This is a genomic window from Streptomyces sedi, assembly GCF_006335015.1.
In the GTDB taxonomy this organism is placed as follows: domain Bacteria; phylum Actinomycetota; class Actinomycetes; order Streptomycetales; family Streptomycetaceae; genus Streptomyces; species Streptomyces sedi.
This window is the reverse complement of record NZ_VDGT01000015.1, coordinates 1-113,265: the sequence shown is the minus strand read 5'-3', so window position 1 is coordinate 113,265 and position 113,265 is coordinate 1. Positions and strand designations below refer to the sequence as shown.

The 113,265-nt window shown below is 73.3% G+C and carries 101 protein-coding genes, 2 tRNA genes, 2 pseudogenes and 1 riboswitch; of the genes and pseudogenes, 46 read left to right on the top strand and 59 right to left on the bottom strand.

All coding sequences use genetic code 11. The features are described from left to right. Window positions 1-158: 158 nt before the first annotated feature. On the bottom strand, window positions 159-1,343 hold the full coding sequence (locus FH715_RS19515; RefSeq protein WP_139647194.1) for an ABC transporter ATP-binding protein: 1,185 nt from the start codon (window positions 1,341-1,343) through the stop codon (window positions 159-161). A gap of 41 nt (window positions 1,344-1,384) precedes the next feature. Here FH715_RS19515 and FH715_RS19510 point away from each other — a divergent pair, with 41 nt between their 5' ends. From FH715_RS19510 to FH715_RS19495, 4 genes are all read left to right on the top strand, one after another. Beyond that, window positions 1,385-2,158, top strand: a complete 774-nt coding sequence (locus tag FH715_RS19510; RefSeq protein WP_139647087.1) for an ABC transporter permease — start codon at window positions 1,385-1,387, stop codon at window positions 2,156-2,158. Window positions 2,159-2,170: 12 nt separating this feature from the next. Next, window positions 2,171-2,929: an ABC transporter permease gene (locus FH715_RS19505; RefSeq protein WP_139647085.1), complete on the top strand. Its 759-nt coding sequence runs from the start codon at window positions 2,171-2,173 to the stop codon at window positions 2,927-2,929. Then, the gene (locus FH715_RS19500) at window positions 2,926-3,909 is read left to right on the top strand and encodes an ABC transporter substrate-binding protein (protein WP_246108850.1); all 984 of its coding nucleotides are present in this window, start codon (window positions 2,926-2,928) and stop codon (window positions 3,907-3,909) included. Before FH715_RS19505 ends, FH715_RS19500 begins: the two co-directional genes overlap by 4 nt. 108 nt (window positions 3,910-4,017) lie before the next feature. Beyond that, window positions 4,018-4,698 (top strand): hypothetical protein, encoded by a 681-nt coding sequence (locus FH715_RS19495; RefSeq protein ID WP_139647083.1) that lies wholly within the window; start codon window positions 4,018-4,020, stop codon window positions 4,696-4,698. Between the two features lie 129 nt (window positions 4,699-4,827). Here FH715_RS19495 and FH715_RS19490 read toward each other — a convergent pair whose 3' ends face one another. Beyond that, window positions 4,828-5,424 carry a TetR/AcrR family transcriptional regulator gene (locus tag FH715_RS19490; protein WP_139647081.1) on the bottom strand — a complete coding sequence of 199 codons (597 nt, stop codon included), beginning with the start codon at window positions 5,422-5,424 and terminating at the stop codon, window positions 4,828-4,830. A gap of 99 nt (window positions 5,425-5,523) precedes the next feature. Here FH715_RS19490 and FH715_RS19485 point away from each other — a divergent pair, with 99 nt between their 5' ends. Then, entirely contained in the window at window positions 5,524-6,306 is a 783-nt protein-coding gene (locus tag FH715_RS19485; protein ID WP_139647079.1) for an MBL fold metallo-hydrolase, read from the top strand. Between the two features lie 385 nt (window positions 6,307-6,691). Here the strand turns inward: FH715_RS19485 and folE are convergent, their stop codons facing one another. From folE to dacB, 6 genes are all read right to left on the bottom strand, one after another. Next, window positions 6,692-7,309 (bottom strand): GTP cyclohydrolase I FolE, encoded by a 618-nt coding sequence (gene folE, locus FH715_RS19480; protein WP_139647077.1) that lies wholly within the window; start codon window positions 7,307-7,309, stop codon window positions 6,692-6,694. A 125-nt stretch (window positions 7,310-7,434) separates the two neighbouring features. Continuing rightward, window positions 7,435-9,468 (bottom strand): ATP-dependent zinc metalloprotease FtsH, encoded by a 2,034-nt coding sequence (gene ftsH, locus FH715_RS19475; protein ID WP_139647192.1) that lies wholly within the window; start codon window positions 9,466-9,468, stop codon window positions 7,435-7,437. 231 nt (window positions 9,469-9,699) lie between these two features. Continuing rightward, the gene (gene hpt / locus FH715_RS19470; RefSeq protein WP_211367714.1) at window positions 9,700-10,254 is read right to left on the bottom strand and encodes a hypoxanthine phosphoribosyltransferase; all 555 of its coding nucleotides are present in this window, start codon (window positions 10,252-10,254) and stop codon (window positions 9,700-9,702) included. Window positions 10,255-10,300: 46 nt separating this feature from the next. Next, complete coding sequence (tilS, locus tag FH715_RS19465; protein WP_139647075.1) at window positions 10,301-11,383, bottom strand: tRNA lysidine(34) synthetase TilS; 1,083 nt, start codon at window positions 11,381-11,383, stop codon at window positions 10,301-10,303. 181 nt (window positions 11,384-11,564) lie between these two features. Beyond that, window positions 11,565-12,752, bottom strand: coding sequence for a zinc-dependent metalloprotease (locus FH715_RS19460; RefSeq protein WP_139647073.1), 1,188 nt, complete (start codon window positions 12,750-12,752; stop codon window positions 11,565-11,567). Between the two features lie 291 nt (window positions 12,753-13,043). Next, window positions 13,044-14,441, bottom strand: a complete 1,398-nt coding sequence (dacB, locus tag FH715_RS19455) for a D-alanyl-D-alanine carboxypeptidase/D-alanyl-D-alanine endopeptidase (protein WP_139647071.1) — start codon at window positions 14,439-14,441, stop codon at window positions 13,044-13,046. A gap of 109 nt (window positions 14,442-14,550) precedes the next feature. Between dacB and FH715_RS19450 the strand changes: the two genes are divergently transcribed. After that, a complete protein-coding gene (locus tag FH715_RS19450) occupies window positions 14,551-15,045 on the top strand; it encodes an inorganic diphosphatase (protein ID WP_097231611.1) in 495 nt (164 codons plus the stop codon). Window positions 15,046-15,135: 90 nt separating this feature from the next. Beyond that, window positions 15,136-15,196: riboswitch (guanidine-III (ykkC-III) riboswitch) on the top strand. Window positions 15,197-15,210: 14 nt separating this feature from the next. After that, the gene (locus tag FH715_RS19445; RefSeq protein WP_139647069.1) at window positions 15,211-15,528 is read left to right on the top strand and encodes a DMT family transporter; all 318 of its coding nucleotides are present in this window, start codon (window positions 15,211-15,213) and stop codon (window positions 15,526-15,528) included. A 374-nt stretch (window positions 15,529-15,902) separates the two neighbouring features. Here the strand turns inward: FH715_RS19445 and FH715_RS19440 are convergent, their stop codons facing one another. The 3 genes from FH715_RS19440 to FH715_RS19430 form a co-directional block, all read right to left on the bottom strand. Further along, on the bottom strand, window positions 15,903-17,507 hold the full coding sequence (locus FH715_RS19440) for a threonine/serine exporter family protein (RefSeq protein ID WP_246108849.1): 1,605 nt from the start codon (window positions 17,505-17,507) through the stop codon (window positions 15,903-15,905). Between the two features lie 344 nt (window positions 17,508-17,851). Continuing rightward, window positions 17,852-18,700 (bottom strand): ABC transporter permease, encoded by an 849-nt coding sequence (locus FH715_RS19435; protein ID WP_139647067.1) that lies wholly within the window; start codon window positions 18,698-18,700, stop codon window positions 17,852-17,854. Next, the gene (locus FH715_RS19430; protein WP_139647188.1) at window positions 18,697-19,743 is read right to left on the bottom strand and encodes an ATP-binding cassette domain-containing protein; all 1,047 of its coding nucleotides are present in this window, start codon (window positions 19,741-19,743) and stop codon (window positions 18,697-18,699) included. The genes FH715_RS19435 and FH715_RS19430 overlap by 4 nt, the downstream gene beginning before the upstream one ends. A gap of 184 nt (window positions 19,744-19,927) precedes the next feature. Between FH715_RS19430 and FH715_RS19425 the strand changes: the two genes are divergently transcribed. Next, complete coding sequence (locus FH715_RS19425) at window positions 19,928-20,539, top strand: PadR family transcriptional regulator (RefSeq protein WP_139647065.1); 612 nt, start codon at window positions 19,928-19,930, stop codon at window positions 20,537-20,539. Window positions 20,540-20,582: 43 nt separating this feature from the next. On the opposite strand, the gene FH715_RS19420 is transcribed toward FH715_RS19425, so the two are convergent. Then, window positions 20,583-21,422: a helix-turn-helix domain-containing protein gene (locus tag FH715_RS19420; RefSeq protein WP_139647186.1), complete on the bottom strand. Its 840-nt coding sequence runs from the start codon at window positions 21,420-21,422 to the stop codon at window positions 20,583-20,585. Between the two features lie 351 nt (window positions 21,423-21,773). Between FH715_RS19420 and FH715_RS19415 the strand changes: the two genes are divergently transcribed. Continuing rightward, a complete protein-coding gene (locus FH715_RS19415) occupies window positions 21,774-22,268 on the top strand; it encodes an ATP-binding protein (RefSeq protein WP_139647063.1) in 495 nt (164 codons plus the stop codon). A 247-nt stretch (window positions 22,269-22,515) separates the two neighbouring features. On the opposite strand, the gene FH715_RS19410 is transcribed toward FH715_RS19415, so the two are convergent. From FH715_RS19410 to FH715_RS19400, 3 genes are all read right to left on the bottom strand, one after another. Continuing rightward, on the bottom strand, window positions 22,516-22,752 hold the full coding sequence (locus tag FH715_RS19410) for a DUF397 domain-containing protein (protein WP_139647061.1): 237 nt from the start codon (window positions 22,750-22,752) through the stop codon (window positions 22,516-22,518). A 322-nt stretch (window positions 22,753-23,074) separates the two neighbouring features. Continuing rightward, window positions 23,075-24,256, bottom strand: coding sequence for a CobW family GTP-binding protein (locus FH715_RS19405; RefSeq protein WP_139647059.1), 1,182 nt, complete (start codon window positions 24,254-24,256; stop codon window positions 23,075-23,077). Continuing rightward, window positions 24,256-24,510, bottom strand: coding sequence for a type B 50S ribosomal protein L31 (locus tag FH715_RS19400; RefSeq protein WP_139647057.1), 255 nt, complete (start codon window positions 24,508-24,510; stop codon window positions 24,256-24,258). The genes FH715_RS19405 and FH715_RS19400 overlap by 1 nt, the downstream gene beginning before the upstream one ends. Before the next feature lie 327 nt (window positions 24,511-24,837). On the opposite strand from FH715_RS19400, the gene FH715_RS19395 reads away from it, so the two are divergent. From FH715_RS19395 to FH715_RS19370, 6 genes are all read left to right on the top strand, one after another. After that, a complete protein-coding gene (locus FH715_RS19395) occupies window positions 24,838-25,818 on the top strand; it encodes a DUF3048 domain-containing protein (protein ID WP_246108848.1) in 981 nt (326 codons plus the stop codon). A gap of 42 nt (window positions 25,819-25,860) precedes the next feature. After that, on the top strand, window positions 25,861-27,783 hold the full coding sequence (locus FH715_RS19390) for an ABC transporter ATP-binding protein (protein ID WP_139647054.1): 1,923 nt from the start codon (window positions 25,861-25,863) through the stop codon (window positions 27,781-27,783). Window positions 27,784-27,901: 118 nt separating this feature from the next. Next, window positions 27,902-28,930 (top strand): rod shape-determining protein, encoded by a 1,029-nt coding sequence (mreB, locus tag FH715_RS19385; RefSeq protein ID WP_139647052.1) that lies wholly within the window; start codon window positions 27,902-27,904, stop codon window positions 28,928-28,930. Between the two features lie 191 nt (window positions 28,931-29,121). After that, window positions 29,122-30,534, top strand: a complete 1,413-nt coding sequence (lpdA, locus tag FH715_RS19380; RefSeq protein WP_139647050.1) for a dihydrolipoyl dehydrogenase — start codon at window positions 29,122-29,124, stop codon at window positions 30,532-30,534. Between the two features lie 150 nt (window positions 30,535-30,684). Beyond that, the gene (locus FH715_RS19375) at window positions 30,685-31,440 is read left to right on the top strand and encodes a hypothetical protein (protein ID WP_139647048.1); all 756 of its coding nucleotides are present in this window, start codon (window positions 30,685-30,687) and stop codon (window positions 31,438-31,440) included. Window positions 31,441-31,574: 134 nt separating this feature from the next. Then, window positions 31,575-32,786: a sensor histidine kinase gene (locus tag FH715_RS19370; RefSeq protein ID WP_139647182.1), complete on the top strand. Its 1,212-nt coding sequence runs from the start codon at window positions 31,575-31,577 to the stop codon at window positions 32,784-32,786. Between the two features lie 12 nt (window positions 32,787-32,798). On the opposite strand, the gene FH715_RS19365 is transcribed toward FH715_RS19370, so the two are convergent. After that, window positions 32,799-33,284 (bottom strand): hypothetical protein, encoded by a 486-nt coding sequence (locus FH715_RS19365; protein WP_139647046.1) that lies wholly within the window; start codon window positions 33,282-33,284, stop codon window positions 32,799-32,801. Between the two features lie 48 nt (window positions 33,285-33,332). Between FH715_RS19365 and FH715_RS19360 the strand changes: the two genes are divergently transcribed. Together FH715_RS19360 and FH715_RS19355 are read left to right on the top strand one after the other, a co-directional pair. After that, on the top strand, window positions 33,333-34,052 hold the full coding sequence (locus FH715_RS19360; RefSeq protein WP_139647043.1) for a TVP38/TMEM64 family protein: 720 nt from the start codon (window positions 33,333-33,335) through the stop codon (window positions 34,050-34,052). 30 nt (window positions 34,053-34,082) lie between these two features. Then, window positions 34,083-34,466 carry a DUF2255 family protein gene (locus FH715_RS19355; protein ID WP_139647041.1) on the top strand — a complete coding sequence of 128 codons (384 nt, stop codon included), beginning with the start codon at window positions 34,083-34,085 and terminating at the stop codon, window positions 34,464-34,466. On the opposite strand, the gene FH715_RS19350 is transcribed toward FH715_RS19355, so the two are convergent. Continuing rightward, the gene (locus FH715_RS19350) at window positions 34,458-35,294 is read right to left on the bottom strand and encodes a phosphotransferase (RefSeq protein ID WP_139647039.1); all 837 of its coding nucleotides are present in this window, start codon (window positions 35,292-35,294) and stop codon (window positions 34,458-34,460) included. The genes FH715_RS19355 and FH715_RS19350 overlap by 9 nt on opposite strands. Window positions 35,295-35,492: 198 nt before the next feature. On the opposite strand from FH715_RS19350, the gene FH715_RS19345 reads away from it, so the two are divergent. The 3 genes from FH715_RS19345 to FH715_RS19335 are packed head-to-tail and all read left to right on the top strand — an operon-like array spanning window position 35,493 to window position 37,515. After that, a complete protein-coding gene (locus FH715_RS19345; RefSeq protein ID WP_139647180.1) occupies window positions 35,493-36,128 on the top strand; it encodes a HemK2/MTQ2 family protein methyltransferase in 636 nt (211 codons plus the stop codon). Continuing rightward, the gene (locus FH715_RS19340; protein WP_246108847.1) at window positions 36,125-36,466 is read left to right on the top strand and encodes a CDGSH iron-sulfur domain-containing protein; all 342 of its coding nucleotides are present in this window, start codon (window positions 36,125-36,127) and stop codon (window positions 36,464-36,466) included. The genes FH715_RS19345 and FH715_RS19340 overlap by 4 nt, the downstream gene beginning before the upstream one ends. Further along, window positions 36,463-37,515, top strand: a complete 1,053-nt coding sequence (locus FH715_RS19335; protein ID WP_139647037.1) for an iron-containing redox enzyme family protein — start codon at window positions 36,463-36,465, stop codon at window positions 37,513-37,515. Before FH715_RS19340 ends, FH715_RS19335 begins: the two co-directional genes overlap by 4 nt. Before the next feature lie 96 nt (window positions 37,516-37,611). Here the strand turns inward: FH715_RS19335 and aceA are convergent, their stop codons facing one another. After that, a complete protein-coding gene (gene aceA, locus FH715_RS19330; protein WP_139647035.1) occupies window positions 37,612-38,919 on the bottom strand; it encodes an isocitrate lyase in 1,308 nt (435 codons plus the stop codon). 445 nt (window positions 38,920-39,364) lie between these two features. Between aceA and FH715_RS19325 the strand changes: the two genes are divergently transcribed. Beyond that, window positions 39,365-40,786, top strand: coding sequence for a short-chain fatty acyl-CoA regulator family protein (locus tag FH715_RS19325; protein ID WP_139647033.1), 1,422 nt, complete (start codon window positions 39,365-39,367; stop codon window positions 40,784-40,786). A gap of 386 nt (window positions 40,787-41,172) precedes the next feature. Here FH715_RS19325 and solA read toward each other — a convergent pair whose 3' ends face one another. Continuing rightward, entirely contained in the window at window positions 41,173-42,339 is a 1,167-nt protein-coding gene (gene solA / locus FH715_RS19320) for an N-methyl-L-tryptophan oxidase (RefSeq protein ID WP_139647031.1), read from the bottom strand. A gap of 115 nt (window positions 42,340-42,454) precedes the next feature. Beyond that, window positions 42,455-43,000, bottom strand: coding sequence for a MarR family winged helix-turn-helix transcriptional regulator (locus tag FH715_RS19315; protein WP_139647029.1), 546 nt, complete (start codon window positions 42,998-43,000; stop codon window positions 42,455-42,457). A 203-nt stretch (window positions 43,001-43,203) separates the two neighbouring features. Here FH715_RS19315 and FH715_RS19310 point away from each other — a divergent pair, with 203 nt between their 5' ends. The 7 genes from FH715_RS19310 (at window position 43,204) to FH715_RS19280 (ending at window position 48,824) form a co-directional block, all read left to right on the top strand. Next, a complete protein-coding gene (locus tag FH715_RS19310; protein ID WP_139647027.1) occupies window positions 43,204-44,199 on the top strand; it encodes an EamA family transporter in 996 nt (331 codons plus the stop codon). Window positions 44,200-44,263: 64 nt separating this feature from the next. Further along, complete coding sequence (locus FH715_RS19305) at window positions 44,264-45,214, top strand: SMP-30/gluconolactonase/LRE family protein (protein ID WP_139647025.1); 951 nt, start codon at window positions 44,264-44,266, stop codon at window positions 45,212-45,214. Between the two features lie 66 nt (window positions 45,215-45,280). Then, window positions 45,281-45,357 (top strand) — tRNA-Met (locus FH715_RS19300). A 134-nt stretch (window positions 45,358-45,491) separates the two neighbouring features. After that, complete coding sequence (locus FH715_RS19295; RefSeq protein WP_139647023.1) at window positions 45,492-45,707, top strand: hypothetical protein; 216 nt, start codon at window positions 45,492-45,494, stop codon at window positions 45,705-45,707. Between the two features lie 460 nt (window positions 45,708-46,167). After that, entirely contained in the window at window positions 46,168-47,394 is a 1,227-nt protein-coding gene (locus FH715_RS19290) for a helix-turn-helix domain-containing protein (RefSeq protein WP_139647020.1), read from the top strand. A gap of 289 nt (window positions 47,395-47,683) precedes the next feature. Next, window positions 47,684-48,238, top strand: a complete 555-nt coding sequence (locus FH715_RS28615; RefSeq protein ID WP_139647018.1) for a hypothetical protein — start codon at window positions 47,684-47,686, stop codon at window positions 48,236-48,238. Window positions 48,239-48,407: 169 nt separating this feature from the next. Then, on the top strand, window positions 48,408-48,824 hold the full coding sequence (locus FH715_RS19280; RefSeq protein ID WP_139647016.1) for a hypothetical protein: 417 nt from the start codon (window positions 48,408-48,410) through the stop codon (window positions 48,822-48,824). A 116-nt stretch (window positions 48,825-48,940) separates the two neighbouring features. Here FH715_RS19280 and FH715_RS29340 read toward each other — a convergent pair whose 3' ends face one another. Beyond that, window positions 48,941-50,914 (bottom strand): glycosyltransferase family 4 protein, encoded by a 1,974-nt coding sequence (locus FH715_RS29340; RefSeq protein WP_139647013.1) that lies wholly within the window; start codon window positions 50,912-50,914, stop codon window positions 48,941-48,943. A gap of 350 nt (window positions 50,915-51,264) precedes the next feature. Then, on the bottom strand, window positions 51,265-52,452 hold the full coding sequence (locus tag FH715_RS19270) for a cytochrome P450 family protein (protein WP_139647012.1): 1,188 nt from the start codon (window positions 52,450-52,452) through the stop codon (window positions 51,265-51,267). Between the two features lie 320 nt (window positions 52,453-52,772). Between FH715_RS19270 and FH715_RS19265 the strand changes: the two genes are divergently transcribed. The 4 genes from FH715_RS19265 (at window position 52,773) to FH715_RS19250 (ending at window position 56,448) form a co-directional block, all read left to right on the top strand. Next, the gene (locus FH715_RS19265; protein WP_139647010.1) at window positions 52,773-53,582 is read left to right on the top strand and encodes a VOC family protein; all 810 of its coding nucleotides are present in this window, start codon (window positions 52,773-52,775) and stop codon (window positions 53,580-53,582) included. A gap of 55 nt (window positions 53,583-53,637) precedes the next feature. Then, window positions 53,638-55,026: an MFS transporter gene (locus tag FH715_RS19260; RefSeq protein WP_139647008.1), complete on the top strand. Its 1,389-nt coding sequence runs from the start codon at window positions 53,638-53,640 to the stop codon at window positions 55,024-55,026. A 174-nt stretch (window positions 55,027-55,200) separates the two neighbouring features. Beyond that, on the top strand, window positions 55,201-56,055 hold the full coding sequence (locus FH715_RS19255; RefSeq protein ID WP_139647006.1) for a fumarylacetoacetate hydrolase family protein: 855 nt from the start codon (window positions 55,201-55,203) through the stop codon (window positions 56,053-56,055). A 168-nt stretch (window positions 56,056-56,223) separates the two neighbouring features. Beyond that, window positions 56,224-56,448, top strand: coding sequence for a hypothetical protein (locus tag FH715_RS19250; protein ID WP_139647004.1), 225 nt, complete (start codon window positions 56,224-56,226; stop codon window positions 56,446-56,448). Between the two features lie 90 nt (window positions 56,449-56,538). Here FH715_RS19250 and FH715_RS19245 read toward each other — a convergent pair whose 3' ends face one another. Together FH715_RS19245 and FH715_RS19240 are read right to left on the bottom strand one after the other, a co-directional pair. Then, entirely contained in the window at window positions 56,539-57,684 is a 1,146-nt protein-coding gene (locus FH715_RS19245; RefSeq protein WP_139647002.1) for a MarP family serine protease, read from the bottom strand. A gap of 170 nt (window positions 57,685-57,854) precedes the next feature. After that, window positions 57,855-58,274, bottom strand: a complete 420-nt coding sequence (locus FH715_RS19240) for a DoxX family protein (RefSeq protein ID WP_139647000.1) — start codon at window positions 58,272-58,274, stop codon at window positions 57,855-57,857. Window positions 58,275-58,693: 419 nt separating this feature from the next. Between FH715_RS19240 and FH715_RS19235 the strand changes: the two genes are divergently transcribed. Beyond that, window positions 58,694-59,383: a SigB/SigF/SigG family RNA polymerase sigma factor gene (locus FH715_RS19235; RefSeq protein WP_425472750.1), complete on the top strand. Its 690-nt coding sequence runs from the start codon at window positions 58,694-58,696 to the stop codon at window positions 59,381-59,383. Window positions 59,384-59,625: 242 nt separating this feature from the next. On the opposite strand, the gene FH715_RS19230 is transcribed toward FH715_RS19235, so the two are convergent. The 4 genes from FH715_RS19230 to FH715_RS19215 form a co-directional block, all read right to left on the bottom strand. Further along, the gene (locus FH715_RS19230) at window positions 59,626-60,423 is read right to left on the bottom strand and encodes an ABC-2 transporter permease (protein ID WP_246108846.1); all 798 of its coding nucleotides are present in this window, start codon (window positions 60,421-60,423) and stop codon (window positions 59,626-59,628) included. Next, window positions 60,420-61,358 (bottom strand): ATP-binding cassette domain-containing protein, encoded by a 939-nt coding sequence (locus tag FH715_RS19225; protein WP_139646995.1) that lies wholly within the window; start codon window positions 61,356-61,358, stop codon window positions 60,420-60,422. Before FH715_RS19225 ends, FH715_RS19230 begins: the two co-directional genes overlap by 4 nt. Window positions 61,359-61,487: 129 nt before the next feature. Beyond that, window positions 61,488-62,201 (bottom strand): response regulator, encoded by a 714-nt coding sequence (locus FH715_RS19220; RefSeq protein WP_139646993.1) that lies wholly within the window; start codon window positions 62,199-62,201, stop codon window positions 61,488-61,490. Between the two features lie 134 nt (window positions 62,202-62,335). Continuing rightward, a complete protein-coding gene (locus FH715_RS19215) occupies window positions 62,336-62,944 on the bottom strand; it encodes a helix-turn-helix domain-containing protein (RefSeq protein WP_139646991.1) in 609 nt (202 codons plus the stop codon). Window positions 62,945-63,024: 80 nt separating this feature from the next. Between FH715_RS19215 and FH715_RS19210 the strand changes: the two genes are divergently transcribed. Further along, window positions 63,025-63,975: an alpha/beta hydrolase family protein gene (locus tag FH715_RS19210; RefSeq protein WP_139646989.1), complete on the top strand. Its 951-nt coding sequence runs from the start codon at window positions 63,025-63,027 to the stop codon at window positions 63,973-63,975. A 153-nt stretch (window positions 63,976-64,128) separates the two neighbouring features. Beyond that, a complete protein-coding gene (locus FH715_RS19205) occupies window positions 64,129-65,082 on the top strand; it encodes a CPBP family intramembrane glutamic endopeptidase (RefSeq protein ID WP_246108845.1) in 954 nt (317 codons plus the stop codon). A 107-nt stretch (window positions 65,083-65,189) separates the two neighbouring features. On the opposite strand, the gene FH715_RS19200 is transcribed toward FH715_RS19205, so the two are convergent. The 13 genes and pseudogenes from FH715_RS19200 to FH715_RS19145 all read right to left on the bottom strand — a co-directional run bounded on the left by FH715_RS19200 (window position 65,190) and on the right by FH715_RS19145 (window position 80,107). Beyond that, entirely contained in the window at window positions 65,190-65,645 is a 456-nt protein-coding gene (locus tag FH715_RS19200) for a hypothetical protein (protein ID WP_139646987.1), read from the bottom strand. Between the two features lie 12 nt (window positions 65,646-65,657). Further along, window positions 65,658-66,020: a DUF4279 domain-containing protein gene (locus FH715_RS29575; RefSeq protein ID WP_425472754.1), complete on the bottom strand. Its 363-nt coding sequence runs from the start codon at window positions 66,018-66,020 to the stop codon at window positions 65,658-65,660. 169 nt (window positions 66,021-66,189) lie between these two features. Beyond that, window positions 66,190-66,468: pseudogene (locus FH715_RS29570) on the bottom strand (IS982 family transposase); the annotation flags it as partial. A 124-nt stretch (window positions 66,469-66,592) separates the two neighbouring features. Continuing rightward, window positions 66,593-67,012 carry a DUF4279 domain-containing protein gene (locus FH715_RS29565; RefSeq protein WP_139646983.1) on the bottom strand — a complete coding sequence of 140 codons (420 nt, stop codon included), beginning with the start codon at window positions 67,010-67,012 and terminating at the stop codon, window positions 66,593-66,595. A gap of 207 nt (window positions 67,013-67,219) precedes the next feature. Continuing rightward, window positions 67,220-67,293 (bottom strand) — tRNA-Thr (locus tag FH715_RS19185). Window positions 67,294-67,328: 35 nt separating this feature from the next. Next, the gene (locus FH715_RS19180; RefSeq protein ID WP_139646981.1) at window positions 67,329-67,559 is read right to left on the bottom strand and encodes a hypothetical protein; all 231 of its coding nucleotides are present in this window, start codon (window positions 67,557-67,559) and stop codon (window positions 67,329-67,331) included. After that, window positions 67,559-69,151 (bottom strand): alpha/beta hydrolase, encoded by a 1,593-nt coding sequence (locus tag FH715_RS19175; RefSeq protein WP_139646979.1) that lies wholly within the window; start codon window positions 69,149-69,151, stop codon window positions 67,559-67,561. The genes FH715_RS19180 and FH715_RS19175 overlap by 1 nt, the downstream gene beginning before the upstream one ends. 44 nt (window positions 69,152-69,195) lie before the next feature. Next, a complete protein-coding gene (locus FH715_RS19170) occupies window positions 69,196-70,398 on the bottom strand; it encodes a DNA polymerase III subunit delta' (protein WP_139646977.1) in 1,203 nt (400 codons plus the stop codon). Window positions 70,399-70,658: 260 nt separating this feature from the next. Next, window positions 70,659-73,685 carry a dTMP kinase gene (tmk, locus tag FH715_RS19165; protein WP_139646975.1) on the bottom strand — a complete coding sequence of 1,009 codons (3,027 nt, stop codon included), beginning with the start codon at window positions 73,683-73,685 and terminating at the stop codon, window positions 70,659-70,661. Window positions 73,686-74,010: 325 nt separating this feature from the next. Continuing rightward, a complete protein-coding gene (gene topA, locus FH715_RS19160; RefSeq protein WP_139646972.1) occupies window positions 74,011-76,884 on the bottom strand; it encodes a type I DNA topoisomerase in 2,874 nt (957 codons plus the stop codon). 195 nt (window positions 76,885-77,079) lie between these two features. Continuing rightward, complete coding sequence (locus tag FH715_RS19155; RefSeq protein ID WP_139646971.1) at window positions 77,080-78,645, bottom strand: DUF7059 domain-containing protein; 1,566 nt, start codon at window positions 78,643-78,645, stop codon at window positions 77,080-77,082. A gap of 25 nt (window positions 78,646-78,670) precedes the next feature. Beyond that, window positions 78,671-79,348: a small secreted protein gene (locus tag FH715_RS19150; protein ID WP_211367713.1), complete on the bottom strand. Its 678-nt coding sequence runs from the start codon at window positions 79,346-79,348 to the stop codon at window positions 78,671-78,673. Between the two features lie 126 nt (window positions 79,349-79,474). After that, entirely contained in the window at window positions 79,475-80,107 is a 633-nt protein-coding gene (locus tag FH715_RS19145; protein WP_139646969.1) for an HAD-IA family hydrolase, read from the bottom strand. Window positions 80,108-80,280: 173 nt separating this feature from the next. Here FH715_RS19145 and FH715_RS19140 point away from each other — a divergent pair, with 173 nt between their 5' ends. Beyond that, window positions 80,281-80,835 (top strand): NUDIX hydrolase, encoded by a 555-nt coding sequence (locus FH715_RS19140; protein WP_139646967.1) that lies wholly within the window; start codon window positions 80,281-80,283, stop codon window positions 80,833-80,835. Here the strand turns inward: FH715_RS19140 and FH715_RS19135 are convergent. Beyond that, window positions 80,820-83,195, bottom strand: coding sequence for an ATP-binding cassette domain-containing protein (locus FH715_RS19135; protein ID WP_139646965.1), 2,376 nt, complete (start codon window positions 83,193-83,195; stop codon window positions 80,820-80,822). The genes FH715_RS19140 and FH715_RS19135 overlap by 16 nt on opposite strands. A 390-nt stretch (window positions 83,196-83,585) precedes the next feature. Here FH715_RS19135 and FH715_RS19130 point away from each other — a divergent pair, with 390 nt between their 5' ends. Then, on the top strand, window positions 83,586-84,014 hold the full coding sequence (locus tag FH715_RS19130; protein WP_211367712.1) for a helix-turn-helix transcriptional regulator: 429 nt from the start codon (window positions 83,586-83,588) through the stop codon (window positions 84,012-84,014). A 111-nt stretch (window positions 84,015-84,125) separates the two neighbouring features. After that, window positions 84,126-84,536 carry a VOC family protein gene (locus FH715_RS19125; protein ID WP_139646961.1) on the top strand — a complete coding sequence of 137 codons (411 nt, stop codon included), beginning with the start codon at window positions 84,126-84,128 and terminating at the stop codon, window positions 84,534-84,536. A 122-nt stretch (window positions 84,537-84,658) separates the two neighbouring features. On the opposite strand, the gene FH715_RS19120 is transcribed toward FH715_RS19125, so the two are convergent. The 3 genes from FH715_RS19120 to FH715_RS19110 all read right to left on the bottom strand — a co-directional run bounded on the left by FH715_RS19120 (window position 84,659) and on the right by FH715_RS19110 (window position 88,315). After that, complete coding sequence (locus FH715_RS19120; RefSeq protein WP_139646960.1) at window positions 84,659-87,112, bottom strand: sodium-translocating pyrophosphatase; 2,454 nt, start codon at window positions 87,110-87,112, stop codon at window positions 84,659-84,661. 316 nt (window positions 87,113-87,428) lie between these two features. Further along, window positions 87,429-87,848, bottom strand: a complete 420-nt coding sequence (locus FH715_RS19115) for an ATP-binding protein (protein ID WP_139646958.1) — start codon at window positions 87,846-87,848, stop codon at window positions 87,429-87,431. A 125-nt stretch (window positions 87,849-87,973) separates the two neighbouring features. After that, on the bottom strand, window positions 87,974-88,315 hold the full coding sequence (locus tag FH715_RS19110) for an STAS domain-containing protein (RefSeq protein ID WP_097231669.1): 342 nt from the start codon (window positions 88,313-88,315) through the stop codon (window positions 87,974-87,976). A 120-nt stretch (window positions 88,316-88,435) separates the two neighbouring features. Here FH715_RS19110 and FH715_RS19105 point away from each other — a divergent pair, with 120 nt between their 5' ends. Beyond that, the gene (locus tag FH715_RS19105) at window positions 88,436-90,838 is read left to right on the top strand and encodes a DEAD/DEAH box helicase (protein WP_246108844.1); all 2,403 of its coding nucleotides are present in this window, start codon (window positions 88,436-88,438) and stop codon (window positions 90,836-90,838) included. 51 nt (window positions 90,839-90,889) lie between these two features. Here the strand turns inward: FH715_RS19105 and FH715_RS29045 are convergent. From FH715_RS29045 to ssd, 7 genes and pseudogenes are all read right to left on the bottom strand, one after another. Next, window positions 90,890-91,213 (bottom strand): annotated as a pseudogene (locus tag FH715_RS29045) (Rv3654c family TadE-like protein); the annotation flags it as partial. Beyond that, a complete protein-coding gene (locus FH715_RS19095) occupies window positions 91,197-91,559 on the bottom strand; it encodes a TadE family type IV pilus minor pilin (RefSeq protein ID WP_170184769.1) in 363 nt (120 codons plus the stop codon). The pseudogene FH715_RS29045 and the gene FH715_RS19095, both read right to left, overlap by 17 nt. After that, window positions 91,522-91,788: a DUF4244 domain-containing protein gene (locus FH715_RS19090; protein ID WP_139646952.1), complete on the bottom strand. Its 267-nt coding sequence runs from the start codon at window positions 91,786-91,788 to the stop codon at window positions 91,522-91,524. The genes FH715_RS19095 and FH715_RS19090 overlap by 38 nt, the downstream gene beginning before the upstream one ends. 210 nt (window positions 91,789-91,998) lie before the next feature. After that, complete coding sequence (locus tag FH715_RS29040; RefSeq protein WP_342782181.1) at window positions 91,999-92,604, bottom strand: type II secretion system F family protein; 606 nt, start codon at window positions 92,602-92,604, stop codon at window positions 91,999-92,001. Beyond that, window positions 92,601-93,446, bottom strand: coding sequence for a type II secretion system F family protein (locus tag FH715_RS19080; protein WP_139646950.1), 846 nt, complete (start codon window positions 93,444-93,446; stop codon window positions 92,601-92,603). The genes FH715_RS29040 and FH715_RS19080 overlap by 4 nt, the downstream gene beginning before the upstream one ends. Further along, a complete protein-coding gene (locus tag FH715_RS19075) occupies window positions 93,443-94,630 on the bottom strand; it encodes a TadA family conjugal transfer-associated ATPase (RefSeq protein ID WP_170184768.1) in 1,188 nt (395 codons plus the stop codon). The genes FH715_RS19080 and FH715_RS19075 overlap by 4 nt, the downstream gene beginning before the upstream one ends. A gap of 89 nt (window positions 94,631-94,719) precedes the next feature. Further along, window positions 94,720-95,796 (bottom strand): septum site-determining protein Ssd, encoded by a 1,077-nt coding sequence (gene ssd / locus FH715_RS19070; RefSeq protein ID WP_139646946.1) that lies wholly within the window; start codon window positions 95,794-95,796, stop codon window positions 94,720-94,722. A gap of 547 nt (window positions 95,797-96,343) precedes the next feature. Between ssd and FH715_RS19065 the strand changes: the two genes are divergently transcribed. Continuing rightward, the gene (locus FH715_RS19065) at window positions 96,344-97,189 is read left to right on the top strand and encodes an HAD family hydrolase (RefSeq protein WP_139646944.1); all 846 of its coding nucleotides are present in this window, start codon (window positions 96,344-96,346) and stop codon (window positions 97,187-97,189) included. A 25-nt stretch (window positions 97,190-97,214) separates the two neighbouring features. Here FH715_RS19065 and FH715_RS19060 read toward each other — a convergent pair whose 3' ends face one another. Continuing rightward, a complete protein-coding gene (locus FH715_RS19060; RefSeq protein ID WP_139646942.1) occupies window positions 97,215-98,069 on the bottom strand; it encodes a Fic family protein in 855 nt (284 codons plus the stop codon). A 106-nt stretch (window positions 98,070-98,175) separates the two neighbouring features. On the opposite strand from FH715_RS19060, the gene FH715_RS19055 reads away from it, so the two are divergent. Beyond that, entirely contained in the window at window positions 98,176-99,159 is a 984-nt protein-coding gene (locus tag FH715_RS19055) for an ATP-binding protein (protein WP_139646940.1), read from the top strand. Between the two features lie 19 nt (window positions 99,160-99,178). On the opposite strand, the gene FH715_RS19050 is transcribed toward FH715_RS19055, so the two are convergent. Then, window positions 99,179-100,441 carry a polysaccharide deacetylase family protein gene (locus FH715_RS19050; RefSeq protein ID WP_139646938.1) on the bottom strand — a complete coding sequence of 421 codons (1,263 nt, stop codon included), beginning with the start codon at window positions 100,439-100,441 and terminating at the stop codon, window positions 99,179-99,181. A gap of 270 nt (window positions 100,442-100,711) precedes the next feature. Here FH715_RS19050 and FH715_RS19045 point away from each other — a divergent pair, with 270 nt between their 5' ends. The 4 genes from FH715_RS19045 to FH715_RS19030 all read left to right on the top strand — a co-directional run bounded on the left by FH715_RS19045 (window position 100,712) and on the right by FH715_RS19030 (window position 106,981). Continuing rightward, entirely contained in the window at window positions 100,712-103,159 is a 2,448-nt protein-coding gene (locus FH715_RS19045; protein ID WP_139646936.1) for a bifunctional SulP family inorganic anion transporter/carbonic anhydrase, read from the top strand. Between the two features lie 208 nt (window positions 103,160-103,367). Beyond that, the gene (gene acs, locus FH715_RS19040) at window positions 103,368-105,329 is read left to right on the top strand and encodes an acetate--CoA ligase (protein WP_139646934.1); all 1,962 of its coding nucleotides are present in this window, start codon (window positions 103,368-103,370) and stop codon (window positions 105,327-105,329) included. A 231-nt stretch (window positions 105,330-105,560) separates the two neighbouring features. Further along, window positions 105,561-106,049 carry a phage holin family protein gene (locus FH715_RS19035; protein WP_139646932.1) on the top strand — a complete coding sequence of 163 codons (489 nt, stop codon included), beginning with the start codon at window positions 105,561-105,563 and terminating at the stop codon, window positions 106,047-106,049. Further along, entirely contained in the window at window positions 106,046-106,981 is a 936-nt protein-coding gene (locus FH715_RS19030) for an alpha/beta fold hydrolase (protein WP_139646930.1), read from the top strand. Before FH715_RS19035 ends, FH715_RS19030 begins: the two co-directional genes overlap by 4 nt. A 453-nt stretch (window positions 106,982-107,434) precedes the next feature. Here the strand turns inward: FH715_RS19030 and FH715_RS19020 are convergent, their stop codons facing one another. From FH715_RS19020 to nth, 3 genes are all read right to left on the bottom strand, one after another. After that, the gene (locus tag FH715_RS19020) at window positions 107,435-108,622 is read right to left on the bottom strand and encodes a MarP family serine protease (RefSeq protein ID WP_139646927.1); all 1,188 of its coding nucleotides are present in this window, start codon (window positions 108,620-108,622) and stop codon (window positions 107,435-107,437) included. Between the two features lie 31 nt (window positions 108,623-108,653). After that, complete coding sequence (locus FH715_RS19015) at window positions 108,654-109,292, bottom strand: NUDIX hydrolase (RefSeq protein ID WP_246108852.1); 639 nt, start codon at window positions 109,290-109,292, stop codon at window positions 108,654-108,656. Window positions 109,293-109,433: 141 nt separating this feature from the next. Continuing rightward, window positions 109,434-110,306, bottom strand: a complete 873-nt coding sequence (nth, locus tag FH715_RS19010; protein ID WP_425472745.1) for an endonuclease III — start codon at window positions 110,304-110,306, stop codon at window positions 109,434-109,436. Window positions 110,307-110,584: 278 nt separating this feature from the next. Between nth and FH715_RS19005 the strand changes: the two genes are divergently transcribed. Further along, window positions 110,585-111,259: a Crp/Fnr family transcriptional regulator gene (locus tag FH715_RS19005; protein WP_097231687.1), complete on the top strand. Its 675-nt coding sequence runs from the start codon at window positions 110,585-110,587 to the stop codon at window positions 111,257-111,259. Between the two features lie 112 nt (window positions 111,260-111,371). On the opposite strand, the gene FH715_RS19000 is transcribed toward FH715_RS19005, so the two are convergent. Together FH715_RS19000 and FH715_RS18995 are read right to left on the bottom strand one after the other, a co-directional pair. Beyond that, complete coding sequence (locus tag FH715_RS19000) at window positions 111,372-112,220, bottom strand: MBL fold metallo-hydrolase (protein WP_139646923.1); 849 nt, start codon at window positions 112,218-112,220, stop codon at window positions 111,372-111,374. Beyond that, on the bottom strand, window positions 112,217-113,074 hold the full coding sequence (locus FH715_RS18995; protein ID WP_139646921.1) for an NUDIX hydrolase: 858 nt from the start codon (window positions 113,072-113,074) through the stop codon (window positions 112,217-112,219). The genes FH715_RS19000 and FH715_RS18995 overlap by 4 nt, the downstream gene beginning before the upstream one ends. Window positions 113,075-113,265: the final 191 nt, after the last annotated feature.

Genomic DNA, 113,265 nt, shown 5'->3' with positions numbered 1-113,265 from the left:
CGTCGAAGGGGCGCGGGGAACTGCGCGAGCAACCACACACCGGCGCGAGGACGACAACCCACCTAGCCGGCGCGGCACCGTAGTCGACCAACCCCCGCCACCCATGCACCGCGCAGTTCCCCGCGCCCCTGACGCCCCCGCCCCACCGCCGGAGGCGGCTACGCCCCGTTCACCGTCTCCAGTTCCACGTCGGACCGTTCCACCGAACGGGTGTCCGCGTCGATGGAGCGGCGCAGCGCCTCGTGGAGGGTGCTGGGGGTCAGCACCCCGAGCAGTCGGTCCTCCTCGTCGAGCACGGCTATCCACCCCGCGTCGTACTGGAGCATCGTGCTGAACGCCGTCTTCAGCGAGGACCCGAGCCGCAGCCACGCCTCCATCCGCCGCGCGTGCCCGGCCACCGTGCCGACGCTCTCCCGCTCCCGCTCCTCGCCGGAGGCGCCGCTGTCGCCCGCCGAGACCCAGCCGTGCAGCACGTCGTCCTCGTCGAGCACCACCGCCCACCGCACCCCGTCGGCCCGCATCCGTTCCCGCGCGGTCGCCATCGAGTCCGCGAGGTGCACGACCGGCGGCTGCTCCAGGTCGCCGCGTTCCACCGGCGTCACCGAGAGCCGTTTCAGCCCGCGGTCGCTGCCGACGAACGAGGCGACGTAGTCCGTGGCCGGCGCGCCCAGCACCGCCGCCGGGGAGTCGTACTGCTCGATCCGCCCCTCGCCGAAGACCGCGATGCGGTCGCCGAGCCGCACGGCCTCCTCGATGTCGTGGGTGACGAAGAGCACCGTCTTGCGGACCTCCTGCTGGAGCCGGAGGAACTCGTTCTGGAGCCGTTCCCGCACCACCGGGTCGACCGCGCCGAACGGCTCGTCCATCAGCAGCACCGGCGGGTCGGCGGCCAGCGCCCGCGCGACGCCGACGCGCTGCCGCTGCCCGCCCGAGAGCTGGTCGGGGTAGCGACCGCCGTAGACGGCCGGGTCGAGGCCGACCAGTTCCAGCAGCTCGGCGGCCCGCTGCCGCGCGGCCTTCCGGCCCCGGCCGAGCAGCACCGGCACGGTCGCCGTGTTGTCGAGCACGGTGCGGTGCGGAAAGAGCCCGACCTGCTGGATGACGTAGCCGATGCGGCGGCGCAACTTCACCGGGTCGACGCGGGAGACGTCCTCGCCGTCGAGCAGGATGCGGCCGGAGGTCGGCTCCTCCAGCCTGTTGACCAGCTTCATCGTGGTGGTCTTGCCGCAGCCGGACGGCCCGACGAGGGTGACCAGCTCGCCCTCGTTCACCTCGAAGTCGAGGCCGTCGACGGCCACGGTCCCGTTGGGGTAGCGCTTGGAGACGTGCTCGAACCGCAACATGTTCATGATTCTGTCAGGTTAACCGTCTAGGCTGCTGGAACATGAGTGCGGCAACCGCCCAGAGCTGTCTGGCGGCCAACGAGTGGATCTGCGGGGAGTACCTGCGCAGTCGCAGCGAGGAACTGACCGAGGCCACGGTCGACCACGTGGTGATCACCGCCACGGCGATCGGCATCGCGGTGCTCATCGCGTTCCCCCTTGCGCTGCTGGCCCGCCGCTGGCGGCTCGCGTCGGCGGGCATCCTGAGCGCCACCACGGTGCTGTACACCATCCCCACGCTCGCCATGTACGCGCTGCTGCTGCCGATGTTCGGCATCTCGGTCTCGCTGGTGATCTGCGGACTGGTGCTGTATTCGCTGACCATCCTGGTGCGGAACATCCTCACCGGGCTCGACTCCGTCCCCGCCGAGGCCCGCGAGGCGGCGATCGGCCTCGGCTACGGCAGGACCCGGCTGCTCTTCGCCGTCGAGCTGCCCCTGGCCCTCCCGGCGCTGATGGCGGGGCTGCGGATCGCCACCGTCTCCGCCGTCTCGCTGACCACGGTCGGCGCGATCGTCGACAACGGCGGCCTGGGGAACCTGATCTACGCGGCGATGGACAGCTACTTCAAGGCCCAGGTGCTGACCGCCTCGGTGCTCTGCGTGCTGCTCGCCGTCACCGCCGACCTGCTGCTGCTCGGGTTGCAGCGCCTGCTCACGCCCTGGACCAGGGCCGCCGGGGGCGGGCGGCGCGTCCGCCGGGCCGCGGGCGCCGAGGGACGCGACGCCGTGCTGGACGACCGCGACGCCGTGCTGGACAACCGGGCCACGGCCTGACGGGAGCCCGAGATGAACGCGATCATCGACGCCTGGGCCTGGCTGACCACCGCCGACCACTGGTCGGGCAGGGGCGGCATCTGGCAACGGCTTTCCGAACACCTGGAGCTGACCGGCCTCTGCCTGCTGCTCTCGGCGGCCATCGCGCTGCCGCTGGCCTTCTGGCTCGGCCACGGCGGCGGGCGGCGCTTCGGCGGCGCGCTGGCCATCAACATCTCCAACGCCGGCCGCGCCGTCCCCACGTTCGCCGTGCTGGTACTGCTCACCATCAGCCCGGTCGGGGAGCACGGGGAGGCCCCGACCATCATCGCCCTGGTGCTCTTCGGGGTGCCGCCGCTGCTGACCAACGCCTACGTGGGGGTGGCGGAGGCCGACCGCGACGTGGTGGGGGCCGCGAGGGGCATGGGCATGTCGCCGTTCCAGCTGATGTCACGGGTGGAACTCCCCCTCGCCTACCCCCTGTTGATGACGGGGCTGCGTACCGCCGCCGTGCAGCTGGTGGCCACCGCCTCGCTGGCCGCGCTGGCCGGCGGCGGCGGCCTCGGCCGGATCATCACCGCCGGCTTCGACACCAACAACACCCCGCAGGTCTTCGCCGGCGCCGTCCTGGTCGCCGGCCTCGCCCTGCTGGTGGAGGGCGCGCTCGCGCTCCTCCAACGGTTGGCCGACCCGCGTCGCCGTCCCCGCGACGCGCCCCGTCCCCCCGACGACGAACGGCCGGCGGCCCCCCGACGCCGGGCCACGACCACACCCGAGATGGAGACCACGTGACCGCGAACTTCCGCACCGGCGCCGCCCGCCGCGCCCGGCTGCCCCTGGCCGGCCTCGCCGCACTCGCCCTCACGCTCACCGCCTGCGGCGGGGAGAGCCTGGAGGAGAGCGATTCGGGCGGCTCGTCCGACGGCGGCGACGGCAAGGGCTCGGTGACCGTCGGCGGCGCCAACTTCACCGAGGCGACGCTGATGGCCGAGCTGTACCGGGGCGTGCTGGAGGAGGCCGGCTACTCCGTCTCCATCACCAACGTCGACAGCCGCGAACTGTACGAGCCGGAGCTGGAGAGCGGCGGGATCGACGTCGTTCCCGAGTACGCCGCGACGCTCGCCGAGTTCCTCAACACCGACGAGAACGGCCCCGAGGCCGAGCCCGTCGCCTCCTCCGACGTGACGGAGACCGTGACCGCGCTGCGCGAGCTGGCCGAGCCCAGGGGCCTGACCGTGCTGGACGCGGGGGACGCCGTCAACCAGAACGCGTTCGCCGTCACGGACGAGTTCGCGACCGAGAACGACCTCTCGACCCTCACCGATCTGGGTGAACTCGGCGAGCCGGTCCGGCTGGCGGCCGGCGAGGACTGCCCGCAGCGGCCGTTCTGCGAACCGGGCCTGGAGAACACCTACGGGATCGACGTCACGGAGATCGTTCCGCTGGGCGTCGGCACCGTCCAGGGCAAGCAGGCGGTGCAGCGCGGCGAGGCCGAACTGGCCCTGGTCTCCACCACGGACGCCGTGCTGGAGGACTTCGGACTGGTGACGCTGGAGGACGACCAGAAGCTCCAGCAGGCCGACAACCTGCTGCCCGTCGTCAACGCCGACAGCCTCGGCGAACAGCGGGACGCGCTCGACGCCCTCAACGAGCTGACGGCCACCCTGACCACCGAGGACCTGAAGGAACTCAACCGTCAGGTGGACTCCGAACGCCGCAAGGCGGAGGACGCCGCCCACGACTACCTGGTCGAACAGGGACTCGTCGAGTAGAGCCCGGGGAACGGGGGCCGGGGGGCGCCGCCCGCGCCGGATAACCGACCGGGCACAACCCTTCGGTCACCCTCCCGCGCGCCCGTGTCGTCACGGTAGGTTTCGACCATGGCACGTGGACGTCACCGTAGCTCAGCGCTGCACAAGGTGCTGCTGCCGGCCTCGTTGGCCGCGCTCGCCCTCGCCAGCGCCGCGGCGGCCTGGCTGGTCGGTGACGCGGCGCTGCTGCGTGCGTTGACCGCCGTCGCCGCGCTGGCGGCCGTGATCGCCGCCGTCCAGCTCCGCCGCTGGGACCTGGCGGCCGGCCGGCAGGTGGCGCGCGAACGCGCCGGCCGCGCCGGGCTCAGCTGGAAGGCCGAGGAGCGGCAGGCCGAGCTGGAAGAGGCGCAGGAGCAGGTCACCGCGCTGGAGACCAAGGTCGCCGACAAACGCGCCGAGTTGGGCAAGCTCCGCACGGAGCACGCGGCGCTGCTGCGCCGCTACGCCACGGCGGAGAGCGAGCGGGCCAAGGCCCTGGAGGGCCGCCGGCAGCTGGCGCTGGAGGCTGCCGAGCCGGCCAAGGCACTGCCGGCGCGGGCCACCGACCACCGCACGGCGGACGGCGCGCCGACGGCGCTCACCTACCAGCAGGCGCTGGAGTCGCTGCGCCACCTCTCCCGCCACGTGGCCCGCCAGCGCGGCGACCGCGAGCCGGCGCCGCCGAGGCCGGCGGCGCCGGACAGCCCCGAGACGCCCCCGCGCCAACGCGCGGCCTCCCAGTTCGACTTCTTCGGCCACGCGAAGCGCTAGCCGCGCCTGACCGGGAACGCCCACCCACCCCAGGGGCGCGGGGAACTGCGCGAGCAACCCACCACCGGGCCGAGGACGACAACCCACCCAGACCGGCAAGGTCAGTAGTCGACCAACCCCCGCCACCCCCTACCGCAGCGCCCTCGCGATCGCGCGGCGGGCGCGCTCCGCCGCCGCTGCGTCGTGGTGCAGCTGCATCGCCGCGTTCAGCGCCAACCCCGCCGCGATGATCTCGAACAGCGCCTGGTCGACATCGAAGTCGTCCGGCAGCTCCCCGTTCTCCACCGCCACGGTCAGGTCCGCGCGCAGCCGGCCACGCCACCGCGACCACACCTCGGCCACCGCGTCGCGCACCAGGCCCGGCCGGCCGTCGTACTCGCTGAGCGCCGCAGTCATCAGGCAGCCGCCGGGCAGCAGCGGCGCCTCCAGATAGCTCACGGAGTTGGCGCACACCGCGCGCAGCCGCCGCAGCCCGGCCGGCTCCGGGAGCGCCGGCTCGACCACCCGGTGCCAGAAGTCGACGAACGCCTTGTCCAGCGTGGAGATCTGCAACGTCTCCTTGGTGCCGAAGTGCTTGTGCACCCCGGACTTGCTCATGCCCAGCTCCTCCGCGAGCCGGCCGATCGTGATGCCGTCCAGCCCTTCCTCGGAGGCGATCTCGGCGGCGCGGCCGAGGATCCGTCCTCTGGTGGCGAGCGCTTCGGCCGCCGAGCGTCGTGGTGACATGCCCCGAGGATAGCGTACGAGCGTTCGCTATTGATTTAGCGAACGCTCGTACGCTAACTTCACCGCAACGAATGTTCGTCACGAGTGAAGGAGCGCGCGATGCGGGTGCGACGACTGGGCTGGGCCGGAGTGGAGATCGAGGCGGGCGGCGAACGGCTGCTGATCGACCATGTGCGGGACCTGACCCCGCTGTTCACGGGCTGGAAGCCCGGCACGGGGCTCGCGGCGCCGAGCGGAACGGCCATCGCCGCGCTGGTCACCCACCTGCACCGGGACCACACCGACGCCTCCGCGCTCGCCGAGGCGCTCACCCCGGGGGCACCGGTGCTGCGACCGGCGCCGGGCCACGGCGACGACGTGGACAACGTGACCACGCTGCTGGCCGAACGCGAACTGACCGAGCGACGGCTGGCCGTCGAGATCGTGGACGCCTGGGCCACCCGCGAGATCGGACCGTTCCGCGTCACCGCGGTGCCCGCCGTCGACGGGCTGGGCGACCCGCAGCTGAACTGGGTGGTGGAGGCGGAGGGGCGGCGGGTCTTCCACGGCGGCGACACGATGTTCCACGGCTACTGGTGGCTGGTCGCGCGCAGGTTCAGCCCGTTCGACGCGGTGTTCCTACCGGCCAACGGCGCGGTGGTCGACGCACCGCACCTGCGACCGCCGAGCCCGCTGCCCGCCGCGCTGGACCCGCGTCAGGCCGCCGCCGCGGCGGAGATACTCGGCGCCCGGCACGCGGTGCCGATGCACTACGAGACGGAGCAGCCGGACAAGATCCCGGGCTATGTGGAGGTCGGCGACCCGGAGAAGGAGTTCCGCGCCCACGCCGGGCACCGCGCCCACGTGCTCGCGGTCGGCGACTGGCTGGACCTCACCCGGTAGACCGCACCGCCCACCGGCCGAGAACGGGCGCGGGGAACTGCGCGAGCAACCACGCACCGGGCCAAGGACGACACCCCACCCAGCCACGAAGCTCCGCAGTCGACCAACCCCCGTCACCCAGCATTCGCGCCGTTCCCCGCGCCCCCAAGCCGCCCACCGGCCGAGAAGGGGCGCGGGGAACTGCGCGAGCAACCACACACCGGGCCGAGGACGACCACCCACCCAGACCGGCAAGGTCAGTAGTCGACCAACCCCCGCCACAAATGCACCACGCGTCCAAGACCGCCACCAGCGCGGAAGGGCGCGAGCAACCACACACCGGGCCGAGGACGACCACCCACCAAGCCAGCGCAGCGCCGCTGTCGCCTGACCCCAGCGGCCAGCGTCACCGCGCGAGGATCAGGCTCATCGCCTCGGCCCGCGTCGCCGGGGTGCGCAGCTGCCCGCGGACCGCCGAGGTCGTCGTCTTCGCGCCCGGCTTGCGCACCCCGCGCATGGTCATGCACATGTGCTCGCACTCCATCACCACGATGACCCCGCGTGGTTCGAGGATGCGCATCATCGAGTCCGCGACCTGGGTGGTCAGCCGTTCCTGCACCTGGGGCCGGCGGGCGAAGACGTCCACCAGCCGGGCCAGCTTGGAGAGCCCGGTGATCTTTCCGGAGCCGGACGGGATGTAGCCGATGTGCGCCACCCCCACGAACGGCACCAGGTGGTGCTCGCAGGTCGACATCACCTCGATGTCCTTGACCAGCACCATCTCGTCGTGGCCCAGATCGAACGTCGTGGTCAGCACGTCCTCGGGGCGCTGCCACAGCCCGGCGAAGATCTCCCGGTAGGCCCTGGCCACGCGGGCCGGGGTGTCCCGCAGCCCCTCGCGGTCCGGGTCCTCGCCCACGGCGAGCAGCAGCTCCCTGACCGCGTTCTCGGCGCGCTTCTCGTCGAAGGCGCCGATCCGCCCCGGTGCCCGCTCCCCACCCGTCCACGACACCGGGTCAGTCATACCGCTCCTCGTTCCTCACGACGGGATGCCCTCGCTGCGGGGCCCACAGAGACGGGACCGCGCCCCTCACCTTAGAACGTGAGGGGCGCGGGGAGCATTCCGGGTCGAAAGGTGAAAGCGGGCGCTCAGTCCTCCGGCCGGGGCTCGGGGGACTTCTCCAGCGAGGGCTGGCCGCCGCTCTCCACCCCCGCGCCGTCCGCGATGCCGGGGGCCGAGCCGTTGGCCATGCTGATCTCCTTGGTGGGGAAGCTGACCGGCGGCCTGGTCGAGGGGGCGCGACGGGTGGAACCCGTCCACGCGGGCCGCGGCGGGCGCTTGACCACCGGGCGGAAGACCTCGGCCAGGTCCTCCTTGTTCAGCGTCTCCCGCTCCAGCAGCGCGAGCACCAGGTTGTCGAGGACGTCCCGGTTCTCCACGAGGATCTCCCACGCCTCGTTGTGCGCGGACTCGATGAGCTTCTTGACCTCCTCGTCCACCAGCCCGGCGACCTCCTCGGAGTAGTCGCGCTGGTGGCTCATCTCCTTGCCGAGGAACGGCTCGGAGTTGTCGCTGCCGAACTTGATCGCGCCCAGCCGCTCGGTCATGCCGTACTGGGTGACCATGGAGCGGGCCGTGGAGGTGGCCTTCTCGATGTCGTCGCCGGCGCCGGTGGTCGGGTCGTGGAAGACCAGCTCCTCGGCGGCGCGGCCACCCATCATGTACGCCAGGCGGTCCAGCATCTCGTTCCGCGTGGTGGAGTACTTGTCCTCCTCCGGCAGCACCATGGTGTAGCCGAGGGCGCGGCCCCTGGAGAGGATGGTCACCTTGTGCACGGGGTCGCTGTTGGGCGACGCGGCGGCCACCAGGGCGTGTCCGCCCTCGTGGTACGCGGTGATCATCTTCTCCTTCTGGCTCATGATCCGGGTGCGCTTCTGCGGTCCGGCCACGACCCGGTCGATCGCCTCGTCGAGGAACTTGTTGTCGATCAGCTTGGCGTCACCGCGGGCGGCCAGCAGCGCCGCCTCGTTGAGCACGTTGTTCAGGTCGGCACCGGTGAAGCCGGGGGTGCGCCGGGCGACGGCCGACAGGTCGACGTCGGGGGCGACCGGCTTGCCCTTCTGGTGGACCTTGAGGATCTCAAGCCGGCCCTGCATGTCCGGCCGGTCCACGGCGATCTGCCGGTCGAAGCGGCCGGGGCGCAGCAGCGCCGGGTCGAGGATGTCCGGGCGGTTGGTGGCGGCGATCAGGATCACGCCGCCCTTGACGTCGAAGCCGTCCATCTCGACCAGCAGCTGGTTGAGGGTCTGCTCCCGCTCGTCGTGACCGCCGCCCATGCCGGCGCCGCGGTGGCGGCCGACGGCGTCGATCTCGTCGACGAAGACGATCGCCGGGGCGTTGGCCTTGGCCTGCTCGAACAGGTCGCGGACCCGGGAGGCGCCGACGCCCACGAACATCTCGACGAAGTCCGAGCCGGAGATGGAGTAGAACGGCACCCCGGCCTCGCCCGCCACCGCGCGGGCCAGCAGCGTCTTGCCGGTGCCGGGCGGGCCGTAGAGCAGCACGCCCTTGGGGATCTTGGCGCCGACCGCCTGGAACTTCGCGGGCTCCTGGAGGAACTCCTTGATCTCGTGCAGCTCCTCCACCGCCTCGTCCGAGCCGGCGACGTCGTCGAACGTGGTCTTGGGGGTGTCCTTGGTGATGAGCTTGGCCTTGGACTTCCCGAAGTTCATCACCCGGGAGCCGCCGCCCTGCATCTGGTTCATCAGGAACAGGAAGACCACGATGATCAGCAGGAAGGGGAGGATGGTCAGCAGCATCCCGACGAACGGGTTCTGCGACTTGGGCGAAACGGTGTACCCGTCGGCCAGCTCGTCGTCCTGGAACTTCGACTGGAGGTTCCTCGCGAGGTCCTCGCCCTGGCCGTCGATGTAGTCGGCCTTGACCTTGTCGCTGCCCTCGATCTCCTGGCCCTCGGCCAGCTCGATCTTGATCGTCTGCTCGTCACCGGTGGTCAGCTCGGCCGACCTGACCTGGTTCTGGTTGATCGCCTGGACGACCTCGCCGGTGTCCACCTTCTTGTAGCCCTCGGAAGAGCTGAACACCTGCATCAGCAGAATCACGGCGAGGACGGCCAGAACGATCCACATCACTGGCCCACGGAAATAGCGCTTCACGTCTATCCATACGGGGCGGCGCGGCCCCGTCCCTCCTGCCACGTAGAGGCACAGCCGCTCCCGGACGGGCTCTGCTGTGCGCGCGGGTGTCCTAGTGTCGGCCGATCTGCGCCCGGCCTTGACTCAGCTGAGCTGTACAACGCGACGGTACCCCAGCATCACCGCTCGGCGCTGCCGGGCACCGGGCACGGATCGCCTCCCCCCACTCAACGGAGAGGGGGCGGTCCGGGTTCCCGTTCACTCGCCGTACACGTGCGGGGCGAGCGTGCCGACGAAGGGGAGATTCCGGTACTTCTCGGCGTAGTCGAGACCGTAGCCGACGACGAACTCGTTCGGGATGTCGAAACCCACCCATTCCACGTCGATGTCGACCTTCGCCGCGTCCGGCTTGCGCAGCAGCGAACAGATCCGCAGCGAGGCCGGTTCCCTGGAGCCCAGGTTGGTCAGCAGCCAGGAGAGCGTGAGACCGGAGTCGATGATGTCCTCGACGATCAGGACGTGCCGTCCGGCGATGTCCTCGTCGAGGTCCTTGAGGATGCGGACCACCCCGGAGGACTGGGTGCCGGCGCCGTAGGAGGACACCGCCATCCAGTCCATGGTGACCGGCGAGGAAAGGGCGCGGGCGAGGTCGGCCATGACCATCACCGCGCCCTTCAGCACCCCGACCAGGAGCACCTCCTGGCCCGCGTATCTGGCGTCGATCTCGGCGGCCAACTCCCCGAGCCTGGCGTCGATCTGTTCCCTGGTGATGAGCACCGACTCCAGGTCGGCCCCCAGATCTGACTCTCGCACCCGTGCCACTGCTCTCTACTGGCCTAACTGCCGTCGGCTACTCGCTCTACTCCGCAGGGCGCCCCGGCGCGACGGCCGAATCGTCGGCCCACCTGTTCGCCTGCTGGAGGACAAGTCTGCCACCCTGCCTGCTCGCCTCGACGCGGCCCGGCAGATTCAGCGGACTCTGCCCGTGCCAGGCGGTGATCAGCCGGTCGGTCTCCTCGATGTGCCGGGCGAAGAGCGAGCCCGCCGGAGCGCCGGCGGCGATCGCCGCGCGGCGCAGCACGCGCCGGCGCACGGCCGCCGGCAGGTCGCGGAGCGCGGCGATCTCCAGCGCGCCGTCCGGGCCGGTCGCGGCGCGCTGCGCCTGGCCGGCCCAGGCGTCCAACGCGTCCGCGTCGTCCCGGGAGAGCTGCGCCGTGCGCGCCAGCGCCTCGACGACGCCCCGGCCGAGCGCCTTCTCCAGCACGGGCAGCGCCTCGTGACGCACGCGGGACCTGGTGAAGCCGGGGTCGGAGTTGTGCGGGTCGTCCCAGACGGGGATCGACTGGACCAGGCAGGCCCTGCGGGTGGTCTGCCGGTCGACGGCGAGGAACGGGCGGCGGTAGCGCGGGGCGACGGCGTCGGGGACGGCGCCGATGCCGGCGAAGACGGCGGCCATCCCGGCGAGCGAGCGGGTGCCGGAGCCGCGGGCGAGGCCGAGCAGCACCGTCTCGGCCTGGTCGTCCCTGGTGTGTCCGAGGAGAACGGCGGCGGCGCCGTGACGCTCGGCGGCGGCGTCCAGCGCGGCGTAGCGAGCGGTGCGGGCGGCGGCCTCGGGGCCTCCGTCGTGCCCCACGGAGACGGCGGTCGCCTCCACCGGGTCGAGCCCCAACTCGCTGAGGCGGTCGGCGACTTCGCGGGCCCTGACGTCGGAGCCCGGCTGGAGGCCGTGGTCGACGGTGACGCCCCCGGCGCGCAGGCCGCGGCGCGGGGCCTCGAAGGCGAGCGCCGAGGCGAGGGCCATCGAGTCGGCGCCTCCGGAGCAGGCCACCAGCACCAGGGGCGGGGGGCCCGGGGGGGTGGGCGAGCCGACGTCGTGACGGATGTCGTGCAACACGCGGCGGACCGCCAGGCGTATCGCGGCGACCGCGGGATGGGGACCCATTCCGAATCACTTCTTTCCGCAGAGTGGCTGAGGGGGACCCTCACGCGAGGCTGTCACGCAGGGTGCGTAAATGGTGACAGAGAAGGGCTGTTACCCGAGCATCGCACGCCATCCCACGGCCCACGGTCCCTCATAAGAGTGATTCAGCGGCACCGCGGGAACCGTCCGGGCCGCGCTCCCCTCAGGCCGCGCCGTCCCCGGGGATCCCCTCGTACCCCTCCGGCCGCACCCGCGTCAGCCAGCGCTCGGGGTCGGCGATCTCGTCCCTGGTCGGAAGGGTGTTGGGCGAGGTCCAGACCTTGTTGAACCCGTCCATCCCGCCGCGCTCCACGACGGTGCGGACGAAACGTTCGCCGTCCTTGTACTGCCGCAGCTTGGCGTCCAGCCCCAGCAGCCGGCGCAGCGCCCGGTCCAGCCGGCCGGCGCCCGCCTCCCGCCTGCGGGTGAACTTCTCCCTGATCTCCCCGACGGACGGCACCACCTCGGGCCCCACCGCGTCCATCACATGGTCCGCGTGCCCTTCGAGCAGCGACATCACGGCCGTCAGCCGCTCCAGGATCTCCCGCTGCGCCGGCGTCTGCACCAGGTCCACGATGCCGAGGTCGCCGGAGGTCCCCTCCTCAGCGGGCTCGACGGGCGCCGCCTCGCGCCCTGCCTCCTGACCGCCGCGCCCGGTCAGCGAGGAGAACGCCTGCCTGATCCGTTCGACCAGCGTCGCCGGGTCCACGTCGGCCTCGGCGAGAAACGCCTGGATCTCGCTCTCCAGGTGGTCGCGCAGCCACGGCACCGCCGTGAACTGGGTGCGGTGGGTCTCCTCGTGGAGGCAAACCCAGAGCCTGAAGTCGTGCGGGTCCACGTCGAGTTCGCGCTCCACCTGCACGATGTTCGGCGCCACCAGCAGCAGCCGCCCGGCCCGGGCGCCCGGGCCGCCGGCCGGCAGCGCGGAGGTGGCGGGCGCGAAGGTCTCGTACTGGCCCAGCACGCGGGAGGAGAGGAACGCCAGCAGCATCCCGACCTCGACGCCGGTGACCTTCCCGCCGACGGCCGTCAGCATCCCGCCGCCGGGAGAGGCGGAGCGGCGTTCCCGCATCCGGGTCATCAACGGCTGGAGCACCTCGCGGAACCCGGCGACGTTGGCCCGCACCCAGCCGGGCCGGTCCACGACCAGCACCGGGGTGTCCACCGTTCCCGAGTCCAGCCGCGTGTAGCCGCGGACGTGCCCCTCCGCCGCGGTCGCGTGGGCGCGCAACTCGGCGACCACGGCCCGCGCCTCGTCCCGGCCCACCTCGGGGCCCGGCCGCGCGAAGCGGGTCGCCGTGGACACCGCGAGATTCCAGTCCACCAGGTCGGTACCGCCGAGGCTCGTCATGCTTCCCACGGTACGGTGCGCGCCCGAAAACCGGATAGGCCTCCGGCCGGGGGCGGCTCGGGGGCACGGGGTGGCCGGGGTGCGTTGTCGTCCTCGCCCCGGCAGCGGGTCACCCGCGCAGTTCCCCGCGCCCCTTTGGGGGCCGTCACCGGCGGAGGCGGACCCGCACCTGACCGCGGGCGCCGGCCAGATCAGGGGCGCGGGGAACTGCGCGGTGCATCCGTGGCGGGCCGCGGACGACAACCGCGCCGGGCCACCCGGGTGCGTGGTCGAGGTCCGCGCCGGGTGGGCTCAGGTCACCGAGAGGGCGGCCAGCGCGCTGGCCGCCGTGTCGAGCGCTTCCTGGGCGGCCTCGGCGTCGCGCGTGTCCGCCGCCATGAAGGCGAACGCGAGCACCCGGCCGTCGGCCGTCGTCGCCGTGCCGGCCAGCGTGTTGACGCCCGTCAGCGTGCCCGTCTTGGCGCGGACCACGCCGGCGCCGCCCGCGCCGTCCCCGTCGTCGTAGCGGTTGGTCAAGGTGCCGGTGAAGCCAGCGACCGGCAGCCCGGTCAGCGCGGGCCGCAGCTCGGGCCGTTCCTGGTCGGCCGCCGCGGCGAGCACGGCCGTGAGCAGCCCGGCCGTGACGCGGCCGTCCCGGTCGAGCCCGCTCGCGTCGACGAACCGCACGGAGTCCAGCGGCGCGCCCAGCGCCTCCGCGCCTTCGGTCAGGGCCCTGGCGACGCCGCCCGCGGTTCCCGGCTGGTCGCCGGCGACGGCCGTCACCCGGGCCAGCGCCTCCGCCAGGTCGTTGTCGCTGTCGGTCAGCATCCGCTCGACCAGGGAGGCGACCGGCGCCGAGCGGTGCTCGGCCAGGTGCGCGGCGCCCTCGGGCGCGGTGGCCTCGCGGACCCCGCCCTTCACGGTGATGCCGGCGGTGGCCAGCCGTTCGGCGAACGCCCGCGCCGCGTCCTTCGCCGGGTCGGTGGAACGCTCGGCGGGGCCGTGGGTGCTGTCGTCGAGGCGGCCCGCGTTGACCTGGAGCGGGGTGATGGGCGCGATGTTGGGGTTGACGCCGATCGGGTGAGTCTCGGCGGCGTAGGCGGAGACGTCGTAGGCGACGCCGACCCTGTCCAGGTCGAGTCCGGCGAGCGCGCGTGCGGTGCGGTCGGCCAGCCCCTGGAGGTCGCTCGCGGTCAGCGTGGTGTCGCCGCCGCCGACCAGGAAGACGCGGCCGGCTTCGGCGTCGACGACGGTGCGGGTGGTCAGCTGGTGGTGCGGGCCGAGGGTGTCGAGCGCGACCGCCGCGGTGACGACCTTGACGGTCGAGGCGGGGGCGCGGGCGGCGGTGACGCCGCGTTCGAAGAGCACGGTCCCCGAGGTCACGTCGATCACGGCGCCGGTGGCCTCCTCGCCCAGTTCGTCGGCCTCCAGCAGCGGGGTGAGGGTGCGGGTGAGCACCTCGGCCGAGGGCGCGGCGGCGCTGCCGTCGAGGGGGCTGAGCACGGCGGGGGCGGCCGGTGTGCCGCCGGCCAGCCGTTCGGCCGTCAGCTGCCCGCGTTCCAGCTCGGCCGCCTCGGCCTGGTCGCGTTCGGAGGCGCGCTGCCCTCCGTCCCAGGGCCCGGCCAGCGCGACGAGCCCGGCGGCCAGCGCGAGGCCCGCTGCGCCGGCCCCGACCGCGAGCCGGCCCACGGAACGGTGGCGACGTACCATCTGAGCTGCCCATCGCACGGTACCGACCAGCCCCTTTCGCATACCGATGGCGGCGTGAGAGACACTTAACCACCTGTCGCGTGTGTAGATCGGTTAAGGAGACCACCCAGTGGAGTTCGACGTCACCATCGAGATTCCGAAGGGATCGCGGAACAAGTACGAGGTGGACCACAAAACGGGTCGCATCCGGCTGGACCGCCACCTGTTCACCTCGACCGTCTACCCGGCCGACTACGGCTATGTCGACGGCACCCTCGGCGAGGACGGCGACCCGTTGGACGCGCTGGTGCTGCTGGACGAGCCGACGTTCCCCGGCTGTCTGATCCTGTGCCGCGCGATCGGCATGTTCCGGATGCGGGACGAGGCCGGCGGCGACGACAAGCTGCTGTGCGTGCCGGCGTCCGACCCGCGCATGGAGCACCTGCGGGACATCCACCACGTGAGCGAGTTCGACCGGCTGGAGATCCAGCACTTCTTCGAGGTGTACAAGGACCTGGAGCCCGGCAAGTCCGTCGAGGGCGCCAACTGGGTGGGCCGCACCGAGGCCGAGGCCGAGATCGAGGCGTCCCTGAAGCGCGCGGCGGACGCCGGTGAGAGCCACTGACGCCCCGCCCCACCCGGGCCGCCCCCGTCACGGCGGCCCCGACGCGCCCGGTCGGCATCGCCCCGGGCGCGTCGCTGTGCGAAACTCGCGGCAGAGCCCGACCGGCTCCTGGACGAGGGTGCCGTACCCAGCCATGACAAGACGGCACAGGGAGTTGTCGTCGTCATGGCGTGGATCGTTCTTGTGGTCTCCGGGTTTCTTGAGGCCGTGTGGGCAACGGCGCTGGGCAGGTCGCAGGGGTTCAGCCGGCCCTGGCCGACGGCGGTCTTCGCCGTCGCGCTGGCCGCCAGCATGGCCGGGTTGGCGTTCGCGCTGCGCACCGTGCCCGTCGGCACCGGCTACGCGGTGTGGGTGGCGATCGGGGCTTCCCTGACCGCGGCCTACGCGATGGCCTCGGGGGACGAGGCCGTCTCCCCGTTGCGGGTGCTGCTGCTGCTCGGCCTCGTCGGCTGCGTCGTCGGCCTGAAGCTCACCAGCCACTGAGGCGGGCGGGGAGCGAGCGCGGAAAGAGCGGAGAAGGGGTCGGCCCCCGCCCGGTGGGACTCCGGGCGGGGGCCGACCCCTGTGCGGGGACCCGTGGGTCAGACCAGCCAGCCCACGAAGTGGACGAGGCCGGCGAGCACGTTGGTGAGGAGGTCCATGGTGGTTCCTTCTGTGTGTGGAATCTGAGGGACAGCGACGACCGGACGTGGGACCGCCGGGCCGCGCGTGCGGGGAAGGGCCGCGGTCCCCTCCCTGAGCACCCCTTCAGCATCACGGGTCACACGGGGGCGCGTTGACGTTATGCCCCGGACGCACCCCAACGAGCGACTCGTCGGCCATACGTTCGCGCGACACCGGGGCGCCCCTCGTACGGGTCAGAAGCCCCTGGTGCGCTTGACGCCACGGCGGCCGATCGGGGTGGTGAGTCCCGGCGTCTTGATGAAGAGCCTGGCCATCTCGCTGCCCAGGTTCACGCCGACCGCGATGGCCAGCGCCAGGGTGACGGCGCGCAGCAGGTTCTCCAGACCGAAGTCCACCTCGCCCTGCGCGAAGCCGAGCAACCCCAGGTAGAACGCGCTGCCCGGCAGCAGCGGGCCGATGGCCGCCGTGACGTACGGCAGCGAGGAGGTGAACTGGTACCGCGACTGGAGCTGTCCGAAGAGCCCCACCATCCCGGCGGCGACGGCGGTGGCGGCGAACGGCGACAGCCCGGCGACGTCGTGCATCGAGCCGTAGACCAGCCAGGCGATCCCGCCGTTGACGGTGGCCGGCAGCACCGTGGAACGTTCCTGCTGGAGCAGCACGCAGAAGGCCAGGGAGAGCAGCAGAGCGGCGCAGAGTTGCACCACCGGTCGGACCGCCCTCGTCATCACCTCGGGGTCGAGCCGCACACCGGAGGTCTCCCCGATGTAGAGCACCGCCAGCACGCCGCAGACGATGCCCACGCTGAGGTAGATCACCTCCAGCAGACGGGCGGAGGCCGTGAGGTAGTAGCCGGTCAGGCCGTCCTGCACGCCGGCGACCAGCGCCCGCCCCGGGATCAGGGCGAAGAGCCCGCCGGTGATCATCGCGGCGGCCTGCGCCTCACCGTGGTCCGAGGAGTGGCTGGCCGCCCAGGCCACGCCCACCAGCGCGGGCGCCATCGCGGCGGCCACGAACTGGTAGAACTCGGGCAGCCCGCGCCCCGCCGCCAGCCAGGCCAGCCGGTCGCCGACCATCGCCCCTATGACGGCCAGCAGGAACACCTGCCAGCCGCCGCCCACCAGCACGCTCGCCGCGCCCGCCAACAGCCCTGCGGCCATGGTGAGTTGCCACTTGGTGAACGGGTGCCGGTTGCGCCGCATCTGGGCCAGTCGGCGGTACGCCTCCTCCAGGCTGACCTCGCCCGAGGTGATGTCGTCCACCAGCTGGAAGACGGCGGCCAGCCGGGTGTAGTCGGTGCCCCGGCGGCGCACCGTGCGGGTCAGCGAGACGGAGGGGTCGACCAGCGAGGGCTGGTGGGTGATGGAGATCAGGGTGAAGGTGACGGTGGCGTCGCAGCGGTCGAGGCCGTAGGCGTGGGCGACGCCGAACATCGCGGCCTCGACGTCCTCGGCCCCCTCGCCGCCGGCGAGCAGCAACTCGCCGATGCGCAGCGTCAGGTCCAGCACCCTGGGCACGGCGGGCGCCGTCTCGCCCTCGTCGGCCGCGGGAACGCGCTCGGGCGCCGGGCGCTCGGCGACGGGCAGCCGCACCATACTCCGCATCCGGTCCTGCCAGGGGGTGCCGCGCCCGAAGACCGGGACGCCCTCGGCGGGCGTGAACTCGTTCTGGGTCTGCGGCCTCGGCGGCAGTTCGAGCCCCTCGGGCATCGCGAACTCGGAGCTGGGGTGGTCGCTCTCGGCCACCGGCAGTTCGAGGCCCTCGGGAACGGCGAACCCGGAGGTGGTCTCCTGCTCCGACGGCTCCTCCCCCGCCGCCCAGGTGCTCTCCCCGGCCACGTCTCGCTCCCGCTCCCTCACTCCGTCCGGACATGGACCCGCCAAACGGGGCCCTCCCGCGCAGCATAAGTGGATCTCGTGGCCGACCGCGCGCCGACGTCCGCCGGAGTGGACGCCGGCGCGCGGCTGTGACCTGCGGCGATACCCGGCGACCGCGCCCCGCCCCGGCGGCGAGCGGGGTGGATCACCCGGTGATTTCCCCCACAGCCGCCGGTCGGGGCCCTGCGGGCGCGTCAGAAACGGTCGCCAACCGCCGCGTTGGCCGCGTGCCGCGGGTGCCGCACGTGCTGTGTGAGGCGCACGAGGCGCGTGCCGCGTCGCGCGCGGCCGGGGCGCGCGACGGGTCAGCCGCCGAGGCGGCCGAAGCGGCGCACGGCGAGCGGGACGAAGACCAGCAGCATGACCAGCGGCCACAGCAGCGCGAGCGGCACGGGGTGCTGGGCGGCCCAGGAGTCGCCGACCCAGGCGGGGTTGCCGAAGAGCTCCCGCACGGCGCCGGCGGTGGCCGACATCGGGTTCCAGTCGGCGAGGACGCCGACCCAGCCCGGCATGGTCTCGGGCGAGACGAACGCGCTGGAGAGGAATCCCAGCGGCCACACCAGGATCTGCACCGTCTGCACCAGCTCGGGCTTGCCGGCGACCAGCGCGAGCCAGATGCCGGCCCAGAGCACCGCGAACCGCAGCAGGAGCAGCAGCCCCAGCGCCGCCAGCACCTCGGCGGCCGACGCGTGCCACCGCCAGCCGATCGCCCAGCCGGCGCCGACCAGCACCAGCAGCCCGACGGTCGAGTTCAGCATGTCGAGCAGGCTCCGCCCGATCAGGACCGCGCTCGGAGCGATCGGCATCGAACGGAACCGGTCGAGGATGCCCCGGTTGATGTCGGTGGTCAGCGCCACCATGGTGGTCTCCAGGCCGAACGCCATGGTCAGCGCGAGCATCCCGGGCACCAGGAAGTCGACGTACTCCCCACCGCCCTCGACGGCCATCCCGCCGCCGAGGAAGTAGGCGAACATCACCAGCATCATCACCGAGAACGCCTGGTTGGCCACGAACTGGCCCGGCTGACGCGCCCAGTGCGCCAGCCCGCGCCTGGTCATGGTGACGGAGTCACCGACGAGCCGGCGCGCCCGCCCGGGGCGGTGCGGCGCGTGCGCGCCGGGCGCGGGCGGGGCGGGCGTGGTGGTCACGGTCATGCCGACACCTCCTCGGCGGCCTGGCGGCCACCCTCGTGCTTCCCCGCCGTTTCCGCGGCCCCCTCCCCGGGGTCGCGCTCCGCCGGCCGGCCGGTGAGGGTCAGGAAGACCTCGTCCAGCGTGGGGCGGCGCAGCGCGATGTCCTCGGCCTCTATCCCGGCCTCGGCGAACCCGGCCACCACCGCGGTCAGCGCCGCCATCCGGTCCTCGACGCCGACGCTCAGCAGCCGGCGGTCCTCGTCGACGACGACGCCCTCGCCGCCCGCCCCGCGCGCGCCGGCCGGCGCCAGCCGGGCGAGCGCCGCGCGGGCGCGGGGGAGCGCGCCGGCGTCCCTGAGCACCACGTCGACGCGGTCGCCGCCGACCTGGCTCTTCAGCTGATCGGCGGTGCCCTCGGCGATCCGCCGGCCGCCGTCGACGACGGTGATCAGGTCGGCCAGCTGGTCGGCCTCCTCCAGGTACTGGGTGGTCAGCAGCACGGTCGCGCCGCCGCCCGCGAGGGAGCGGACCGCGCCCCACACCTCGGCTCGGCCGCGCGGGTCGAGACCGGTGGTCGGCTCGTCGAGGAAGAGCACCTCGGGCCGGGTGATCAGGCTCGCCGCCAGGTCGAGCCGGCGGCGCATCCCGCCGCTGTAGAGGCCGACGGGGCGCCGTCCGGTGTCGGCCAGCTCGAAGCGGGCCAGCAGCTCGCCGGCGCGCGCGGCGGCGGCCCGGCCGCCCAGGTGGTAGAGCCTGCCGAACATCTCCAGGTTCTGTCGGCCGCTCAACTCCTCGTCGACCGCCGCGTGTTGACCGAGCAGTCCGATCCGGTACCGGACCTCGTCCGGCTGCCGGGCCACGTCGAAGCCGGCGACCTCGGCCAGCCCCGAGGTCGGCTTCAGCAGGGTGGTCAGGACGCGCACCGCCGTGCTCTTGCCCGCGCCGTTGGGCCCCAGCACGGCGTGCACGCCGCCCCTGGCCACGGTCAGGTCGAGCCCGTCGAGGGCGTTCCTCGTCTCACTTCCCCGGCCGAACGTCCTGCGCAGCTCCCGCGCCCGGATCACGGCGTCTTCGTCCCGTGGGGACACCGGCACCTCGCCTCCCTGAATCGAGTAGTCAAATTTGACGACCGGCCCGAGGGTAGCGCGATTAGTCAAGTTTGACTAATCGCTCTCCGTGGCCCGCCGAGGCCCGGATGGCAGACTGAGCGCCCTGTCAAGGCTTTTCGGAAGAGGGAAGGGCACCGGGATGTCGGTGATGCGGCTGCTGGTCCTGGGCGCGGTCCGTCAACACGGGCGGGCGCACGGCTACCAGGTCCGCAACGACCTGGAGTTCTGGGGCGCCCACGAGTGGTCGACCGCCAAGCCGGGGTCGATCTACCACGCGCTGAAGCAGCTCGCCAAGGACGGTCTGCTGCTGCCGCACGAGGTGGCGCCCAGCACGGCCGGGGGGCCGCCGCGGGTCGAGTACGAGGTGACCGAGGCGGGCGAGGAGGCGTTCCTCGCGCTGCTGCGGGCCGGGCTGCGCGCCCACGACGAGCGCTTCGACGTGCTCACCAGCGCGGTCGGCTTCCTCGTCGACCTACCCAGGGCCGAGGCGATCGCGCTGCTGAGGGAGCGGGTCGCCGCCCTGGAGGCGTGGGCCGGCGAGGTGCGGACGCACTGGACCCCGGACAGCCCGCCGGCCGAGTTCGGGCACATCGGGGAGATCATGCGGCTGTGGACGCACCAGGCGGAGAGCGACGCCGGCTGGACGCGTGGGCTGATCGAGCGCCTGGAGAACGGCGCCTACGTGATGGCGGGCGAGGGCGAGCGCGAGGTCACGGTGCTGCCCGAGGGCATGGCCAACCCGTACGGCTGACCGTCCCGGCGCCCGCCCGCCGGGGCCGGCCCCCCGGGCCCGCTCAGAGCCGGCCGCGGAGCCCGGCGAGCAGGTCGCGGCTGGCCTTCTCGTCGAGCGCGGCGTCGGCGAGCCGGTCGAGGACCACCTGGTAGGCGGCGACCTCCTCCCGCTTGTCCAGATAGAGCGCGCCCGTCAACTGCTCCAGATAGATCAGGTCCGACAGCTCCTGCTCGGCGAAGCGCAAGAGCGTGAACGCGCCAGATTCGGCCACATGACCCCCGTGATCGAAGGGGACAACCTGGAGGGTGATGTTGGAATACTCACTGAACTCCAGGAGCGCGCCCAGCTGTTCGGCCATCGCCCGGCGCCCGCCGTAGGGACGGCGCAGCGCGGCCTCGTCCAGCACGCAGTGCAGGTGGGGGGCGTTCTCGGAGACCAGCAGCTTCTGCCGGCCCAGCCGCAGCGCCACCCTGCGGTCCACCTCGCCGCGCGGCAGCTCGCCCCGGTGACCGCTGACCATCACGGCGTGCGAATATGCCTCGGTCTGCAACAAACCATGCACGAACTGGAGTTCGTAGGTACCGATCCGCTCGGCCGCCGCTTCGAGGCCGACATAGGTCTGGAACCAGCTCGGCAGCACGTCGCTGTAACTGTGCCACCAGCCCGCGCGGTTGGAGGTGCGGGCCAGCGAGAGCAGGGGCTCGCGCTCCCCGTCCTCGGTGACGCCGTAGAGAGTCAGCAGGTCAGCCACGTCGCGGGGCTTGAAGCTGACCCGGCCCAACTCCATGCGACTGATCTTGGACTCGGAGGCGCGGATCGAGTATCCGGCCTGCTCCCTGGTGACCCCGCAGGACTCCCGCAGCCGCCTGAGCTGGGACCCCAGCAGGATGCGGCGCACCATCGAACCGCCAGCCTCGGGATTGCTGGGCTTACTCGTCGGCCCCGCCATCCGTTGCATACTCATGCGCTGCGCCCTCCACTTTCGCCACCGATGCAGTCTGCCATCTCCAGATGCCTTTTAGTGCCTGTCCGGTTACGGTCCATCAAAAATGTCCGTGCACGTGCATCCGCCCTTGCATTTGCCGTGAGCGTTGGGAAGCATGAGTCCTGCGAGCTGAGACACACAGCACGCGCATAACGGCCTGCCCGCCCTCCCGTGGTGCTGGTGGGACGGGGGTTGTCACGCCTGCCCTCGCCTGCCATCCCCCGGCTGAACGCAGTGCCGCCACCGCTATGCCAGGAGTGCCGACCCATGGGGACCGAGGCAACGCCCTTGCTCGACGCCTTAGGGCATCCGTTGCTGCCCGTCGACCCGCGGAGCGTGTCGGACGCGGCGGCGATCGAGCTGGCACCGCGTCCCGAATCGGTGCGGCAGGCAAGGGACTTCGCCCGGGTGACGCTGCACTCCTGGCAGCTGGACGAGCAGTTCGACTGCGTCGCCCTCGTCGTCTCCGAACTGGTCACCAACGCGCTGCGGCACGGGGTCGCCCCCCGCACGCCCGAGTGGGTCCCGGCGCAGGCGCGTCCGCGGCTGGAGTTGGAACTCGTCCGCTGCACCGCGCGGTTGGTCTGCGCGGTGCGCGACCCGAGTGAACGCGCTCCGAGGCCGGCGCACGCGGACAGCGCGGCGGAGTCGGGGCGTGGACTGCATCTGGTGGAGAGTTTCAGCGATGACTGGGGATGGCGCCCGCTGCACGGGAAGGCCCGAGGGAAGATCGTGTGGGCGATCTTCCTGACCGACAGCTAGGCCGTCTCGTTTGGATCTTCGCGGGGGCGCGACGCCAGCTACGGCACCTCGCTGCGTTACCGAATCGCGCGAATACGGCCAAGTATGAGCTGCGATCCGGCGCCTTGCGATGCACCGCATCTGACGCCGCGCCCTGATCCACGAAGATCCAAACGAGACGACCTAGACAACTCCCGCGCGTTTCCCGCCACGCGCCCCGCGTTCCGTTCGGCACCCGTCGCGGAGAGGACCCCGGCTCGGCGGTGGCTCAGCCGATCAGATGGTCGAACTCGCCGTCCTTGACGCCGCGCAGCAGCGCCTCCATCTCGGCCGGCGTGTAGACGAGCGCCGGCCCCTCGGGGAAGCGGGAGTTGCGCACCGCCACGTCCCCGCTGGGCAGCCTCGCGAACTCGGCGCAGGTTCCCTGCGAGTTGCTGTGGCTGCTCTTCATCCACTGCACCCCCCGCAACAGGCTGGCCGTCATGCCGTTGTAGGCGTTGGGCATGGTCTCTCCCCGGATCGTGCGAGTGGAACTCGGTCGCCGCCTCCCCGTCCCCCTGAGGGCCCCCCGGAGAGCCAACCACTCCGGATCATAACGCCGTTCACTTGCATATGCACGGGACAATGCACGTGCACGACCCGGGGTCGCCGGGCGGTCACGGATGGTCCGGTCGCGATCCGTGAGCACTCTTGCTCCCTCCGGTCGGTGGTTCGACGCAGCCGGAGCGAACATGGTTGCCACGGGTTCCGCTTTTCCCTCGTCCGCCGTTCCCGGCCGACCCGTCGGTCGGCCCCGAACGGGGCCCGGTCCCCCCGAGGGGGCCGGGTCAGAAGACCGGATCGAGCAGTTCGTCGAAGGCCGAGCCCAGCCGGAGCCACGCGGACCTGCCGGCCGCGTACTCCGCGTCGTTGAGGAGACAGGAGCCCAACAGCCAGCGGACGCGGTCCGCCCGCAGCCCGGGCCCGGTGAAGACCAGGTGCTGTCCACGGTCCCCCACCTCGGGGTCCCAGTCCAGGGTCGCGGCGATCCGCCATTCCAGGGGGAGTTCGTCCCAGTCCGGCCAGGGGAGCGCCGCCAGCCAGGGACCAACGTTGTCCACCACCAGGGAGCCGCCGGCGGCGTCCCAGCCCAGCAGCGAGTCCGGCCGGTCCGCGAGCCAGAAGCGACCGCGGCTGCGCGGCGCGAGCGACGTCAGCCGGGGCAGCGCCGCGTACAGCCGCTCCGGGTGGAACGGCCGGCGCTGGCGCCAGACCATGGTGCGCACGCCGTGTTCCTCGGCGAGTTGGGGCAGTTGCGCGCTGCCCGGGTGCTGCCGCGCGGCCAGCGCCACCACGTCGACGCTCGACCGCCCGTCCGCCGGCACCTGGTCGCGGATGGCCGCGGCCGGGAAGGCCGGGTCGCGTACGTCGACCCGACGGGCGGTCGGGTGCAACTGCCGCAGCAGCGCGAGGTCGGCCTCGGTGACCCGACGCGAGGGCGCGCCCAGCGCGAGCAGGGGCGCGTACTCGACCTGGCGCGCCCAGGTCTCGGCGACCGTGCGGGTGTCGTCCTCGCCGGTGGCCAGGTGCGCGGCGGCCAGATCGTCCGGCGAGGTCAGGCTGGAACGCACCCGCGCCGGGTCGACGGCGGTGACCACCCCGGTCAGCCGCAGCCGTTCACCGCCGTGGGTGACCAGCGCCTCGGCCATGGCCTGCGGCTCGACCGAGTCCCACAGCTCCACCACGGCCAGCTGGCAGGTGCCGGCCTCGGAGAGCCGGCGCAGCGCGGGGACGAGGTCGTCGGCGAGCGCGCAGCAGGCGCAGTCGTTGGGCAGCGACACCTCGCCGCTGCCCAACGGGCCCTCCGCGTCCGAGATCACCCGGGTGACCAGGGAACGGCGGGCCCGCGTCAGATCGTGGTGCAGGGCCAGGGCACCGGGCGTCGCGCCCAGCAGGGCGCGAACCGCCGCGCCGCGCGCCTCAGCGTGCAAGCCGGCGACCAGTACGACGGGAAGGGCGGGAAGGGGCATCAACGCTCCCCATGCCGGCCGTAACGCCGCTCGAAGCGCTGCACGCGTCCGGCGGTGTCCAGCACCCTGGCGGTGCCGGTGTAGAAGGGGTGGCTGGCGGACGAGGTCTCCACGTCGACCACCGGGTAGGTGTTCCCGTCCTCCCACTCGATGGTCTGGTCACTGGTCGCCGTGGACCGGGTGAGGAAGGCGTAGCCGGCCGCGCGGTCCCGGAAGACGACCGGCCGGTAGGTGGGGTGGGTGTCGGCTCTCATCACGGCTCTCCTTCGCGTCGCTCGGGTGCCCACGCGGGTCCGCCCACGCGGACCGCCGTCCGAGTACCCAGGCCGGGCCGAGGGTCCCCTCGACCAGGACACGGATCGGGGAAAGGACCGGGCAACCGGCGAGAGGACCGGGCAACCATGCCACTGGTCACACTCTCACGGAACGGGAACCGTTTTCACCGGCGCGCTCCCCCGTGAGAGGGGCACTGGACTCCCGTGCGAATTTCCCGTGCGCCCGGGAGCCGCTCGGGTGCGCCCCCCGGACGAAGGCCGTTCCGCCACCCCCGCGTTCCCCCGCCGCGCCGCTATCGTGGTCGGGTGACGACGAAGCGGGTCCGGCGGGCGGCCGTCGCCGCCCTGGCCGCAGGGGTGTTGCCACTCGTCGGCTGCCAGGTGGAGCACCGCGAGGACCGCGACGCCGACGGCGCCCGGGTCTCGCCGCTCGACGGCCTGCCGGGCGAGCCGGGCCAGTTGCTCGCCGTGAAGATCGACAACGCGGCACCCGCCCGCCCCCACACCGGAGTCGACGCCGCCCGGATCGTCTATGTCGAGGAGGTCGAGGCCGGCCTGAGCCGGCTCGTCGCCCTCTACGCCGGCCAACTCCCCGACCGCGTCGGGCCGGTACGCAGCGCGCGGGAGTCGGACCTGGAGCTGCTGCGGCAGTTCGACGAGCCGGCGCTGGCGTTCTCCGGCGCCCAGGGCGCCCTGCTGCCGCTGATCGACGAGGCGCCGGTGCACGCCCGCCCGCCGGAGGCGGCGCCCGACGCCTACAGCCGCGACCCCGACCGCGCCGCCCCGCACAACCTCTATCTCGACCCGGCCGCGCTGCTGGCCACCGCGCCCGAGGCGACCGAGGTCGACGAGGTCCCCGACATCGGCCACACCTTCGGCGAGGCGCCGGAGGGCGGCACCCCGGTCGAGGAGCGGGAGGCCGGCTACGGCAGCGCGTCGTTCACGTTCCGCTGGGACGGGGAAGCGGACGAGTGGGCGGTGGCCATGGACGGCCAGGAGACCGAACTCGCCGCCGCCACCGTGGTGTTGCAGCGGGTGACGGTGCGCCCCTCCGAGTTCGGCGACGGCGGCGGCGCGGTCACCCCCTACACGGAGACCGTGGGCTCCGGCACCGCGACGGTGCTCCGCGACGGCCGGGAGTGGCCGGCCGAGTGGCGGCGGCCGAGCGCACGGCGCGGCACCGAGTTCGAGACGACCGACGGCGAGCCGTTCCCCCTCGCGCCCGGCCAGCTCTGGATCGTGCTCCTCCCCGAGCAGCCGGGGACCGAACGGGAGAACGAGGGATAACGGCTTGACTTCAACTTAACTTGAAGAACTACCTTCGTCCTCATGAGCATGGAGATGACCGCCTGGAACGCGCTCTACAACGCGCGTTACGCCAAGGACGACGAGCGCCCCTTCTCCCGCGCGACGCTGCGCCGCATCGGCCGTTTCGCTCGTCCCCACCGCACGCCGCTGATCTGGTTCCTGCTGCTCAGCGTGGTGACCGCGCTGCTGGCCGTGGCGACGCCCGTGCTCGCCGGCCGGGTGGTGAACGCGATCACCGACGGCGAGGCGGAGCGCGTGGTGATCACCCTCGCCCTGCTGATCGCCGGCATCGCCGTCGCCGAGGCGGCGATCGGGCTGGTGGCGCGCTGGCTCTCCGCGCGGATAGGCGAGGGACTGATCCTCGACCTGCGCACCGCGGTCTTCGACCACGTGCAGCGGATGCCGATCGCGTTCTTCACCAGGACCCGCACCGGCGCCCTGGTCAGCCGCCTCAACTCGGACGTCATCGGCGCCCAGCGCGCGTTCAGCAACACGCTCTCCGGGGTGCTCAGCAACCTGGTCATGCTGCTGCTCGCCCTCGGCGTGATGGTCACCATCTCCTGGCGGATCACCGCGCTCGCCCTGCTGCTGCTCCCCGTCTTCGTGCTGCCGGCGCGGCGCATGGGCGGCCGGCTGGCGCGGCTCTCCCGGGAGGCGGCCAACCACAACGCGGTGATGTCCACGCAGATGACCGAGCGCTTCTCCGCGCCCGGCGCCACCCTGGTCAAGCTGTACGGGCGGCCGAACGAGGAGTCCGAGGAGTTCGCGACGCGCGCCCGGCGGGTGCGGGACATCGGGGTCAGGTCGGCGATGGTCCAGATGGTCTTCATCACCGCGCTGACCCTGGTCTCCGCGCTGGCGTTGGCGCTGGTGTACGGCGTGGGCGGCTTCCACGCGCTGCGCGGCGAGCTGGAGGCGGGCGCCGTGGTGTCGTTGGCGATGCTGCTGACCCGGCTCTACGCGCCGCTGACCTCGCTGGCGAGCGCGCGGGTCGAGGTGATGAGCGCGCTGGTCAGCTTCCAGCGGGTCTTCGAGGTGCTGGACCTGAAGCCGCTGATCGAGGAGCGCGCCGACGCACGCCCGGTGCCCGAGGGGCCGGCCTCCGTCCGCTTCGACGGGGTCGACTTCGGCTACCCGTCGGCCGAGAAGGTCTCGCTCGCCTCGCTGGAGGAGGTCGCCACGCTCGACACCAGGGGCGGCGAACAGGTGCTGCACGGGGTCTCGTTCACCGCCGGCGCCGGTCAACTCGTCGCGCTCGTCGGCTCCTCGGGCGCCGGCAAGTCCACCATCGCGCAGCTCGCCACCCGGCTCTACGACGTCGACGCGGGCAGCGTCAGCGTCGGCGGCGTCGACGTCCGCGACCTGACGGCGGCCTCGCTGCGGCGGACCGTGGGGATGGTCACCCAGGACGGGCACCTCTTCCACGACACGATCCGTGCCAACCTGCTGCTGGCCGCGCCCGAGGCCGACGAGTCGGCGCTCTGGGACGCGCTGCGCAGGGCCAGGCTCGACGACCTGGTCGCCGCGCTCCCCGACGGCCTCGACACGGTGGTGGGCGAACGCGGCTACCGGCTCTCCGGCGGGGAACGCCAGCGGCTGACCATCGCCAGGCTGCTGCTCGCCCAGCCCCGGGTGGTGATCCTCGACGAGGCGACCGCCCATCTGGACGCCACCTCGGAGGCCGCCGTCCAGGAGGCGCTGGCCGAAGCGCTGGCGGGGCGCACCTCGGTGGTCATCGCGCACCGGCTCTCCACGGTCAGGGCGGCCGACCAGATCCTGGTCGTCGAGGCCGGCCGCATCGTCGAACGCGGCACGCACGACGAGCTGTTGGCGGCGGGCGGGCGCTACCTGGAGCTGCACCGCACCCAGTTCGGCGGGGACGGTGAGGGTGACACCGCCACGGAGGGGGCGGCGGCGCCGGCCGAGGCCGAGCCGGTGAGCTGACGCACCGTTCGCCTGACGCGCCGTCCGGCTGACGGCGCGTCGGGCGCCCGCCCGGGAGCGTCGCCCGGTCGGCGGCGCTCAACGCGCGGCGCGCGACCCGCCGCCCGAGCCTGGAACCATGACCCTCACGCTTGAACACCTGCGCCGCTGCACGGTGGCCGCCGACCTCGGGGCGGCCCGCACCCGCGTCTACCTCAGACAGACAGGACTGATCGTCGACGAACCGTCCGTCGTCGCCGTCAACACCAGAACGGGCTCGCTGATCGCCGTCGGCACCCCCGCCGAACGGATGGCCGGGCGCACCCCCGCCAACATCCGGGTGGTACGCCCCATCTCCGGCGGCACCGTCGTCGACATCCAGATGGCCCAGCGCATGTTGCGCGCCATGGTCGGCGCCAAGCACCGGCGCGCGTGGCGGCGCAAGCCGATGCTGCGCGCCGCCGTCTGCATCCCGCACGACGCCGACCCGCTGACCCGGCGTGCCATGCACGAGACGCTGGTGGGGCTCGGCGCCCGGCGGGTGGAGCTGGTCGACGGGCTGGTCACCGCCGGCGTCGGCGCCGGGCTGCCGGTGGAGGAGCCGGAGGCGACCATGATCGTGCAGTGCGGCGCCTCCACCACCCAGATCGCGGTGCTGGCGCTGGGCTCCATCGTGGCGGCCGAGAAGGTGCCGATGGGCGGCGAGACCATCGACCGCGCGCTGCTGCAACACCTGCGCAACCAGCACGAGGTGATGCTCCCCAGCCAGGCGGTGCGCCCCCTGCACACCGCGCTGGCCAGCGCGGCCGACGCCGTCACCGAGGTGCACGGCAGGGACGTGGCCACCGGCCTCGGGCGCACCGTCATGGTGGACCCGGAGTCGCTGCGGGCCGCGCTGCGCGCCCCGTTGACCGGACTGCTCGACGCGCTCCGTTCGGTGCTCCACCGCTGCCCGCCCGACCTGGTCGCCGACCTCGCCGAGCGCGGCATCGTGCTCACCGGCGGCGCGGCCCGGCTCCCCGGCCTGGACGAGGCGATCCGGCAGCACACGGGCGTCTCGGTGACGGTCGCCGACGAGCCGGGGCTGTGCACGGTGCTCGGGCTCGGCGCGCTGCTGGAGGGCCGGATCACCTCCCAGGTCCCGGCGCCCGAGGCCATCCCTGCCTGACCGCGCCCCCGCCCACCGCCCGCGCCGTCGGCCCCCGGCCGGCCCCGTCCCGTGGCCACCCGCGCCCCGCCGTCGAGCGCCCCTCGACGGCGCCGGGTGGCCGCCGGGGGACGATCCGCGTCGTGGTGTGATGGAGGTGGGCAGGAGCCAGACCACCATCCCGAGAGCGTGAGAGAAGGCGTGAGGGTCACATGAGCACGCAGCACTACGACGTCGTCGTCCTGGGCGCGGGGCCCGGGGGTTACACGACGGCCGTCCGGGCCACCCAGCTGGGGTTGCGGACCGCGATCGTCGAGGAGAAGTACTGGGGCGGGGTGTGCCTGAACGTCGGCTGCATCCCCTCCAAGGCGCTGCTGCGCAACGCGGAGTTGGCCCACGTCTTCCAGCACGAGGCGGAGACCTTCGGCATCCGCGTCGAGGGCAAGGTCAGCTTCGACTACGGGGAGGCGTTCCGCCGCAGCCGCAAGGTCGCCGAGGGCCGGGTCAACGGCGTGCACTACCTGACCAAGAAGAACGGCATCACCGAGTACGAGGGCCGCGGCACCTTCACCGACCCGAACACCCTCCAGGTCGCGCTCAGCGAGGGCGGCTCGGAGACCGTCACGTTCGACCACTGCGTCATCGCCACGGGGGCGACCACCAAGCTGCTGCCGGGCACCAGCCTCAGCGACCGCGTGGTCACCTACGAGGAGCAGATTCTCAGCGAGACCCTGCCCGGAAGCATCGTGATCGCGGGCGCGGGCGCCATCGGCGTCGAGTTCGCCTATGTGCTGAGCAACTACGGCGTGGACGTCACCATCGTCGAGTTCCTCGACCGGCTGGTGCCGCTGGAGGACGCCGACGTCTCCAAGGAACTGGCCCGGCACTACCGCAAGCTGGGCATCAAGGTCATGACCTCCACACGGGTCGACGCCATCGACGACTCCGACCCGGCCTCCCCGGTGCGGGTCACCGTCACCGACGCCAAGGGGCAGCAGCAGGTGCTGGAGACCGACAAGGTCCTCCAGGCCATCGGCTTCGCGCCCCGCGTCGAGGGCTACGGCCTGGAGGCGACCGGCGTGCGCCTCACGGAGCGCGGCGCGATCGAGGTGGACGGCGTCAGCCGCACCAACGTGCCGCACATCTACGCGATCGGCGACGTCACCGCCAAGCTGATGCTGGCGCACGCCGCCGAGGCGATGGGCGTGATCGCCGCCGAGACCATCGGCGGGGCGGAGACCATGGAGCTGAACTTCGCCATGATCCCGCGCGCCACCTACTGCCAGCCGCAGATCGCCAGCTTCGGGCTGACCGAGGCGCAGGCGAAGGAGCAGGGCTTCGCGGTCAAGACCGTCAAGTTCCCCTTCACTGCCAACGGCAAGGCCCACGGCCTCGGCCAGCCCGCCGGCTTCGTCAAGCTGATCAGCGACGAGACCCACGGCGAGCTCCTCGGCGGCCACCTCATCGGCCCCGAGGTCACCGAGCTGCTGCCCGAGCTGACGCTGGCCCAGCAGTGGGACCTCACCGTCCACGAGGTGGCCCGCAACATCCACGCCCACCCGACCCTGGGCGAGGCCGTCAAGGAGGCCGTCCACGGCCTGGCCGGCCATATGATCAACATGTGAGTCCGCGCCGACGGGCGTCCGGCGACGGCGCCCGGCGACGGCGCCCGGTGACGGCGCCTGGTGACGGCCCGCTCCCCGCCCTGGTGGGGGGCGGGCCGCCCGTCTCTACGATGGGTGGTGAACGGCGGTGCGGCCGGGGGGAGTTGCTCGGTGAGTCTGGTGACATGGGTGTCGGCGGGCGTGGCGTTGGGGAGCGCGGCGCTGACGGGGGTGCTCGGTTACTGGGCCCAACGGCGGCTGCGCGGCGCGGAGGAACGGTCGCTGATGGCCACCTACGGCATGTCCCTGGCCTGGGCGGCGTACGACCTGCAGAGCAGGTTCTTCAACATCCTGCGAGGCCACCAGATCGATCAGGAGCCGGGCACCAGCAACGGGTTCGTGGAGGCGTTCCTGCGGCGGGGCAGCGAGCGGGAACGCGCCTATGTGCGGCGGAGCACGGTGTTCGTGATCGCCGAGTATCTGGGGTGGGTCGAGATCCTGCGCCGGGACGTGCGGTTTCTCGACCTCGGCCCTTCGCGCACCAACCGGGAGGTGATGACCCGGATCTTCGCCGTCGACAAGGCGTTCAACCGCACGAAGGACAGTGACGCGTTCCGGCTCTTCCGCGGCCACCAGCGGGCGATCGGCGAGCTGATGATCCATCCGGAGGGCGGTCCGGGGGAGCGCAGATGCCTCGGCTACGCCGAGTTCAGCGCACGGCTGGACGACGATGCGGAGTTCCGGCGCTGGTTCGACGGGCTGCTGGCCGACGTGGACGGGCTCGTCGGGGGAACGGGGCCCGCCGTGGAACGGCTGACGGCGATCCAGCACGCCCTGGTCGAGTTGATCGAGCTGCTCGACCCGAAGGCGCAGCGGCTTCCGCGGTTCCGCGACCGGTTCAGGACCGGGCCGAACGCCGGGGGGTGACGGCCGGGGGGTGACGTCGGCGCCGCGCCCCGGGGCGGGGTGCCGCTTCCCTCCCCTCACCCCTCCCCCCTACTCCCTCTCTACTCCCGTCGTCGTACGCGCGGCGGCGGGGCGCGGCCTACCGTGGTCGGGTGATGGCCAAGGTGGTGCGCGGGGCGGCTTCCGGAGGGCTGGCCAGGGACCTGGCGTTGAGCGCGGCGATCGGCTGCCTGACCGCCGCCGACCTGGCCTCCAATGTGCCGGGCTCCCGCGAGGACGACGCGCTGAGCTGGCTGCTGCTCGGCGTGGCGGTGCTCGGCCTCTGCTGGCAGCGGCGACGCCCGCTGCTCGCCGTGGTGGTGACGGGCGTCGGCTCGTTGGGCTGGACACTGCTCGGCCATCTGGGCGAGTTGCTGAACCTTCCCTGGATGGTGGCGCTGTACTTCCTGGCCTGCTCCAGCGACCGACGGCGCACCGTGGCGATCGGCCTGCTGGCCGCCGCGGCCTCCGGGATCGTCTCCGTGCTGGCCGGCCAGGAGGAGGGGCGGCCCATGCCGTCGCCTGTGCTGGAGATGGCGATCCCGCTGGTGCCGCTGCTGCTGGGCGAGGTGGTGCGCGGGCGGCGCGAGTTGACCGCCTCCTACGCGGAACGGGCGCGCCGCGCGGAACAGGAGCGCGAGCGGGAGGCCGAGCGCCGGGTGCACGAGGAACGGATGCGGATCGCGCGGGAGTTGCACGACATCGTCGCGCACACCGTCTCGGCGATGACCGTGCAGGCCGGCGTGGCGCTGGACGCGCTGGACCGCCGCCCCGAGCTGAGCCGATCGGCGCTGCGGCAGGTGCGGGACTCGGGCCGGGAGGCGATCCGGGAGCTGCGCACCACGCTCAGCGTGCTGCGCGACGACGAGTCGACGCCGGTGGCACCCGCGCCCCGGTTGACACAACTGCCGGAACTGATCGCCCGGTTCCCCGGCGATCGCCCCCGGATCACGCTGCGCGGCGCCGCACTCCTCACGGGCGGACGCGCGTTGCCGCCCGTCGTCGAACTGACGGCGTACCGGATCGTTCAGGAGGCGCTCACCAACGTCGTCCGCCACTCCCGCGCCGACCACGCGACGGTCGCGCTCTCGCTGGACGCGGACGACCAGTCACTGGTCGTGGAGGTGGTCGACGACGGCCCGGCCGCCGCCGAGCACACCGGCGCCGACACCGGCCTCGGCCTGGTCGGAATGCGCGAACGCGCCAACGCCATCACCGGCACCCTGACCTCGGGCCCCCTCCCCGACGGCGGCTTCCGCGTCCACGCCCGCCTCCCCCTGACCGGGGGCGGGGGAACGGGCGGGGACGGGGCCGTTGCGGGGGCTTAGGCCGTGCGCCCCTCAGCGCGTCGGGCCCCGTTCGTCCACCGTGAAGGTCGGCGGGTGGGCGACGAAGAGGTCGCGGGCGACGGGGCCGTGGGCGATGTTGAAGGTGTCGAGCCAGTAGGACCAGTCGCGGATGCCGAGGGCGCTGGAGTAGCGGTAGTTGAGGTGCCAGCGGACCCACTGGCCGGGCGCGAGACGGACGGCCGGGGGGCGGCGGGAGCGGGGCGGCAGGGAGGCGCGGGGAACGACATGGGCGTGGACGCGCAGCCGGGAGCCGTCGGCGCGAAGGTCCAGGGGCAGCGCGTGGGGTGGTTGGTGGCCCGGGCGCGGGGCGAAGTCGGTGTCCTCGGACATGCGCACGACGTGCGCGAAGCCGTCGGGCAGGTCGGACGGCTCCGGCAGCGGGAAGCCGAGGGGCGCGGCGTTTCTGCGGGTGGCGGCCGGGCCGCCGCGGGAGCGTTTGGTCCAGGACGTCCTGACCCACTGCACCGTGATCTCCATCGCGCCTCCCCGTGCCCCGACCGTACCGCGCGGCGGCATCATGGGCGGGTGACGGTGTGGAGGGTGGCGCGGGTGGCGCTGCTGGTCGTGCTGCTCGGCGGGGTCGGGGCGGCGGGGGTGGCGGTCGGGCCCGAGGGGTTGGCGGCGCGGGCGTCGGGGCCGGCGGCGGGGCCGGTGTTTCTGGTGCTGTACGCGTGGGGGACGTTGGCGTTCGTGCCCAAACCGGCGCTCAGCGCGGCGGCCGGCGCGCTCTTCGGTGTCGGGTACGGGCTGCCGTTGACGGTGCTGGGGACGGTGGCCGGCGCGTTGCTCGGGTTCTGGGCGGGGCGCCTGCTGGGGCGGGACGCGTTGGGTCCGCTGCTGCGTGGCCGCCGGGTGGCGGAGTGGGAACGGCGGCTGACGGAGCGGGCGTTCGTGAGCGTGCTGGCGGCGCGGCTGATTCCGGTACTGCCGTTCGCCGTGGTGAATTTCGGGGCGGCGTTCTCCCGGATGGGGTGGGGGCCGTTCGCCGGCGCCACCGCATTGGGTACCGGCCCGGGGAACGCGGTGTGGGTGCTGGCCGGCGCGTGGGCGGCGACGCCCTCGACGGGGTGGCTCTGGCTGCCGGCCGGGGGCGTCGCGCTGCTGCTTGCGGGGGGCGCGCTGGCACGGCGGAGGCGTGCGCTCGCGCGAAGGGAAGCGTCAGGGGAAATGCTCCGACCGGCTCTCCAGGGAGCCTCGGAAACGGCCGATGGCCCGGGAGCGGGGCTGAGCACGGCCCGCGGCTGAGACCGAGTTGAGACCGAGGGAGAGGCCACCATGGCGCACTGGACCAGCGACGAACTCGACACCATCGGCGGCGCCGAGGAGCTGGAGATCGCGCCGTTGCACGACGACGGCACCGAGCACGGGCCGGTGACCATCTGGGTGGTGCGCCACGGCGACGGGCTGTACGTGCGTTCCGCGGGCGGGCGCCGGGGCCACTGGTTCAACGCCGCGAGGGAGCGGCACGAGGGGCGGGTGCTCGCCGGCGGGCTGGAGCGGAGGGTCGACTTCGTCGAGCAGGAGGACGCCCCGACGAACGAGGCGATCGACGCGGCGTACCGCGACAAGTACCGAGGCTACGGCGCGCGGTATGTCGATCCGATCGTCGGCGCGGACGCGCGGGCGGCGACCCTGAGCCTGGTGCCGCGCTCAGCGTAGGGCCGCCTCGAACGCGGCACGGTGCGCGGTCACATGGGCGTGCTCGCGAAGCGACCAGTCGACGCGCTCGGCGCACCGTTCCGCCTGGGCGCACCGTTCCGCCTCGGCGCACCGTTCCGCCTCAGCGTGCGGATCAACATCCCGGGCGCGGACGCGGGCGCGGACGCGGGCACGGGCGCGGGCGCGCCAGAAGGCCGCGTTGGCCAGTTGGCGGGCGAGGACGGCGTCGACGAGCGCGCCGCGTTCCGCGGGGGCGAGGCCGTAGGCGTCGGCGGCGAGCCGGAGTTGGGCCGCCTGGGCGGGCGGCGGCGCGGCGCCGGGCTTGCCGCTAAGGCACCAGGTCCACCCCAGATAGCCCAGGTCGGAGAGGGGTTCGCCGGGCGCGGCCAGGTCGAAGTCGAGGAAGGCGACGGGCCGGCCGTCGCGGAAGACGGTGTTGTTCGGCCCGGGGTCGTGGTGGCAGACGACCGGATGACCGCCGGCGAGGCGTCCGCCGCGAGTGGCTTCGTGGAGCGCGCGGAGCAGGGCGGCGGCGGTCGCGACCTGGTCGTCCGCCCAGCGCCGGAACCGGGCCGGTAGCCGCCCCGGCAGATACTCCAGCACGTCCCTGCCTCGGTCGTCCCGGCCGAGGTGGCGGGGCGCGCCGGTGAAGCCGCGTCGGCGCAGCTCGGTCAGCAGCGCGGCGACGAACGGCGCCGCCTCGCTCGCCGGTCGGCGCACGGTGTCGCCGACGCGCACGACGCCCGGGGTCAGCCGCCCGCCGGTCAGCGGGATCTCGGGGAGCGCGGTGGGCTCGGGAGGAGGCGGCGGCGTCGAGTGGGGTGCCATCGGGTGGGAGCCTCTCACGACGCGCCGGGCGCCGCTGCCCCGTTCGGGTGAACGCCGGTGGGCGGGGTGTGGCGCCGGGGGCCCCGGGTACTCGGCCGCGCGGTCTCGGGGCCTGTGCGGTGGGGGGTGTGGAGGTGTGGTCGGTTGACTGCTTCGTTGACGTCGCCCGGGGCGGCCTCGCTGGGACGGGTGGTGGTGATGCCCGGCGTGTACGCGCCCCAGTCCGACACCCTGATGCTGGCGGCAGCGCTGCGGCGCGAGGGACTGGTGCCGGGCATGGACGTACTGGAGGTGTGCTCGGGCAGCGGGGCGCTCGCGGTGCTCGCGGCGCGCACCGGGGCCGGGGTGACCGCCGTCGATGTCGGGCGGCGCGCCGTGCTGAGCGCCCGGATCAACGCGTTGCTGGCGCGGCGGCGGGTCACCGTGCGGCGCGGGGACCTGTTCGCCGCGGTGCCGGACCGCTCGTTCGACCTGGTGTTCTGCAACCCGCCCTATGTGCCGGCGCCCGGCGAGTCCCCGCCGGACCGGGGCGTGGCGCGCGCCTGGGACGCGGGGCGGGACGGGCGGGCGCTGGTGGACCGCGTGTGCGCCGGGGTCGCGCCCCGGTTGCGTCCGCACGGCGTGCTGCTGATGGTGCACTCCGGCTTGTGCGCCGCCGAGGAGACGCTGCTGCGGCTGGAGGAGGCGGGGCTGCGCGCGGAGGTGACGGATCGGGCGCGGGTCCCGTTCGGTCCCGTGCTGCGTTCCCGGCTGCCCTGGCTGCGGCGGCGCGGGTTGGTGCGGCCCGACGAGGAGACCGAGGAGTTGGTGGTGATCCGGGGGGAGAAGCGGTGACCGGCGGGGAGCGACCGCGCCGGGTGGTCGCGGAACGGGAGGGGCCGCTGCTGGTGGAGGGGCCGGTCGAGGTGGTGCTCGACGACGGGCGCGTGGTGCGGGGCGACCGGTTCCTGGTGGCGCTGTGCACCTGCCGCCGCAGTCGGCGTTACCCGTGGTGCGACACCAGCCACCGCCGCCGTGCGCGCGGCGAGAGGCGCGACGGCTCGGGCGATGTGGCGCCCGGCGACGCGGCCGGCGGCGCCACGAGCGACAACGCGGCGAGCAGCGCGGCGAGCAGCGCGGCGAACGACGCGGCAGACAGCGCCGCACGCGACGACGCGGAGGGCGACCGGTGAGCCGGGGACCTCGGCTGCCGGAGGCGCGCGGCGAGGTGTCGGCCGGCGTGCTCGACGCGCTGCGCGCCGGCGCGCACGCGGGGACGTGGCCGGACGCGGCGGCGGTGGACGGCGCGGAGCCGTTCGGCGACGACCTCCAGTTGGCGCTGTACACGCTGTACGAGCTGCACTACCGGGGCTTCGACGGCGTGGACGACGAGCGGGAGTGGGACCCGGCCGCGCTGCGGGCGCGGGTCGCCATGGAGGAACGGTTCCTCGCGGCGCTCAGGGCGGGGACGCGCGAACGGGGCGCCACCACCGTCGGACTGGCCGCCGCGCTCGACGCCCTGCTCGTCGAGCCGGTGGGCGACGCCCCCGGGAGCGTCAGCCACTTCCTGCAACGCGAGGGGCGGTGGTGGCAGCTGCGCGAGTACGCCGCGGTGCGTTCGGTGTACCACCTGAAGGAGGCGGACCCGCACGCCTGGGTGCTGCCGAGGCTGACCGGGCGGGCCAAGGCGGCGATGGTGGCGATCGAGTTCGACGAGTTCGGCGGGGGTCACGCCGAGCGGGCGCACGCGCGGCTCTTCGCCGAGCTGATGGAGGACCTCGGGCTGGACGCCGGGTACGGCCGCCAGCTGGACGCCGCCCCGGCGCCGGCGCTGGCCGTGGTCAACCTGATGTCGCTGTTCGGGCTGCGCCGGGCGCTGCGCGGCGCGCTGGTGGGGCACTTCGCGGCGGTGGAGATCACCTCGTCGCCCGGTTCGCGGCGGTTGGCCGAGGCGTTGCGGCGCGCGGGCGCCGGACCGGCGGGGATACGTTTCTATGAGGAGCACGTGGAGGCCGACGCCGTCCACGAGCAGCTGGTCCGCCGCGAGGTGGTGGCCGGACTGGTCGCTGACGAACCGGAGTTGGCCGCCGACGTGGTCTTCGGGATCGAGGCGACGGGGCTGGTCGAGGACGCCCTCGCCGAGCACCTGCTGGGTGCGTGGCGGGGCGGGCGGTCCGCGCTCCGCCGCCCGGCACCCGGCGCGGACCGCCCTGGGCTGACGGCCCGGGCCGTGGTGGCCTGACCCGGGCCGTCAGGTCGGTGGGCGGGTCGGTGGGCGTGCGCCGGCGCGTCCGATGAACCCGTGTGCGCCGGCGTGCGCGCCCGACCCTGGGACTGCTCAGTGGAACTGCTCGGCCTCCGTCGAACCGGCCAGCGCCGTCGTGGAGGAGGTCGGGTTGACGGCCGTGGAAACCAGGTCGAAGTAGCCGGTGCCGACCTCCCGCTGGTGGCGCACGGCGGTGAACCCGTGCCGCTGGGCGTCGAACTCCCGCTGCTGCAGGTCGACATAGGCCGTCATGCCCTGCTCGGCGTAGCCGTGGGCCAGGTCGAACATGCCGTGGTTGAGCGAGTGGAAGCCGGCCAGCGTGATGAACTGGAACCGGTACCCCATGGCGCCCAACTCCCGCTGGAACTTGGCGATCTGGTCGTCGTCCAGCGCCGCCCGCCAGTTGAACGAGGGCGAGCAGTTGTAGGCCAGCAGCTGGTCCGGGTAGCGGGCGTGGATCGCCTCGGCGAACTCCCTGGCCTGGTCGAGGTCCGGGGTGCCGGTCTCCATCCACAGCAGGTCGGAGTAGGGGGCGTAGGCCAGTCCGCGGGCGATCGCCGAGGCCATCCCGTTGCGCACCAGGTAGAAGCCCTCGGAGGTGCGTTCGCCGGTGACGAAGGGGGCGTCGAGCTCGTCGACGTCGCTGGTCAGCAGCGTGGCGGCGAGGGCGTCGGTGCGGGCGACGATCACCGTCGGCACGTCGGAGATGTCGGCGGCCAGCCGGGCCGCGTTGAGGGTGCGGACGTGCTGGGCGGTCGGCACCAGCACCTTGCCGCCCAGGTGGCCGCACTTCTTCTCGGAGGCCAGCTGGTCCTCGTAGTGGATGCCGGCGGCACCGGCCGCGATCATGGCCTTGGTCAGCTCGAACGCGTTCAACGGCCCGCCGAAGCCCGCCTCGGCGTCGGCGACGATCGGCGCCAGCCAGTCCACCGGGTCGCTCTCGCCCTCGGCGGTGGAGATCTGGTCGGCGCGCAGCAGCGCGTTGTTGATCCGACGGACCACCTGGGGAACGGAGTTGGCCGGGTACAGGCTCTGGTCGGGGTAGGTCTGACCGGCCTGGTTGGCGTCGGCGGCGACCTGCCAGCCGGACAGGTAGATCGCCTGGAGACCGGCCTTGACCTGCTGCACGGCCTGCCCGCCGGTGAGCGCGCCCAGCGCGTGGATGTAGTCGCGCTCGTGCAGCTGCCGCCACAGCCGCTCGGCTCCGCGCCGGGCCAGGGTGTGCTCCTCACGGACGCTGCCGGCGAGCTGCACCACGTCCTGGGGGCCGTAGGTGCGCTGGATGCCCCGCCACCTGGGGTCGTTCGCCCACGCGTGGGCCAACTCCTCGGCGGTCCTCGGGGTGTGGGTGGATGTGGTCGGCTGAACGCTGAGAGTCATGATCGCCTCCGCGGTGGAACTGCCCTGATGTGATCGGAGTGACCTCTGAGAGAGGCACGGCACTGAGTGCCGTGGAGGGTGGGGGCCCGCCGTTCCCCTCCGCTGGGTGGAAAGGTGAGCAATGCTGCCGGCGGGCTCGCCGGCCGACGGCGGGGGACCGTGGCGTGGGTGGGCACGGTTCCCGGGTCCGCCGGGGCCGGTTCGCCGGGGTCCGGCGGGCCGTGCTCACACTGTGACGCTGGCACTGGGTGCCATCAACCGTGGATCGGTGCTAACTTCGAGAAGACTTCCGACGGCTTTTTGCTGAACGTGCCAATCACGGATGGTTTCGGATGGTTCCCGGGGCGCCTCGCCCGCCGGGCCGCCCGGGCCGCGTGGCTCCTGGCACGTCCCGGCAACGGAGCCGACGGGACGTTGACAAAGCTGACGGTCGAAGGAGACTGCGGTGGCCAAGGTCTACGCGGGACCACGGTTGCGGCGACTGCGCGCGGAACGGGGGCTGCGCCAGGCCGAACTCGCCAGGATGCTGGGCATCTCGCCCGGCTATCTCAACCAGATGGAACACGACACCCGACCGCTGACGGTGCCGGTGCTGCTGCGGCTGACCGAGACCTTCGGCGTGGACCCGGAGTTCTTCTCGGGGCGGGACACCAGCCGGCTCCTCGCCGACCTGCGCGAGGCGCTCGCCGACGAGGTCGACGGCGGCCGGGTGAGCCCGGACGACCTGGGCGAGCTCGCCGAGAAGCTGCCGTCCGTCGCCGAACTCGTGCTGGAACTCGGCCGCCGCAACCAGTCCCTGGCCCACCGGCTCGCCGAGGCCGCCGCCGTCCGGGAGGGCGAACCGGGGCCGCTGGGCGCCCGGCGGCCCGACGACCCGCGGACGCCCCACGAGGAGATCCGCGAGTTCTTCTACCGCAGGCGGAACTACCTCCACGAGACCGACCTGGCCGCCGAGGACCTCGCCGAGGAGGTCGGGATCAGGCCGGGCGAGGTGCTGACCGTGCTCGACCGCCGGCTCTCCCGGCACGGGGTACGAGTCGCCACCCATCCCGGGCCCGAACAGCACCGCTACGACCCCGGCGCCCGGGTGCTCTACGTCTCCGGGCGGCTGCGGCCGGGGCAGCGGGCGTTCCGCATGGCCACCCAGCTGGCGCTGCTGGAGTACGGCGCCGAGCTGTCGGCCCTGGCCGGCGAGGACTTCACCCCGGGGTCGGACGCCTGGTCGCTGGCCAGGATCGGCGTGGCGCACTACTTCGCCGCCGCGCTGATACTTCCCTACCGCGCCTTCCACGCCACCGCGGAGGAACTGCGCTACGACGTCGAACAGCTCACCGGCACCTTCGGCCTCGGCTTCGAGACCGTCTGCCACCGGCTGAGCACGCTCCAGCGGCCGAGGCTGCGTGGCGTGCCGTTCTCGTTCGTCCGGGTGGACCGCGCCGGGAACATGTCCAAGCGGCAGTCGGCGAGCGGCTTCCACTTCTCCCACGCGGGCGGCACCTGCCCGCTGTGGAACGTCTACGAGGCGTTCGCCGCTCCCGGCCGCATCCACGTGCAGATCGCGGCGATGCCCGACGAGCAGCGCTATCTGTGGATCGCGCGCACCGTGACCCGGCACCGCGGCGGCTGGGGAGACCCGGCCAAGACCTTCGCCATCGGCCTCGGCTGCGAGGTCCAGCACGCCACGCGGCTGGTCTACTCCGACGGCCTCGACCTGGGCAACGCCTCGGCGGCCACCCCGATCGGGATGGGCTGCCGCGCCTGCGAACGGCTCAACTGCCCCCAGCGCGCCGTGCCCCCGCTGGGCCGCGCGCTCGCGGTCGACGAGAACAGCAGCACCTTCGTGCCGTATCCGGTGCGGCCGGACTGACGGGCGCGGCGAGGCCGGTACCCGCCGGGGCGCGGGGGCCGTCCGCGCGGCGGGGCCACGCGCCCTCGTCCGCTCAACCGGATATGCGGGGGCCTGGAGCCGCGGGGCGCGCGACAACAGCCAAGCGCCGAAGGCCGTCACGGCCATCAGCCCGAAGTGGAGGGCGGTGGAAACGCCCAGCAGCGCACCGCCTGCCAGGGGCCCCGCGAGGAAGGCCAGCCCGCTCATCAGGATGCCGACCCCCAGCAGCCGCGGCGCCGGCTCGGCGTGCCAGGCCGTCGGCCGCCCGGCCGGCGTCGCGTCCGCCGTCCCTCCCCTCCGTCCGGTGTCCCTCAACGTCCCCCCTGTGTCTTCCATCTCTCCCCCCGGGTGCGGTCGGATGCCCGTCAGTCCTCCGGCAGCGGGCGTCGCGGGTCGAACAACTCGATCGGATGACGGGTCTCCCCATCCAGGGCCAGCTCGGCGAGGATCTCGCCGACCACGGGCACGAACTTGAAGCCGTGCCCCGAGAACCCGCCGGCCACGGTGACGGCGCTGTACCCGGGGTGGCGGGCTATCACGAAGTGGTCGTCGGGGGTGCTGGTGTACATGCAGGTGACCGCGCGCAGCAACGCGCCCGGCAGCGTGGGGAGATGGCGCCCCGCGTGCTCGGCCATGGTCGCCACCTCGTCGGGGTGGACCGTGCGGTCGACGGTCTCGGGGGTGCAGGTGCCGTCGTTCGACCGGTAGAACGCGACCTTCGCGCCGCCCTCCGGGCCGTCGATCGCGGGGAAGCCGTAGACCGAGGTGCCGTCGCGCTCCTCCCACACATAGATCGGGTGACGGTCCGGGAGGAAGGGCTCGACGCCCCGCTCGCCGCGCGGCGCGAACCAGTACATGACCTGCCGTTCGACGGCGAACGGCACTCCCAGGTCCGCCAGCAGCCCGGGAGCCCAGGCGCCGGGGCAGATCACCAGCTGACCCGCCGTGTAGCTGCCGGCGGCGGTGCGCACCCGGACTCCGGCGCCACCTGGCAGCTCCTCCCAGGAGGTCACCGGCTCCTCGAACCGCAGCTCGGCGCCGGCCGCCACGGCCCGCTCGATCGCGGCGCCGACCGTCGCCTCCGGGCGGACCAGGCCGGCCCTCCCCTCCCAGAGCGCCACCTCGTCCCCGTCCGGCGCGAGCGTCGGGAAGCGGCGCCTGATCTCCCGGGCGTCCAGCATCTCGTGCGGCAGGTCCCAGGCGCGCGCCGAGGCCAGCGAGCCGGAAACCGTCCGGCTCTCCGGCGTGCCGACCATCAGTCCGCCGCAGGGCACCCGCAGCTCACGCCCGGTCTCGGCGGCCAACTCGTCGAACAGCTCGTAGGAACGCAGCAGCAGCGGCACATACGCCTCCCCCTCGAAGTACGCCTGCCGGACGATCCGGGAGCCGCCGTGGCTGGACCCCCTGTCGTGTGCGGGGCCGAAGCGCTCCAGCCCGAGCACCCGGGCGCCGCGCGCCGCCAGCCGGTGGGCAGCCGCGCTGCCCATGCCCCCTACGCCGAGCACGATCACGTCATAGCTGGTCGCCGACATGCCTTCTCCTCCTTCGAACGGTGGGCTGGAACGGCGGACTGACCGGAACGGCGGACTGAGGGGCCCCGGTCCGCTTGCCGTCGCGCGCCGGAGCCGCACCGGCGCGGGCAGGGGCTCATCCGAGCCTCGTGTCGCCGAGCGCGACCAGCAGCCGGCGCAGCGCGTCGCTCAGCAACCGCTGGTCGGCCGCGGGAAGCGCGGCCAGTATCCGCTCCTCGTTGGCCACATGGGCCATCACCGTGCGGTCCACCAGGTCCAGGCCCGGCGAGGTCAGCCGCACCCGGACCGCGCGGCGGTCCCCGGGATCGGGCCGGCGCTCGACCAGGCCCTTGCGCTCCAGCCGGTCCAGCCGGTTGGTGACGGCGCCCGAGGTGACCATCGAGGAGAGCACCAGCTCGCTCGGCGTCAGCTCGTGGGGGGCGCCGGCCCGCCGCAGGGTAGCCAGCACGTCGAACTCCGCGTTCTCCAGGCCGTGGGCGGTGAAGACCGGCTTCATCCGCTTGAGCAGCAGACTTGAGGCGCGGTTGATCCGGCCGATCAGGGCCATGGCCGTCAGGTCGTCGAGGTCGGGACGCTCGCGCGCCCACTGGGCGGTCAGCTGATCCACGGCGTCGGTCTCGGCGGGGGCTTCGACCCCTGGGGGCGCCGCGCTGTCGTTCATGGCTCTCCGGTCCTTCTGGTGCGGTGAGGGGCGGACGGATCGGGAGGTGGTCTCCGCCCGACGCCGACTATCTTAACCTTCAGCTACTTGCCGTGAGCAAGAGGGTATGTCAGAATACTCGAAGTTATTTCAGCGTTGAGAGATACGGCGTTGAGAGATCAGCGCGAGCGAGGCCCCGCGGGGCCGGGAGCGGGGGTGCGCGGATGGGTGTCATCGGTGGTCGGGAGCGGGACGACGGACGGCTGCGCCGGCTGGTGGACCGGCCCTGGGCCGTGGCGGCCCTGGCCGCGGTCGGCCCGGCCGCCTGGGGCACCACCTATGTCACGACGACGGAGCTGCTGCCCCCGGACCGCCCGCTGGCGGTCTCCGCCCTGCGCGCGCTGCCGGCCGGCCTGCTGCTGCTGGCGTTCACCCGCCGCCTCCCGCAGGGCAGTTGGTGGATGCGCGCGACGGTGCTCGGGCTGCTCAACTTCGGGGCGTTCTTCCCGCTTCTCTTCTACGGCGCCTACCGCCTGCCCGGCGGCGTCGCCTCCACCGTCGGGGCGCTCTCCCCGCTGTTGGTGGCCGGGCTGGGCGTGGTGGTGCTGCGGGCCCGGCCGGGGCCGGGGACGCTGCTCGCGGCGCTGCTCGGGCTCTCCGGCGTGGCCCTGCTGGTGCTGCGCGCCGACGCGGCGCTGGATGCCACGGGGATGGCGGCGATGCTCGCGGCCACGACGCTGATGGCGCTGGCGGTGGTGTGCGCGAAGCGCTGGGGGCGCCCACCGGGAGTCTCGCTGCTGGCCCTGACCGGCTGGCAGCTGACGGTCGGCGGCCTGGTGCTGGCGCCGCTGGCGCTGCTGGTCGAGGGCGCGCCGCCGGCGCCGACGGCCGGCCATGTCGCCGGGTACGTCTATCTCGGGCTGATAGGCACGGTCCTCGCCTATGCCCTGTGGTTCCGGGGGATAGAGCGGCTGCCGGCCTCGTCGATGTCCTTCCTCGGGCTGGCCAACCCGGTGGTCGCGAGCTGCGCCGGGCTGGTGGTGCTGGGGCAGTCGCTCACGGGCTGGCAGCTGCTCGGGCTGGTGCTGGTGCTCCTCGGGGTCCTCTGGGGGCAGCGCGCGAGTCAACGCCCGCGCGCCGCCCGGGAGTCGGCGCCACCTCAGCCCCCCGGACGGGAGGGGACGGGCGCGCCTGGCGCCCGGACCACGGTCGTCCCCTGAGCCGTCCAATGATCTGATGAGAGAGGAGAGCCCGAGATCACACGACCGAGGACCAGGTGAAGAGATGTCCGTGGTGAACGCGCGAGCCGCGCTGTACGAGGTCCTGGACGAGCGTTTCCGCAGCGGCAGGTGCGCGAACGGGGACCGGCAGTGGGAGGCGCTGCACCGGGGCTCCCGTTGGGCCGAGGGTCCGGTCTATCTCCCGGCGGCCCGCGGCCTGGTGTGGAGCGACATCCCGAACGACCGGCTGCTGCGGTGGGACGAGACGACGGGAGAGGTCGGCGTCTTCCGCTCCCCCGCCGGCCACCCCAACGGGAACACGTTGGACGGCCAGGGCCGGCTGGTCACCTGCGAGCAGGGGAACCGCCGGGTCACCAGGACCGAGCACGACGGCTCGGTGACGGTCCTCGCCGACCGCTACCGGGGCAAGCGGCTCAACAGCCCGAACGACGCGGCGGTGCGCTCCGACGGCTCGATCTGGTTCTCCGACCCGGAGTTCGGCATCGCCAGCGACTACGAGGGCCACCGGGCCGAGAGCGAGATCGGCGGGCGCAACGTCTACCGGATCGACCCGGACGGCGGAGAGGTCAGGCTGGTGGCCGACGGGTTCAGCGGGCCCAACGGGCTGGTCTTCTCCCCCGACGAGTCCCGGCTGCTGGTCTCGGACAGCATCGCCAACCACATTCGCTCCTTCACCGTCGGCGAGGACGGCACCCTGAGCGAGGACGGCGTCTTCGCCAGCTGCACGACGGGGAACTTCGACAACATCCGGTTCGACGACGCCGGTCGGCTGTGGGCCGCCGCCATGGAGGGCGGGGTGCACTGCTACCACCCCGACGGCACCCTGCTGGGGCGGCTGCTGATCCCCGAGACGGTGGCCAATGTCCGCTTTGGCGGCCCCCGGAGGAACCGCCTCTTCATCGCCGGCACCACCACCATCTACTCGCTGATGATGAGCGTGACCGGGCTGCCGCCGCTGCCCGGCGTGTACCGGGCGCGCCCCGCCGACGGCTGACGGGACGCCCCACTCGGCAACGGTGGCACGAGCACCCCTCGGAATGGCGTAAGGTAGTGACCACGACGCGGGGTGGAGCAGCTCGGTAGCTCGCTGGGCTCATAACCCAGAGGTCGCAGGTTCAAATCCTGTCCCCGCTACCAGTTCGAAGGGCCCGGCACTCAGGTGCCGGGCCCTTCGCGTTGTGCGCCCGGCCCCACGGGCCGGTTTTTTGACGGGCGCTCAGCGGAAACAGGCGGCAGACTGAGCCGGTTGACCGTCCGACGAAAGGCACACCATGGCGAAGAAGGCCCCGCAGCCGAAGCGCGGCAACCCCCTCCAGGCGCGGCCGGGCTTCCGCCCGCTCACCGAGCCGGACGAGATCACCCCCGACCCCGAGGGCAACCGAGCCCAGCGCAGGGCGGCGGCCAAGGCCGCCAAGAAGGGCGTCGTGTCGCCCGCCGACGAGGAGAGGACGAACGCCGACGATCAGGAGGCGACCCACTCCGAGTGACACGCGCGGTCGGCGCGTTACGGATCGTTCCCGCCCGGATCGAGTGGGCCCACCTTCGGGTTGAGATCGGGGGGACACGACTTCCGACAGCGTCTCGGCGTGAAGGTGCGCGGATTCGATCGCGAGGAGAAAGGCGCGGAACGGCGGTGGCCGTCCGCGCCTTTTCGACGCCCCCTTCGCCGCCGCGGCGGCCCGCTTCCTGTCCGCCTCCCGCCGGGACCACGCCCCTTGTCCGGCCGCGCCCGGCGCGGGCTGCGCCGAGGCCGGCGGAGGGCGGCGTTCGGGTGGCGCCTCGTACGGGTGTCGCGGGTGGGAACGGAAGGGGTGACGGGGTGGGGCACGGGGGTAGCGTCCGAGGTGCTGCTGCCCGGCGACCCCATGGAGAGCCCCGATGTCCTTAACAACTCCCGTTCCACACAAGGCCGTTGCCCTGCCCGGCGCCTTGGTGGTGAGGTGAGCGATGGCCGAGGAGAGCGAGTCCATCGGGCAGCGGCTGCGACGGGCCCGGCTGCGGCTGGGGTTGACCCAGGCCGATGTCGCTGGACGGCTGCGCCGGACGCAGAGCTGGGTTTCCAAGGTGGAGAGCGGCGACATCGAGCTGGACCGGGCGAGCGTGATCAACGCGCTGGCCGGCGTGGTGCACATCCACCCCAACGAGCTGATCGAGCGCCCGTTCAGCGGCAGCACCGCGGAGAACCAGTGGCGGGTATCGGCGGCGATGACCCTGCGGGAGCTGCGGCGTTACGACCTGGCGCCGACGTTCGACGGCTCCCCCAGATCCGCCCCGGCACTCTGGCGGGCCATGCGCGGGCTGCACCGGCTGCGCGACGACGCCGACAACACCGGCATCCTCGACCGCCTCCCCGATCTGCTGCGCGAGGCACGGGCGTTGGCGGAGCTGACCACCGGCGGCGAGCGCGAGGAGGCGTTCGCGGTCTACGCCGTGACCTGCAAGTTCGCCCACACCTCGGCCCACGCCCTGGGCCATCCCGAGCTGGTGACGCTCGCCGCCGAACGCGGCGCGTGGGCCGCCGAGCGTTCCGGCGATCCGCTGCTGCCCGCCGTCGTCGACTGGATGCGCGCCTGGGACATGTGGGCCACGGCCGACTGGGGCGACGCGTTGGCGCTCGGCGACAAGGCGTTGCGCGGCGTCGCCGACGCCTACGAACGCGGCGAGCCGGCGGCGCTGCGGGTGTGGGGTTCGCTGCAACTGCGCGCCGCCGTCTCCTCGGCCAGGGCGGGGAACGCCGGGGAGGCGGACCACCGGCTGGAGTTGGCCGCCGAGGCGGCGCGCCGGATGGGCAAGGGGCCCGAACCTGGCTTCGACCGCCACTCGTTGACGTTCTCCGCCGGCAACGTCGGCATTCACGGCGTGAACGTCGCCCTGGAGCTGAGCCGGCAGGAGGAGGCGCTGCGCCGTCACGAACGGCTCGACCCGGCGCTCGTCGCCGCCCTGCCCGCGTCCCGGCGCGGCCACTACCGGATGGATCTGGCGCGCGCCTATCTCTGGTCGGGGCAGCGGGACCTGGCGGTGGCCGAGCTGTCGGCCGCCGAACGCATCGCTCCCCAGCTGGTCAGAAACCATCCGATCGCCAGGGCGACGTTGCGCAGGATCGTCTACGGCGAGCGGAGCGGGGTGCGGGAGCAGCTGCGCCGGATGTCGGCGCGGTTCCATCTGAGCGCCTGAGCGGCCGACCCCCCGAGCGGCCGGAGCCCGGGTCTCTGAGCCGAACGCGTGGCGCGGGGCGCCCCGGCGCCGGCGGAAGTCCGGGGGCGCGGGCGGGAGTTCGGGGGCGGCCGACGGACTGAGCCGGCGTGCGCGAGGGATGAGCGCCCGTGCTCCCGCCCCTGCGCTCCGATGGTGTCAGGGGTGTTGAACTGCTTGTATTCCTCCCCCTCATGCCGAGGGTGACTGCATGGGTACGTTCGGTAGCGGGTGGCCCGTCGTAGTCGCCACTCGTCGCCGGAGGTGTCGTGTGCAGAGAGACGTTCCCTTTCCCGCGTGGCTGCCGACCGCCGAGCAGGGCCCCAGGCCGTTGCCGTGCGGCCGGTGGTTCGACGTCGTCGGCGCAGGCGGGGCGGAGTCGGCCCGTGCGATAGCCCGGCTCGGCGAGCGGACCGGTCCCGTGATCCATCACCCGGCGGAGCACGCGATGTTCTGGCTGGTCCCGGTGGGGTCGGCCGACCTCTGGAGGCTGCCGGGCATCACGGTGCTGGGAACGGGCGAACGGCTCACGGTGCCGCCGCCGAACCGCACGGAGGGGCCCTGCGTGCGGTGGTTGATCCCGCCGCGCCGTCGCTGCCTGACCGAAGCGGCGGCGCTCCACCACGTGTTGAAGGTGGTGACGGCGAGCGGCCACCGGACGCCGGACGCCTACCGCACGGTGGAGTGCCACACCGGCGCCCACCGGCTCTGTACGAAGGCGGTCGCGCCACCGCCGCCCGCCGGCATCCCGGTGATCTATCTGGCCTGCGACTGCGGTTGCCACGAGCGGGCGGTCGGGCCGGGACGCGACCGCCTCGCCTCCTGACGCCGCGCGCGGCAAGTGGTGCGGCAAGTGGTCCCGAATCGCGTGAACTTGATCAACCGGCAAGCGTAAGCCGTAAGCGAGAGGACCGAGTTTGGCCAGTTGCCGCCTGACGGGAAGTCGGCGGCCCTGAGGCGGCGGAATTGTCAGACCCATGCGACAGCATGGGGGCATGGCAGACCTCGTCATCCACGATGAGTGGCAGCTCCCGGCGTGGACCGGGGCGGTGGGGCCCGGTTGGGCGGCTCTGCTGCTCCGGCTGCACTGGCGGCTGCTCGCCCTCGCCCCCGACTACCGGATCGAGAAGTGCGAGCGCGGCCTCGGCGGCCTGCGGGTGTGCGTCGCCGACCGCTTCGACGAGGAGGGGGACTTCGACGGTCAGTGGGCGGATCTCGCGACCCAGCTGACCGACGCGACGGAGACCGCCTCCGAGCGCACCTGTGAGATATGCGGCGGCCCCGGCCGGCCGCGGTTCCGCGGCGGCCGGGGCGAGGTGTGGATCACCGCCCTCTGCGACGGCTGCTCGAGCGACCTCGTGCGTCGCGCCCTGCCCGACGGGATACCGACGCCCCCCGGCCTCGAACGCTGAGGCCGGCCCGGCTCCCGGTCCAGCCCGGCTCCCGGCCCGGCCCGGCTCCCGGCCCGGCCCGGCTCCCGGCCCGGCCCGGTTCCCGGCGCGAGGTCGGCGGCGGGCCGCCGGCGCGGCTACCTCCCGGGGGGAGTCGTCGTCAGGATGAGGGCGTTCTCGCCGGTGTAGCCAAGCCGGAAGGTGCCCTCCGGGCGGTTGACGAGCGAGTAGACGTCGGTCGGTCGACGGTCGACGGTGTCGCCGCCGATCCGGCCCAGCGGCACGAGCGTTCCGTCCGTCGAGCGGATCACCAGGCTCCAGCGGCCGTGCGGCTCCCGCACCGCGTCCGCGTAGGGGATCGTCAGCAGCACCCGTCCGGTGGGCAGCACCCGCAGCGGGATGGCGAAGTCCAGCACATCGGGCTCCTGTTGACGCACCGCGAGGCCCGCCTCGGCGGGCGGTCCGTGCGGCGTGACGGTCACCAGCGCGGCCTCCTCGCCCAGGGTGACGTCGGCGACCTCGGCGTGGGCCGGCCGCTGCCAGGTGCGGACGGTGAGGTTCCCCTCCTTGGTGGTGTAGGGGATCCACGAGGTCACCCCGTGCTCACCGACCGCCGGCGCGGAGCCGACCAGCGGCGCCCCCTCCACCCGGTGCGCGACCAGCCGCCGCGCCTTGGCCGCCGTCGACGCGGTCACATAGGCGTCCCAACGCCCCTCCACCAGCTGGTACTCGGACCTGCTGACACGACCGCGCCCGTCCCGGTCCAACGGCAGCCGCACCTGCCGCCCCTCCGGGTCGTCGCGCAGCCGCAGCACCAGGTCGCCCGGCTCCGCCGGGGTCAGCTCCAGGGAGAGGCCGTCCGGAGCGGCGACGCACCGCGCCGCCGGCCGCGCCGGGGCGTCCGCGCTGGCGGCGACCACCAGCCGTCGGTCCGGCCCGCGCCGGAACCTGGTGCGCAGCCGTCGCAGTCCTCCGCCGCGCGGTCGCGCGGCGAACAGTTCCTCGTACGCCTCGGCGACCACGGCCGGTTCGTAACGGGCGGCGGTGGCCACCGCGTTCTCCGCCATCCGCGCCCGCAGCGCGGGGTCGGCCATCAGCCCGCGCAGCCCCTCGGCCAGCCCCTCGTCGCCCTCGTCCATCGGCACCAACACCCCGTCCTCGCCCGGAGTGATGATCTCGGCCGGCCCGTAGGGGCAGTCGCGCGAGACGACCGGAAGCCCGCAGGCCATCGCCTCGACGATGGTCAGCCCGAACGACTCCCAGCTGGAGGAGACCGCGCCGATCGCGCCCTTCGCCCACTCGGTGTCGATCGGCGCGACGGCCCCCATCAACCGCACCCGCCCGCCGAGGTGCAGCCGTTCCACCTGCTCCAGCAGCGGTTCCCGCAGCGGACCCCGTCCGTAGATCCGCAACTCCCAGTCGGGGAAGTCCTCGCGCAGCCTGGCGAAGGCGTCGATCAGCACGTCGTAGCGCTTCTGGGCGACGAGCCGGCCCGCCGTCACCACCAGCTTGTGCTCGCCGGTGGACCGGGAGACGGCGGCGGCCGGCGAGGAGTTGGGAATGTGCCGGATCCGCGCGGCGGCCTCCGGCAGCGCCGCACGGTAGGCGGCGGCGTCGGTGCTGGAGACGGGGGCGAACGCGTCGAGCTGGGCGACGGCCGCCAGTTGCAGCTCCCGGTGCCCGGCCTCCTCGCGGACCGCGAGGGTGGAGTGCTCCTGCCCGATCCGCAGATAGCGTCCGCGCACGCCGTAACGGGCGAGGTAGACGTTGAGGACGGGCCGGGTGCTGATCACCACGTCGGCGTCCGTGTGCGTCAGATAGTCGGACATTCGTCGGTCGGTGAGCGCCGAGACCCCGCCTACCGAGGCCGGAAAGAGCTGGCTGGGCTGCCCTGCCTCCGGCAGCGCGAGGTCCTTCGACCCCTCGCGCTGGTCGATCAGCCCAAGCAGTCGCACCCTCGGGTCGAAGTCGAGACCCGGGGTGTCGCGGTGGCAGTAGAGGCTGGCCACGGTGACCTCGTGGCGCTCGACGAGCGCGGCGGAGAGGTTGGCCGCCGAGCGGATGGTGCCCCCGATGCCATAGGCGTTGTGGAGCAGAAAGGTGATCTTCACGGTGGTCCGCCTGAGTTCCGGTGAGACGCCGCCGCCGCGAGCGGGCGCGCGCGGCCCAGGGACGATGAGTCGCCCGACGAGAGTGCCGAACGCGGCAGATGGTGACACAGGGAAACCGCGCGCCGGCGGTCTCGCGCCCGTCAGCGCGCCGCCGCCCCGCGCGGCGCGGGACCGCCGAACCCGTCGGCACACCGCGCGTTGGCGAGGTGCGCCGGCCCGGCGGGCAGGGCGACCGCCACCGCCGGTTTCATCCTTACCGGTGACCCCGCGCGCACGCGCCTCGCCACCGGCGACCCCACGACCGGCGCCCCGCCCGCCCCGCCCGCCCCACTCGCCGGGGCGCCGCCGGCTCAGCCGCCGGGCGCGAGCGGCAGGCGGGTCAGGGAGTGGGAGCGGTAGTTGGTCGCCCAGGCGGGATCGGTGAACCCGTGCGGACGCAGCCTGGGCAGCAGCGCGGTGAGCGCGGCAGTCAGCTCCAACCGCGCCAGCGGCGCGCCCAGGCAGTAGTGAACGCCCTGCCCCAGCGCCAGATGCGCGGTCGGATCGGCCCTGCGGATGTCGAGACGGTCCGGGTCCTGGTGGCGGCGTGGGTCGCGGTTGGCGCTGGCCAGCCCGAGCAGCACCGTGTCGCCCCTCGGCACGGTCACCCCGCCGACCTCGACGGGCTCGGTCGCGAAGCGGCGCAGCGCCGTCAGGTTGGGGTGGGCGAAGCGGAGGAACTCCTCCACGGCCCCCGGCAGCAGCGCCGGGTCCGCGCGGAGCGCGGCCAGCTGCTCAGGCTCCCGGCTCAACGCCAACAGCCCTGCGCTCAGGGTGTGTTGCACGTTCTCGATGCCGGCGCCCAGCAGCAGGAACGCGAGGGAGACCAGCTCGTCCTCGCTGAGCCGGTCGTCGTCGTCCCTCGCGGCGATCAGCGTGGAGAGCAGGTCGTCGCGCGGCGCGGACCTGCGCTCGGCGACCAGCTCCAGCAGAAAGCGGTGCACGCCGCCCAACGCCTCGGCGGCGGCTGCCGCGTCGGGCGGCGCCAGCAGGGTCGCGAGCCGGCCGGCGAACGGGCGCCGGTCCGCCTCCGCCACCCCGATCAGGTCGCACATCACGGTCAGCGGCAGCGGCGTCGTGAACTCGGCGACCGCGTCCTCGCGCAGCCCGTCGGCCAGCACGCCGGCCGCCGCCTCGACGGACTCGCGCAGCGCGACGACCCGACGCGGCGTGAAGCCGTGCGAGACCAGTCGGCGCAGCCGGAGATGGTCGGCGCCGTCCATGTTCAGCAGGTTGGCGTCGAGCGCGGGCGGCAACGAGAAGCCGGCCCAGTGGGTACGGGCGTGGCGTTTGCTGGCCGAGAGCCTGGGGTCGGCGAGCAGGGACCTGACGTCGGCGTCGCGGGTGACCAGCCAGACGGGCGAGCCGTCGGGGAGCGCCACGTGGTGGAGCGGTGCCGCCTCCCGCAACTCGGCGAGCACGGCGTGCGGTCGGGCGGTGAAGGCCGAGGTGAACGGCTGCGGCAGCGTCGGCGCCCCGGTCGGGGTGTGGGTGCTCATCCGGCCCATTGTCCCGCTTGCCGCTCGCGGGCGGGCCGGGGTGCGCGTGCGGGATGCCCGGGTCCCGTCGTGCGCGTGCGCGGTACCCGGTCCCGTCGTGCGCGCTGCCCGGTCGCCGGCGCATCCGGGGCGCGCGCCGCCGGGAACCCACGGACGGGGCGCGCGCCCCCGGGCCTCACGGACGGGGGCGCGCGCCGGGCTCAGAGCCGCCCGAGCTGCGGACCGGGGCACCCGTGGCTAGCGTGGGAAGGGGCGCGCGCCGTTGCCACGAGCCCGCCGCGAGCCCCGCCGCGAGCCCGTCCTTCAGGAGGTCACCCCCCATGGCCGCTCGACCCGAGAGCTTTCCGGAGGGCGTGCCCTGCTGGGCCGACGTCACCCTCCCCGACCTCGCCGCGGGCAAGGCGTTCTACGGCGAACTCTTCGGATGGACCTTCGACGAGGGCGCGGCCGAGTACGGGCACTACACGCAGGCGTTCGCCGACGGCGCGCCGGTGGCCGGGCTCGCCCCCGAGGTGCCGGGCCAGGAGGTGCCGCCGACCTGGGTGCTCTACTTCGCCTCGCCCGACCTGGAGACGACGGCCGCCCGGATCAGGGAACGCGGCGGCCAGATGCTGGCGGAGCCCATGGACATCGGCGACCTCGGCGCCATGCTGCTCGGCTGGGACCCGGCCGGGGTGCTCTTCGGCGTCTGGCGGCCGGGCCGGCACCGGGGGTTCGGCGCGGTCGACGAGCCGGGCGCCTTCGTCTGGTGCGAGGTCGTCACCGGTGACCCGGCGGCGACCGACGCGTTCTTCCCGGGCGTCTTCCCGTTGACCGGCCGGCGGATGGAGAACGAACCGGGCGAGGAGATGGACTACGTGGTGTGGAGCGCCGGCGACCAGATGGTCGGCGGGCGCCACGCGCCGGCGGACGGCGGGGCCTCGGCCCCGCACCGGATCGAGGTCTACTACGCGGTCCCCGACTGCGACGCGGCCGTGGAGACCGTCCGGCGGCTCGGCGGCACGGTGCACAGCGGCCCGGCGGACAGCCCGTTCGGGCGGATGGCCGCGATCAGCGACCCGCAGGGCGCCTCGCTCTCGCTCATCGACGTCTCCACCACCAGGGGCGAGCCCCCGCGCATGGAGCCCTGACCCCTCCACGCGTTAACGCGTGGAGGCGGCGTGTCGCCGTCGCTAGGCTGCCCCGATGCGATATCGGGGGCGGCGGGGCCGAGGCGTGTCGACGGGGCGGAGAGCCCGACGTCCCGGGCTCGGACGGCCGTTCCACACCCTGTGGGCCGCCACGGCGATCACCAACATCGGCGACGGCGTGGTGCTCGCCGCGGCCCCTCTGCTGGTCGCCTCGATCACCGACAACCCCGCCCTCGTCGGCTGGTCCGTCTTCGTGCAGCAGCTTCCCTGGCTGCTGTTCTCGCTGCTCAGCGGCGTCTATGTGGACCGGCTCGACCGGCGGCGGCTGATCGTGGCGATCCATCTGACGCGCGCCACGCTGCTCGGCGTCCTCGCGGTCGCCGTCTGGGGCGACGCGGCCGGCATCCCGTTGATCTACACCGTCGCCTTCCTGCTCGGCACCTGCGAGACGCTCGGCGACAACGCCTCGGCCTCGCTGCTGCCCGCCACCGTGCGCGGCGAGGACCTGCCGCGGGCCAACGCCAGGTTCGAGGTGCTGTTCTCGGTGGTCAACCAGTTCGCCGCGCCCCCGCTGGGCGCGGCGCTCTTCGCGGTGACCGCGGCGGCACCGTTCGGGATGAACGCCGTCACCTTCGTGGTGGCCGCCCTGCTGATCTCGACGTTGCGCCGTTCCCTGTCCACTCCGGTGCGCACTCCGGCGCGCGCGCCGGAGAAGGCGCCGGCGCCCGGTGGTGGGCAACGCGCCGTGCTGGCGGAAATGGCCGAGGGGGTGCGCTGGCTCTGGGGCCAGCCGCTGATCCGGCTGATCGCCCTCGTGCTGACGATGATGAACATCACGCTCACGGCCGGCCTCTCGGTCCTCGTGCTCTACGCCACGGAACGGCTCGGCCTCAGCGAGATCGGCTACGGGCTGCTCTTCTCGGCCACCGCGGCCGGCGGGCTGGTCGGCGCGCTCCTCGCCGCGCGGCTCTACGAGCGGTTCGGCCCTCCGGTGCTGCTGAGGAGCGCGCTGGTGCTGGAGACCGCGACCCATCTGGGGCTGGCGCTGGCCGGCACGGTCTGGGTCGCCGGCCCCGTTCTCCTGCTCTTCGGCGCGCACGACGCGGTCTTCCGGGTGACGGTCCGCACGTTGCGGCAGCGCGCGGTGCCGGACGCGTTGCGGGGGCGGGCCGAGAGCGTCTTCATGACGTTCGCCAGGGGCAGCGCGGCGCTGGGCGCGCTGATCGGCGGGCCGATCGTCGCCGTGTTCGGGCTGACAGCTCCGTTCTGGATCGCGCTGGTCGTGATGACGACCGTGACCGTGATCGCCTGGCGGCCGTTCGGCGCGCACCGGGACGAGGCGGCGCGTGGCGGCTCGGGCGGCGGCCCGGTCGCGGGTCAGACTGGGCGCGGCGAGGAGGGGGAACGGCCGCCGCGCGAGGTGGCGGAACCGGACCCGCGCTGAGCGCGCGGGAGTTGCCCACAGGCTGTGGATGGCGGGCGCGTTCCGAGAATCACGTGCGGGACCGGTTGAGCGCGGGCCCGCGCTGGGGAAGAGTTCCCCTCTGGATCACCTGTCCGGACGGCACCTCAGGGCGCCCGGGCACCGCCAGGCACTACAGCAGGGAGTCAGCTGATCATGCGTCTGATGCGCGTCGGCCAAGCGGGACACGAACGGCCGGTGCTGGTCGCGCCGGACGGGGACGGCCACTACGACCTGCGACCGGTCACCGACGACATCGACGGCACGTTCCTCGCCGCGCTCGCCGAGAACCCGGAGCTGCTGCCCGAGCCGTCACTGCTGCCCCGCACCGACATCGCGGGCGAGCGGGTGGGCGCCCCGGTGGCGAGGCCGTCAGCGGTGCTGTGCATCGGGCAGAACTACGCGGCCCACGCGGCCGAGTCGGGCGCCGAGCCGCCGCGGCAGCCGATCCTCTTCTACAAGTCCCCCAACACCGTGGTCGGCCCTCACGACGACGTGCTGATCCCGCGCGGCGCGCTGCGCACCGACTGGGAGGTGGAGCTGGCGGTGGTGATCGGCCGCCGCGCGCGCTACCTGGAGTCGGCGGAGGAGGCGTTGACGCATGTCGCCGGCTACACGATCAGCGACGACGTCTCCGAACGCGCCTACCAGCTGGAGGAGTCCGGCGGGCAGTGGTCCAAGGGCAAGAGCTGCGAGACGTTCAACCCGCTCGGCCCGGTGCTGGTCACCGCCGACGAGGTGGCCGACCCGCAGCGGCTGCGGCTGCGTTCCTGGGTCAACGGTGAGCCGCGTCAGGACTCCACCACCGCCGACATGATCTTCTCGGTCGGCGAGCTGCTGCGGCATCTCTCCCAGTACCTGGTCCTGGAGCCGGGCGACATCGTCAACACCGGGACGCCCGAGGGCGTCGCGCTCTCCGGCAGGTTCCCCTATCTGGGGCCGGACGACGTGGTGGAGCTGGAGATCGAGGGGCTGGGGCGGCAGCGCTCGGTGTGCCGGCCGGCGCCCTGACGCGGGCGCGCGCGCCGGGGGGTGCGACGGGCGTTCCCGACCTCACTCTTTCGAGGGAGTCTGGGGTGGGCCTGACCCGGTGTGGCAGCGGAAAACCGCCGGTGGGAGCGGGTGTGGCGCGGTTGCGCGCCGTGTCGCACCCGGTGCCGCCTGGTTAGGTTGGCGCTTATGGCTGAGACCCCTTCGACGCACCATGTGATCCGCGTTCGCTTCGACGGTGGGCCCCGCCACGGCCGGACGGTCGACCTGCTGATCACCGGACAGCTGCCGCTGATGCTGACCGCGGGCAGCGGGCAGGGGGGTGACGCGGACTCCGGGCTCTACCAGCTGCGTTCCACGGAGGGCGGCGGCACCCGGTACGACTGGATCGACGACCTCCCCGCCAGGAGCTGACGACCGCCCACGGCGCCGGGCCAGCGGGCACGGCCGTCCACGGGCTGTGGACGGGCGGCCCCCGCCGCGAACGGACCGGAACGGGCGGGGTCAGCCGGCCTGTTCGAGGTGGGGGCGTATCTGGTCGGCGGTGAGCACGTACCCCGTCTCCGCGTGCGTGACCGAGCGGGCGAAGACCATCCCGTAGACCTGGCCCTCCGTGGTGAGCAGCGGCCCGCCGGAGTTCCCCGGGCGGACCAGCCCGCGGACGGCGTAGATGTCGCGGGTGACCACGTTCTGTCCGTGGATGTCCTGCCCCTGGGCGTTGGTGCGGCTGGCCACCGTCGCCGCCCGCAGGTCGAGGCCGCCGTTCTCCGGGTAGCCGGCGACCACGGCCGGGTCGCCCCGGCTGGCGTCGTCGGCCAGCTCAAGCACCGGCGCCTGGAGCCCGGGGACAGCGAGGACTGCGACATCGATGTTCGGGTCGAGCAGCAGCACCTCGGCCTCCAGCCGCTGGCCCACGCCCCCGACCTGGGCGACGACGACGCTGGCGCCGTCCACCACATGGGCGTTGGTGACCACGCGCTCCGGCGCGTAGACGAAGCCGCTGCCCTCCTGGCCGCTGGAGAAGCCCGAGCTGGCGTTGATCTTGACCGTGGACTGCTCGGCGGCCACGGCGGCGGCCTGGGTGACGTTGTCCCCCGAGGGGGGCGGCACGTCGACGGTCGGGTCGTTCTCGAAGGGGTTGAACACCTGGGGGAAGCCGGCGTCGCTCAGCGCGTGCGTCGCGCGGCTGAACCACGTGGGGGCCTGCTCGGGCATCCGGTCCTGGACAGCGCCGAGCAGCGCCGAGCCCTGGACCTCGCGGTTGAGGCCGGGGGACGGCGTGGGCACCAGCGCGCTGGCCGCGATCCAGGCGACCAGCAGCACGCCCACCGCGTTGAACACCGCGCCGCCGGCGCCGTCCAGCCAGCGGCCGGGGGCCCAGCTGACCGCGTCCCGCAGGCGCAGGGCCAACGGCCAGGCGAGCGCCTGCCCGACCGCCGCCGGGACGAGCACCACCAGCAGCGCGACCACAGTGGCGGCGACGGACCCCGGAGTCAGGTCGTCGACGAAGAACGGCAGCAGCCACACGCCGAGTGAGGCGCCGCCGACGAAGCCGGCGAGGGAGACGACGCCGGCGATCAGCCCGCGCTGGAAGCCGGAGACGGCCGCCACGACCGCGGCGAGCAGCAGCAACACATCGAGCAGGTTCACCCGGCAGCCCCCTTCGCCCCGTTCGTCGGTTATGGAACGGCCGCGCCCGGTCGGGGGTTCCCGGGGGCGCCTGGCGACCGCGAGGGTCCCCGGATGTCGTTACCAAGTGGGCGACGATCGTAGTCGATCGAGGTCCGGGCGCGTCGGGTCCCGCCGGGGGACGGTTCCGCTCAGCCGAGGTCGAAGAGCGGGCCGGAAGCGGTCAGCCCCAGGTCGTCGCCGGCGTGGGCGAAGAGCGCGAAGAGCATCAACGCGGCACCGGCCAGCGCGACGTCCTTCAGGAAGTGGAGCTGGTCACCCTGTCGGGCCTCCTCGTCCTCCCGCTTCCAGAACGGGTGCATCAGCACCGCGGTCGGCAGCAGGAAGACCGCCAGCAGCAGCGCCCCCACGTCCGGCCACAGCCCGAGCAGCACCAGCGCCCCGCCGAGCAGCTGGAGCAGGCCGGAGCCGAAGACCGCGAGCCAGGGGAACGGGATTCCCTGCGAGCCGGCGTACCCGGCCATCGGCGTGGTCTTGGTCAGGTGACCGATCGCCGAGTGAAAGAACAGCAGCACGAACAGAACACGGCCGATCAGCAGCACGACATCCACGAGCGCCTCCTTGTGAACCTGACGCCACCGTCGAACGCGCGCGATCACCGAGCAACCCGTGGCGGTCGCGCTTCCTCCTCCTCTCGCTCCGATCGACGCCCCGCGCGGTCGTTTACCGCCCGGTGGGGCGGGAAGGGGCCAGGACGTGCTCCGGACAAAAGGCCCCTTTCCCGCAGTAGTTGGGAAGCAACCGAAGGTCAGGAGAGCCGATCATGACGACCACGAGGACCCCGCACGCCCCCGCCCGACGCACCGGACCCCGACCCGCCAACCGCGTGAACGAGCCGCGCCCCGGCGCCCCACCGGCTCCGCGTCGACGCTCCGCCTCCACCCATGAAGACGCTCCGGACACCCGGCGAGAGTTCGAACGGATCGCTGAATTGCCGGAAGGTGAGGAACGTGACCGACTCCGTCGTGAAGTGACCGCCGCATGGCTGCCGATGGCCGAACGCCTGGCGCGCGGCTATCGGGGGCGCGGCGAGAGCGCCGAGGATCTGACGCAGGTCGCCGCCCTCGGCCTGGTCAAGGCGGTGCGCGGCTACGACCCGGAGCGCGGCCACGCGTTCGAAAGCTACGCCGTTCCCACCGTCGTCGGTGAGATCAGGCGGCACTTCCGAGACCACCTCTGGGGCGTGCACGTGCCGCGCCGCACCCAGGAGCTGCGCAACCGGGTGCGCGGCGCCAGGGCCGAGCTGGACGGGCACGTGGACGACCGGCCGGCCGACGAGGGGGAGCTGGCCGAGGCCAGCGGGCTGAGCCGCCGGGAGGTGCGTCAGGGACTGGCCGCTCTCGACAGTTTCCGACCGCTCTCGCTCGACGCGGAGCTGGGACAGACCGGGGACGGTCACACCCTGGGCGACACCTTCGGCTCGAACGACCCCGGCTACGACCGGACGCTGACCAGGGAGGCGGTCCGCCCCACGCTGCGTCGGCTCCCCGAGCGCGATCAGCGGGTGCTCTATCTGCGGTACTTCCAGGAGATGACCCAGTCGGGGATCGCCGAGCGGCTCGGCGTCTCGCAGATGCAGGTCTCGCGGCTGCTCAGCCGCATCGAGCGCGACCTGCGCGAGGAGCTGGCACCCGTGGCGGCCGACGCGGGTGACCGTTGACGGGCGGCCGACACGTTGACCGTTGACGGGCGGCTGGCCGGCGGCCGTTGGCGCCTGAACGACGGCCGTCGACCGCTGAACGACGGCCCGCGAGACGCGCGACACACGCCGTGGGGAGAATGGTGAGAAAGGGCCGTGGGACACGCGCCGCGCAAGGCACCAGGCACAAGAGGCGTTCCAACGGCGCGCGTTCACGAACCACTCCGGCGCGCACATCCCACACGCGCGCCGGAGTGCACGCCTCAGACGTCCCGCCGTTGGAAGAGCGCCGCGGCCCCCAGCAGGGCGAGCCCCGTGTAGCCGGCGACCAGCAGCAGCGAGGGCCAACCGCCCAACGAGCCGAGGGCCTCGGGCGCGGCGTCCGAGGACTGCGTCAGCTTCTGAAGCGCGGCGGTCGGCGAGACGCCGGCCACCCAGCGCTCCGCCGGGCCGAAGAGCGGCCCCAGCATCTCCGGCAGCAGCAGCACCGCGAGCACCGAGGTGATCGCCCCCGCGCCGTGCCGGATCGCGGTGCCGAGCGCCAGCCCGAAGAGCCCGGCGACCGGGAAGGTGGCCGCCACTCCGAGGAGCGCCGGCAGCGGATCGCCCTGCGCGTAGCCGTCGTCCAGCAGCGCGTCGCCCACCAGGTAGGCGGCGGCACACGAAGGCAGCGCCAACGCGTAGAGCAGCCCCGCCAGCAGCGTCGCCTTCGCCGCCAGCACGGTCCCCCGTCGCGGGGTGGCGGCCACCGTCGCCCGCATCGTTCCGCTGCCGTACTCGCCGCAGACCACCAGCGCGCCCAGCACGGCTGCCAGCATCAGCGCCGGCACGGCGAGGGTGAGGCTGCCGCCGAGCACGGTGTCGTCCGGTCGCAGACTCTCCGTCGCCGCCACGAACGCGGCGCCCGGCGCCGGCAGCAGCGTCGCCACCGCCGCCACCCACAGCGTGGAACGCAGGCTGCGGAACTTGACCCACTCGGCGGCCAGCGCCTGCCGGAAGCCGGTCCGCCCCTCGGGCACCGCGCGTTCGCGCCGGCGCGTGGTCATGGTCTCGGCGCTCATCGGGCCGCCTCCCGCTCTCGCCGTTCCCCGCCCGCGCCCCGGAACTCCGTGGCCGAGGCGACCATCTCCGTGTAGACCTCCTCCAGGGAGGAGCGCAGCGGCGTGAGCTCGCTCAACGCCAGTCGGTGGTCGCGCGCCAGGCCGCCGATGGCCTCGGCCGACGGCCCTTCGGCCAGCCAGCCGCCCCGCGCGTCGGCGCTGACCCGCGCACCCGCCTCCTCCAGCACGGCGCGCAGCCGCTCGGCCTCGGGGGAACGGACCAGGGTGCCGGAGCGGGAGTGCCGGTCGATGAACTCGCGCATGGGGGTGTCGGCCAGCAGCCGGCCCCGACCGATGATGACCAGGTGCTCGGCCGTCAGCTCCAGCTCGCTCATCAGATGGCTGGAGAGAAAGACCGTGCGCCCCTCGGCGGCCAGTCCCCGCATCAGTTCCCTGATCCAACGAATGCCCTCGGTGTCCAGCCCGTTGACCGGCTCGTCCAGCATCAGTACCTCGGGGTCGCCCAACAGGGCCGACGCGATGCCCAGACGTTGCCCCATGCCCAGCGAGAAGCCCCTGGTGCGCTTGGCCGCGGTGGCCGGGTCCAGGCCGACCAGTTCCAGCACCTCGTCGACGCGCCGGCGCGGCAGCCCGTTGGCCGCCGCGAGCGCGACGAGATGCGCCCGCGCGGAACGGCCGCCGTGCACGCCCTTCGCGTCCAACAACGAGCCGACGGCGCACAACGGGGCGCGCAGATCCCCGTAGAGGCGCCCTCCGATCCACGCCGCGCCCTCGCTGGGGGCGTCGAGGCCGAGGATCAGTCGCATGGTGGTGGACTTGCCCGCGCCGTTGGGCCCGAGGAACCCGGTGACGCGGCCCGGACGTACCGCGAACGACAGCGCGTCGACGGCGGTCCGGTCGCCGTAGCGCTTGGTGAGTGCGTGTACTTCGATCACGCGGCCGACGCTAGGGCGGCGTCGCCGGCCCGCCATCCGACGACGGGAGTCGGCCGCTACGACAGCGGGAGTAGTGCCGAGAGACGGGCGGGGACACCCGTCGTTCGCCTACTCGGCCGAACCCGCCGCCTACTCGACCGAACCTGCTCGGACCAGGCCCGTCTCGTAGGCGATAACGACCAGTTGGGCACGGTCGCGCGCGTTCAGCTTGGTCATCGCCCGGCTGACGTGAGTCTTGGCCGTCAACGGGGACATCGCCAGCCGGCCACCGATCTCGTCGTTGCTCAACCCGGCCGCCACCAGCGCCATCACCTCGCGCTCCCGCGCGGTCAGCCCCGCGAGCCGGCGCGCGCCGTCCGCCAGCGGCGCGCGGAGGCGCGCGAACTCCTCGATCACGCGCCGGGTCACGGCCGGCGCCAGCAGGCTCCGGCCGGCGGCCACCGTGCGGATCGCCTCGCGCAGCTCCTCCGGCTCGACGTCCTTGAGCAGAAACCCGCCGGCACCGGCGCGCAGCGCCTCGAAAACGTACTCGTCGGCCTCGTAGGTGGTCAGTACCAGCACCCGGGTCAGGGCCAGTTCGGGGTCCTCGGCGATCCTTCGGGTGGCCTCCAGGCCGTCCACACCGGGCATCCTGATGTCCATCAACACCACATCGGGCCGCGTCAGCCGCGCCGCCCGCACCGCGGCCTCCCCGTCGCCCGCCTCGGCGACCACCACGAGATCGTCGCTCAGGTCGAGCAACGCCCGAAACCCGGCCCGCACCACGGTCTGGTCGTCGGCGAGCACCACCCGCACCCGCCGTGACGCGTGCGGCGGATCGTGCGGGGAACGCGGAGTGGCCATGGGCATCAGCGTAGGCGCGGACGGGAGGGTTCGTGCCCCGGCCGTCCGACTCGGGGGAGGCGGTGCGCGGCGCGGACACCGCCTCGGCGCGCGCCGTCGAGTGGCTGTCCCTCACCCCCGGGCACCGCGCACCCTCACCCCCCGGCCGCGCCCCCCTCCCCCGTCGCCTCGTCCGACCCCGTCGCCTCGTCCGACCCCGTCGCCTTGTCCGACACCGCCGCCTTGTCCGGCACCAGGGCGAAGCTGATGATGTGGCGGACGCGGCCGTCACCCGGGCTGTGTCCCGTGCGGCGGGCGACCAACGCCTCCAACTCCTCGACCAGCGCGGTGAACTCCTCGGGCGTCGCCCACACCGCCCCCTGCCGGTAGGCGACGCCGTCGCGCGGCGGGTCCGCGTCGTCGCGGGACAGATAGCGGTCGAGGTCGGACATCATCGCGCCGGTGAAGACGGTGAAGGCCTGCCGGTGGTCCTCCCTGGTCATGCCGGCGCGTGCCTCCTCGTCGACGAGGGCCTCGTCCTGCCGGACCCGGTAGCTGCGTTCGACGGTGCCGCGGACCGGTCTCTCCTGCACCACCTCCAGGATGCCGGCGCGAGTGAGGGTCGCGACGTGCCGGTACATGCTCGCCGTCGAGACGTCCGGAAGGCGCTCGCGGAGCTGGGCGGTGGTCAGTTCGCCGGCGCCCACCAGCGTCTGGAGGATGCGCATCCGAACCGGGTGAAGGAGGAGATTCGCGGTTGCCATGACGCTATGATCTCACATCTGATAACGTTCTCGTAGTTGAGAACGAACGCCGGACGCATCAGAACGAAAGAGGCGGAGCCTTGCCCGACATCGACATGACGGTCACCGCGGACGACGGGACCTCGCTGGCCGGGACGTTGACGCTGCCCGCCACGCCCGGCCCGCACCCGGCCGTCCTGCTGCTGCACGGTTCGGGCCCGCTGGACCGCGACGGCAACGCCCCGAAGCTGGCGATAAACCTGGCGCGACCGGTGGCCGAGGCCCTCGCCGCACGGGGAATCGCCACCCTGCGCTACGACCGCCGCGGCAACGGCGCCACCCCCGGCGACTGGCGCACCGCCGGCTTCCACGACAACCGCCGGGACGCCGCCGCGGCCGTGCGCGCCCTCGCCGACCGCGCCGACATCCGCGCGCACGCGGTCGCCGTCCTCGGCCACAGTGAGGGCGCGCTGCACGCCATGGCCCTGGGGGGCCAACCCGACGTCAGGGCCGTCGTGCTGCTGGCCGGCTTCGCCAACCTGGGTGAGGACGCGTTCCGTTGGCAGGGCAGCTCGATCATCCGGAACGCCCCCGCCCCCGCCCGACTGCTGCGCCGGCCGCTCGCGGCGCTCGGCAACCGCGTCCTCACCCGGGTGAAGAACACCCGCACGGACGTGGCGCGCGTGGCCGTCGCCAAGGTCAACGCGCGCTGGATACGGGAGTTGCTCGCCCACGACAGCCGGCACGACCTCGCCGCCCTCGGCGACCGTGAAGTTCCCGTCCTCGCCGTCACCGGCGACAAGGACCTTCAGGTCGACCCGGACGACCTGAAGGAGATCGCCCGGCTGGTCCCCGGCGCCGAGACCCACCGCGTCCCCGACCTCACCCATGTGCTGAGGCGCGACTCCGGCCGCGCCACCATGGGCTCCTACCGCCGGCTGCTGCGCCGACCGGTCGACCCCGAACTGCTCGACCTGGTCGCCGACTGGCTCGCCCGCACCCTGGACGCCACCTCCGACGAGTCGCCCGTCGAGGAGCGCCCCTCCCGCTGACACCCCCGCCGATCCGGCGAATCCGCGCAACAACGGTCAGCTCACGCACCGAGGACGACACGAACGCCGCTCCTCCAGCCAAGAACTGACCCGCCACCGCCACCGGTGACCACTCCCGGCCTTCCACCAACTCACCACAGAGGACGTTCCCGCATGTCCACTTCCCCCACCTCCCCCACCTCCCCCGCTTCCCCCACGCCTCCCACTCCTCCCGGGTCGCCCGCCTCCGCGCCGACGAACCCCGCCCCCCGCGGCTACCGCGCCGACCTGATCCTCTTCATGGCCCTCTCCTTCGGCGTGAGCTGGGCCTGCTGGGGCACGGCCATCGGCTTCGGCGGAGAGGCGGAGGCCGGAACGCCCACCTATCTCCCGTTCCTCCTCGGCGCGTTCGGCCCGCTGATAGGCGCCCTGGTGCTCCGCGTCCGCCGCCGGCGGCGGGGCGAACCGGTGCCGGAGCACGCGGTCAGGTTCCGACGGTCGGCGCTGCTCTGGGCTCCGGCGCTGATGCTGGCGGCCTCGGGCGCCGTCATGGTCGCCGCGCTGTTCGGGCACGCGGCCGGCGACATCGCGCTGAGCTGGTCGAACGCGCAGGACGTGATGGAGGACATGGGCGGGCCCGCCGCGTTCCTGGTCAGCATGATCGTCTCCGGCCCCCTCTCCGAGGAACCGGGCTGGCGCGGCACGGCCTACCCGCGGATGCGCGCCACGATGGGCCGCTTCCAGATCGCCTTCGTGCTCGGCGTGATCTGGGCCGTGTGGCACATGCCGCTGTTCTTCATCGACGGCACCGTCCAGAACGACCTCGGCCTCGCCAGCCCGAGCGGTGTGCTCTTCGCCGTCGGCAACATCCCCATGGCCATGCTGGTCACCTGCGCCTACGACCGCGCCGGCGTCCTGGCCTCGATCGCCGTACACTTCTCGGTCAACACGACGATGGTGCTGCTCAGCGTGGAGACGCCGGCGACCCTGGCCCTGATCATGGGCTGCCAGATGCTTCTCATCACCCTGCTCCTCCTCACCGGCCGCCGCACGCCCGCGCCCACCACCACCCCGAGCCCGACCACCGAGGCGACACCGCTCCGCACCGAGGAACCCACGAAGGCCTGAAACCTCCCCGCCCGCTCCCCGCCACCACCGGGGAGCGGGCGGCGCGTTCACGGGCGGGACCCGACCTCGTGGGCAACGGAACGCCGAGCCCGCCGAAGGACCCCGACTCAGGCGCGATGCGAACCATCCGCCGGAGGAAGCCAGTCCCAGAACCCCTCCTCGTCGCCGACACGCGTGACCTCGGCACTGAACGAGATCGGCACCCCCAGCTCGCCCGCGCTGGCGAGCAGCGCGGCGTCGAGGATGAGCAGCTCACGGTGATACACCTGACCGGAGATGTCCAAAGCCACCCGATACCCCTCCTCCCGCAGGACCCCAAGCTCGCCGCGCAGCGGACGCGCCCGCTCCACCACCGCGCGCACGAGCGGAGCCAGCTCCGACCCACCGACAGCACGCAAAGCCCAACAACCAGCGCCGTCACGGAAAGCCGGGACCTGGCCGGGCATCCGCGCGAGATCGGGAACGACACCCAGCCGCCGGGTCAACACACCCGGATCGAGATCGGGACCGGTCACCAGCAACGCGACGCCGAGCGAATCCCAGGTGGCGGTGTGAGAGGACATCTCTGACTCTTTCTAACGGGAGTTACTGCTGGGGGCCAGATGCAGGGAAACCCCCTGCGCACCAAGACGACGAACACATTCGGTACTGACCTCCAGATGAGCGACACTTCCGACGAACCCGAAAGCCACGACCCTCACCTCACACCCCGACTCCCGAAGCTCCCGAAGCCCGTCAGCATGAGCCTCGACAACCTCGGAGAGTGCCTCAAGCTGCTCCGCGAGACTCTTCCCAGGCCAGGGACTGGCGTCCAGCAGCCACAAGCCGGCGGAGTCACCGCCGTGGTCGCGAGGGTCCGGTCCGGGTGCTTCCTTCCCGTCCGGAGTCAGCCCGAGACGGGTGGTCACCACGTCAGGATCGAGGCTCTCACCACGCACTTCAAGGGTGGCGGTCGCCGCCGTCCACGGGTACTCACTCTGCGCGTATTCCACTTCGCACCCCTACGCCTTCTTCTCTTCCCACCTGCTTCGCAATAGACCGACCAGCGGCTATCCAAGTTCACGGCAGGCGGCCCAGTGCACGTCACCCATTCCCTCCGAGAGCAACTCACTCAGACGCGATCAGTGAGCGTTTGACCGGGGCATCGGTGGTCCAGTGGTGCCAGGTCGCGGCGGCCAGGGCGAGCAAGCACTGGCCGGTGCGGGCGAAGACTCCGGCCGTCCGGGTTCTCCCGGCGTGTGTCCCCAGGCCGAGTTGGCCTTTGAGGGTTGCGAGCACGGCCTCGACCCACTGCCACATCCGGGCCAGTCGTCCGCGACGGCCCTATTCGTCTTCGCGGCCGGGTCCCATCAGGCGGGCACCGATACCTTCGGTGACGAACGCCTCGCGCTAGACCGCCGAGGAGCGTGCGACGCGTTCATTGGAAGGGTCGGGAACCCCACCTCGTGGGCAACGGAACGCAGGGCTCGGCACCTGCGGCGCCGAAGTAAATGGACTTCTCTGACTCTTTCTAACGAGAGTTACTGCTGGGATCCAGATGCAGGGAAACCCCCTGCGCACCAAGACGACGAACACATTCGGTACTGACCTCCAGATGAGCGACACTTCCGACGAACCCGAAAGCCACAACCCTCACCTCACACCCCGACTCCCGAAGCTCCCGAAGCCCGTCAGCATGAGCCTCGACAACCTCGGAGAGTTCCTCAAGCTGCTCCGCGAGACTCTGCTTCCTCCACGGGCCGGCAGCCAGGGCCCACAGCCCCGCGGCGTCACCCTCCGGAGCCCGTTGATCGGGACCGGGTGCTTTGACGCTGGAGGGAGTGAGGCCCAGAAGGGCACTCACCGCGTCAGGCTCAAGGTCATCTCCACGCACGACGAGCTTGGCCGTCGCCGCCGTCCACGAGGACTCGGTCCGCGTGTAGTCCACCATTCGCTCCTTGGCCGTTCGGAGTGAGGACGACGCTCACAGAGAGCCGGGCGCATCGCTCAATGCGCAACGCCGCCCAGTGGACTCACCCATATCAACGGAGAGCAGCTCGGCGAGCCTGGTGAGACCAGGCGCGGTCAGAGCGAGCGAGGCTCATGGACGGAAAGCGAAAAGGCCGGGTCACGCACCGCGTGACCCGGCCTTTGCCGGAGCCGCCTAAGGGAATCGAACCCTTGACCTACGCATTACGAGTGCGTCGCTCTGGCCGACTGAGCTAAGGCGGCGGGTGCGCCCGGTTGGGGCGCTTGGCGGGGCCAGTCTACACAGGTTCGGGAGGTGCTTCGGTGGGCCGCCTCCGGCGGAGGAGGTCGTCGGTGGCCGCGCGGAGGGTGGTGAGGTGCCTGGCCCAACGGCCGCAGCTCAGGCAGCTGGTCATGTGGTGGTCGAGCGCCGACTCGGTGACGGTGGCCGGGAGAGGGGTCCCCGTGGCACGGGCCGATATCGCGGCGCGGTAGTGGTTGCAGGGCATGGCGTGATCATCCCAGGTCATCAGCACGTGGTGCCGTCGTCGGGCACGGTATTCGCCAACAGGTAGTCGTTGACGGTGGAGTCGACGCACTCGCTCAGGCCGCCGTAGGCGGTGTGGCCGTCGCCCTCGTAGGTGAGCAGCACGCCGGAGGAGAGCTGGTCGGCCAGGCCCTCGGACCAGGCGTAGGGGGTGGCCGGGTCACGCGTGGTGCCGACGACCAGGATGGGGTCGGCGCCCTCGGCCGCGATGCTCACCGGCCCGCCGGACGGCTCGACCGGCCAGGCCGCGCAGGCCAGCGTCGCCCAGGCGAAGTCCGCGCCGAAGGTCGGCGACGCCTCCTCGTACGAGGGCAGCTGCTCGCGCACGGCGTCGGCGTCCGCGTTCCCCGCCGGGCTGTCCAGGCAGCTGATCGCCGGGAACGCGAACATGTCGGTGTCGTAACCGCCGCCCGGCGTCCGCCCGTTGTAGTTGTCGGCGAGGGTCAGCAGCTCGCCGCCCTGGCCGTCCTCGATGGCCGCGGCGAGGGCGCGGCGCAGGGTGGGCCACAGGTCCTCGGAGTAGAGCGCGTACGCGACGCCCGTGGTGGCGAGCGACTCGGTCAGCTCGCGCTCGTCGCCGGTGGGCAGCGGCTCGGCGTCCACCGCGGCGAAGAAGTCGAGGAGCCGCTGGGAGGCGTCGTCGGCGTTCTCCTGGCCCAACGGGCAGTCGGCGCCGGAGACGCAGTCCTCGGCGAAGGCCCGAAAGGCCGTCTCAAAACCGCCCGCCTGTTCGCGGTCGGTGCTCAGCGTGTCCAGCCTCGGGTCCATCGCGGCGTCCAGCACCAGGTGGCCGACGCGCTGCGGGAAGAGCCCCGCGTAGACGGCGCCCAGCTTGGTGCCGTAGGAGAATCCGACGTAGTGCAGCCGCTCGTCGCCGAGCGCCTGGCGCAGCACGTCCATGTCGCGGGCCGACTCGATGGTGGAGATGTGTTCCAGCAGCGCGCCGGAACCCTCCTGGCAGCCCTGGGCGAACTCCTCCTGCGCGGCGACCAGCGCGTCGACCTCGGCGTCGTCGTCCGGCGTCCGGTCGACCAGCGTGTACGCGTCCATCTCCGGCCCCTCCAGGCAGGAGACGGGCTCGCTCTGGCCGGTGCCGCGGGCGTCGACGCCGACCATGTCGTAGCGGGCGCGCACCTCGTCCGGGTAGATGTACTCGGCCGAGCCCTGCGCGAAGTCGACGGCGGAGGCGCCGGGCCCGCCGGGGTTCATCAGGAGGGCGCCGATGCGGTCGTCCTGGTCGGTGGCGCGGGAACGGGTGACGGTGAGCTGGATGTCGTCCGCCGGGTTCGGGTTCTCGTAGTCGAGGGGAACGGTGAGCGAGGCGCACTGGAACTCGGCCGCTCCGCAGCCGCGCCAGTTCAACTGCTGCTCGTAGTAGGGGAGCAGCTCCTCGGGCGTCTCCTCCGACAGTGGTTCGAGGGGTGGCGCGTCCGGCGGCTCCGTCGTCGACGAGCCGTCGGAGGCGTCCGCGTCGGGCGCCCGCTCCTCCGGGCGGTCGTCGTCGGAGGAGCAGCCCGCGGTGAGCAGGGCGGTGGCGGTGAGAAGGGAAACGGCGAGGCGGCCGGTGGTGCGCATGGGTCCCCCGTGGTCGCTGGCACGGACTTCGGTGAGGGTACCTGTCAGCGCAGCGCCATCGTCATCGCCTCCACGGCGAGCAGCGGCGCGACGTTCCGATCGAGGGCGCGGCGGCACTCCAGTACCGCCTCCATCCGCAGCAGCGTCCGCTCGGGGCGCGTCGCGGCGGCGACGCGGCGGGTCGACTCCTCGCTCTCCCCGCCGGAGAGCCCGCCGGCGTGCCCCAGCTGGTGCGCGAGCACGTCCCGGTAGAACGCGGTGAGGTCCGTCAACGCGAGGTCCAGCGCGTCGCGTTGGGTCCGGGTGGCGCGGCGCTTCTGGCGGTCCTCCAGGTCCTTCATCACGCCGGCGGTACCGCGCGGCAGCCGCTTGCCCTCGGTCGCGCCGAGGGCGGCGCGCAGCTCGTCGGACTCCTTGGCGTCCAGCTCCTCGGCGAGCTGCTTGGCGTCCTCCGCCGCCGCGTCCACCAGCTCCTGCGCGGCGCGCAGGGCGCCGCCCACGTCCGCCACCCGCTCGGGCAGGCGCAGCACCGACAGCCGTCTGGCCCTGGCGCGTTCGTCGGTGGCGAGCCTGCGGGCGCGGTCGATGTGCCCCTGGGTGGCGCGGGCCGCCGCGTGGGCGACGTCCGGCTCGATGCCGTCGCGCCGCATCAGCAGGTCGGCGACGGCGGCGACGGGCGGGGTGCGCAGCGGCGTCTGGCGGCAGCGGGAACGGATCGTGGGCAGCACGTCCTCCGTGGAGGGGGCGCACAGCAGCCACACGGTGCGCGGGGCCGGCTCCTCGACGGCCTTGAGCAGGACGTTCCCCGCGCCCTCGGTGAGGCGGTCGGCGTCCTCCAGGACGATCACCTGCCACCGGCCGCCTGCCGGGGAGAGCTGGGCCCGGCGGACCAGCTCCCTGGTCTCCTTGACGCCGATGGTGAGCAGGTCGGTGCGGACGACCTCGACGTCGGCGTGGGTGCCGACGAGCGAGGTGTGGCAGCCGTCGCAGAAGCCGCAGCCCGGCTGTCCGCCGAGGGCGCGGTCCGGGCTGACGCACTGGAGAGCCGCGGCGAAGGCGCGGGCGGCCGTGGCGCGCCCGGAGCCGGGAGGGCCGGTGAAGAGCCAGGCGTGCGTCATCGACGAGCCGGACAGCTCGGGCTCCTCGCCGCGGGCGACCGCCGTGACATAGGTGTCGGCGTCCCGGGCGGCGACCGCCAACTGGCCGGACACCCGCTCCTGGCCGACCAGATCGTCCCAGACCGGCATCGCACCCACCTCGTCTCGCCACCCGGCACTTCACCGCTCGGCACTTCGCCACCCGGTACACGGCCCGGTACTCCGCCGCGCGGCGCTTCGCCGCTCGGCCCACGTCGCGACCATTCTGCGGCACCGCACTGACAACGGCGGAACGCCCCGGGAAACGGGAACGGGTACGGAGACGGATACGGATACGGATACGGATACGGATACGGCCGGCGCCCCCGAGGGGACGCCGGCCGTTTCCACGAAGATCCGAACGACAGGCCCTAGCGGCGGCGCTTGCCGTCGTCCTCGCCGTCCTCGTCGCCCGGCCTGGGGCCGAGCAACTCGTCGGCCAGCGTGGGCACGTCGTCCAGCGGCGTCTCCTCGGCCCACGAGGGGCGCCCGCGCCGGGCGGCCGGCTCCTCGTCGCCGATCACCGGGAGCTGGCGCGTGTCGTCGGCGGCCCCCGGGTCGTCGGGGCGGGGCAGCACGGCCGTCTCGTCGTCGATCCGGGGAAGGACGCTGGTCTCCTCCTCGACGCGGGGCAGCGAGGTGGTCTCCTCGTTGTCCGAGCGGGAGGAGGCGGACGGGTCCTCGGCACCCGGCCCGCCCGGGTAGGCGTGCGGGATCTGGGCCGTGGTCTCGTTGTCCGCGGCGGCGGCCCTGGCCTCCTCGGCGCGGAGCAGCGCCTCCTCGGCCTTGCGCTGCCTCTCCCGACGGCGCTCCTCGGCCTCGGCGCGGAGCCTCGTCTCCTCCTCGGCCTCGCGGCGGCGCCGTTCCTCCTCCTCGCGCCGCAGCCGCTCCTCGGCCTCCCGGCGCTGGCGCTGCTCCTCGGCGACCCTGGCGGCCTCCTCCTCGCGGAGCCTGGCCTCCTCGGCGAGGCGCGCCTCCTCCATGCGGGCGCGCTCCTCCTCCTCGCGGCGCCGACGCTCGGCCTCCTCGGCCTGCTGCCTGGCCAGCTCCTCCTGACGCTCGCGCTCCAGGCGGGCCTCCTCCTCCTGGCGTTCGCGCTCCAGGCGGGCCTCCTCCTCCTGGCGTTCGCGCTCCAGGCGGGCTTCCTCCTCCTTGCGCTTGCGCTCCTCCTCGGCGAGGCGGCGGGCCTCCTCCTCGGCCTTGCGCCTGGCCTCTTCCCGGGCCTGGATCTCGGCCTCGGAGAGCGGCAGCATCTGGTCGAGGCGATGCCTGGCGGCCATGGTCACCGACTCGGCGTCCTGGCCGGCGTCGATCACCAGGTAGCGCGCCGGGTCGGCGGCGGCCAGCGCCAGGAAGCCGCCGCGCACCCGCAGATGGAACTCGCTGGGCTCCGACTCCAGCCGGTCGGGCGCCTCGGTGAACCGCTCCCTGGCGGTCTCGGGTGAGACGTCGAGCAGCACGGTGAGATGCGGGACGAGCCCGCCGGTGGCCCAGCGGGAGATCCGGGAGACCTCGACGGACGAGAGGTCGCGCCCCGCGCCCTGGTAGGCGACGGACGAGTCGACGTAGCGGTCGGTGATGACCACGGCGCCGCGCTCCAGCGCCGGGGTGATGACGGACTGGACGTGCTCGGCGCGGTCGGCCGCGTAGAGCAGCGCCTCCGCCTGGTGCGAGAGGCTGTCGGAGGCGACGTCGAGCAGGATGCCGCGCAGCCGCTGCCCGATGGGGGTGGCTCCGGGTTCCCGGGTGACGACCACCTCGTGGCCCTTGCTCCTGATCCACTCGGCCAACGCCTCGACCTGGGTGGACTTGCCCGCGCCGTCGCCGCCCTCGACGGCGATGAAGAAGCCCTGCTCGGCCTGGGCGCCGACGGGCTCGCTCCCGCCGCCCACGGCGGTGACGAGGTCCTTGCGGAGCGGAACGCCCCTGCGGTCGTCGGTGCGGCCGAGCACGATCGCGGCGACGGGCAGCAGCAGCACGCCGACGACGGTCAGCGTGTAGGCGGCGCCGCCGTGGTCCAGCACGAAGTCGCCGCGCGCCACCCGGTGCGGCCCGATCAGGGCGGCGGCCAGCGGCGTCACCAGCAGGGCCAGCGCCACGGACAGCCGCACCACGGCGTGCAGGTGCTGGGTGAGCTGCGGTCGGCGGAACTCCTCGGTCTCCTGGTCGAGCAGGGTGTGCCCGGTCCGCGCCGCGATGCCGGCGAGAACGCCGGTGGCGGCGGCCGTGAAGAGCACCGTCGCGGCGTCGGAGATCAGGCCGACGCCGAAGAGGCCGAGACCGGTCAGCGCGATCGCCAGGGCGAACAGCCGCCGCCTGGAGAGCGCCGGCAGCGTGCTCGGGGCCAGCCGGACGCCGGCGACCACGCCGCCGGTGAGGCCCAGCGTCAGCAGCCCGAACGAGACGGGCCCGCCGCCCAGTTCGGCGACGCGCAGCACGCCGAGCGCCGCGGCGGCGGCGATGCCGGCGGCGACCGTGGCGGAGCCGAGGACCAGCACCGGGATCGCGCCCGTGCGGCCCTTGTCCGGCTTGGTGCCGGCGGCCGGGCGGCGCAGCCCCTCCAGCGGGGAGAGCGGCCTGCGGCCCTCGGTGGCCGGGAGGCGCAGGAAGTACAGCACGGAGATGGCGGCGGCGAAGTAGCCGGCGGCCACGTAGGAGGCGAGCGCGGCCTGGTGGGTGTCGAACCAGTCGATCCCGGTGGCCAGCAGGTTACTCACCAGGCCGGCGGCGACCAGGGTGACGGCCGCGACGGGAAGCGCCAGGTAACCGCCGCGCAGCCACAGTCGGCGCAGGGCGTCGTGGTGGTCGGGCAGTGGCCTGATCGCCGCGCCCTCCGGCGGCGGCGGGGGCAGCAGCGCCGGGGCGACGCTGTCCCGGCAGGCGACCCAGACGCGCTCGGCGACGCTGGTCACGAAGATCGTGGCCAGCACGTAGACATACGCGCTGTCCGGCACCCAGTCGATCCACAGGGGCGCCACGATCAGCAGCGCGGCGCGCAGCCCGTCGGCGCCGATCATGGTCCAGCGGCGGTCCAACGGCCCGCTGGGCGCGAGCAGTCCGGCGAGCGGGCCGAGCAGCAGCACCCCGGCGAGGCCGGTGCCGAGCAGCCGCACGGCGAACGCCGCGGTGACGGCCAGCGCCAACCCCCGGTACTCGCCGCCGAAGAGCGGCTCACCGGAGGACGGCACGTGAAGGGCGGTCTGAACGGTGAGCAGCACGAGGACCAGCAGGGCGAGGGCATCGCCTATGCCGCTGGTGAAGTGTGCCTCCCACAGCCGACGCAGGGCTGGGACCTGCAACAACGCGCCTCGCGCGCGGTCACGGGAGTCCGCGGCGAGCGCCTCGTCGGTGGCGCCCGTGGGGGGGTCAACAACCCGGGGTTGCTCTGCTCGCGTCATGTCGGCCAGCGTAACCTTACGAAATCTGAGGAGGACCGCCCGCCCGAACACCTGCCCGGCCAACGGTCGTGGGAAGAACAGAGGTTACTCCGCCCCTCTGACAAAAGCCCGAGCGGTGGGCCGCGTCCCGGTCTCCCGGCCCGCCTCCCCGACGCCGCGCCGCCCCGCGGGCGAGGCGCCCGGAACGGCCGCTGACCAGCGGCGGCCCTCCCCCGACTTCCCCGCGCCCCGCCCGGAACGGCGGAACGGCGGAACGGCCCCCCGTTTCCACGGGCGACCGTTCCGGAACTCCGACCGCACCGCGGCCGTGGGACCGTGGAACGGGTCACTCCCCGGCCGGGTCCCCCGCCGTCTTCTTCGCCGCGGTCTTCTTGGCGGCGGTCTTCGTCGCCGTCTTCTTCGCGGCCGACTTGGTGGCGGTCTTCTTCGCCACCGACTTCTTCGCGGCCGTCTTCTTCGTCGCGGTCTTGGTGGCGGTCTTGGTCGCGGTCTTCTTCGCCGCCGTCTTCTTGGTGGCCGTCTTCTTGGCGGTCTTCTTCGCCGGCCCCTTCGCCCGCCGCTCCGCGAGCAGTTCGAAGCCACGCTCCGCGGTGATGGTCTCCGGGTCGTCGTCCCTGCGCAGCGTCGCGTTGGTCTCGCCGTCGGTCACATAGGGACCGAAACGGCCGTCCTTGACCACCACCGGGCGGCCGTTGGTCGGGTCCTCGCCCAGCTCCTTCAGCGGCGGCTTGGCGGCGGCCCGGCCACGCTGCTTGGGCTGGGCGTAGAGCGCGAGGGCCTGTTCGAGGGTGACCGTGAAGATCTGGTCCTCGGTCCCCAGCGAACGCGAGTCCGTGCCCTTCTTCAGATAGGGACCGTAACGCCCGTTCTGCGCCGTGATCTCCTGCTTCGACTCGGGGTCGACGCCCACCACGCGCGGCAGCGCGAGCAGCCGCAGCGCCTCTTCGAGGGTGACCGTGTCCAGCGTCATCGAGGACAGCAGCGAGGCGGTGCGCGGCTTGACCGCGTTCTTCCCCGACTTGGGGGCGTCCTCGGGCAACACCTCGGTCACGTAGGGCCCGTAGCGCCCGTCCCGCGCGACGATGCGGCGCCCGGTCTCCGGGTCGTCGCCCAGCTCGAAGTCGCCGCTCGGTTTGGCCAGCAGCTCCTTGGCCAGGTCGACGGAGAGCTCGTCCGGCGGCAGGTCGTCCGGAACGTCGGCGCGCTTGCCCGGCTGGTCCTCCTGCCCCTGCTCGGGCGGGGCCTCCACATAGGGGCCGTAGCGTCCGACGCGCAGCACGATGCCGTCGCCCACGGGGAAGGAGGAGATCTCCCTGGCGTCGATCGCGCCGAGGTCGGTGACCAGCTCCTTCAGCCCGCCCAGGTGGTCGCCGTCCCCGTTGCCCGCCTCGGCGGCGGTGCCCTGGCCCTCGCCCTCGCCGAAGTAGAAGCGGCGCAGCCACGGCACGGCCTCGGCGTCGCCGGTGGCGATGCGGTCGAGGTCGTCCTCCATCTTGGCGGTGAAGTCGTAGTCGACGAGCCGCCCGAAGTGCTGCTCCAGCAGGTTGACCACGGCGAAGGAGAGGAACGACGGCACCAGCGCCGTTCCCTTCTTGAAGACGTAGCGACGGTCCAGGATGGTGCCGATGATGCTGGCGTAGGTGGAGGGGCGGCCGATCTCCCGCTCCTCCAGCTCCTTGACCAGCGTCGCCTCGGTGTAGCGGGCCGGCGGCTTGGTGGAGTGACCGTCCGGGGTGATGGCGCGCGCCGCGAGCGGGTCGCCCTCGGCGACGGCCGGCAGCCGGCGCTCCCTGTCGTCCAGCTCGGCGTTGGGGTCGTCGGCGCCCTCGACATAGGCCTTGAGGAAGCCGTGGAACGTGATGACCTTGCCGGTCGCGCTGAACTCGCAGTCCTGCCCGTCCGCGCTGGTCCCGCCGACGCGGACGGCGACGGACTGGCCGACGGCGTCCTTCATCTGGGAGGCGACCGTGCGCTTCCAGATCAGCTCGTAGAGCCGGTACTGATCGCCCGTCAGCCCCGTCTCGGCGGGGGTGCGGAAGCGGTCGCCGGAGGGGCGGATCGCCTCGTGCGCCTCCTGCGCGTTCTTCACCTTGCTGGCGTAGACGCGGGGGCGGTCGGGCAGGTAGTCGGCGCCGTAGAGCTGTGTGACCTGGGCTCTCGCGGCACTGACCGCGGTGTCGGAGAGGGTGGTCGAGTCGGTCCTCATGTAGGTGATGAAGCCGTTCTCGTAGAGCCGCTGCGCCACCTGCATCGCGGCCTTGGCACCCATGCCCAGCTTGCGCGACGCCTCCTGCTGGAGGGTGGTCGTGCGGAACGGCGCGTACGGCGAACGGCGGTACGGCTTGGACTCGACGGAGCGGACCGCGAACGCCGTGTCGGCCAGCGCGGCGGCGAGCGCGCGGGCGCTCTCCTCGCTGAGCTGGCGCACCTGGTCCGGTCTGCGCAGCTCGCCGTCCGCGCCGAAGTCCCGGCCCTGGGCGATGCGCCGGCCGTCGACCGAGGTCAGCCGCGCGTCGAACGTGCCGGCCTCGCCGCCGGCGGCGAAGGTGCCGGTGAGGTCCCAGTACTCGGCGGAACGGAACGCGATGCGCTCCCGCTCCCGCTCGACCACCAGCCGTGTCGCCACGGACTGCACCCGGCCGGCGGAGAGCCGGGGCATGACCTTCTTCCACAGAACGGGTGAGACCTCGTAGCCGTAGAGGCGGTCGAGGATGCGGCGGGTCTCCTGCGCGTCGACGAGCAGCTGGTTCAGCTCGCGCGGGTTGTCGACCGCCGCCCTGATGGCGTCCCTGGTGATCTCGTGGAAGACCATCCTGCGGACCGGGACCTTGGGCTTGAGGACCTCCCGCAGGTGCCAGGCGATCGCCTCGCCCTCGCGGTCCTCGTCCGTCGCGAGGTAGAGCTCGTCGGACTCGGCGAGCAGCTGCTTGAGCTTGCGCACCTGGTCGCGCTTGTCGCTGTTGACGACGTAGAGCGGTTGGAAGTTCTCCTCGACGTTGACCCCGAGCCGGGCCCAGGGCTCGCCCTTGTACTCGGCCGGCACCTCCTTGGCGCCGTTGGGGAGGTCACGGATGTGCCCCACGCTGGCCTCGACCACATATCCGGGGCCGAGGTAGCCCTTGATCGTCTTGGCCTTGGCGGGCGACTCGACAATGACGAGTCGGCGTCCGCCATCGGCGGTGTCGCTGGTGGGGGACAACTTCTCGCTCTTCTCTCCAGCCCGGGAAACGTGTCGACGGTGCGGAGTGTGACGGTACATCCCTGCTGCGTGTCAAATGGGAAAACCCCGCAACGCATCTCGAACGGTAACCCGAGAGCTGCCCGTCCCGCCGCCCGGTGACACCGGCAGCCGGGGTCGCCGGGGGCGCGAAAGGGCGCGGACGGTGGCCGCCGCTCAGTCGACGGGCACCAGAAAGCCCTGTTCAACGAGGGGGCGCAGCCATCCGGGCGCGGCGGCGCGCAGCGTGTCCCGCTCCTCGTCAACGAGCTGGGCGATCGCGTCCAGCAGCGTGCCCGCGGCGAGGCTTCCGTCACAGCTGCCGGCGAACCCGGCGCCGACGGTGTCCATCGCGGTGGCGCGCATCATGCCGTGGCGCTGACGCAGCACCACGTGCTCGGGGTCCTCGGCGCCCGGCCGGCCGAGCTGTTCCTGCGTCACGCCCTCGGCCAGCGCGTAACGGGCGGTCAGCAGCGCGCGGTCGTCGTGGGCGCGCAGGAAGTCCCGGCGGGCGAAGTGCGCGGGGACGGCGGCGCCGAGCGGCTGCTCGACGGAGTGCGGCCACTCCTCGACCAGCACGGAGGGGTCGGCGGCGTCGGAGCGGCGCAGCGTGATCCAGCCGAATCCGACGGAGCGCACCGAGCGGGAAGCGAACTCGTCGAGCCACGCGTCGTAGGCCGCCAGGTAGTCGGCCCGGTCGCCGCGGTGGGCGCCGGCGTCGCGGAGCCACAGCTCGGCGTACTCGTTGACGTCCTGCTCCTGGCGCCGCACGATCCAGGCGTCGCAGCCGGGCGGCACCCAGGAGGCGAGCCGTTCGCGCCAGTCCTGGTCGGCGGTCTGCTCCCAGTTGGCGAGGAGCTGGCAGTAGCCGCCGGGGGCGAGCCGCTCGGCGGCGGAGGACACCAGCGTGCGGCAGAGGGCGTCGCCGGGCAGCCCGCCGTCGCGGTAGGTGAGCCCGGATCCTGGCGCGGCGGGGGAGATGACGAACGGCGGGTTGGAGACGATCAGGTCGAACGGCGGGGCGTCGGCGACCGGTTCGAAGAGCGAGCCTTGGCGCAGGTCGACCCCGCCGGGGGCGCCGGGGTCACCTTCGGCGCCGAGGGAGAGGGCGAGGGTGAGGGCGGCGACGCGCAGCGCGCGGGGGTTGAGGTCGGTGGCGGTGACCCGTTCGGCGTGGCGGGTCAGGTGGAGCGCCTGCACGCCGGAGCCGGTGCCGAGGTCGAGGGCGCGGCCGACGGGCGTGCGGACGGTGAGTTGCGCCAGCGTGGTGGAGGCCCCGCCGGCGCCCAGCACCACGTCACGCCCCTGCCCGTGCGCCCCGGCGCCCCCGGCGGTCGCGCGCCCCTGGTCCGAGACGATCCACCAGTTCTCGCCTCCGTCCCCGGCGTAGGGCCGGAGATCGACGGTGGCCCGCCGGCGTGCGGTGCCTTCCGCGTCGACGGCGGTCAACCAGCCGTCGGCCAGGGCCTGTTCGGCGGTGAACGCGGGCAGCGCGGCGGCGACCAGGGCGGTGGGCGGCGCCTGACCGAGGAGAAAGAGCCGCGTCAACGTGGCCAGCGGCCCGTCGTCCCCCCGGGTGGCGCGCTCGGCGGGCACGGTCTCGCCCCGCGCGAGCGCGGCGTACGCCGGGGCGCCCAGCAGGTCGAGCACGCCGTCGGGGGTGAAGGACGCGGCCAGCAGGTCCTCGCGCAGCCGCGCGACGCCGGGACCGGGAACGGGAAGGGGAAGACCGGAATTGCTCACCTGACCATTGTGGGCGCGCGTCCCGTCAGGAGTCGCCCTCGCCCTCCTCCGGCTGCTCCTCCCCGCCCTCGTCCTCGTTCCCGCCCTCGTCGCCGCCCTCGTTGCCGCCGGATTCCTCCGGCTCCTCGGCGCTCTCGCCGCCCCCGCCCGTCTCTCCGGAGGCCGGCGGGCTCTGGCAGCCGTCCTGACGGGCCATCGCCTCGCCGACGTCGCTGGACTGGAGCTCGTTGAGCGCCTCGTCGCCGCTCTCGCCCAGCTCCTGGAGCTGGCCGGCGATGTTCTGGAGCCCCTCGGCGAACGCCCCCTGGTCGGAGGTGTCCAGGCCGTCGATGGTCTCCCTGAGCTGCCCGTAGGAGTCGGAGATGCCGCGCAGTTCGGTGACCGCGTCCTCGCGCAGCCGTTCGCCGTCGTCCACCGGCGGGTCGCCGGCCGAGTCGACGGCGTCGGCGAGGGCGCCGTAGGCGTCGGAGATGTGTTGGAACGCCTCGGAGTCGGCCTCCTGGACCTCCTCGGGGGAACGGCTGCCGTCGCTGGCCTCCGCGATGGCCGTGTTGGCCTGCTGAATCCTCTCCACCTGGGGCTGGACCTGGTCGCAGACGCTCTGCGCCCACTCGTCGGCCTTCTTGCCGTCGTCGCCGCCGCACGCCGTCAGCGTGAGGACCACCGCCGCGCAACCCGACAGTGCCACCGGGAGCTTCTTCATCACGTTCCTCGTCCCTTCGTGCCGCTCGGGCGGGAACTTACACGTCGCGCATCCCTCTTCCGAGTGACGGCCGGGGGCGATGTCCGGATGTGCAGCCATTTGCATCAGTCGGACGGCGACGGCGCGTCAGGCCGCCAGCAGCGGCGCCAACACCCGGCGCAGCGACGTGTTGTCGCGGTGGTGGTGGGCCGTCATGCCCAGCGCACGGGCGGCCGTCACATGGCCGGGCGTGTCGTCGACGAACAGGCAGCGACCAGCGGGAACACCGGCCCGCCCGGCCGCCACCCGAAAGATGCCGGCGTCCGGCTTGGCCACCCCCTCGCGGGAGGAGTTGACCACGGCGTGCGCCAGCCCGGTCAGGCCGAGCGAGGCGAGGTCGGCGTCCAGCCGGCTGGTGGCGTTTGTCACAAGAACGACGGGGACCCGCCGCCCGACCGTCGTCAGCAGCTCCCGCACCTCCGGGTCGACCGTCGCCGGCGTGTCGGTCCACTCGGCCACCAGGGCGCGCGCCCGCGCCAACGACCCGCACGCCGGCGCGAAATCCTCGGCGACCGCCTCCCGCCACGCCTCGTCCGTCACCGCGCCGGTCACGGCGGGCAGCAGCCGCTCGGGACGGAACGCCGTCCCGTGGAACGCGCCGGGCGCGAGCCCGTACTCCTCCTCCAACCGGGGCGCCAGGCCCGCGTCCCAGTGCCGCAGCACCCCGTCCAGGTCGCAGAGCAGGGCGTCGAAGGTGCCGTCGGCTGCGGGTGCGGTCACGGTGCTCGTCCTCCACGGGGCGTCGGATCACGGCGGCCGAACCACCGATGGGCGTTCACCCTACGAACCGCGGCCGTCCGTGAGAACAGGCGGACCGCCCGACGCCCCGGCCGCGCGCGCCCCCTGAGATGCTGTCCCCGCCGACACGACGGTGAGGGAACGGGGGCCCACGGATGCGGTGGCGGGTGCACGGCGAGCGGCGGATCTACGCCAACCCCTGGCTGAACCTGTGGCTCTACGACGTCGAACAGCCCGACGGCCACCGCTACGAGCACCACGTCGTCCGGCTGCGGCATCTCGCGGTCATAGCCATGCTCGACGAGGAGCGCCGGGTGCTGATGCTGTGGCGGCACCGCTTCGTCACCGACGCCTGGGCGTGGGAGCTGCCGATGGGCCTGGTGGAGGACGGGGAGAGCCCGGCGGACGCCGCCGTCCGGGAGGCGGAGGAGGAGACCGGCTGGCGCCCGGAGCGGGTGCGCCCGCTGGTCTACAGCGAACCCGCCGCCGGGATCACCGACACCGAGCACCATGTCTTCCTCGGCGAGGGGCCGGCGCGGATCGGCGAGCCGACCGAGGCGAACGAGGCCGAACGGATCGAGTGGATTCCGTTGACGGAGGTCAGGGGGATGATCCGGCGGCGGGAGATCGTCTCGGGGGCCACCCTCGTCGGCCTGTTGACGCTGCTGCTCGACGAGGGCGGCCCGGACGGGGATCAGGCCCGCACGTAGTCGGCCAGATGCTCGCCGGTGAGGGTGGAACGGGCGGCGACCAGGTCGGCCGGGGTGCCCTCGAAGACGACGCGACCGCCGTCGTGGCCGGCGCCCGGGCCCAGGTCGATGATCCAGTCGGCGTGCGCCATGACGGCCTGGTGGTGCTCGATGACGATCACCGACTTGCCGGAGTCGACCAACCGGTCGAGCAGCCCGAGGAGTTGCTCGACGTCGGCCAGGTGGAGGCCGGTGGTCGGCTCGTCCAGCACGTAGACGCCACCCTTCTCCCCCATGTGCGTCGCCAGCTTCAGCCGCTGCCGCTCGCCGCCGGAGAGGGTGGTCAGCGGCTGGCCGAGGCTCAGATAGCCGAGGCCGACGTCCACCAGCCGGCGCAGAACGGTGTGCGCGGCGGGGGTGCGGGCGTCGCCGGCGCCGAAGAACTCCTCCGCCTCGGTCACGGACATCGCCAGCACCTCACTGATGTTCCGGCCGCCGAGGTGGTAGTCGAGCACCGCGGCCTGGAACCGCCTCCCCTCGCACTCCTCGCAGGGGGTGGCGACGCCGGCCATCATGCCGAGGTCGGTGTAGATGACGCCGGCGCCCTTGCACTCGGGGCAGGCGCCCTCCGAGTTGGCGCTGAAGAGCGCCGGCTTGACGCCGTTGGCCTTCGCGAACGCCTTGCGGATCGGGTCGAGCAGCCCGGTGTAGGTGGCGGGGTTGCTGCGGCGCGAGCCTCGGATCGCGCCCTGGTCGACGGAGACGACCCCCTCGCCGGCCGGGATCGAACCGTGGATCAGCGAGCTCTTGCCCGAGCCGGCGACGCCGGTGACCACCACCAGCGCGCCCAGCGGGACGTCCACGTCGACGTTCCGCAGGTTGTGCGTGTCGGCGCCGCGGATCGGCAGCGTGCCGGTGGGGACGCGGACCTTCTCCTTCAGCGCGGCGCGGTCGTCGAGGTGGCGGCCGGTCAGCGTGCCGCTGGCGCGCAGCCCCTCGACGGTGCCCTCGTAGCAGAGCGTCCCGCCGCCGGTCCCGGCGCCGGGACCGAGGTCGACGACGTGGTCGGCGATGGCGATCGACTCCGGCTTGTGCTCGACGACCAGCACCGTGTTGCCCTTGTCGCGCAGCCGCAGCAGCAGGTCGTTCATCCGCTGGATGTCGTGCGGGTGGAGGCCGACGGTGGGCTCGTCGAAGACATAGGTCACGTCGGTGAGCGAGGAACCGAGGTTGCGGATCATCTTCACGCGCTGCGCCTCGCCGCCCGAGAGCGTGCCGGAGGGCCGGTCGAGCGAGAGATAGCCGAGGCCGATCTCCACGAACGAGTCCAGCGTCCCACCCAGCCCGGCGAGCAGCGGCCCGACCGAGGACTCGTCGATCCCGCGCACCCAGGCGGCGAGGTCGCTGATCTGCGTCGCGCACGCCTCGGCGATGTTCATCCCGTTGATCCGGGACGAACGGGCAGCCTCGTTGAGCCGGGTGCCGCCGCAGTCGGGGCAGGCGGTGTAGGTGACGGCCCGGTCGACGAACGCCCTGATGTGCGGCTGCATCGCCTCCCGGTCCTTGGCGAGGAACGACTTCCTGACGCGGGGCAGCAGACCCTCGTAGGTCATGTTGGTGCCCGCGATCTTTCGTTTGATCGGCTCGCGGTGCAGGAAGTCGTGCCGTTCCTGATCGGTGTAGTCGCGAATTGGCTTGTCCGGGTCGAGAAAGCCGGACGCGGCGATCAGCCGGACGTTCCAGCCGTCCGCGGTGTAGCCGGGGATGGTGAACGGGTCCTCGTTGAGCGACTTGCTGTCGTCGAAGAGCTGGCTCAGATCGATGTCGGTCGCCGAGCCGATGCCCTCGCAGCGCGGGCACATACCGCCGTTGACCTGGAAGTCGACCCGTTCCTTCTTCGTGCCCTCGCCACGCTCGACGGTGACCGCGCCGGCGCCCCTGACGGAGGGGACGTTGAACGAGAACGCGTTGGGCGAGCCGACGTGCGGCTCGCCCAGCCGGCTGAAGAGGATCCGCAGCATCGCGTTGGCGTCGGTCGCGGTGCCGACCGTGGAGCGCGGGTTGGCGCCCATCCGCTCCTGGTCGACGATGATCGCCGTGGTCAACCCCTCCAGCAGGTCCGCCTCCGGTCGCGCCAGCGACGGCATGAAGCCCTGGAGGAAGGCGCTGTAGGTCTCGTTGATCATCCGCTGGGACTCGGCCGCGATCGTGCCGAAGACCAGCGAGCTCTTGCCGGAGCCCGAGACCCCGGTGAAGACGGTCAGCCGACGCTTGGGAATCTCGACGTCGACGTCCCTCAGGTTGTTCTCCCGCGCGCCGCGCACGCGGATCCAGTCGTGGCTGTCGGCTGCGGGCCGCGACGCCTCGGTGCCGTTGCTCATGGCGGTGTCTCCCTCGGTACGGCCGCCGGCGGTCGTCGCCGCGCGGCGGTCGCGTTCGCGAACATGGTCGGGCCGACCGCGCGTTCCGACGCCCCGCGGGACGGGTCGGTCCCGGCGGGGCGCGCGTGACGGCGGCCCGTGGTCGTGACGGGCAGGTGGTGTCGGCCGGTCGGGCGCGGGTCGGCCCGGGGCGGCGAAGGGATGGGCTCGGCCGCACCGGGACTCTCCGGCGGAGGCGGCGACCGGCACCGGGGTCGCCGCTGGTCCACGACGTGCGTGGGCTCCTGGGCCGGGGGCCGAGGATAGCGCCTCGGCCGGCGGCTTCCCAGTCGGTCGCCGCCGGAACCCGTACCGGACCGGGACCGCGGCGGCCGTGCGATGCTGGCGGACGTGGAGCTCGACGACCTGAGGCGGCTGCGCCGCGCGCGCGACGCGATGGACCGCGACTACGCGTCGCCGTTGGACGTCCCCGCGCTGGCCAGGGTCGCGCTGATGTCCTCGGGCCACTTCTCGCGCAGCTTCCGCGCCGCCTACGGCGAGACGCCGTACAACTACCTGATGACCCGCCGCGTGGAGCGCGCGAAGGCGCTGCTGCGCAGGGGCGACCTGAGCGTGACGGAGGTCTGCTTCGCGGTGGGCTGCACCTCGCTGGGCTCCTTCAGCTCGCGCTTCACCGCGCTGGTCGGCGTCTCCCCGAGCGCCTACCGCGCCCGCCCGCACGAGTCGGGCGCGCCGATCCCGGCGTGTGTCGCCAAGTACCTGACCCGCCCGGTCAGGAAGCCGCCGCGTGCCCGGGAGGAGCGAAACGGCGACGGGTGACCGTTCCCGCTCCCCGCGGGCGACGGCGACCTGTCGGGATCGGATCGGTCGGGAGCGGATCGGTCAGGATCGGAGAAGCGCGGTCGGGCGACGCCTCGTAGCGTCGGGGACATGAACATCAAGCTCGCACAGTGCTTCATCGCCGTCGACGACCACGACAAGGCCCTCACCTTCTACCGCGACGTCCTCGGTCTTGAGGTCCGCAACGACGTCTCGTTCGAGGGGATGCGCTGGCTGACCGTCGGCTCGCCCGACCAGCCGGGCGTGGAGATCGTTTTGGAACCGCCGCTGGCCGACCCGAACGCGTCGGAGGCCGACCGGAAGGCCGTCGCCGAGCTGCTGGCCAAGGGGCTGCTGCGCGGGGTGAACTTCACGACGGACGACGTGGACGCCACGTTCGAACGCGTCCGCGCGGCGGGCGGCGACGTGCTCCAGGAGCCGATCGACCAGCCCTACGGCGTCCGTGACTGCGCCTTCCGCGACCCGGCGGGGAACATGCTCCGCTTCAGCGCGGCCGGCTAGAGCCCCCCGGGGGGAACGGGGGAAACGGGGGAAACGGGGGTGGGGCCTGGGGGCCGTTCGCCCGCGCCCGTGACGGTGGCCCGGACCGTCGCGGGCGCGGGGGAACGCGCCTTCCCGGCCTCCTAGGACTTCCCCGGCGCGGCACCACCCCTCGTGGACGGTTCGGCGCCCTCGTTCGCCGAACCGTCGCCGTCGGGGTCGGGGTCGTCGGAGTCGTCGGGGTCGTCGGGGTCGTCGCTCCTCGGGGCGTCGTCCTCCGAGTCGTCGACCGCGATGCCGCGCCGCCGTGAGAGCTGCACCGCCACCACGATCACCGCGATCGCCAGGGCGGCGATCAGCGCGCGGAGCCCCGCGTGGGCATCCTCGCCGTAGCTGAGGGTGATGACGGCGGGGGCGATGAGCAGCGCGACCAGGTTCATCACCTTGAGCAGCGGATTGATCGCGGGACCCGCCGTGTCCTTGAACGGGTCGCCGATGGTGTCGCCGATCACCGTCGCGGCGTGGGCCTCGCTGCCCTTGCCGCCGTGGTGACCGTCCTCGACCAGCTTCTTGGCGTTGTCCCAGGCGCCACCGGAGTTGGCGAGGAAGACCGCCATCAGGATGCCGGTGCCGATGGACCCGGCGAGATAGGCGCCCAGCGGGCCGATGCCCAGGCTGAAGCCGACCGCGATCGGCGCCATCACCGCCAACAGCCCCGGGGTGGCCAGCTCGCGCAGCGAGTCCCTGGTGCAGATGTCCACGACTCTGCCGTACTCGGGCTGCTCGGTGTGGTCCATGATCCCCGGCCGCTCGCGGAACTGCCGGCGCACCTCGTACACCACCGAGCCAGCCGAGCGGGAGACGGCGTTGACCGCGAGCCCCGAGAAGAGAAAGACGACCGCGGAGCCGATGATCAGACCGACCAGGTTGTTGGGTTGCGAGATGTCGAGGCTGAGCGCGGCCTCGCCGAGCACCTCGTTCGCCGTCAGCTCCGCCTCCGCGACGGCCTCGACGACCGCGTCCCGGTAGGAGCCGAACAGCGCGGCGGCGGCCAGCACGGCGGTGGCGATCGCGATGCCCTTGGTGACCGCCTTGGTGGTGTTGCCCACCGCGTCGAGGTCGGTCAGCACCTGGGCGCCCTCGCCCTGGACGTCGCCCGACATCTCGGCGATGCCCTGCGCGTTGTCGGCGACCGGGCCGAACGTGTCCATGGCCACGATCACCCCGACCGTGGTCAGCAGCCCGGTGCCGGCCAGCGCCACGGCGAAGAGCGCCAGCATCAGGATGCCGCCGGCCAGCGCGAAGGCCGCGTAGACGCTGAGTCCGACCAGCAGCGCGGTGTAGACGGCGGACTCCAGGCCCAGCGAGAACCCGGCCAGCACCACGGTCGCCGGGCCCGTGCGCGAGGTCCTGCCGATGTCGCGGACCGGGCGGCGGGAAGGCTCGGTGAAGTAGCCGGTGAGCTGCTGGATCAGCGCCGCCAGCACGATGCCGATGGCGACGGCGGTCAGCGCGAAGAGCCGGGGGTCGGCGTCGTGGGCGGCGATCTCCGTGTCGGTGACGCCGTCCAACTCCTGGAAGCTGTCCGGGAGGTAGAGGTAGGTCGCCACGGCGACCAGCGCCAGCGAGATGCCGGCGGAGAGGAAGAAACCGCGGTTGATGGCGGTCATGCTGGTGCGGTCGCCGCGGCGCGGCGCGACCAGGAAGATGCCGGCCATCGCGGTCAGCACCCCGATCGCGGGGACCAGCAGCGGGAACGCGAGACCCGCGTCGCCGAACGCCACGCTGCCCAGGATCAGCGCGGCGACCAGGGTGACCGCGTAGGACTCGAAGAGGTCGGCCGCCATGCCGGCGCAGTCGCCGACGTTGTCACCCACGTTGTCGGCGATGGTCGCGGCGTTGCGCGGGTCGTCCTCGGGGATGCCCTGCTCGACCTTGCCGACCAGATCGGCGCCGACGTCGGCGGCCTTGGTGAAGATGCCGCCGCCGACCCGCATGAACATCGCGATCAGCGCGGCGCCGAGGCCGAAGCCCTCCAGCACCTTCGGCGCGTCGGCCGTGTAGACCAGCACGACACAGGCGGCGCCCAGCAGGCCGAGCCCGACCGTGAACATTCCGACCACGCCGCCGGTGCGAAAGGCGATGCGCATCGCCTGGTGCCGCACGGAGATCAGGTCCTTTTCTCCCGCCTCACGCGCAGCGGCAGCCACCCGGACATTACTCCGCACCGCCAGCCACATTCCCAGATAACCGGTACCCGCCGAGAAAGCGGCACCGACGACGAAGAAGAGGGAACGCCCGATCCGTTCGTTCCAGTCGTCCGCAGGGAGCAGCAGAAGGAGAAAGACGACGACGAAGGCGAAGATCGCGAGGGTACGCAACTGTCTGGCGAGATAGGCGTTGGCGCCCTCCTGAACGGCGGCGGCGATCTTCCGCATGTTCTCGGTGCCTTCGCCGGCGGCGAGGACCTGTCGCACCAGAACGATCGCCAGTCCCAGGGCCGCCAGGGCGACCACGGCGATCAGCAGGACCAGCGTCCGGTTCCCACTGGTGAGTTCGACGGCCTCGGCTGCCTGTATGACATGGGGGTGTGCCATTCGTCCTCCTTGACGCTCAGGCGTGCTGCGGAAAACTGACAGACGTCGCCGGAGTGTAGAGAGAGATACGAGATCGACAAGGGGACGCGAAGCGATACGAGCACATCAGGGGCGCACGGGCAAACATCACGGGGAGATTCCCGGCCACGCGCGGCGAGCCCTTTTCTCCGGCCGGAGAAAAGGGATCAAGAAAACGGGCCCCGTGACGGATCTTGAAAAGGCGGGGCCGGAGAAAGAGAATCTCCTGGTCGAGGCCCCTCGCGGGGGCCTCGACCAGGAGATCGAAGAAGCGGAGCGGTCGGGACGACCCGACGGCTCAGGGGAAGGACGGCGTGGCGGTCGGCCAACTCATGCGGATCAGACCACCGTTGGCGGCGGAGAGAACCTCGACATCGTCCACGAGGCCGCTGATCACGGCCAGCCCCAGCTCGTCGGTGTCCTCGGCCGCCTCGCTGGCGGAGGACTCCCGGGGTGCGGGGACCGTGCTGGGCGCGTCGTCGCCGACCTCGATCGAGAAGGACTTCTCACCCTCGGTGAGCACGACCCGCACCGGGCTCGTCAGGCCGTGGATCGCGTGCAGTCCGACGGCTCGGCTGCACGCCTCCCCCACGGCGAGGCGCAGCTCGTCCAGCGCCGACTCGTCGACCCCGGCCCTTCTGGCGACCGCGGCGGCGACCAGCCTGGCGGTGCGCACATGCTCCGGGGACGCACTGAAGCGGAGCTCGACGGTGGCCATGCCAACCCCCTTGGTGATGCGGACAGACCGCCCCGGCCATGATGCCGACGGTGCGTGGACCGTCGCGGCCGGGGCGGGTCGCTGATGATCTTTCGAACTGCTGCCGGGCGACCGGGCGCCACGTCTCAGTCGGTCGCCGTGATGGCCTCGTCGACGGACTCGTGGATCGGGAACACCTTGGTCAGGCCCGTGATCCGGAAGATCTTCAGAATGCGCTCCTGGTTGCACACCAGCCGGAGCGAGCCCTCCTGGGCACGCACCCGCTTCAGGCCACCTACCAGCACACCGAGTCCCGTGGAGTCCAGGAAGTCAACGCGCTCCATGTCCACCACGAGGTGGTGGTTGCCGTCATTGACCAGCTCCACAAGCTGTTCGCGCAGCTTGGGCGCGGTGTATACGTCGATCTCGCCGCCGACCTCGACGACCGTACGGTCGCCCACGGTTCGGGTCGAAAGGGACAAGTCCACGGATCGTCCTCCAGCACCTTGCTAACGAGCGGTCGCCCCCCTGGATCGGCAGCCGCCAGGGCATTCAACCACTTACCCCATGCCCAGCACGACGTCTTACAGCCATTGTCCGTCGGACCAGTGACACACTCGTTCCTTGTGCGCCACAACCAGCCACCCCGGAACGCCTCCGAGACCGACGGTCGCCGTCAGTCTCCGACGGCGGTGCTGGCACGGCTGAGCGCGCCCGGGGAACGGTCGCGCCGCATCACTCATACGGAGCAGCTGCCCGGTCAGAAGGAGATCCATGCCGACTGGCCGGAAGGCATACGCCAGGAGGTGCTGGACGCCGTGCGCGCCACCGGCATCGAACGGCCCTGGGCGCACCAGGCGGACGCCGTGGACCACGCCGTGCGCGGCACCTCGGTCGTGGTGTCGACGGGCACCGCGTCGGGCAAGTCGTTGACCTACCAGGTGCCCGTGCTGAACGCGCTGCTGGACGGCGCGTCGGCACCCAACCGGCGGGGCGCGACCGCGCTCTATCTGGCGCCCACCAAGGCTTTGGCCGCCGACCAGTGGCGGGCGATACGCGCCCTGGCGGGGCCGCTGGGCACGGCGGTGCGACCCGCCGTCTACGACGGGGACACCCCGAGGGAGGAACGGGCCTGGGCCAGGGAGCACGCCAACCTGCTGCTCACCAACCCCGACATGCTCCACACCGGCCTGCTGCCGGGGCACCGACGCTGGACCTCCTTCCTTCGGGCGCTGCGCTATGTGGTGATCGACGAGTGCCACGTCTACCGGGGGGTCTTCGGCTCGCACGTGGCACAGGTGCTGCGCCGGCTGCGCCGCGTCTGCGCGCTCTACGGGGCCGAGCCGGTCTTCCTGCTGGCGTCGGCGACCACCGCCGAGCCCGGCTCCTCGGCGAGCCGGCTGGTCGGCGTGCCGGTGACGGAGGTCACAGAAGACTCCTCTCCCCGTGGCGAGTTGGTCTTCGCCCTGTGGGAGCCGCCGCTGACCGAATCCGGCGGCGAGGGCGGCGCGCCGGCCCGGCGGACCGCGACCGCCGAGGCCGCGGAGCTGCTGGCCGACCTGGCCGGGCGGGGCGTCCGCACGGTGGCCTTCGTGCGCTCCCGGCGCGGCGCCGAGCTGATCTCGCTGATCGCCCAGGACCGGCTGGCCGCGACCGACCGCGCGCTGGCCGGACGCGTCGCCGCCTATCGCGGCGGCTATCTGCCGGAGGAGCGACGGGAGTTGGAACGGGCCCTGCACAGCGGTGAGCTGCTGGGGCTGGCCGCCACCACGGCGCTGGAGCTGGGTGTGGATGTCGCGGGGCTGGACGCCGTGCTGCTGGCCGGTTATCCGGGGACCAGGGCCTCGCTCTGGCAGCAGGCCGGACGGGCCGGCAGGCGACGGCAGGGGGCGTTGGCCGTGCTGATCGCCCGTGACGACCCGTTGGACACCTATCTGGTGCACCATCCGGAGGCGCTCTTCCAACGGCCGGTGGAGAGCACCGTGCTGGACCCGGGGAACCCGTACGTCCTGGCCCCGCACCTCTGCGCCGCCGCGGCCGAGGCCCCGCTGACCGAGGCGGATGTCGAAGGCGACGAAGCGTTCTTCGATGTCACGGCCGCCGAGCTGCTGCCGCGGCTCACCGACCGGGGGCTGCTGCGCCGCCGGGGCGGCGGCTGGTACTGGACCCGCAGGGAGCGTCCTGCCGACCTGGTCGACATCCGTGGCAGGGGCGGCGACCCGGTGCGCGTCGTCGAGGCGGAGACCGGCCGGCTGCTGGGCACCGTCGACGCGGGGGCCGCCCACACCGCCGTCCACGAGGGCGCCGTCCATCTGCACCGGGGGCAGACCTTCGTCGTCCGGGAGCTGGACCTGGCCGACTCCGTCGCCTTCGTCGAGGAGTCCAACCCGCCCTGGTCCACCTCCGCCCGGGAGGTGGCCGAGCTGTCCGTGCTGGAGACCGACGTCGAGGTGCCGTGGGGCGAGGCGCGGTTGTGCTTCGGCTCGGTCGAGGTCACCCAGCAGGTGGTCTCCTATCTGCGGCGGCGGCTGCCGACCGGCGAGGTGCTGGGCGAGACGCGGCTCGACCTGCCGCCCAGGACGCTGCGCACCCGCGCGGTGTGGTGGACCATGACCGAGGATCAGCTGACGGACGCGCGGGTCACGCCCGCGATCCTGCCGGGGGCGCTGCACGCCGCCGAGCACGCCGCGATCGGGATGCTGCCGCTCTTCGCCACCTGCGACCGGTGGGACATCGGCGGGGTCTCCATCGCGCTGCACCCCGACACGCTGCTGCCGACCGTCTTCGTCCACGACGGGCATCCCGGCGGGGCCGGTTTCGCCGAGCGCGCCTTCCACACCGCGGCGCGCTGGCTCACCGCGACCAGGGACGCCATCGCGGCCTGCGAGTGCCACACCGGATGCCCCTCCTGCATCCAGTCCCCGAAATGCGGCAACGGCAACGAGCCCCTGCACAAGGCCGGCGCCGTCCGCCTCCTCACCGAGCTCCTGCGCGGCCGGCCGCGCGACTGAACCGACACGGCCGGCCGTCGCCGGGTCGGGAACGCCGGCGGGCGCCGCTCTCGCCCGGGCGGTGGCGGTGTGCGGCCCGGCCGTGGCCTCGGTGGTGAGGTCGGCGACCTCACCACCGAGATGGCAGCGGATCAGCCGGGCACCCTGCGCCTCGGCCACCCGCCGCGCCGCCGCGCAGGCGCTCTGCTGGCCCGCCGTCGCGTGGTCGGCGGCGGCGAGCGCCGCGAGATCCGCCGCGGTGGCGGCCCGCTGCCGGGCGGCCAGCGCCTGGTGGACCGTCACCACCGCGACGAAGACGCCGCAGAGCGCCACGACCACCAGCGCCGCCCAGACCGTGGCGCCGCCCCGGTCGCCCCGCTCAGCGCGGCTCGACACGGGCCACCGCCCCGCCGCTGACCGCGATCCCGAACGCCGCCGTCACCCGCGACGGCGCCGAGACGGTGACCCGGTAGAGCTGTCCCTCCCGGCTGATCTCGACCCGGGCGTCCCCCGGCGCCGTCTCGTGGGCGACCCGCACGACCTGCTCCGGCGACTCGCCCCTGGCGGCGGCCCGTGCCGCGCCGCGCGCCGCGTCCTGGCAGAGCGCCTGGGTGGTGAAGAGGCCCAGGCCGCCGAGCAGGAGGCCGAGAAGCACCAGCAGCGTGGGGATGGCCAGGGCGCTCTCGACCGTGACCGAACCGGCGTCAGAGTGGGACGTCGAGCGCCCGCTGGACCAGCTCACGCAGCTCACCCCTCACCAGGTCGGAGCGGAGCACCTGGTAGAGCACGGCGGCGAACCCGGCCGTGGCGAGGGTGCCCACGGCGTACTCGGTCGTGTTCATCCCGGCCTCGGGCCGGTGCACGAGGGGACGGGCGCGCCGGTGCCGGGGGCGGCGCAGCGGACCGCGCTGCCGCGGGCGTTGACGCGGTGGGAAGGGCCGTCGGGGGTGGGAGGGGGCGGGGTGGTACATGACTCGTTCTCCTCGGGCTCGCGATGCGTGAAGTGACGTGCGGATGTGCGTGCGGATGTGCGGGTGAATGGGCGGGTGCGGAGGGTTGCCGTGTGCGTGACCGGCGTTGACGGGGCGTGGAAGGCGTCGCCCCGGGCGGCCCGCGCCCCCGCCCGGGAGGCGTCGGCCGCGCGTACCTGGGGAGAGGGCGCCGGACGTTTCGGGGCCGTGTCATGTCAACTCCGCCAGCAGTCCGAGCAGTACGGGCGCCACCCCCAGCAGCAGAAAGGCCGGCAGGAAGCACAGCCCCAGCGGACCGGCGACCAGCACGGCGGCCCGCCGCGCCCCGGCCTGCGCCGCCCGGCGGCGCCGCGCCCGCGCCTCCGCGGCCTCAGCCGCGAACGCCCGCACCACCGGCGCCCCGCTGCCGCCCGCCGACTCCAGCCGTCTGGCCAGCCGCTCCGCGCCCGGCAGCGCGCCCAACCGGCCCCAGACCACCGTCGGCTCGCCACCGAGCCGCAGCTCGGCCGCCGCCCGGCACAGCGCCTCCCCGACCGGGCCCCGCACGGACGCGCCCACGGCGCCCGCCGCCGCCCCCGGCTCGGCCCCCGCCGCGAGACACGCGGCGAGCAGCTCCGTGGCCAACGGCAGCGCCGGATCGGGCGCCGCGGCCCCGCGGGCACGCCTCGGCCACCGCCAACGCCGGCGCGGCCGGCCGCACAGCGCCGCCTTCCGCCGCCGCTCCCGGAGCAGGGCCCGGAACTGACCGGCCGCCAGCGGCAGCAGGAGCAGCGCCAGCGCGAGGCTCAGCCAGCCGCGCGCCCACTCGGCGCTCACCGCGCCGGCCTCTCGGCCGAGCGCGCCAGGGCGGCGACCCACGCCATCCCGGCCCACTGGAACAACGCGCCGAGTGCCAGGCAGCAGAGCCCCAACGGCGTGCCGAACAGCACCCGCAGCGGCGCGATCCCCATCGTCGAGCCGAGCACCAGCCCGCCGAGTGGCAACGCCGCCAGCACCCTGGCCGTGGCCCTCGGGCCGGCCAGCAGGGCGCGCAACTCCTCGTCCTGATCCCGCTCGGCGCGCAGCGCGGTCGCCACCCGCTCCAGCCCGGCGGCCAGCGAGGCGCCGCCCTGCACGGCCACCTCCCAGCAGGCGGCGACGCCGGACAGGCCCTCGGCCCCCGGCCGGTCCGCCGCCGAGCGCAGCGCCCCCGGCACGTCCCCGCCGTACCGCGCGGCGGCCAGCGGCGCCGCCGCCAGCGGGCCCAACTCGGCCCGCCCCGCCGTGGCGAGCGCCGCGACGGCCGGCCTGCCGGCCTGGACCTCGCCGGCCAGTGCCACGCAGAAGTCCACCACTGCCTCCCGCTGTCGCAGGGCGGCCGAAGCGGCGCCTCGCCGCCGCCAACCGCGGTCGACCAGCGGAACGGCCAGCGCCGAGACCATCCACGGCACCGCGGACCCAGCCGCCAGGGACACCACCCCGCCGCCGGCCAGACAGCACAGCGCCACCCGCACCGCCACCGCGTCCGGCCGCCAGCGGGCGGGGCGGCGGGCCGTCCCGCCGGCGCCGCCGAGGGCCAACGCCCGCCCCCGGGCGGCCCGCCGGTCCCTGCCGGCCACCAGCCACGCCCCGACGACGGCGCAGAGCGCCGCGGCCCAGGGCACCCAGGGCGCGCTCATCGGGCCACTCCCCGCGCGCAGAGCGCGGAGAGCCGCGCCCACCCCTCCTCACGGACGAACCCGTCCTGGCCCCAACGGGCGGCCGGCACCGTCCCCACCAGCCCGCCGGGTCCCTGCTCCAGCAGCTGGATCTCCGCCAGCCTGCGGCGCCCCGACCGCCGGTCCCTGACCAGATGAAGCACCAGCGCCAGCGCTGCCGCCACCTGGCTGTGCAACGCGGCCCTCGGCAGCCCCGCCGCGCCACCGAGCGCCTCCAGCCGGGCCGGCACGTCCGCCGCCGCGTTGGCGTGGAGCGTGCCGCAGCCGCCGTGGCCCGTGTTGAACGCGGCGAGCAACTCCGTGACCTCGGCGCCCCGCACCTCCCCGACGACCAGCCGGTCCGGCCGCATCCGCAGGGCCTGCCGCACCAGATCGCGCAGGGTGACCCGGCCGGCGCCCTCCTGGTTGGCCGGGCGGGTCTCCAACCGCACCACGTGCGGATGCGTCGGCCTCAGCTCCGCCGAGTCCTCGACGAGGACCACCCGCTCCTCCGGCCCCACCAGGCCGAGCAGCGAGGCGAGCAGCGTGCTCTTCCCCGAGCCCGTGCCGCCCGTCACCAGAAAGGAGAGCCGCGCGGCGAGCACCGCGCCCAGCAGCCGCTCCCCGCCGGGCGGCAGGGTGCCCGCCGCGCACAACTCGGCCAGCGTGAAGGCCCGGTGGCGCACCACCCGCAGGGAGACACAGGGCGAGCCCACGGCCACCGGCGGCAGCACCGCGTGCATCCGGGTGCCGTCCGGGAGCCTGGCGTCCACCCAGGGCCGGGCGTCGTCCAGCCGGCGCCCCGCCGAGGCCGCCAGCCGCTGGGCCAGCCTGCGCACCGAGGCGTCGTCGGGAAAGCGCACGTCCGCGCGCTCCAGGCCGCCGCCCCTGTCGATCCACACCTCGTCGGGGCCGTTGACCAGGACGTCGGTGACCTCGGGCGCGGCCAGCAACGGCTGGAGCGGGCCGGCGCCGACCAGCTCCGAGCGCAGCGCGCGCACCACGGAGAGCACCGCCCGGTCCCCCAGCAGCAGCCCCTGGGCGCGGAGCGCGGCGGCCACCCGCCCCGGCGTCGGCTCGGCGCCCTCCTCCGCCAGCCGCAGCCGCACGCTCTCCAGCAGCGCCGACAGCTCGGGCAGCTCCGGCGGCTCGGGCCCCCTCGGCACCCCCGGGGACGAAGACGACCGCGAAGGCCCTGCCGGAGCCGCACCTGGTACTTCGAGACCCGCGACCGCGGCCCGGTACTCCGCCCCGGTCACGCGACGGCCCCCGCACGCGGCTCGGCGCGGTCGAGAAGCGCCGCGCAGAAGGCGGCCAGCGTCCCGCCCGGGTCCGCCCCCGGCGGCTCGCCCATCTCGGCGGCGACCGAGAGCCCCGGCTCGTCCGGCAGCTCGCCGGCGAGCGGCAGGCGCAGCATCCGCGCCAGCTCGGCACCCGGCAGCGCGTCCCCCGGCCGCATCCTGGCCACCAGGCGCAGATCACGCACCAGCGCCCCGGCCCCGCTCACGACCCGCCTGGCGGCTGTCATCGCCCGCAACTCGCCAGGCACCACCAGCAGTCCCAGGTCGAGCTGGGTGAGCGCCTCGGCAGCCGCCTCGTCGACGGCGCGAGGCAGGTCGACCACCAGCACCCCGCCGCCCCTGCGGGCCGAGGCGAGAACGGAGCGCATCGCCTCGACCGGCAGCCGGATGCCGCCGTCCCGGTCCCAGCTGAGCAGCCGCACCCCGTGCAGCAGCGGCAGCGCCTCGTCCAGCGCCGTCCCGGAGAGCCGCCCCCGCGCGGAGAGCAGCGCCGGCCAGCGCGAGCCAGCCGTCCGTTCGCCGCCGAACGGCACGTCGAGGCCGCCTCCCAGCGGGTCGGCGTCCACCAGCACGCTGCGCCTCCCGGCCCGCGCCGCCGTCACCGCCAGCGCGCAGGCCAGCGACGAGGAACCGGCCCCGCCCCGGCCGCCCAGCACGCCGAGGGTGAGCGTCGGTCGCCCCGGCCCCTCCACCGCGTCGGCGATCCGGTCGACCAGCCGCGTCTCGTCCCACGGCAGGTGCAGCACCTGCTCGACGCCGAGCGCCACGCCCCGCGCCCAGACCCGGTGGTCGTCTAGGTCCCGCCCGACCAGCAGCACCCCCGGCCGCCGCCCGGGCCCGACGCGCTCGCCGCCGCCCAACGCCCGGTCGTCACCGACCAGCACCAGCGGCGCGCCCCACCACTGCTCGGCGGTCGGCGGGGCGCCGTGCGCCACCTCGGCCTCGGCGCCCGCGACGGCGCACAGCCGCAGCAGATCGTCCAGCAACTCCTCGTCCTCGGTGAGGATCAGCACGGAAGCGCACTCCGTCATGGCAAAGCCCCCTGGCTCCACGGCACCGACCCCGTCGGCACCTCCGAAACATCTCGTCACTCAGCGTGACGCGTTTCGGGCCCCCTCGGGGAACTCATCGCAAATCTGTGGATAACCAGCCCCCTGTGGAAAACCTCATCACCCGTTCGTGGAGGTCACGGCGCGCCAACTCGCCCCGCGCACAACGGAAAAGAACAACGCCAAGCGTCAACCGCCAAAAAGGCACGGAGAGTGAGCGCTTCGGCTGCGCACGAAGAGGGAAAAAAGTCCGGGTGGGCACCCCCGGGCAGGCACCGATCGGGTGACACGTCCCGCTCACGCATCCTCACCCGCACACGAACGCAGGGCTCTGAGCTGGGAATTCTCCCCGGAGGCGTCTCGGAAGAGGCGACGACCCCCGCCGGGGGGGAGAGCGGGGGTCGTCTTCCACGGCCGACTCGGGGGGGGAGGAGCCGGGCCGGGTTAGCACGGTCGCGAACGATCCGTGACTTCCATGGTGTACCCGAGAGCCTTCTCAGGCAAACCCACGCGCCCCAGCGTACGCCGAATGGCGGGCGCTTATGCTCGGGGCGTGGAAAACCTGCCGCAGCCCCGCACCGCCGCGTTCTTTGACCTTGACAAGACCGTCATCGCGAAGTCGAGCACGGTCACTTTCAGCAGGTCCTTCTACCAGGGCGGGCTGATCAACCGCAGGGCGGTGCTGCGCACCGCCTACGCCCAGTTCCTCTTTCTGCTGGGCGGCGCCGACCACGAGCAGACCGAGCGGATGAGGGAGTACCTCTCGGCGCTCTGTCGCGGATGGAACGTACAACAGGTCCGCGAGATCGTCGCGGAGGCGCTGCACGAGGTGATCGACCCGATCATCTACGACGAGGCGGCCTCGCTGATCGAACGTCACCACGAGGCCGGCCGCGACGTGGTGATCGTGAGCACCTCGGGGGCCGAACTGGTCGAACCGATCGGCGAACTCCTCGGCGCCGACCGGGTGGTGGCGACCCGGATGGTGGTGGCCGACGGCTGCTACACGGGCGAGGTCGACTACTACGCCTACGGCCCCACGAAGGCCGAGGCCATCGCCGAGCTGGCCGTCTCCGAGGGATACGACCTGGCGCGTTGCTACGCCTACAGCGACTCGGTCACCGACCTGCCGATGCTGGAGTCCGTCGGCCACCCGCACGCCGTCAACCCCGACCGCGCGCTGCGCAAGGAGGCGACGGCGCGCGAGTGGCCGGTGTTGACGTTCGAGCGGCCGGTGCGGCTGCGCCAGCGGGTGTCGCTCGGCATACCGTCCCGCCCCGCGCTCGTGGCGACGGCCGCCGTGGCCGCCGCCACCGCGGGCGGCCTGGTCTGGTGGTACGCCAACCGCCGCCGCGCCGCGGGCCGCGCCGTCTGACCCGGCGCGGCGGCGCGGGACGCGCTCAGGCGGCGCCGCGTTGCAGCGCCTCGCAGACGGCGACGGACTCGCGCGCCCCCAGCTCGGCGGCCCGCGCGCAGTGCGCGATCCATCCGGCGACCCCCGCCCTGGTGCCGGCCAGATAGCCGTCCAGCGCGGCGAGATAGCTCTCCACGCCCTGCTCGGCGTGGCCGACCTCGACGGGGGCGACCGCTTTCGGGTCGAGCCCCCCACCGACCAGCACCAGCCGCGCCGCCGCCCTCGCGACCAGCCCGTTGTGGCTGACGAACGGGCGCAGCGCCACCAGTTCCCCGTGCACCACCGACGCCGTGATCAGGGTCGGCGCCGACGAGCCGGCGACCACAAGGCCGGCGAGCGCGTCCAGCCGGGCCGCCACCTCCTCGACGCCCGGCGCCGGCGGGAGCGTGTCCAGCCCCGGCTCCTCAACCGACTCCCCGGCCAACCGGGGCCGGCCGATCCGCTCTCCCTCGGCGCCCTCGGCCGGGCCGCCCGCGGCGACCAGGTGCAGCCGCGCCAGCACCCGCAGCGGGGAACCGCGCCAGACCCCCAGCGACTCCGTCGCCTCGGCCGTGGTCCGCAGCGCCGCGCCCACCGTCCTGGCCTCGGGGTCGCCGCCGAAGTCGCTGCGCCTTCTGACCTCCTCCAACGCCCAGTCGGCGCCGGCCAGCGCGGCCGAGGCGCGGGCGCCGCGCAGCGCGGCCTCGGAGGAGACCTCGGGGCTGCGGCGGCGCATCACGCGATGCTTGTAGACGGCGTCCACCGCCTCCCTCACGCCTGCCACGGCGGCCGGGACGCCGGGGAGTTCGGCCAGCCTGGCCAGGGGGTCGGTCTGCGGTTCGGTGGATGCGGCGGGGCTCATAGCACCGAAGCCTAGGCGGGGTCCAGCGATTATCGGGGACTCGTTCGAGTGGATTTCCCCACTTCGCGTGTTCGGGTGCTCGCCCGACGCCACTACGCTCCTGAACATGAAGATCGCTTTCGTAGGCAAGGGGGGCAGCGGCAAGACCACGCTGTCCTCGCTGTTCGTCCGGCATCTCGCGGCGCGCGGCGTCCCCGTCACCGCGGTGGACGCCGACATCAACCAACACCTCGGCGTCGCCCTCGGCCTGACGGACGAGGAGGCCGCGGCGTGCCCACCGCTCGGCGGCAGTCTGCCGTTGATCAAGGACTATCTCCGGGGCGAGAACCCCCGCATCCTCTCCTCCGAGACCATGATCAAGACGACGCCGCCCGGGGCGGGCTCGCGGCTGCTGCGACTCTCCGAGAGGAACCCGGTCTTCGACGCCTGCGCCACCGAGGTGCCGTTGGACGAGGGCTCGGCACGGCTGCTGGTCACCGGCGCGTTCACCGCGGACGACCTCGGGGTCGCCTGCTACCACTCGAAGACCGGCGCCGTGGAACTGTGCCTGAACCACCTGGTCGACGGGCGCCACGAGTACCTCGTGGTGGACATGACGGCCGGCAGCGACTCGTTCGCCTCGGGGCTCTTCACCCGTTTCGACATGACCTTCCTGGTGGCCGAGCCGACCCGCAAGGGCGTCTCGGTCTACCGCCAGTACCGCGAGTACGCGCGGGACTACGGGGTCGCCCTGCGCGTGATCGGCAACAAGGCGCAGGGGCCCGAGGACGTCGCCTTCCTGCGCGACGAGGTCGGGGACGACCTGCTCGTGACGCTCGGCCACTCGGACTGGGTGCGGGCCATGGAGCGCGGGCGACGCCGGCCGTTCGCCGCGCTGAACGCGGAGGACGCCGGGGCGCTGGACGCCATGCACCGGGCCGCGGACGCCGGCTATCCGCTGCGCGACTGGGAGCGTTACACACAGCAGATGGTGCACTTCCACCTGAAGAACGCGGCGAGCTGGGGCAACGACAGGACCGGGGCCGACCTGGCGGCGCAGGTCGACCCCGGGTTCGTGCTGCGGGAGGCGTCCAGCCCGTTGCCGGCCTGAGCGTCCCGGTGGCGGGCGGTCAGCCGGCCAGGAAGGACTCCCAGCCACCGGGCGGCGCCTCGCCGACGCCGAGGCCGCGCATCCGCTCCAGCACCTCGGGGTCCTGGGCGTCCAGCCAGTCGACCAGCTGCCGAAAGGAGACGCACTCGACGCCGTCCCTCGGGCAGACCTCGCTGATCACGTCGGCGACGGCGTCCATGTAGATGCCGCCGTTCCACTGGTTGAAGTGGTTGCCGATGACCAGCGGGGCGCGGTTGCCGTCGTTGGCCCGGTCGAACGCGGCCATCAGCCCGTCGTGCATCTCTGCCTGCCAGGTGGGCCACATCTCGGGGTCACCGCTGCCCTCGCCCGACTGGTTGACCATGAAGTTGTAGTCCATGGAGAGCGTCTCGAAGGAACGTCCCGGCATGGGCACCGACTGGAGCGAGATGTCCCAGACCCCGTGCCGCTGCTGCGGCCAGACCTGGAGCGCGTTGCCGCTGGAGTCGTAGCGGAAGCCCGACTCGGCGGCGGCCAGCAGCAGGTTCTCCTGGCCCTCAAGACAGGGCGCGCGCCCGCCGACCAGCTCCTCCTCGTAGTCGAACGGGAGCGGTTCCTCGTCGGTGAGGCCGGTCGTGGTGCGCCAGTTCTGCACCATCCACTTGGCCTGGTCGATCTCGTCGACCCAGTCCTCGACGCTCCAGCTGGAGCCGCCGGTCGGGCCGCAGAAGTGGCCGTTGAAGTGGGTGCCGATCTCGTTGCCCTCCGCCCAGGCCAGTCGGACCTGTTCGAGGGTGGCGGCGATGTGCTCGTCGGAGAGGTAGCCGATGTCGGAGGCGCCCGGCTCGCGCCCCGGGGGCTCGTAGTTGAGGCGTTCACTCTCCGGCAGGAGATAGATACCGGAGAGGAAGTAGGTCATGTCGGCGTCATAACGCTCGCCGATTTCCCGGAACCGTGAGAAGAGCTGATTGTCGTCCTCTCCGGCGCCGTCCCAGGAGAAGACGACGAATTGCGGCGGCTCCTCGCCTGGCGCCAACGGTTCGGGGTCGGGGGGCTGGTGGGGCTGGGGGCCGGTGTCGGCGGTGGATCCGTCGCCGAGGAGCTGGGGCGCGGGGCCGGCGTCGTCCCCGCCGGAGTCTTCGTCCCCCTCCTCGCCCGAGCCACCCGAGGCGGACTCGTGCCGCTCCTCCCCCTTGTCGCCGCCGTCGCCACCATCGCCCGACAGCGAGCAGGCGCCCGTGGCCAGGGCCAGCGCACCGATGGCCACCAGGGTCGCCGTCCGTCTCGTCGTGTGTGTGACCATCTCGCGTCCTCCCGTTGCCAACGCATGGTTTTGTCCGCTCCGCCCGATTCGCGGGGCAGCGCACCAAACTCTTCCTCTCAGCGTTAGAGATGTTTGTATGACAAGCGGTTCCCATGACTTTTTCCCTCCTTCGGATTAATTGCACCGCTGAACGGGGTCTGGCCCTCGTACAGACCTTTGCGTCGCATTACTCTTCGTTTACCAAGCCTTGAGAAAGGCCTTAGCTCCTGTAACTCCGGGGTTCTCGCCCCTCACGGACGGAGACGGAAGATGTCCGCCTGCGCCCCCACTCCCGATTCGACCCAGCCCGAGCCGGCTTCCCCGGCCCCCGCCTCCTCACCGTCCGGATGGTCGGGCTTCCGCTCGCCGTTCGTTCGCCACCGCGCGGATCTCTCCGCTTCGGTCTCGGTCTTCCTGATCGCCCTGCCGCTCTCCCTCGGCATCGCGCTGGCCACGGGCGCACCGCTCCAGGCGGGGCTCGTCGCCGCGGCGGTCGGCGGCATCGTGGTGGGGCTGCTGGGCGGCGCGCCGCTCCAGGTCAGCGGCCCGGCCGCGGGCCTGACGGTCATCACGGCCGACCTGATCCACCAGTACGGCTGGCGCACCACCTGCGCCATCACCGCGCTCGCCGGCCTGACCCAACTCGCGCTCTCCGCCCTGCGGGTGGCCAGGTCGGCGCTGGTCGTCAGCCCGGCGATCGTGCACGGGATGCTGGCGGGCATCGGCGCCACCATCGCGCTCTCCCAGCTGCACATCGTGCTGGGCGGAGACCCGGAGAGCTCCGCCCTGGACAACCTGGCGGATCTGCCGCGCCAGTTGTCCGATCCGCAGCTGACCTCGCTCTCGGTGGGCGCGCTGGTGGTGGCGGTGCTGCTGCTCTGGCCACGGTTGCCAGGGCGGGCGGGGAGCCTGGTCCGCAAGGCGGCGCCGGCGGCGCTCGCGGCCGTGGTGCTGGCGACGTTCCTCTCCTGGTCCCTCTCCCTCGACGTCTCCCGCGTCGACCTGCCGTCCTGGAGCAGCCACGCGCTGCCCCGGATGCCGGAGGGGCCCGTGCTCGGGCTGTTGGCGGCCGTGCTGACGATCACGCTGGTCGCGAGCGTGGAGTCGCTGCTGTCCGCGGTCGCGGTCGACAAGCTGGCGGCGGCGAGACAGCGGGCCGGCGGGCCGCGCGTGCCCCGGGCCGACCTCGACCGGGAGCTACGCGGCCAGGGCGTCGCCAACATGGTCTCCGGCTCCCTCGGCGGACTGCCGGTCACCGGCGTCGCCGTGCGCAGCTCGGCCAACGTGGCGGCTGGCGCGGTCTCCCGGCGCTCCACGATCCTGCACGGCTGCTGGGTACTGGTGGCCACGGGGCTGCTGGTGGGGGTGCTGGAGCTGATCCCGCTCGGCGCCCTGGCCGCGCTGGTGATGGTGGTCGGCGTGCAGATGGTCAACATCACGCACATCCGCAGCGTGACCCGCCACCGCGAGGTCGCCGTCTACGTGGCCACGGCGGTCGGGGTGACGGCCTTCGGGGTGCTGGAGGGCGTCGGGATCGGCATCCTCGCCGCCGTCGCGGTGGCGCTGCACCGGCTGACGCACACCGGCATCAGCCAGGAGTCGCTGCCGGACGGCGGACACCGGGTGCGCGTCCGGGGGCAGTTGACGTTTCTCGCGGTGCCCAGGCTGTCGCGGGTGCTCGGGCAGCTGCCGGAGCGGGAGCGGGTGGTCGTCGAGTTGGAGGGCACCTTCGTCGACCATGCCGCGTTCGAGACGCTGCACGACTGGCGGGCGTCCCATCTGGCGCAGGGCGGCACGGTGGAGCTGCCGGCCGGGCTGGGGCTGCCGGGGAGCGCGGCGCCCTCCGCGGCGGCGCCGCACCGCTGCCACCCGTGGCAGTCCTGGCGCAACCACCGGGACGTGGTCCACGGCGATGCGCCGGTCCCGGCGCCGTCGAGCGGGTCGCCGGACCTGCTTCTCGGTGGGCTGCGCGCCTTCCAGAGCATGACGGCGCCGATGGTGCGCGAGGAGCTGGCGCGGCTGGCGCGCGAGGGGCAACGGCCCGGACAGCTCTTTCTGACCTGCGCCGACTCCCGCCTGGTCACCAGCATGATCACCTCAAGCGGACCGGGCGACCTCTTCACCGTGCGGAACATCGGGAATCTGGTGCCGCCTCCCGGGGCCGACTCAGGCGACGACTCGGTGGGCGCCGCGATCGAGTACGCGCTCACCGAGCTGGGGGTCACCACCCTCACGGTCTGCGGCCACTCGGGATGCGGGGCGATGCGCGCCCTGCGGTCGGTGGACCGGGAGCGCGGGATGCTGCCCGAGGGACCGCTCGGCCGTTGGCTCGCCCACGCCGGCCCCAGCCTGGAGCGGCTGCGCTCGGGGCCGCCGTCCCGGATCGACCACGGGGAGCGCTCCGGGGAGACACCGGGCGGCGGGGCCCGGGAGGGGGAAGGCCCCGAGGAGACCGAGTTGGAGGCGCTCTGCCTGGCCAACGTGGTGCAGCAGTTGGAGCATCTCGCGGGGCATCCGTCGGTGGCCCAGCGGCTGGCCGAGGGCACGCTCCGCCTGCGCGGGATGTACTTCCACGTCGGGCTGGCCCAGATCTATGTGCTGGATCGGGAGGAGGGGCGGCCCCCCGTCTTCACCGCGGTCCGGCCGGAGCACGGGGGCGAGGAGGTGCTGGGCGTTCCGGTGAACGGTGCGGCGGAGCCCGTTCGTCGCAGCGGTTGACCGTTCATCGCGCGGAGATCGAATGGCCTTGTCAAAGGAAGGTGGGACTGATGGGGTGTGCCGTGGGACACAACTGACGCCGCGCGGGTGACTGCCATGTGCGACGGGCGCTTGGCCGTCGGTCCCGGCCGCCCCTCGTTCGCCCACGTCACCCCTCGGCGGTGGCGACATCGGCCGCTCACCATGGCGGGGCGGACAAGGAGGCGTTGTGAGTAACGAGAGCCTGGCCAACCTCATGACGGAGACCCGGAGGTTCGCGCCCCCGGCCGAGGTGACGGCGGCAGCCAATGTGACCGCCGCCGCCTACGAGGCGGCAGCCGAGGATCGCCTGGAGTACTGGGCGGAGCAGGCTCGCCGGTTGAGTTGGGAGCAGGAGCCCACCGAGACCCTGGACTGGTCCAACCCGCCCTTCGCCAAGTGGTTCGCCGACGGCCGGTTGAACGTCGCCTACAACTGCGTCGACCGCCATGTCGAGGCCGGCAACGGGGACCGGGTCGCCATTCACTTCGAGGGCGAGCCCGGCGACTCCCGTGCGATCACCTATGCCGAGTTGCAGCGCGAGGTCTCCCAGGCGGCGCACGCGTTGACCGAGTTGGGGGTGGCCACCGGCGACCGGGTGGCCATCTACATGCCGATGATCCCCGAGGCCGTCATCGCGATGCTGGCCTGCGCGCGGATCGGGGCGCCGCACTCGGTGGTCTTCGGCGCGTTCTCCGCCGACGCGCTGGCCACCCGGATCGAGGACGCGGACGCCCGGGTGGTGATCACCTCCGACGGCGGCTACCGCAGGGGCGCGCCGTCCGCGTTGAAGCCCGCCGTGGACGAGGCCCTGACCCGCCCCGGCGCCGCCCGGGTGCGGAACGTGCTGGTGGTGCGCCGCACCGGTCAGGACGTTCCCTGGACCGAGGGCCGGGACCTGTGGTGGCACGAGACGGTGGGCCGGCAGCCCGAGGAGCACACGCCGGAGGCGTTCGACGCCGAGCATCCGCTCTTCATCCTCTACACCTCGGGCACCACGGGGAAGCCGAAGGGCATCCTGCACACCACCGGCGGCTATCTGACGCAGGTCGCCTACACCCATCACGCGGTCTTCGACCTCAAGCCGGAGACCGACGTCTACTGGTGCACCGCCGACATCGGCTGGGTCACCGGGCACTCGTACATCGTCTACGGCCCGCTGGCCAACGGCGCGACGGAGGTGCTCTACGAGGGCACGCCCAACACCCCGCACAACGGCCGCTGGTGGGAGATCGTCGAGAAGTACGGCGTGACCCTGCTCTACACCGCGCCCACCGCGATCCGCACCTGCATGAAGTGGGGCGACGACGTACCGGCCGGGTTCAACCTCTCCAGCCTGCGGGTGCTCGGTTCGGTGGGCGAGCCGATCAACCCGGAGGCGTGGGTCTGGTACCGGGAGCACATCGGCGGCGGTCGCACCCCCGTCGTCGACACCTGGTGGCAGACCGAGACGGGCGCGATGATGATCAGCCCGCTGCCGGGAGTGACGTTGGCGAAGCCGGGGTCGGCGCAGACCCCGCTGCCGGGGATCAGCGCGACGGTGGTGGACGACGACGGGAACGAGGTGGCCAACGGCTCGGGCGGCTATCTGACGCTGACCGAGCCCTGGCCGTCGATGCTCCGCACCATCTGGGGCGACGACCAGCGGTTCCTCGACACCTACTGGTCCCGTTTCGAGGGCCGGTACTTCGCCGGGGACGGCGCGAAGAAGGACGCCGACGGCGACATCTGGCTGCTGGGCCGGGTCGACGACGTGATGCTGGTCTCCGGCCACAACATCTCGACGACCGAGGTCGAGTCCGCGCTGGTCAGCCACCCCCGCATCGCGGAGGCCGCGGTCGTCGGGGCCACCGACCCGCAGACCACTCAGGCGATCTGCGCGTTCGTCATCCTGCGGGGCGGCGCTCCCCAGGAGGAGGGGCTGGTCGAGGAGTTGCGGGCGCACGTCTCCAAGGAGTTGGGGCCGATCGCCAAGCCGAAGCGCATCCTGGCGGTGGACGAGCTGCCGAAGACGCGCTCCGGCAAGATCATGCGGCGGCTGCTGCGGGACATCGCGGAGAACCGCGAACTGGGCGACGTCACCACGCTGACCGACCCGGCGGTGATGGACCTGATCCAGAGCAAGCTGCCCTCCGCGCCCTCGGAGGACTGACCGTCAGCCGCCGCCCGTTCTCCTCCCCGTCCACACGGGAGTGAGCGGGTTTCGGACGGCGTGCCGCGCGTTGGAGCGCATAGGGGCGCCCGATCGTTGATCGGGCGCCCCTATACCATCTGTGGCATCCCTCCCGGGGGCGACGAGGTGTCGCGACGGACGCACCACCATGGCACCACTACTGTCACGTGCACCTACCGCAACCACGCCAGGAGAGAAAGTGAGAACGCGATGAGCGCAGCCGACGAGGGCCGCAGCCTCGGAGAGTTGGTCGCCTCGGCGACCGGCGAGCTGTCCGGTCTGGTCCACGACGAGATCGCCCTCGCCAAGGCGGAGATCCGACAGGACGTCAAACGCGCCCTCTTCGGGAGCGTGGCCGGGGTGGTGGCGGCCGGGCTGGTCGTCTTCGCCGTGCCGCTGCTGAGCTTCGCGCTGGCGTTCTGGCTGCGGAACTGGTGGGACCTGCCGCTGGCCATCGCCTGTCTGATCGTCGCCGGCATCTATCTGGTGCTGGCGCTGCTGATGGCGCTGTGGGCGAAGCGCAAGTTGGGGAAGATCTCGCCGCCGGAGCGGTCCATCCGTTCCGCCAAGGAGTCGGCGACCGTGCTCTCCCGGGCCAAGCCGCGCCCGCGTGACGGGGACTCCGACGAGGCCGCCGGTGCGGCCGAGACCTCCGAAGCGCGCGCCGTGGCCGGCGACCGCGCCGGCTCGTCCGCATGACTCACGCCGACCACTCCGGGATGCGTTCCTCGGTGATCCTGCGGGACGGGCCGTGGACGCATCGCGATGTCGCGGCCAACGGCGCGCGGTTCCATATCGCCGAGACGGGCGAGGGGCCGCTGGTGCTGCTGGTGCACGGGTTCCCCCAGTTCTGGTGGACCTGGCGGCACCAGCTGACGGCGCTGGCCGAGGCCGGGTTCCGGGCCGTGGCCATGGACCTGCGGGGCATCGGCGGCAGCGACCGCACTCCGCGCGGCTACGACCCGGCCAATCTGGCGCTCGACGTGACGGGCGTGATCCGTTCCCTCGGGGAGCCCGACGCGGCGCTGGTCGGGCACGACCTCGGCGGCTATCTGGCGTGGACGGCGGCCGTGATGCGGCCCAAGCTGGTGCGGCGGCTGGTGGTCTCCTCGATGCCGCACCCGCGGAGCTGGCGCGCCGCGCTGCTGCGCGACCCCCGGCAGACGGCGGCCAGCCGCTATGTGTGGGGCTTCCAGCGCCCCTGGCTGCCGGAGCGTCAGCTGGTCGCGGACGAGGGCGCGCTGGTGGGGCGGCTGATGCGGGAGTGGTCGGGACCGCGTCAGCCGGAGCCGGCCGACGTGCGGGTGTACCGGCAGGCGATGTGCGTGCCCTCCACGGCGAACTGCGCCGTCGAGCCGTACCGCTGGCTGGTGCGTTCGATCGTGCGTCCCGACGGGGTGCAGTTCAACCGGCGGATGAAGCGGCCGGTGCTGGTGCCCACGCTCCATCTGCACGGTTCCCTCGATCCCGTGGTGCGCACCCGTAGCTCGGCCGGCTCGGGGGAGTACGTGGAGGCGCCGTACCGCTGGCGGCTCTTCGACGGCCTGGGGCACTTCCCGCACGAGGAGGACCCGGACGCGTTCAGCGGCGAGCTGATCGACTGGCTGCGCGATCCCGAGCCGGACCGCTGACGGACACCGCTGGGTGTCCCTGGCGCCTCCCGCGTCGCCTTTCTCCCTCGTGTCACCGTTTCGTCAACGCGCCGTAGACCGCTGGTCCACGCGCGGTTGACGGCGCGTCGGGGCCGTTGGCAACTGCCAGTCGCATACGCCCGTGGACTTCGCGAATCTGGGTTACTGACCTTGGAGCACGGGCAGGGACGTGTTATGGGCTGGACGCGCGAATACCGTGACGTGGCACGTGAACCAAGCGGCAATGGGGCCGCCACCCGGGTGCGAGGCACCGCTCGCGACTTCCGGGGTGGCCCGTTGCCCGACACGGAGATCAGATTTCCCGATATCCTCCGCCGCCGCGCGCGCTGGGTCAGCGCTCGTCTGCGGCATCCGCGCGGCTGAGTCCCACGCTCCGCGCCGAGCACTCGACACCACAGCGAGCCGAGCACCCCCACACGCACCGAACGGCCGTCATGCCGGCGCGCAGCGCCCGGTGTCCACCGGTCGTTCGGCGGTGCGCCCGCGGGCGGCCGTCTCCCGTACCTCTTCGGAGGTCAGCGCGTACCCCGTGCTGTCCTCGTCGAGGGAGCGGGCGAAGACCACCCCCAGCACCTCGCCTTCGGGCGACAGCAGCGGGCCGCCGGAGTTGCCCGGGCGAATGGTGGTGTGGAGGGAGTACACCTCCCGGTTGACCATGTCGCCGCGGTAGATGTCCGGGCCCCTGGCCCGGTAGCGGTCCCGGACGCGGGCCGACCCGACCTCGTACGGGCCGCCCTCGGGGAACCCGACGACCACGGCTCCCTCCGCCGACTCGGCCGCCCGCGCGCTGAACGGCAGGGCGGGCGAGGGCAGGTTCGGCACGTCGATGACGGCGAGGTCGCGCAGCGGGTCGAAGAGCACGACCTCGCCGGGGAACCGCTGCCCGAGCCCGCCGACGCGCACCAGCGGCGCGCCCACACCGCCGACGACGTGCGCGTTGGTCATCACCTTCCCGGGAGCGAAGACGAAACCGGTGCCCTCCAGGGTGCGCCCGCAGCCGGGCGCCGACCCCTCGATCCGCACCACCGAGCGCCAGACGCCGCTCAGCGCGGGCGCGTCGACCAGCTCCGGGTCGGGCGGCGGGACGCGGGTGATCGGCTCGGTGCCGATCGGCGCGGCCAGCCCGCGCGGGGCGCCGGGCGCCAGCACGCCGCTCAGCTCCCCCGCCCACCCCTCGGCCTGGGCCGGCAGCGCGCGGGAGACCCCGAAGAGGACGCGGGAGGAACGGAGTTCGCTGCCGAGCGTGCCGGAGGTGACCAGCGTCAGCGCGGAGCCGAAGAGCCACGCGACGAGCAGCAGCGCCAACGCGTGCACGAGCGCCCCGCCGGCCGCGTCGACGGCGCGGGCCGCCGGCCAGGTGACCAGCGCGCGCAGCCGGGCGCCGAGCAGCGTCGCCGCGGCCTGCCCGACGACCGCGGCCGAGCCCAGCAGCACCAGCCCGGCGGCGGCGCCGGCGGTGCCCGTTCCCTCGGGCCAGAGCAGGGTCAGCGCGCGGGTCGCCAGCAGCACTCCGGTGAGCAGGCCGACCGCCGAGCAGACGCCGAGCAGCAGCCCCCGGCCATGGCCGATGACCGCGAGCGAGCCGGCGGCCAGCAGCAGCGAGACGTCGAGGACGTTCACCCGGCCACGTTCTCACGGGGCCGGGCGCGGCTCACGCCGAGTGGTCCAACGGGAGCACGCGCCCGTCGTCCCAGGGCCTCTCCCAGCCGCCGTAGTGCAGCAGCCGGTCGATCACCCCGGCGGTGAAGCCCCAGACCAGGGTGTCGGCGACGTCGAAGCAGGGCCCCCGGTAGCCGCTGGGGTGCAGCGCGGTGCCCCGGTGCGCCGGGTCGCACAGCCGGGCCAGCGGAACGGTGAAGACCCGCGCGGTCTCGGCCGGGTCCTGCGGGGCGACGGGGGTCGGCTTGCGCCACCAGGCCAGCACGGGGGAGACCACGAAGCGGCTGACCGGGATGTAGAGCCGGGGCAGCGTGGCGAAGATCCGCACGCCCGCCGGGTCGAGCCCGGTCTCCTCCTCGGCCTCGCGCAGCGCGGCCCGCCAGGGCCCGGCGCCCTCCGGGTCGCCGTCCTCCGGGTCCAGGGCGCCGCCGGGGAACGAGGCCTGGCCGGCGTGCTGGCGCAGGCTGCTGGCCCGCTCCAGCAGCAGCAGCTCGGGGCCGGACTCGCCCTCGCCGAAGAGCACCAGCACCGCCGAGGGGCGCCCGCCGTCGGGCGGCGGCAGAAAGGTGCTGAGCTGGCGCGGCTCGATGGTGCGCGCGGCCTCCGCCAACGGGCGAAGCCACTCGGGCAGCTCGTCGCGCGCGGCGGCGTCGGGCGGGGCCGGGGAGCCGGCCGGGCCGGCGGGGTGGGGGTGGGGGTCGGCGGGGTGGGGGCTGGTCAAGAGCGGGCTCCCTGGGCAGAGGTGGAGGGGCGGCGGGCGGGCGCGGTGCGGTCAGGCCCCGTCCACTCGGGTGCCCAGGGGCGGCGCGGGCCGGCCCGGGTAGTCGGCCGGCGGCTTCAGCCGCTGCCCCGGCTGACCGCCCATCTCGTACTTCAGGAGCTTCCTCGCCTTGTCCGGATCGGTCTCGCCCTCGCCGAACGACGGGCAGAGATGGGCGATCGGGCAGGCGCCACAGGCGGGCTTGCGGCTGTGGCAGATCCGGCGGCCGTGGAAGATCACCCGGTGCGACAGGGTGGTCCAGTCCTTCCTGGGGAAGATCTCGGCCACTTCCGCCTCGATCTTCACCGGGTCCTCCTGCTCGGTCCACCTCCACCGGCGCACCAGCCGCTGGAAGTGGGTGTCCACCGTGATCCCGGGGCGGCCGTACGCGTTCCCCAGGACCACGTGCGCGGTCTTGCGGCCCACGCCCGGCAGCGTCACCAGGTCCTCCAGGCGGCCGGGGACCTCGCCGCCGAAGCGGTCGCGCAGCTCGGTGGAGAGGCCGATCAGCGAGCGGGCCTTGTTCCTGAAGAAGCCGGTGGGGCGGATCAGCTCCTCCAGCACCGACGGGTCCGCGGCGGCCAGGTCCTCGGGGGTGGGGTAGGCGGCGAAGAGCTTGGGCGTCGTCTGGTTGACCCGCAGGTCGGTGGTCTGCGCGGAGAGGACCGTGGCGACCAGCAGCTGGAACGGGTCGTCGAAGTCCAACTCGGGGTGGGCGTAGTAGTACACCTCGCCCAGCGCGCGGTAGGTCCTGCGCGCCCGGCGCACCATGGCCAGCCGGCTCTCGCCCTTCGCGCCGGCGCCCCCTCCGCGGCCCGCCGGGGACGGGGTCACCCGCCCGGCCGCGCCCTGTTCGCCCTCAGCGGAATCCTGCCGTGCGTTCACCCGGGTGGCCCTCGCTTTCTCCCGCTCCACCGCACGCGCGCCCGCGTCCGCTGGCCACCCGGCCAGCGTAAACGGGAGGGCCGACATTCGCCCCGCCCTCCGGCCATTCGCCCACCGAACGGGCCCCTGCCGTGGGCCGGTACGCACCGGTGCGTCAGACTTGTACCCGCTGGCCACGCCGGGACGTCCGGCATGATGAGAAGGTCAAATCGTTCCCCGGCGCCCGGCCGGGGGGCTGGAAGACCACCGGCCCTCGCGGCCGACAAGGAGAGGAACCCGTGGACGACGTACTGCGGCGTGCCCCGCTCTTCGCGGCACTCGACGACGAGCAGGCCGCCGAGCTGCGCGCTTCCATGACCGAGGCCACGCTCGCCCGTGGCGACACCCTCTTCCACGAGGGTGACCCCGGCGACCGGCTCTATGTCGTCACCGAGGGCAAGGTGAAGCTGCACCGCACCTCGCCCGACGGCCGGGAGAACATGCTGGCCGTCCTCGGCCCCGGCGAGCTGATCGGCGAGCTGTCGCTCTTCGACCCGGGCCCGCGCACCGCCACCGCCACCGCGGTCACCGAGGTCCGGCTGCTCGGCCTGGGCCACGGCGACCTCCAGCCCTGGCTCAGCACCCGGCCCGAGGTCGCGTCCGCGCTGCTGCGCGCGGTGGCCCGCCGGCTGCGGCGCACCAACGACAGCATGTCCGACCTGGTCTTCTCCGACGTGCCCGGACGCGTCGCCAAGGCGCTGCTCGACCTCTCCCGCCGCTTCGGCGTGCAGTCGGAGGAGGGCATCCACGTGGTGCACGACCTGACCCAGGAGGAGCTGGCCCAGCTGGTGGGCGCCTCCCGCGAGACGGTCAACAAGGCACTGGCGGACTTCGCGGCCCGGGGCTGGCTGCGTCTTGAGGCCCGCGCGGTGATCCTGCTGGACATCGAGCGCCTGGCGCGGCGCTCGCGCTGACGTTTCACGCTGGCGTTTCGCGCTGACGTTTCGTGCCGGCGCTCGTGCCGGCGTTTCGCGCTGACACTCGTGCCGGCGCTCGTGCTGACGTTTCGTGCCGGCGCGTGGTTTCTCAGTCGCGCGCCGGCGGCGGCGTGCCGTGTCGCCGCAGATGGTCGAGTTGGGCGCGGACGGAGAGTTCCGCCGCCGGCCACAGCGCCGGATCGACGGCGGCGTAGACGTCGGCGACCACCTGTTCCGGCGTGGTCAGACCGCGGGCCACCGCCTCCTCCACCTGGGCGAGACGCTCCGCGCGATGAGCGAGATAGTGGTCGATCGCGCCCTGCGCGTCGGCGAGCACCGGCCCGTGGCCGGGCAGCACGGTGTGCGCGCCCGCCTCGCCCTCGGTGAGGGAACGCAGCCGACGCAACGAGTCCAGGTAGTCGCCGAGCCTGCCGTCCGGATGAGCCACCAGGGTGGTGCCCCGGCCCAGCACGGTGTCGCCGGTCAACAGGGCGCCGTCGGCCGGCAGATGGAACGACAGCGAGTCCCCCGTGTGCCCCGGGGTCGCGACCACCCGCAGCTCGATGCCGCCGGTGGTGACCACGTCGCCGTCGCCCAGTCCCTCGTCGCCGAGCCGCAACGCCGGGTCCAGCGCCCTGACCGGAGCGCCCGTCAGCTCGGCGAACCGGACGGCGCCCTCCGCGTGGTCCGGATGGCCGTGGGTCAGCAGCACCAGGTCGACGCGTTGGCCGCGCGCGGTCACGGCGTCGCGCACGGCACGCAGATGCCCCTCATCGAGGGGGCCGGGGTCGACGACGACCGCGCGTGCGGCATCGGGCTCGGCGAGGATCCAGGTGTTGGTGCCGTCCAGGGTCATCGGGGAGGCGTTCGGCGCCAGCACGGAGCTGGCGCGTGTGGTGATCCGGCCCCTGGGGGCCGCGCCGCTGGGCCGCCCCGGGGGCGTCGCCGCGCCGGTCACCGGCCGCTCACCCGCTTCTCGAACTCCTCGTGGCCCGGCCAGCTCAGCACCACCTCGTCACCGACCAGGGTGGCGCGGGCGAGCACCGGCGCCAGGTCGTGGTCGGCGGCGCCGGCCAGCGCCTCGGCCGCCGTGCGGTGCGGCAGCAGCTGGCGGAGGGTGGCGGCGGTGGGCGGCATCATCACCATCTCGCCCCGGTCGAAGCCGGCGACCGCCTCGGCCGCCGACAGCCAGGCGGCGTGGTCGGCCTCCGTCGAGGCGTTCCTGGTGCGCTGCCCCGGCGGCAGGGCGGCGGCATAGAACCAGGTGTCGTAACGGCGGCTCTCGAACTCCGGGGTGACCCAACGCGCCCACGGCCGCAGCAGGTCGCCGCGCGGCACCAGGGAGCGGCGGGCGAGGAACGCGCTGAACGACAGCTCGCGGGCGACCAGGGCGCGGCGGTCGGCCTCCCAGTCGTCGCCGGTGACGTCGGCGACGAGGCTGTGCTCGTCGGGGCCGGCGAGCAACACGCCGGCCTCCTCGAAGAGTTCGCGCAACGCGGCGAGGGCTGTGACGTCGGGGGGCGTGCCGTTGCCGCGGGCGGCGACGCTGTCGCCGTCGCGGGGGTCGACGCCGCCGCCGGGGTAGGCGTAGGCGCCGCCGGCGAACGCCATCGAACGGCGTCGGCGCAGCAGGAACACCTCGGGCCCCGGGCCTTCGGCTCCGTCCGCCGGGTCGCGCAGCAACAGCACGGTGGCGGCCGGGCGGGCGGGAACGGGCGTCAGTTCGCCCCTGGCCAGGGCACGGATGCGGTCCGGCCACTCGGCGGGGAACCACTGTCCGGTGGGGGGCGTGTCTCCGCTGGTCGTTGCCATGGCGGGGATGCTACGCGCGAAGCGGGTGTTTCTGGCAGGGGTGCCTTGCCGGCGGGGGCCGGTTCGACCACCCGCCTTGTCGGTACGGCGCCGTCGTCGTCTGACCGCCCACACGGATGCACCGCGCAGTTCCCCGCGCCCCCCAGGCCGCCACCGGCCCAACGCGAAACCGCGCCTGACTGCCGAACGCC

Bases quoted from the DNA above. Each gene is read 5' to 3' on its own strand.
- FH715_RS19515 (WP_139647194.1), bottom strand. From the start codon at position 1,343: ATGTTGCGGTTCGAGCACGTCTCCAAGCGCTACCCCAACGGGACCGTG.
- FH715_RS19510 (WP_139647087.1), top strand. From the start codon at position 1,385: ATGAGTGCGGCAACCGCCCAGAGCTGTCTGGCGGCCAACGAGTGGATC.
- FH715_RS19505 (WP_139647085.1), top strand. From the start codon at position 2,171: ATGAACGCGATCATCGACGCCTGGGCCTGGCTGACCACCGCCGACCAC.
- FH715_RS19495 (WP_139647083.1), top strand. From the start codon at position 4,018: ATGGCACGTGGACGTCACCGTAGCTCAGCGCTGCACAAGGTGCTGCTG.
- FH715_RS19490 (WP_139647081.1), bottom strand. From the start codon at position 5,424: ATGTCACCACGACGCTCGGCGGCCGAAGCGCTCGCCACCAGAGGACGG.
- FH715_RS19485 (WP_139647079.1), top strand. From the start codon at position 5,524: ATGCGGGTGCGACGACTGGGCTGGGCCGGAGTGGAGATCGAGGCGGGC.
- folE (WP_139647077.1), bottom strand. From the start codon at position 7,309: ATGACTGACCCGGTGTCGTGGACGGGTGGGGAGCGGGCACCGGGGCGG.
- tilS (WP_139647075.1), bottom strand. From the start codon at position 11,383: ATGGGTCCCCATCCCGCGGTCGCCGCGATACGCCTGGCGGTCCGCCGC.
- FH715_RS19460 (WP_139647073.1), bottom strand. From the start codon at position 12,752: ATGACGAGCCTCGGCGGTACCGACCTGGTGGACTGGAATCTCGCGGTG.
- dacB (WP_139647071.1), bottom strand. From the start codon at position 14,441: ATGGTACGTCGCCACCGTTCCGTGGGCCGGCTCGCGGTCGGGGCCGGC.
- FH715_RS19445 (WP_139647069.1), top strand. From the start codon at position 15,211: ATGGCGTGGATCGTTCTTGTGGTCTCCGGGTTTCTTGAGGCCGTGTGG.
- FH715_RS19435 (WP_139647067.1), bottom strand. From the start codon at position 18,700: ATGACCGTGACCACCACGCCCGCCCCGCCCGCGCCCGGCGCGCACGCG.
- FH715_RS19425 (WP_139647065.1), top strand. From the start codon at position 19,928: ATGTCGGTGATGCGGCTGCTGGTCCTGGGCGCGGTCCGTCAACACGGG.
- FH715_RS19420 (WP_139647186.1), bottom strand. From the start codon at position 21,422: ATGGTGCGCCGCATCCTGCTGGGGTCCCAGCTCAGGCGGCTGCGGGAG.
- FH715_RS19415 (WP_139647063.1), top strand. From the start codon at position 21,774: ATGGGGACCGAGGCAACGCCCTTGCTCGACGCCTTAGGGCATCCGTTG.
- FH715_RS19410 (WP_139647061.1), bottom strand. From the start codon at position 22,752: ATGCCCAACGCCTACAACGGCATGACGGCCAGCCTGTTGCGGGGGGTG.
- FH715_RS19405 (WP_139647059.1), bottom strand. From the start codon at position 24,256: ATGCCCCTTCCCGCCCTTCCCGTCGTACTGGTCGCCGGCTTGCACGCT.
- FH715_RS19400 (WP_139647057.1), bottom strand. From the start codon at position 24,510: ATGAGAGCCGACACCCACCCCACCTACCGGCCGGTCGTCTTCCGGGAC.
- FH715_RS19390 (WP_139647054.1), top strand. From the start codon at position 25,861: ATGAGCATGGAGATGACCGCCTGGAACGCGCTCTACAACGCGCGTTAC.
- mreB (WP_139647052.1), top strand. From the start codon at position 27,902: ATGACCCTCACGCTTGAACACCTGCGCCGCTGCACGGTGGCCGCCGAC.
- lpdA (WP_139647050.1), top strand. From the start codon at position 29,122: ATGAGCACGCAGCACTACGACGTCGTCGTCCTGGGCGCGGGGCCCGGG.
- FH715_RS19370 (WP_139647182.1), top strand. From the start codon at position 31,575: ATGGCCAAGGTGGTGCGCGGGGCGGCTTCCGGAGGGCTGGCCAGGGAC.
- FH715_RS19365 (WP_139647046.1), bottom strand. From the start codon at position 33,284: ATGGAGATCACGGTGCAGTGGGTCAGGACGTCCTGGACCAAACGCTCC.
- FH715_RS19355 (WP_139647041.1), top strand. From the start codon at position 34,083: ATGGCGCACTGGACCAGCGACGAACTCGACACCATCGGCGGCGCCGAG.
- FH715_RS19350 (WP_139647039.1), bottom strand. From the start codon at position 35,294: ATGGCACCCCACTCGACGCCGCCGCCTCCTCCCGAGCCCACCGCGCTC.
- FH715_RS19345 (WP_139647180.1), top strand. From the start codon at position 35,493: ATGCCCGGCGTGTACGCGCCCCAGTCCGACACCCTGATGCTGGCGGCA.
- aceA (WP_139647035.1), bottom strand. From the start codon at position 38,919: ATGACTCTCAGCGTTCAGCCGACCACATCCACCCACACCCCGAGGACC.
- solA (WP_139647031.1), bottom strand. From the start codon at position 42,339: ATGTCGGCGACCAGCTATGACGTGATCGTGCTCGGCGTAGGGGGCATG.
- FH715_RS19315 (WP_139647029.1), bottom strand. From the start codon at position 43,000: ATGAACGACAGCGCGGCGCCCCCAGGGGTCGAAGCCCCCGCCGAGACC.
- FH715_RS19310 (WP_139647027.1), top strand. From the start codon at position 43,204: ATGGGTGTCATCGGTGGTCGGGAGCGGGACGACGGACGGCTGCGCCGG.
- FH715_RS19305 (WP_139647025.1), top strand. From the start codon at position 44,264: ATGTCCGTGGTGAACGCGCGAGCCGCGCTGTACGAGGTCCTGGACGAG.
- FH715_RS19295 (WP_139647023.1), top strand. From the start codon at position 45,492: ATGGCGAAGAAGGCCCCGCAGCCGAAGCGCGGCAACCCCCTCCAGGCG.
- FH715_RS19290 (WP_139647020.1), top strand. From the start codon at position 46,168: ATGGCCGAGGAGAGCGAGTCCATCGGGCAGCGGCTGCGACGGGCCCGG.
- FH715_RS19280 (WP_139647016.1), top strand. From the start codon at position 48,408: ATGGCAGACCTCGTCATCCACGATGAGTGGCAGCTCCCGGCGTGGACC.
- FH715_RS19270 (WP_139647012.1), bottom strand. From the start codon at position 52,452: ATGAGCACCCACACCCCGACCGGGGCGCCGACGCTGCCGCAGCCGTTC.
- FH715_RS19265 (WP_139647010.1), top strand. From the start codon at position 52,773: ATGGCCGCTCGACCCGAGAGCTTTCCGGAGGGCGTGCCCTGCTGGGCC.
- FH715_RS19260 (WP_139647008.1), top strand. From the start codon at position 53,638: ATGCGATATCGGGGGCGGCGGGGCCGAGGCGTGTCGACGGGGCGGAGA.
- FH715_RS19255 (WP_139647006.1), top strand. From the start codon at position 55,201: ATGCGTCTGATGCGCGTCGGCCAAGCGGGACACGAACGGCCGGTGCTG.
- FH715_RS19250 (WP_139647004.1), top strand. From the start codon at position 56,224: ATGGCTGAGACCCCTTCGACGCACCATGTGATCCGCGTTCGCTTCGAC.
- FH715_RS19230 (WP_246108846.1), bottom strand. From the start codon at position 60,423: ATGAGCGCCGAGACCATGACCACGCGCCGGCGCGAACGCGCGGTGCCC.
- FH715_RS19220 (WP_139646993.1), bottom strand. From the start codon at position 62,201: ATGGCCACTCCGCGTTCCCCGCACGATCCGCCGCACGCGTCACGGCGG.
- FH715_RS19215 (WP_139646991.1), bottom strand. From the start codon at position 62,944: ATGGCAACCGCGAATCTCCTCCTTCACCCGGTTCGGATGCGCATCCTC.
- FH715_RS19205 (WP_246108845.1), top strand. From the start codon at position 64,129: ATGTCCACTTCCCCCACCTCCCCCACCTCCCCCGCTTCCCCCACGCCT.
- FH715_RS19200 (WP_139646987.1), bottom strand. From the start codon at position 65,645: ATGTCCTCTCACACCGCCACCTGGGATTCGCTCGGCGTCGCGTTGCTG.
- FH715_RS29565 (WP_139646983.1), bottom strand. From the start codon at position 67,012: ATGGTGGACTACACGCGGACCGAGTCCTCGTGGACGGCGGCGACGGCC.
- FH715_RS19180 (WP_139646981.1), bottom strand. From the start codon at position 67,559: ATGACCTGGGATGATCACGCCATGCCCTGCAACCACTACCGCGCCGCG.
- FH715_RS19175 (WP_139646979.1), bottom strand. From the start codon at position 69,151: ATGCGCACCACCGGCCGCCTCGCCGTTTCCCTTCTCACCGCCACCGCC.
- FH715_RS19170 (WP_139646977.1), bottom strand. From the start codon at position 70,398: ATGCCGGTCTGGGACGATCTGGTCGGCCAGGAGCGGGTGTCCGGCCAG.
- tmk (WP_139646975.1), bottom strand. From the start codon at position 73,685: ATGACGCGAGCAGAGCAACCCCGGGTTGTTGACCCCCCCACGGGCGCC.
- FH715_RS19150 (WP_211367713.1), bottom strand. From the start codon at position 79,348: ATGAAGAAGCTCCCGGTGGCACTGTCGGGTTGCGCGGCGGTGGTCCTC.
- FH715_RS19140 (WP_139646967.1), top strand. From the start codon at position 80,281: ATGCGGTGGCGGGTGCACGGCGAGCGGCGGATCTACGCCAACCCCTGG.
- FH715_RS19135 (WP_139646965.1), bottom strand. From the start codon at position 83,195: ATGAGCAACGGCACCGAGGCGTCGCGGCCCGCAGCCGACAGCCACGAC.
- FH715_RS19125 (WP_139646961.1), top strand. From the start codon at position 84,126: ATGAACATCAAGCTCGCACAGTGCTTCATCGCCGTCGACGACCACGAC.
- FH715_RS19120 (WP_139646960.1), bottom strand. From the start codon at position 87,112: ATGGCACACCCCCATGTCATACAGGCAGCCGAGGCCGTCGAACTCACC.
- FH715_RS19115 (WP_139646958.1), bottom strand. From the start codon at position 87,848: ATGGCCACCGTCGAGCTCCGCTTCAGTGCGTCCCCGGAGCATGTGCGC.
- FH715_RS19090 (WP_139646952.1), bottom strand. From the start codon at position 91,788: ATGTACCACCCCGCCCCCTCCCACCCCCGACGGCCCTTCCCACCGCGT.
- FH715_RS19080 (WP_139646950.1), bottom strand. From the start codon at position 93,446: ATGAGCGCGCCCTGGGTGCCCTGGGCCGCGGCGCTCTGCGCCGTCGTC.
- ssd (WP_139646946.1), bottom strand. From the start codon at position 95,796: ATGACGGAGTGCGCTTCCGTGCTGATCCTCACCGAGGACGAGGAGTTG.
- FH715_RS19065 (WP_139646944.1), top strand. From the start codon at position 96,344: ATGGCGGGCGCTTATGCTCGGGGCGTGGAAAACCTGCCGCAGCCCCGC.
- FH715_RS19060 (WP_139646942.1), bottom strand. From the start codon at position 98,069: ATGAGCCCCGCCGCATCCACCGAACCGCAGACCGACCCCCTGGCCAGG.
- FH715_RS19055 (WP_139646940.1), top strand. From the start codon at position 98,176: ATGAAGATCGCTTTCGTAGGCAAGGGGGGCAGCGGCAAGACCACGCTG.
- FH715_RS19050 (WP_139646938.1), bottom strand. From the start codon at position 100,441: ATGGTCACACACACGACGAGACGGACGGCGACCCTGGTGGCCATCGGT.
- FH715_RS19045 (WP_139646936.1), top strand. From the start codon at position 100,712: ATGTCCGCCTGCGCCCCCACTCCCGATTCGACCCAGCCCGAGCCGGCT.
- FH715_RS19035 (WP_139646932.1), top strand. From the start codon at position 105,561: ATGAGCGCAGCCGACGAGGGCCGCAGCCTCGGAGAGTTGGTCGCCTCG.
- FH715_RS19030 (WP_139646930.1), top strand. From the start codon at position 106,046: ATGACTCACGCCGACCACTCCGGGATGCGTTCCTCGGTGATCCTGCGG.
- FH715_RS18995 (WP_139646921.1), bottom strand. From the start codon at position 113,074: ATGGCAACGACCAGCGGAGACACGCCCCCCACCGGACAGTGGTTCCCC.